This window comes from Bacillus sp. AY2-1 (assembly GCF_008368965.1).
Classification (GTDB): domain Bacteria; phylum Bacillota; class Bacilli; order Bacillales; family Bacillaceae_G; genus Bacillus_A; species Bacillus_A thuringiensis_S.
The window spans coordinates 1-115,343 of the sequence record NZ_QPEL01000043.1; the positions used below are offsets into that span (position 1 = coordinate 1).

Here is a 115,343-nt window from a genome sequence, read left to right on the forward strand (position 1 = left end):
AACCACCGAATATGATGCCATATCAAATGCCGTATCAACAGCCTATGATGCCGCCGAATCCATATTATCAACAACCAAATCCATATCAAATGCCATATCAGCAAGGAGCGCCGTTTGGACCGCAATATACGTCTATGCCAAACACGAATATGATGCCAATGGATAATAATATGCCGCCGCTTGTGCAGGGTGAGGAAGATTGTGGATGCGGAGGAGAAAGTAGACTATATAGTCCACAACCAGGCGGTCCGCAATATGCGAATCCTTTATATTATCAACCAACTCAATCTGCATATGCACCACAGCCAGGAACGATGTATTATCAACCAGATCCACCAAATGTATTTGGAGAGCCCATTTCAGAAGAAGAGGACGAAGAAGAAGTTTAAAAAGGCGGGAGTATTCCCGCCTTTTTTGCATGCGTGTTAATTAAGGAAATGAAGGGTTTTTATGAAGTGCTAGAAAATTCCCAGTGAAATATTAACAGTGTAAAAACCCTCTCTGTTACTCATCATAAGAGGGAGCTTTTCAGAAGAGAAGCTCATTCTAACAGAGGGGGTTTTTGTATTGAATACGAAAGTAAAAGTGATTGCTGCTTCTTTGTTAGTTACCAGTGCATTAGCTGCATGTGGTACACCAAAAGATAACAATGCAATGGATGGACGTAACTACAATTACGAGCGTACATCTTATAATGATACACACCAGTATCGTGATAATGTAACGCGTAATGATCGCTATACAGATTATGTAACATATAGAAATGGTCGTAACGATACAGGATATAACAATTATTACCGAGATGTAAATTACAACGGTCAAATTGCTAATCCACATCCAACACGTAATATTACAATGAACAATTCATACATTAACAATGATGGTAAAACAGCAGAAAAAATTACAAATCGTGTGAAACGTATGAATAACGTGGACCGTGTGTCTACAGTTGTATATGGAAACGATGTGGCGATTGCGGTAAAACCGCGTAATACAGTGACAAATGAAACGGCGATGGCGAACGAAATTCGTCAAGCTGTTGTAAATGAAGTTGGAAACAGAAATGTCTATGTTTCTGTAAGAAATGATATGTTTACTCGTGTCGATGCAATGAGCACACGTCTACGTAACGGTACAGTTACAAACGATTTTAATCGTGATATAGGAAATATGTTCCGAGACATTCGTTACGGTTTAACTGGTACTATGCGATAGCAAAACAAAAGAGGAAGGGATAGCCCTTCCTCTTCATTCATCGTTGTCTTGTAAACGACGTTTTTTAATAAAATAACTAACGGAGTAAGAAACTAAAAAGCATATGAGGAAAACACTACCTGTTAGAATAGATTCAAATAGAGGTCTTTCAGGACTGAAAATGAGATAAATAATAGTAATAATAATTCCAATAAGAAGAGAGCGTAAAACAAGCTTGTAATAAGGGGGTAATTTTATTTCCTTTTCGCCTTCTTCTACATCGATTGAAACACTTAACTGTAAATAAGCAAGTAAAATACTCGTAAGCATAAATAATAGCCATAATGGAGATTTCGTAATTTGATCAATTCCTTCAGTGAATCCGATATAGCCTAAAATCCCAACTACCCCAATGTATTGAAAAAGAAAGGCCATACGTATGTTTTTTAACATTTGAAGAATGAGACGTTCATCCTTTATTTTTTTCACAATATTCATCCCCTACTTATTATGATTTCGCTTTTATATCTATTGTAACATATATATTACAATTATCAATTTATAATTTACATAAAATGATTTGGATGAAAGAGGAAATAAGATATTTTTATAAACATGTTGCACTTATATTTTATTAATGTTATATTAACAAAGCGATGAGCTAATTTACGTAAGACGAGAGATATGCTTAAGTGCTAAACACGCGAATGTGGTCGCCTGGTCTCTCGCCGTAAACGCATCAAGACGCCTGCTTTGCAGGCGTCTTTCATTTTATATAAAAGTAAATGATACATGCAGATGAGGTAAATGCCTATCTGCATTTTTTATTTTTTCGAAAGAAATGTAATATGGATAAAACCCCCATTTCCGGAAAAACTACTAATGAAAGTTTGATTTTGCCTAGAAGAGGTGAACGGAAATGAAATGGATACTGATTGCGGTGCAAGCTTTCGTTATGATGTTTTGTTTCGTTTATGAAACGAATGTGAAGGCGGAAGGGCCAGTACCAGAAGTAACGAAAAAAGAACCCGAAGTTACAATTTTATTAGAGCGTATGTATGTTGATGGAGAAGTAAGTGAGGAAATACTTACAGAAAAAGTGGTGGATTTAGAAAAGTTTTTACAGCAGTATAAAGAATGGCAGCTCGTTGATCGTGATGATGTACAAATTGTATTGCAAAAGAAAGTTGATGATATTTCTCCGTTATTGAAAACGAGCGGTTATTTTGGCGTGTCAGAGGAAGGGATATTACAAATTTTCAAAGGTGTACCGAAAAGTGATAATGCGATTCACTCCTTCTTCCAAATTGATATGAAAAAGCTTGAGAGTTATGAGCGTGCGAAATTGAAGCGTGGTATTCGGATTAAATCAAAAGAAGGTTTTGTGAGAACGATTGAAAAAATGAAGCAATACGCAGTGCAAAATAAGAAAAAAAGCAGCTCATGGTGAGCTGCTTTTTCTTACTTATTCTTAGCTAAAATTTCTTTTGCGATTTCATCGATTAGCATATCTTTTCCGATTGGATTGAATGCTTTCGTATTGAAGATTTCGTTTGATACTTCATATACATGATTGTTTTTCACAGCTTTATTGTCTTTCCAAACGGCACTGTTTTTGTAGTCTTCGTAAACTTTATCAGCTTCGCCGCCAAAGTTTACAATAAACATTTGATCAGGTTGGAATGCAACAAGACCTTCTAGCGATACTTGCGCCATTGTTTGTTTTAAATCTGTACCTTTTGTTGCTGGAAGTTTTAAGTCATTAAAGATGATGTCACCGTATCCGAAGCTGCCGTATACGCGGAAGTTTTGTGGTGTAACTGCAACGAACATAAAGTTCTCATCTTTTGTTTTCTCTTTAATTTTTTTAGATAAAGAGTCTGCTTTCTTATCGTAGTCTGCAATCCATTTGTCTGCTTTCTTCTCTTCGCCAAATAGCTTACCTACTTCTTTAAATTTACCACGCCAGTCTTCTAAGTTTGTTTCTAGAACAACTGTAGGTGCAACCTTTTCTAGTTGATCATAAATTTTTAATTGACGGTTGTTTAAAATAATTAAGTCTGGTTTTAAAGCAGTAACAGCTTCTAAATCAACTTTAGGTGCCCAGTACCAACCTACTGCTTTTACTCCATCTAACTTATCTGTTAAGTGATTTTGGATTTTATCTTTATATGTATTTGCTGTACCAACAGGTTTGTGTCCAAGAAGTAATAGTTCTTCTGTTGATCCAGATAAGTCAACAATTCTCTTTGGATTTACTGGAATTGTTGCTTCACCTTTAGCATGTTTTACAACTTTTGTTTTCGGTTGTTCTTTTGCTTTCGATTCTTCTTTTTGAGAAGAGCAGCCAACGATAGAAAGAACAACAAGCATAATAGTAAATAAAATAAATAGCTTACGTTTCATCCTGATGTAACCCCTTTAATTAGTATTGATAATCATTATCGACCTCTGTATATTAAGGTGCTTTAACCTTTCTGTCAATGGAAAATAACAGAAGTTTCAAGTGGAGAACATTTGTTGGGGCAGTCTCGCTTTTCTATCATTAAATATGTTAAAATGGAATACATGATTTAAGAGGGAGAGATCGTATTTTGTTTGAATATGTTACAGGTTACGTGGAGTATGTAGGGCCGGAATATGTCGTAATTGATCATAATGGAATTGGTTATCAAATTTTCACACCGAATCCGTATGTATTTCAAAGAAGTAAGCAAGAAATCCGTGTCTATACATATCATTATGTAAGAGAAGATATTATGGCACTTTACGGGTTTAAAACACGTGAAGAGCGTTTATTATTTACAAAGTTGTTAGGCGTGTCTGGCATTGGGCCAAAAGGCGCTCTTGCAATTTTAGCTTCTGGTCAAACAGGACAGGTCGTTCAAGCGATTGAGCATGAAGATGAGAAGTTTTTAGTGAAATTCCCAGGCGTCGGAAAGAAAACAGCACGCCAAATGATTTTAGATTTAAAAGGAAAACTAGCAGATGTCGTACCAGATGCATTTGTTGATTTATTCTCAGACACAGAACGTTTTGATGAGAAGAAAGGTTCATCAGCTGAGCTTGATGAGGCACTGGAAGCTCTGCGTGCACTTGGATACGCAGAACGCGAAGTTTCTCGCGTTGTACCAGAGTTATTAAAAGAATCATTAACGACGGATCAGTATATTAAAAAGGCACTTAGTCTTTTACTAAATGGTAAGAGGTGAGTATAATGGACGAACGTCTCCTTTCAGGGGAATCTGCATATGAAGATTCGGATTTAGAATATTCATTACGGCCACAGACGCTCCGTCAGTATATTGGCCAAGATAAAGCGAAACATAATTTAGAAGTATTTATTGAAGCGGCGAAAATGCGTGAAGAAACGTTAGATCATGTGCTTTTATATGGACCACCAGGTCTTGGTAAAACGACGCTTGCGAATATTATTGCTAATGAAATGGGCGTTAATGTTAGAACAACTTCAGGTCCGGCAATTGAAAGACCAGGAGATTTAGCTGCTGTATTAACAGCGCTTCAGCCAGGAGATGTATTATTTATTGATGAAATTCATCGTTTGCATAGATCAATTGAAGAAGTATTGTATCCTGCAATGGAAGACTTTTGCCTTGATATCGTAATTGGAAAAGGGCCTTCAGCACGTTCTGTACGCCTAGATTTACCGCCATTTACATTAGTTGGAGCAACGACACGCGCCGGAGCATTATCAGCGCCGCTTCGTGACCGATTCGGTGTACTTTCAAGGTTAGAGTATTACACAGTAGATCAGCTTTCTGCGATTGTTGAACGTACAGCAGAAGTATTCGAAGTTGAAATTGATTCGTTAGCTGCACTAGAAATTGCAAGGCGTGCTCGTGGTACACCTCGTATTGCAAATCGTCTTTTAAGACGTGTACGTGATTTCGCGCAAGTTCGTGGTAACGGAACGGTTACGATGGAAATTACACAAATGGCATTAGAGCTACTGCAAGTAGATAAATTAGGTTTAGATCATATTGATCATAAATTACTGCTTGGTATTATTGAGAAATTCCGTGGTGGTCCAGTTGGATTAGAAACGGTTTCAGCAACAATTGGAGAAGAATCTCATACGATTGAAGATGTGTATGAGCCGTATTTATTACAAATTGGCTTTTTACAACGAACGCCAAGGGGCCGAATTGTAACGCCGCTTGCGTATGAACATTTCGGAATGGAGATACCAAAAGTATGACGGAGATGCCAAAGCTGCTTATTACAGCGGGGATCTTACTCATTGTTGTTGGATTAGCTTGGAAGTTCATTGGAAGGCTTCCAGGCGATATTTTTGTTAAAAAAGGAAACGTTACCTTTTATTTTCCTATCATTACATGTATTGTGTTAAGTATTGTATTATCTTTTATTATGTATATAATAAATCGATTCAAATAAGAAATAGGTGGATATAGCTATGGATATAAATCTGTTTGATTTTCATTTACCAGAAGAACTTATTGCACAAGTCCCGTTAGAAGAGCGTGAAACATCAAGATTAATGGTGTTAGACCGTGAAACAGGTGATATTGAGCATAAACATTTTACGGACATTCTTTCCTACTTACATGAGGGGGATTGTTTAGTTTTAAATGAAACGAAAGTTATGCCTGCTCGTTTGCATGGTGTGAAAGAAGATACAGGCGCACACATTGAAGTACTTCTTTTAAAACAAGAAGAGGGCGATAAGTGGGAAACGCTTGTAAAGCCAGCGAAACGTGTAAAAGAAGGAACTGTTATCTCTTTTGGCGAAGGAAAATTAAAAGCAACTTGCACAGGAACTGCAGATCAAGGTGGACGTCAGCTTGAATTTTCATATGACGGCATCTTCTATGAAATTTTAGATGAACTTGGGGAAATGCCACTTCCTCCATATATTAAAGAGACGCTAGAAGATCGCGATCGCTATCAAACAGTATATGCGAAAGAAATTGGTTCAGCAGCAGCGCCGACTGCGGGACTTCACTTTACAGAAGAGTTACTTGAGAAGTTAAAGCAAAAAGGCGTTCAGTTAGCATTCATTACACTTCACGTAGGACTTGGAACATTTAGACCAGTTTCTGCAGATACGATTGAAGAACACCATATGCACGCAGAATATTACCATATGTCTGAAGAGACAGCGGCATTATTAAATCGTGTAAAAGAGAATGGTGGACGTATTATTACTGTAGGTACGACATCAACTCGTACGTTAGAAACAATTGCAACAGATCATAACGGTAAGCTTTGCGCCGCTTCTGGATGGACAGATATTTTCATGTATCCGGGATATGAATTTAAAGCAATTGATGGTTTAATTACAAACTTCCACTTGCCGAAATCAACATTAATCATGCTTGTAAGTGCATTTGCAAATAGAGATAATGTACTTCATGCTTACAATGAAGCAGTAAAAGAAAAATATCGTTTCTTTAGCTTCGGTGATGCAATGTTCGTTGCATCTCACGCTAAAATGAGAAACAAATAAAAGGAGTAAGTTATGACAGCAATTCGTTATGAATTTATTAAGACATGTAAACAAACGGGTGCCCGTTTAGGTCGTGTGCATACACCGCACGGTTCATTTGATACACCAACATTTATGCCAGTTGGTACACTTGCGACAGTTAAGACAATGTCACCAGAAGAATTAAAAGCAATGGATTCTGGCATTATTTTAAGTAATACGTATCATTTATGGCTACGTCCAGGTCATGAAATTATTCGTGAAGCAGGCGGCTTGCATAAATTTATGAACTGGGATCGTGCAATCTTAACAGACTCTGGTGGTTTCCAAGTATTCAGTTTAAGTGACTTCCGTCGTATTGAAGAGGAAGGCGTTCACTTCCGTAACCACTTAAATGGAGATAAATTATTCTTATCACCAGAAAAAGCGATGGAAATTCAAAATGCATTAGGTTCAGATATTATGATGGCATTTGATGAGTGTCCACCATTCCCAGCTACTTTTGAATATATGAAGAAGTCTGTAGAACGTACAAGCCGTTGGGCAGAACGTTGCTTAAAAGCGCATGAACGTCCACAAGATCAAGGTTTATTCGGTATTGTACAGGGCGGGGAGTACGAAGAGCTTCGTCGTCAAAGTGCAAAAGACCTTGTTTCAATGGACTTCCCTGGTTACGCTGTAGGTGGTTTATCTGTAGGTGAGCCGAAAGATATTATGAACCGTGTACTTGAGTTTACAACACCACTTCTTCCAGATAATAAGCCACGTTACTTAATGGGAGTAGGTTCTCCTGACTCATTAATCGATGGTGCAATTCGTGGTATTGATATGTTTGACTGCGTACTTCCAACTCGTATCGCTCGAAATGGTACATGTATGACAAGTGAAGGTCGTCTAGTTGTAAAAAATGCGAAATTTGCAAGAGACTTCGGTCCGCTTGATCCAAATTGTGATTGCTATACATGTAAAAATTACTCTCGTGCGTACATTCGTCACTTAATGAAATGTGATGAAACGTTCGGAATTCGTTTAACGTCTTATCACAACCTTCATTTTCTGTTAAACTTAATGGAGCAGGTGAGACAAGCTATTCGTGAAGACCGTCTTGGCGATTTCCGCGAAGAATTCTTTGAACAGTATGGCTTTAATAAACCGAATGCTAAAAACTTCTAATACATAATTTAAAAGGAGGAACAAAAGATGAATGCAGGTATGATGAATATCGTTATGATTGTTGCGATGTTTGCGATTTTCTATTTCTTATTAATTCGCCCGCAACAAAAGCGTCAAAAAGCAGTTGCTCAAATGCAAAACGAATTAGCAAAAGGTGATGCTATCATAACAATTGGTGGCTTACACGGTACAATCGAATCAGTAGATGACACGAAAATTGTTATTAAATCTGGTGGTTCACACTTAACTTTCGATCGCAATGCGATTCGTGAAGTTGTGAAAAACTAATGTGGAAGGCCCTGCATGAAATGTGCAGGGCCTTTTTTAGTTACTTTGCTTTGACATATTTACACCGAAAATACCACCGAGTGTACTCGCCCCCATTAATGCTAATTGATAAAGTAATTGTGAGTTCGATAAAGTTTGAGAAAAGCCTAAATAGTTAACTAGAAAAACGAGTATAGTGAACGTGAGACCTGTTGTGAGACCTACCAGCCACCCTTTCCCCTGTGCTTTGTTGCCAGCAATAAAACCAGACATAAGCATAGATAAAAGAGCGAGTATAAAAATAGTAACGGCTAATGTCCCTTCGTTTATATTCGTAAACTTTAATAAAAGAGCCATAATCATGCTAGTAAGAGATGCGAGAATTAATAGTGTAGTAATACCGAATCCGATTGCAGTGGATAATTTTTTCGTTCCATCCATTTATACATTCCCCCTTTTTAATACAAGCATATTTTCCTTTTGTCTAAGTTAGACTAGTTTCTTTTTTATAGGGGAGTCTATACGTAAAAAAGGAGATGTAGAAATGGAATGGATATCAATAATTGGACGGACAATGCTTTTGTATACCATCATCTTAATTATTTTTCGTCTTATGGGTAAACGTGAGATAGGAGAGCTAAGTGTATTAGATTTAGTCGTATTTATTATGCTTGGAGAAATGGCTGTAGTAGCAATTGAAAATACCGATAAATCACTTTGGCATCAATTAATTCCGATGACTTTTCTTATGTGCATCCAAATTATTTTGTCAGTCATTTCCCTAAAGTATCAACGCTTTCGGCATTTAATAGAAGGTGAGCCGGCTATTCTTGTAAACGCGGGGAAGATTGATGAAAAGAAGATGAGAAAGCAACGTTATAATATAGATGATTTAATGATGCAATTAAGGGAGCAAGGAGTTGGAGATATTCGGGATGTAGAATATGCTATTTTGGAACCGTCTGGGAAGTTATCTGTCTTTCAAAAACAAAAAAATAAACAGGATGTATTGCAGTTTACTCTTCCTCTTATTATTGATGGAGAAATTCAATCTAGTCATTTACAAATGATTGAACATACAGATGAATGGCTTATTGAGAAATTAAAAAACTTAGGTTATAACGATGTGACACAAATTTTATACTGTAGTTTTCAAAACGGAAAATTTTTTGTTGATGTAAAAGAAAATTAGAGATTTATTCTTTGAAAGAGTAAGAATGATTAGTTTAACTAATAATCAGTGGAGATTACCCCACTGATTAAAGTTTCAACTTATTTCAAAAATGAAAGTTTACGAATGATAGGGAGACGACTTAACTCTTCTTTTCGAATGAGTTTGAAGGTGAAGAGAAGTACGATATAAACAATTGTTGTTAAAGTGATTTCCCATAATGTTTGTATGCCGAGGGAATGAGAGAAAATAATATATTTATGAATATAAAAACCGAAGGCGCCTGCGATACCGATGGCAAGTCCGCCGAAAATATAGTCTTTTGCGTAAATGGTAAATGTAATCTTTTTTAAAACAGTAGCGTAGTGAAGAAATGTTACTGTTACAATATTTGCAGCGATAGCGAGAGCAACTCCCATCATTTGAAATTCTGGCCTTGAGGCTAGTACAAAAATAACAATTAATTTCACGGTGGCGCCAATAAATGTATTCATCATTGCAGCTCTTGCTAAGTTTAAAGCTTGCAAAACAGAGGTCAGTGGACTTTGGAAATAATGAAATAAAAAGCAAGGTGCAAGAAGTTGAATGAATGCTGTTGCGCTGTCTGATCCGTACATAAGAGTTAAAACAGGAGAAGCGAATACATATAATATAACGACAGACCATCCCCCGGTAATTAATGAAATTCGAAGTGCTTGTTGTAAGCGGTGCTCCACTAATTTATGTTGTCTTTTTGCCATCGCTTCACTAATAGAAGGGACGAGCGCTGTAGAAAGAGCGTATGTAATAAAGGCGGGTAGTGATAGGAGCGGGAATGCATAACCGTTTAACATGCCGTATTGCTGGGTTGCAACAGAAGCAGCGACACCAGCGATTGCTAAGCTTTGCATAACGACAATAGGTTCAAAAAAATATGAAACGGAGCCGATTAAACGACTTCCTGTAGTGGGAAGAGCTATATCCATAAGGGAATAAAATGTTCCTTTGCTCTCCTTTACAGTAGTGAAAAATCCAGAGCGTATTGATAAATGTTTTTCGCGCTGAAATAACGTGAGTAAAAATAATAAGGATGCAACTTCACCGAGAACAGCTGATAACATAGCACCGGCTGCAGCATATTCTACGCCGTAAGGTAAAAATAATTGAATGCATATAGCGATAATGGTAATGCGGACAACTTGTTCTAGAACTTGTGCATAAGCGCTAGGTTTCATATTTTGTTTCCCTTGAAAGTAACCGCGCAAAACAGAAGAAATGGCAATAACAGGAACGACGGGCAAAATGGCTATTAATGGATAGTACGTTCTTTCGTCGGTTAATAATGTTTTTGCTAAAATAGGTGTGAGGAACATAATTCCGATTGTTAATATGATACTAATAACGGATGTAACAGCTAGTGATACAGTTAATATTTTTTTAACTCTTTGTTTATCGTTCACAGCTTCCGCTTCTGCTACAAATTTTGCGATTGCGACAGGAAGACCGATTTGTGTTAATGTAATTGCTAAAATGAATGTAGGAACGGCCATCATATAAAGACCAACGCCTTCTTCACCTAAAATACGTGCCATTACTATACGATTGATGAAACCGAGTATTTTTGTAATAAATCCGGCTATCATTAAAATAAATGCGCCTTTTAAAAAGCTTTGTCTCGTCATGTTCTTCTCCTACCTTCTCAAAATCAATGGAATGATTTACAATAATTTATATGCACGTACGAGACAAGAATGACAAGCATTTAAGAGAGTGAACTATGATAGCGCTCTTGAAAGTAGTTATTGCTGTCCATTAGAGCGGGATTAAAGCGACTTTTTCGTGCTGAAATAAGAAGGAGATGTTATAGATGTTAGATAAAGAGGCTTTGGTAGAATCATACCGCGGACAGTTACAAGTCGTTTTAGAAAGTAAAGTAGAAGAGTTTCACATGTTCGGTTACGACCGAGTGACAGATGATGATATTTGGAAGTTTCTCAAAGTGAAAAAGTGGAAAAAGATAGACAGTGATGTTAGATTATATGAATTGGTAAATGATGTATTAAGAGTAAGTGCTAATGAGTATATGACATATTTAACTGTTGAAGCGTACCAAGCGCCACTTTGGTCATTTGATGAGTACGAAAATAAATAACCGACTGCAATTGGTTTGTTCTTCCTTTTGCAGTATAATGATATGTATTGATAAAGAGGAAATAATTATGTCTAAGATTATATATAAAGGAGGTAGTGAAGAGGAAAATAAATGATGAAAGTCTAGGTAGTGTAAAAGCTTACCTATACAGCTAGTGATGAACTAGCAAAAATTATAGAAAGGAAGTCTACTAACTAGGCGTATGCACACGTATAAAAGTGAATCGTAAGAGATTTATTTAAAGTGTTAGTAGCAGAAAGAGGGTACATATGGCAAAGCGTGGTACGAGAATTGCCGCCTTTTTCCTCATCGTCTTATTAATCGGTGGAGTAATTGGTGCGGCGGGAAAAGACATAGCAAAAGGAATTAGTCTAGGACTAGACCTTCGCGGTGGTTTTGAAATTCTGTATGAAGTAAAACCAGCCAAAAAAGGTGATAAAATCGATCGAGACGTACTTGTAAGTACAGTAGGTGCTCTTGAAAATCGTGTCAATGTTCTCGGTGTAAGTGAGCCGAACATTCAAATCGAAGGGCAAGATCGAATTCGTGTACAGCTTGCTGGTGTACAAGATCAGCAAAAAGCACGTGAAATGTTATCAACACAAGCGAAATTAACATTCCGTGATGTGGATGATAACCTTCTTATGGATGGAACGGATTTAAAAGGCGGCGGAGCGAAGCAAACATTTGATGAGCAAGGCCGTGCGAGCGTAGGTCTTACACTGAAAAGCGCTGAAAAATTCCGTGCAGTAACTGAAAAAATTTCTAAAATGCCACCACCAACGAATTTAATGGTAATTTGGCTTGACTTTGAAGAAGGAAAAGATTCGTATAAAGCAGAATCTGCAAAACCGAATCCGAAGTTCTTATCAGCGGCAACAGTAAGCCAAGTATTTAACCAAGCTGAAGTATCTATCGTAGGTGGAAACTTCACAGTTGAAAGTGCGAAACAACTTTCATCTTTATTAAATGCAGGTGCACTTCCTGTTGATTTAAAAGAAATGTATTCAACATCTGTTGGAGCGAAATTTGGTCAACAAGCGTTAGAGCAAACGATTTTCGCTAGTGCGATTGGTATCGCTCTTATTTTCTTATTTATGCTTGTATTCTACCGTTTACCAGGACTTGTAGCGGTTATTATGTTAGGTCTATACATTTTCGTTACATTACTTGTCTTTAACTGGATGCATGCAGTTCTTACGTTGCCAGGTATTGCGGCGTTAGTGCTCGGGGTAGGTATCGCAGTTGATGCGAATATTATTACGTACGAGAGATTGAAAGAAGAGCTGAAAATTGGTAAGTCCATGATGTCGGCATTTCGTGCTGGTAACCATCGTTCATTAGCAACAATTCTAGATGCAAACGTTACGACTCTTGCAGCAGCTGGTGTGTTATTCGTTTATGGTAATAGCTCTGTAAAAGGATTCGCAACAAGTTTAATCGTAAGTATTTTAGTTGGTTTTATTACGAACGTATTCGGTACTCGTTTCTTACTAGGTTTACTTGTAAAGAGCCGTTACTTTGATAAAAAACCAGGATATTTTGGTGTGAAACAAAAGGATATTATTCCATTAACAAAAGGTGTAGTACATCCGCCAACGAGATTTGATCGTATTAACTTTGTAAATATCGGTCATAAATTCCTTATCTTCTCGATTGTAGTTGTGATTGCGGGTGCAATTATCTTACCAATTTTCAAATTGAATCTTGGTATTGACTTTGCAAGTGGTACACGTATTGACTTGCAATCAAAACAAGCCGTTACGGTGTCTGATGTTCATAAAGATTTTAAAGAATTGAACATTGATGTGAAGGAAGAAAATATTGTACCGACTGGAGATGACAATAAAGGTTTCGCAGTTCGTACATTAGGTGTTTTATCAAAAGATGAAATTGCGAAAACAAAAACATTCTTCCACGATAAATATGGTACAGATCCAAACATAAGTACAGTTTCACCGACAATCGGGAAAGAAATTGCACGAAATGCATTTATCGCTGTACTGATTGCTTCTGCAGTTATCATTTTATACGTAAGTATTCGATTCCGATTTACGTATGCGTTATCTGCAGTGCTTGCGTTACTACATGACGCATTCGTTATGGTTGTTATGTTTAGTATTTTCCAATTGGAGGTAGACTTAACGTTTATCGCTGCAGTACTAACAATCATCGGTTATTCTATTAATGACTCGATTGTTACATTTGATAGAAACCGTGAATTATACAAACAGAAAAAACGAGTTCGCGATATAAAAGACTTAGAAGAAATCGTAAATGCAAGTATTCGCCAAACGCTTGGTCGTTCGATTAACACAGTATTAACAGTGTTATTCCCAGTAATTGCACTGCTTATCTTCGGTAGTGAGTCATTACGTAACTTCTCGTTTGCGTTACTTGTTGGATTAATTGTAGGTACGTACTCTTCTGTTTTCGTTGCTTCTCAAATTTGGTTAATGCTTGAAAACCGTCGTTTGAAAAGAGGTAAAAACAAGAAGAAGGTTGAGAAAGTAGAATCTGAACCGCAAGTATAGAAAAGATGATGTCTCTTTATGAGGCATCTCTTTTTTCGTTTGTGGATACAATAAGATAGCAACTTTTTAATGGGAATAATATGGAAGAAAGTGGTGGTTTTATCGCTGTTTTTGTTAAAATAAAATGATAGGTTAAGAAAAGAAGGGATTTTAATTATGGAAAAAGATGAACGTTTTAAACAGGCCGAGTTTGGTGCTATTGTCGGGATCGTTGGTAATATTATATTAGCAATTGTAAAGGCGGTAATTGGTTATATTGGGAACAGTAAAGCACTGTTAGCAGATGCGGTGCATTCTGCATCAGATGTAATTGGTTCGCTAGCTGTACTTTTTGGATTGCGAGCGGCAAAGCAGCCACCTGATGAAGATCATCCGTATGGTCATGGTAAAGCGGAATCGATTTCAGCGATTATTGTTGCGGTATTATTATTTATTGTGGGACTCGAGATAGCGATTTCGTCTATAAAAGCTTTTTCGCAGGAACTAGAACCACCGAAAGGAATTACGATTTTTGCTGTTGTTCTTTCGATTATCGTGAAAGAAGGAATGTTCCAATATAAATTCCGATTAGGGAAGAGGGTAAATAGTGATGCAATTATTGCAAATGCATATGAGCACCGTTCGGATGTATTTTCTTCAATTGCAGCTTTAATCGGTATTTGTGCAGCTATAATCGGTGGTAAGCTTGGTGTAGACTGGCTTGTATACGCTGATCCGATTGCAGGATTAGCTGTTTCACTTCTTGTTGTAAAAATGGCATGGAGCATTGGAGCGGAAGCAATTCATGCAACGCTTGACCATGTTCTTCATGAGGAGGATGTTATTCCGCTTAGAGAAGCAGTTCTTCAAGTAGATGGTGTGAAAAAAATTGGTTCTTTATATGCACGGGAGCATGGTCATTATGTTATTGTCGATATTAAAGTGTCTGTAGATCCATACATTACTGTAGAAGAAGGACACCGCATTGGAAAACATGTGAAAGAAATACTTATGAAACAAGAGAATGTACAAAATGTATTCGTACATATAAATCCGTATTCTCCAAATTAAACATCATTAACATTTTTGTATATAGATATTGCATCGTAGTTTGCATTATATTGTCACCCCTTAATCTGTCTTGTATAATAAACAGGTTAAGGGGTGATTTCGTGTTACAACCGAAGACGCGTTGGAAAGAAAAAGAATATAATGACGAGCGAGTGAGTGAATTAGCAAGTAAATTACAGTTATCGCCACTTGTCGTTTCATTATTCCTCGGTAGAGGACTAGATACAGAAGATAAGATTTTAGATTTTTTAAATACAGAAAATCAAGAATTTCATGATCCATTTTTATTAGAAGGAATGGATAGAACGGTAGAACGTGTAAATAAGGCGATTCAAAATGGAGAGCAAATATTAATATTTGGTGATTACGATGCGGACGGAGTAAGTAGTACGACGGTTTTATATCTTGCTCTTCAAGAATTAGGTGCAGAAGTAGAATTTTACATTCCAAATCGTTTTACAGAAGGGTATGGACCGAACGAAGAAGCGTTTCGTTGGGCGCATAGCGCAGGGTTCTCACTGATTATTACTGTCGACACTGGCATCGCAGCAGTACATGAAGCGAATGTAGCAAAGGAGCTTGGAATAGATCTAATTATTACAGATCACCATGAGCCACCGCCAGAATTGCCAGAAGCACTTGCGATTATACATCCGAAATTAGATGGCGGTGTATATCCGTTTCACTATTTAGCTGGTGTAGGTGTTGCGTTTAAAGTTGCGCATGCACTATTAGGCCGTGTACCAGAACATTTATTAGAGATTGCAGTAATCGGTACAGTAGCCGATTTAGTATCACTTCATGGTGAAAATAGGTTGCTAGTGAAACGCGGTTTAAAACATATGCGTATGACGAAAAATATCGGACTAAAGGCGCTATTTAAAGTTGCTAACGTTTCGCAAAGTGAAATTACAGAAGAGAGTATTGGCTTCTCACTCGCACCGCGTATTAATGCGGTCGGACGTTTAGAAGATGCAGCGCCGGCTGTACACCTTTTATTATCAGATGATCCAGAGGAAGCGAAAGAGTTGGCCGAAGAAATTGATGAGCTGAACAAACTGCGAAAAGATATTGTAAAGCAAATTACAGAAGAGGCTATCGCTGAAGTTGAAAATAACTTCCCACCAGAAGAAAACAAAGTATTAGTACTTGCAAAAGAAGGCTGGAACCCAGGGGTAATTGGAATTGTTGCTTCTAAATTAGTTGAACGTTTTTATCGTCCGACGATTGTATTAAGCATTGATCCTATTAAAGAAACAGCAAAAGGCTCAGCGCGTAGTATTGCAGGATTTGATTTGTTTGCAAACTTATCAGATTGTAGAGAGTTATTGCCACACTTCGGAGGGCATCCGATGGCAGCGGGAATGACGCTACATATGAATGATGTAGATGAATTACGTCGCCGCTTAAATGAACAAGCAGATGCAATTTTAACAGAAGAAGATTTTATTCCAATTACAGCAGTTGATGTTTTTTGCAAAGTAGAGGATGTAACGCTAGCGGCAATTGAAGATATGCAAAAACTAGCACCGTTTGGTATTGGAAATCCGAAACCACGTATTGCAGTGAAAGATGCAGAGTTAGAAAGTATTCGCGCAATCGGATCAGATGGCTCTCATTTAAAAATGGCTCTTCGTGATGGACAAGCAACACTGGATACAATTGGATTCGGTTTCGGTGCATATGCGAAAGAAATCTCTCCAGTTGCAAAGGTATCTGTAATAGGGGAAGCATCCATCAATGAATGGAATAATTTTAAGAAGCCACAACTAATGGTACAAGATATTGCTGTAGAGGCGTGGCAATTATTTGATTGGCGTAGTATGCGTAATGCAGAAGCAAATTTAGCAGAACTTCCGAAAGAAAAAATAACAATGGTGTATTTTTCTGAAGAGGTATTGAATAAATTTTCTTTAGAGGACTATAAAGAAAAGCTTATGCATGCGTCAGAAGTAACGCATTTAGATGATCAATACATCGTGTTACTCGATTTGCCAAAAGGAACAGATGAATTACGTGAGTTATTTAAAGTAGGATTCCCAGCGCGAATTTATACGCTGTTTTATCAAGAGAATAACCATTTATTTAGTACAGTTCCTACGAGAGAACATTTTAAATGGTACTATTCTTTCTTAAACCAAAAAACACCATTTTCTTTAAGACAATATGGAGAACAACTATGTCGTCATAAAGGTTGGTCAAAAGATACAGTAAATTTCATGACACAGGTGTTTTTTGAGTTAGAATTTGTTACAATAAAAGATGGCGTCATTTTTATGGCAGACAAAAAACAAAAGCGTGATTTAATTGAATCGAACACATATCGTGAGAAAATGAACCACTTACAATTAGAAAAAGAATTGGTTTATAGCACATATCAGCAACTATATACATGGTTTGAAACGATTCGTAATCATAAAGAAGTAGAACAGTTAGGGTAAAGGATTTGTATTTACAAACCTTTTAGATCTGAGGAGGATTCAGAAATATGGATTTCAAGCAACATATCGCAATTGTACCGGATTATCCGAAAGAAGGTATTGTGTTCAAAGACATTACACCTTTAATGAATGACGGTAAAGCATACAAAGCAGCAACAGATGCAATCGTTGAGTACGCAAAAGAAAGAGATATCGATGTTGTAGTAGGACCAGAAGCTCGTGGTTTCATTATCGGTTGCCCAGTTTCTTATGCGTTAGAAGTAGGATTTGCACCAGTTCGTAAATTAGGGAAATTACCACGTGAAGTAATTACAGTTGACTACGGTAAAGAATATGGTAAAGATGTTTTAACAATCCATAAAGATGCAATTAAGCCAGGTCAACGCGTATTAATTACAGATGATCTATTAGCTACAGGTGGAACAATCGAAGCGACAATTAAGTTAGTTGAAGAGCTAGGCGGAGTTGTAGCAGGAATTGCATTCTTAGTAGAGCTTACTTACTTAGATGGTCGTAAAATGTTAGATGGTTACGATGTATTAGTATTAGAAAAATACTAATCACTATATAGGTAAAACTACGGTGATAAAAAGTACCCGTGAATCTCTTGGAGAGGAGCGGGTACTTTTGTATAATTGAACAAAAAATCATGGTGAAATGTCAGTAAAATCTTTTCCTTTTCACAATTCACAATCATTGGGTTATAATGATAGAATATAATTTATTCTATTAAATAAAGATAAAGTCAATTTTCAATAAAAGGTGATTCGATGGCAAATGAGCAGGTACTAACAGCTGAACAGGTACTCGAGAAAGCAAGTCAATATTTAGCGGATGAAGATATTGAGCTAGTGGCACGTGCCTATGAATATGCACGTGATGCGCATAGCGAACAATATAGAAAATCGGGTGAACCGTATATTATTCATCCGATTCAAGTTGCAGGTATTTTAGTTGATTTACACATGGATCCAGCTACGGTATCAGCAGGTTTCTTACATGATGTAGTGGAAGATACAGAGATTACGTTAGAAGATATTGAACGGGAATTTAACAAAGAAATTGCTATGCTTGTTGATGGTGTTACAAAGCTTGGGAAAATCAAATATAAATCTCACGAACAACAACAAGCAGAAAACCATCGCAAAATGTTTATTGCAATGGCTCAAGATATTAGAGTTATTTTAATTAAACTAGCTGATCGTCTTCATAACATGCGTACATTGAAACATTTGCCTCAAGAGAAGCAGCGTCGCATAGCGAATGAAACGTTAGAAATCTTTGCACCTTTAGCACATAGACTCGGAATTAGTACTATTAAATGGGAGCTAGAGGATACGTCACTTCGCTATTTAAATCCACAGCAATATTATCGTATTGTAAATTTAATGAAGCGTAAACGTGCAGAACGTGAAGAATATTTAGACGAAGTAATGACTGGTATTCGTGAGAAATTAAAAGAAGTTGCAATTCAACCTGAGATTTCTGGAAGACCGAAACATATTTACAGTATCTATCGTAAAATGGCACTGCAAAATAAGCAGTTCAATGAAATTTACGATTTATTAGCTGTACGTGTTGTTGTAAATAGTATTAAAGATTGTTATGCGGTGCTTGGAATTATTCATACGTGCTGGAAGCCGATGCCAGGTCGTTTTAAAGATTATATTGCAATGCCAAAAGCAAATCTATATCAATCTCTTCATACGACCGTAATTGGACCGAAAGGTGACCCACTTGAAGTGCAAATTCGTACGAAAGAAATGCACGAAATTGCAGAATTCGGGATCGCGGCACACTGGGCGTATAAAGAAGGAAAAACAGCAGAAACAACAGGTACACTAGAGAAGAAACTCACATGGTTCCGTCAAATATTAGAATGGCAAAATGAAGCTTCTAATGCAGAAGAATTTATGGAGTCATTAAAAATTGATTTATTCTCTGACATGGTATTCGTCTTTACACCGAAAGGCGATGTAATGGAATTACCACTTGGATCGGTTCCGATTGATTTCGCGTATCGTGTCCATTCGGAAATTGGGAATAAAACAATTGGTGCAAAAGTAAACGGTAAAATGGTGACGCTGGATTATAAATTAAAAACAGGCGACATCATTGAAATTTTAACGTCGAAACATTCCTATGGCCCAAGTCAAGATTGGGTAAAACTTGCTCAAACATCTCATGCAAAAAATAAAATTCGTCAATTCTTTAAGAAACAACGTAGAGACGAAAATATTGAAAAAGGCCGTGAACTTGTTGAAAAGGAAGTACGTGGTCTAGAGTATGAGATGAAAGAAGTATTAGCGCCTGATAACTTAAAACGCGTCGCTGAGAAATTTAACTTTGCAAATGAAGAAGATATGTTTGCAGCAGTTGGATATAGCGGAATTACAGCTTCGCAAATTGTTACGCGACTCACGGACAAGTTCCGCAAACAACGCGAAGAAGAAGAGATTGTTGAAGTTAAAGAAGTTCGTAAACCGATGAAAATTCGAAAATGGGATTCTGGTGTAAAGGTAAGCGGTGCTGATAATTTATTAATCCGTTTATCGAAATGCTGTAACCCAGTTCCGGGCGATGATATCGTTGGATATATTACAAAAGGCCGAGGTGTATCGATTCACCGCCGTGATTGTGTAAATGTTCATACAGAAGAAGCTGTAGAAAGATTATTAGAAGTAGAGTGGGAAGGTAGCCCTGAAAAAGAAATTGAGTATAACGTTGATATTGAAATTTCAGGTTACGATCGCCGTGGTTTATTAAATGAAGTACTGCAAGCTGTTACAGAGACGAAAACGTACATTTCAGCTGTTTCTGGTAGAAGTGACCGTAATAAGATGGCGACAATTAATATGTCAATCTCAATTCGTAACTTACAACATTTGAAAAAAGTAGTAGAACGCATTAAACGTGTTCCGGAAATTTATGCAGTACGACGCATGATGCATTAATAGGGAGTGTAGAAAGATGAGAGTTGTTTTACAACGATCAAAGAAAGCGTCTGTCACGGTAGACGGTGAGATCGTAGGACAAATTCCGTTCGGTTTAACATTACTAGTTGGCATTACGCACGAAGATACAGAAAAAGATGCAACTTACATTGCGGAAAAAATTTCAAACTTACGTATTTTTGAAGATGAGAGCGGAAAGATGAATCATTCTGTACTTGATGTAGAAGGACAAGTTCTATCTATTTCGCAATTCACATTATACGGAGATTGTCGCAAGGGGAGACGTCCAAACTTTATGGATGCTGCGAAACCTGACTATGCAGAGCGTTTATACGATTTCTTTAATGAAGAAGTTCGTAAACAAGGATTGCATGTAGAAACAGGGAAATTCGGAGCAATGATGGACGTTTCTTTAATCAATGATGGTCCGGTGACCTTAATTGTAGACAGTAAATAGTGTTGATAAAAAAGAGAGGGTTATATAATCCTCTCTTTTTTATACATTTTTGTATGTTTTGTTCATTTATCATACGATTAATTTGAAGGGGAATAAAAGGAAAAGAAGGTGTAGTATGCTTCAAGAATTTAATATAGCTTTACGTTTTATGCTAGAGTTATGTATTCTTGGGATTGTTGGATACTGGGGGTTTCGAGTAGGAACAACAACAGCTATAAAAATTACACTTGCTATTATTATTCCGATTGTTGTTGCTGCCATTTGGGGGTTATTTGGAGCTCCACATGCAGAATGGGAAGTAAAAGGTATATTACATGTATTATTAGAAATTATCGTATTTGGAGTAGGTGTTGCAGCATTATATCATTTGAAGTATCATATGCTAGCAAGTGGACTGGCTATTGTTATTGTTATAAATCGAATACTAATGTTTATTTGGAATCAATAGCAGTTTCGGTTATGTATAACTCTCTCATCAATATGGAACAATAAAAAGTAAAACATCCATATTGAATGTGAGGGATATACGTATGCGCATGAATGAAAAAGGGCATTCTGTTACAAATGGTGCAAATCAACTATTTAACGTGAATTTTCATGATTTTATTTCAAAAGAGCAAAACAATACTTCAATGGAGCTTGCTTCCGAGTTTGGGATTTCTCTTCAAGATGTAAAGCGTCTAAAGAAGCAGATTGAACGTTCTTAGAGCACTTGACAATCCTACTTAACAAACGTATAGTAATTTTATATTTACATATGAATATAACCGTTGATAGAGAAGAGTAAATGAGACACACATGGAAAGAGAAGGAATGTCTTAGGCTGAAAACATTTCTGCATGATGACTGATTGAATGACACTCTAGAGGTTTCAACTTGAACGGCATATATGCTTAGTAGGGATGAACGCATATTTAAGCGTTATTAAAAAAGTGGAAGCATACGTGCTTCAATTAGGGTGGCACCACGGGTATAATACTCTCGTCCCTACTGTTTAAACAGTAGAGGCGGGAGTTTTTTTATTTTTATTAAGATTAAAACAATTTGAGGAGGAACTGAATATGTCTATTCAAATCCCACGCGGAACGCAAGATATTCTTCCAGGCACTGTTGAGTTATGGCAGTATATCGAAGGGCAAGCACGCGAAATTTGCCGTCGTTACAATTATAAAGAAATTCGTACACCAATTTTTGAGCACACGGAGCTATTTTTACGTGGTGTTGGTGATACGACAGATATCGTACAAAAAGAAATGTACTCATTCCAAGATCGTGGAGAGCGCAGCTTAACATTACGTCCAGAAGGTACTGCACCTGTTGTACGTTCTTACGTTGAAAATAAAATGTTTGGTGATGCAACACAACCAACGAAATTATACTATATCGGTCAAATGTTCCGTTATGAAAGACCACAAGCAGGTCGCTATCGTCAATTCGTACAATTCGGTATCGAAGCAATCGGCAGTAATGATCCTGCAATTGATGCAGAAGTAATTGCACTTGCTGTTGAATTTTACCGCGGCATGGGCTTAAAAAATATTAAAGTTGTATTAAACAGTTTAGGTGATGCAGCGAGCCGTCAAGCACACCGTGATGCATTAATCGCACACTTTGAGCCACGTATCGGCGAATTCTGCTCTGACTGTCAATCTCGCTTAGAAAAGAACCCACTTCGAATTTTAGACTGTAAGAAAGACCGTAACCATGAATTAATGGGAACAGCACCATCTATTACAGAATACTTAAACGAAGATTCAGCAGTATACTACGACAAAGTTCAAGAACTATTAACGATGATGGATGTTCCATTTGAAAAAGATCCGAACTTAGTACGTGGTTTAGACTACTATCAACACACTGTTTTTGAAATTATGAGTGAGGCAGAAGGTTTCGGTGCGATCACTACATTAAGCGGTGGTGGCCGTTATAACGGACTTGTACAAGAAATCGGTGGACCAGAAATGCCAGGTATCGGTTTTGCAATGAGTATTGAACGTTTAATTATGGCGCTAAAAGCTGAAAATATTGAATTACCACTTGAACATAGCATTGATTGTTACGTTGTAGCGCTCGGTGAAAAAGCGAAAGACCATGCTGCAAAAGTTGCGTTCAATCTTCGTAAAGCTGGATTGTCAGTTGAAAAAGATTATTTAGATCGCAAAATGAAAGCACAATTTAAATCAGCAGATCGTCTAAAGGCGAAATTTGTAGCTGTATTAGGAGAAGATGAGCTGGATAAAGGTATCATTAACTTAAAAGATATGGCAACAGGTGAACAAGAAGAAGTAGCGTTAGATGTATTTGCTTCATACGTAGCAGAGAAATTAATATAGGGGGAACTTACAGTGGCTGAAAGAACACATGCATGTGGAAAAGTAACAGTAGAAGCTGTTGGACAAACAGTTCAATTAAAAGGTTGGGTACAAAAACGCCGTGACTTAGGTGGATTAATCTTTATCGATTTACGTGACCGCACAGGTATCGTACAAGTTGTATTTAACCCAGAAACATCAAAAGAAGCGTTAGAAGTAGCAGAAACAATTCGTAGTGAATACGTATTACACGTAGAAGGTACAGTTGTTGAACGTGGTGAAGGCGCAATTAATGACAATATGGCAACTGGTCGTATTGAAGTACAAGCAACAAAAGTAAATGTACTAAATGCAGCGAAAACAACGCCAATTATCATTGCTGATGATACAGATGCATCAGAAGATGTGCGTTTAAAATATCGTTATTTAGACTTACGTCGTCCTGTAATGTTCAACACATTCAAAATGCGTCACGACGTAACAAAAACAATTCGTAATTTCTTAGATACAGAAGAGTTTTTAGAAGTCGAAACACCAATTTTAACGAAAAGCACGCCAGAAGGAGCTCGTGACTATTTAGTACCAAGTCGTGTACATGATGGTGAATTCTATGCATTACCACAGTCACCACAGTTATTTAAACAGCTTCTTATGGTCGGCGGATTTGAGCGTTACTATCAAGTAGCACGTTGTTTCCGTGACGAAGATTTACGTGCGGATCGTCAACCAGAATTCACGCAAATCGATATCGAAGCTTCATTCTTAACACAAGATGAAATTTTAGATATGATGGAGCGTATGATGACGAAAGTTATGAAGGATGCAAAAGGTGTAGAAGTTAGTGCACCATTCCCTCGTATGAAATATGCTGATGCAATGGCTCGCTACGGTTCTGATAAGCCAGATACACGCTTTGAAATGGAACTAACAGACTTATCTGAGTTTGCAGCAGGTTGTGGATTTAAAGTGTTTACAAGTGCTGTAGAAAGCGGCGGACAAGTAAAAGCAATTAATGCAAAAGGTGCTGCAAGTAAATACTCTCGTAAAGACATCGATGCATTAACTGAATTTGTGAAAGTATACGGTGCAAAAGGTCTAGCTTGGCTTAAAGTTGAAGAAGACGGCCTAAAAGGACCGATTGCGAAATTCTTCGGTGAAGAAGATGCAAACGTGTTAATGACTACATTAGAAGCTACTGCTGGCGACTTATTACTATTTGTAGCAGATAAGAAGAGCGTTGTTGCAGATAGCTTAGGCGCACTTCGTTTACGTCTAGGTAAAGAGCTTGAGTTAATTGACGAAAGTAAATTTAACTTCCTATGGGTAACTGATTGGCCACTTCTTGAGTACGATGAAGATGCAGATCGTTACTTCGCAGCTCACCACCCATTCACAATGCCATTCCGTGAAGATGTTGAGCTACTAGAAACAGCACCAGAAAAAGCACGTGCACAAGCATATGACCTTGTATTAAACGGTTATGAGCTTGGTGGCGGATCACTTCGTATTTACGAGCGTGACGTACAAGAAAAAATGTTCAAAGCACTTGGATTCTCACAAGAAGAAGCGCAAGAGCAATTCGGATTCTTATTAGAAGCATTCGAATACGGTACACCACCACACGGCGGAATCGCATTAGGTTTAGACCGTCTTGTTATGTTACTTGCAGGCCGTACGAACCTTCGTGATACAATTGCATTCCCGAAAACAGCAAGCGCAAGCTGCTTATTAACAGAAGCTCCAAGCCCAGTTGCAGAAGCACAGCTTGAAGAATTGAACTTAAAATTAAGCTTGAAAGAAGAGAAGTAAGAATAGGGTCTAGATGGTTATACTATAACCGTCTAGACTTTTTTTGAGAGGAAGTTTAAAAAAGTCCGGTTCAGATGGAGGTCGCATCTCGTCGTTGCTTCGCTAGTCCGGTGCTCGAGTAGTTAAAGCTACACTGCGCTCCTCCTGGCATAAGCGCCTCGAGCTGCTCGTCCCTCTGAATCCTCCTTTTTAAACATGTATTGAAAGGGAAGTTTAAAAAGTCCGGTGTACACTATGTTTTCATTTTCGAAATATGTATTTTTAGGAATTCTATAACTTTTTCTATACAAATAGTCGGAAAAACGCTAGAATACATGGTAGACCATTTTTGTAATAGGAGTGTAGAGCTGAATGTTACATCAATTTTCACGTAATGAATTAGCCTTCGGTAAAGAAGGACTTGAAATATTAAAAAATAGTACAGTCGGTATTTTAGGAATTGGTGGCGTAGGGTCATTTTCGGCAGAAGCGTTAGCACGTTCTGGCGTAGGACGTCTCGTATTAGTTGATAAAGACGTTGTAGATATTACAAACGTAAACCGTCAAATTCATGCTTTAGTATCTACTGTAGGACGTTCAAAAGTAGAATTAATGAAAGAGCGTATTGCAGACATTAATCCGGAATGTGAAGTAATTGGACTAGAAATGTTTTATACAGATGAAACATATGAAGAGTTCTTTAAACACGGTTTAGATTTCGTAGTGGATGCATCTGATACAATTACGTTCAAAATCCATTTAATTAAACAATGTTTACGTCGTAAAATTAAAATTATCTCATGTATGGGTGCAGCAAATAAAATGGACCCAACTCGTTTCCGTATTGCGGATATCTCTAAAACACATACAGATCCAATTGCGAAAGTAATTCGTACGAAGCTTCGTAAAGAGGGTATTAAAAAAGGTGTAAAAGTTGTCTTCTCTGACGAGAATCCAATCGTAATTCGTGAAGAAGTACGTAAAGAGATCGTACCAGACGAAAATGCAAAAATTCGTAAAGCGAAATTACCACCTTCATCAAATGCATTCGTACCATCTGTGGCAGGCTTAATTATGGCAAGTCACGTTGTACGTGAACGTATTAAAAACGTAGAAGTGAAACGTGTGGGGCAAGAATAAAGTGAAAGCATATATCCATTTTGGATATATGCTTTTTTATATGTATTAAAGAAATAAAAATATTTGCATTACTACTAGTTCAAATGTGAGCAAGGCTAGTAAGTAATGATTATATTTACCCAATCTATTTTGGGCGTTTCTTTGTATGACAGGGAGGAATGTTATTGTCAATCTTTGTCGTTAAATCGATATCCTTTGTCGAATCGTTGATATATTGCAAGTTGTGATAGATATATTTGAAAAATCGTTGATATATTGCAAGTTACGATAGATATATTTGAAAAATCGTTGATATAATTTCAATTACCGATATATATGGTTCACCGAAAACAAACAAGGATGTCACTTTTTTAACTAAGTGACATCCTTGTTTTTAATTCTCTGCAGAATAAATAATATCTAAATTTCCGTTTTGATCGGTTTTGAAAATCGGGGCAATTTGATCTTCTTGCTCTTCGACTGAAACAAGTTTTCGAGCACGATCCATAATTCTAACAAGCATCGCGTAATCTTCTTCGATTGCTTGTTGTTTTTTTGTGAGTACCGCTAATTTTGCTTCAAGTTCATTATTCGTTTTTTGTAGGGAAGTGAGCTGATTTTGTAATACATCATTTTCAGTTTGCAACTTTGCGATTGAAGGGTTATTATGTTCCATGTTTTGCAAAAATGAGATGACATTTTGCATTGTAAGTTCCTGTTTACTTGGCGTAATATCTTCTGAAAACTCAGCATCGATTACGAGTTGTTTCGTTTTCGTGAACTGATCTTTTTCTATTTTAGCTTCAGAACGTTTTAATTCTTTACGTTGTTTTTTTGCAATCTGCACTGCATCTTCGTAATTCGCTCGTACTTCAGCATTCCATCTAAAGCCACAAGCTGCTGAAGTGCGGTTCAACGCATCGCCGACTTCATCAAATGCTTTTATTTGTGTACTTCCGCTGCGAATATGTCGTAAAACAGTTTCTGCTAAAAGGAGATCATCTTCTTTTGTCCATGCATCTTGACGTGTTTTCATAAGCGAAGCCTCCATAATGGTGACGTTTTCGTTTATGTTACCCTTTATTTTTCGTTTTATTCGAAGTTTGTAATCTTTCATAAACAGTAGAAAGTGCTTGCTCAAATTTTCCTGTCGTTTTCGGTTTATAATATTGCTTGTTTTTTATTTTATCAGGTAAGTATTGTTGCCTTACCCAGCCGTTTGGATGGTCGTGTGGATATAAATATCCAATGCCTCTTCCAAGTGATTCTGCGCCTTTGTAATGACTATCTTTTAAATGGCTTGGAATATCACCTGTTTGATCGTTACGTAAATCATGTAGTGCAGCATCCAGTGCTTTATAAGCTGAATTTGATTTTGGTGATAAGCATAGCTCGATAACGGCATTTGCAAGTGGGATGCGTGCTTCTGGGAATCCGACTCGTTCAGCTGATTCAATTGCAGCTAGTGTACGCGGTCCAGCTTGTGGGCTAGCAAGTCCAATATCTTCATAAGCCATAATAAGAAGGCGTCTGCCAATACTTTGTAAATCACCTGCTTCAATAAGGCGTGCTAAATAATGGAGCGCTGCATTTACATCACTTCCGCGCACTGATTTTTGAAATGCTGATAATACGTCATAATGAGCATCGCCGCCTTTGTCGTGAACGAAGCTCTTCTTTTGTAAGCATTCTTCTGCAATCTCGAGTGTGATTTCAGCCGCTTGATCGTCTGTAGTAAAGCTGGATAATACAGCAAGCTCAAGTGCGTTATAAGCGGAACGCATATCACCACCAGAGGCGTTTGTAAAGTGATGTAGTGCTTCATCTGTTATCGTTACAGCATATTCTCCAAGGCCTTTTTCTTTATCTTCTAAAGCTCTTTTTAACCCAATTAAAATATCATCTTCTGTTAGTGCGTGTAATTCGAAAATTTGACATCTGCTTCGAATAGCGGAGTTTATTGCATGGAATGGATTACTTGTCGTTGCACCAATTAAAGTAAGAAGTCCGCTTTCTAAATGAGGTAATAGAAAGTCTTGCTTTGCTTTATCTAGACGGTGAACTTCATCTAAAATTAAAACGAGGTGTCGATGCATCTTCGCTTCTTGTACGACAACTTCCATATCTTTTTTATTGTGAGTAACAGCGTTTAATAGACGAAACGGGGTACCGGTACTTCCTGCAATTGCACTGGCAATGGATGTTTTTCCTGTACCTGGAGGACCGTATAAAATCATAGATTGAAAATGATTTGCTTGGACCATTCGCCATAAAATCTTTCCTTCACCAACTAAATGCTGTTGCCCAATAATTTCTTGAATATTTGTAGGGCGCATTCGATGTGCGAGTGGTTGTTTCATTTAGACCGTCTCCCTTAACATATAATCTCGTTCTATCGTATCATTTTTTTCTACGGAATTTGAAATAGTATGCTGTTTTATGGGAAAAATGAAGATGAATATTTTCATTTTTCTTTCAATTGTAATAATTCCCGAGTTTTTCAATGTGATTTTATGTTATCATTTTGATACACAAGTTGAAATTTCTTATAATACTATATTATGCTATAATTTCATAGGATTTTAAATTGTGTTCTTTTTATAAATAAGATATAACCAATAGAAGTGAAAATTTGAAAAGAGGTGCAAAATAGATGAAGATTTCAACAAAGGGCCGCTATGGCTTAACAATTATGATCGATCTTGCAAAAAAGTTTGGTGAAGGTCCGATTTCATTAAAATCAATTGCGCAGGCGCATGACTTATCGGAGCATTACTTAGAGCAATTAATTTCACCACTTCGTAACGCTCGTCTAGTGAAGAGTACGCGAGGTGCATATGGCGGATATGTATTATCTGATCAACCAGCTAACATTACAGCTGGGGATGTGATCCGTGTATTAGAGGGACCGATTAGTGTTGTAGAAATGATAGAAGAAGAAGAGCCAGCACAGCGCCAGTTATGGATGCGTGTTCGTGATGCGGTGCAAGAAGTGTTAGATAGTACAACGTTAGAAGATTTAGTACGTTATGAGGAAGAAAATCACGGGGGCTATATGTTTTACATTTAATTCCTTGTGAAACGATTTGGAAAGAAGGAGATTTAATGGAACGCATTTACTTAGATCATGCTGCGACATCTCCGACTCACCCAGAAGTGGTCGAAAAGATGATTCCATATATGACAGAAATATTCGGGAACCCGTCTAGTATTCACTTTTATGGACGTCAAACTCGTCACACAGTAGATGAGGCGAGACGAGTGTGTGCACGCAGTATTCATGCGAATCCGAATGAAATTATATTTACGAGCGGTGGTACAGAAGCTGATAATTTAGCGCTTATAGGTGTAGCACGTGCGAACCGTCATAAAGGTAACCACATTATAACGACGCAAATTGAACATCATGCGATTTTGCATACGTGCGAATTGTTAGAGCGTGAAGGGTTTGAAGTGACATATTTACCTGTCGATGAAACAGGGCGCATTCAAGTTTCTGACATACAAAAGGCATTAACCGAAGAGACGATTCTTGTATCTGTTATGTTTGGGAATAATGAAGTAGGGACAATGCAACCAATTGTAGAAATAGGAAAGCTACTAAAGGAGCATCAAGCTTATTTCCATACAGATGCGGTACAAGCTTATGGTTTGGTAGAAATTGATGTGAAAGAGTTTGGTATTGATTTATTATCCATTTCAGCCCATAAAATTAACGGACCAAAAGGTGTAGGGTTCTTATACGCTGGTGCAAATGTGAAATTTGAGCCGTTATTAATAGGCGGAGAGCAAGAAAGAAAACGCCGTGCTGGTACGGAAAATGTGCCTAGTATTGCTGGGCTTCAGCATGCAATTCTTATTGCTGAAAAAACTCGTGAGCAAAAAAATGCCCAATATGAAGAGTTTAAAGATATAATGGTATCTGTCTTCAAAAATGAAGGCATTACTTTCGAGGTAAACGGAAACTTAGAACATCGCTTACCGCATGTGCTTAATGTAAGTTTTACAGGAATGAACATTGAACCGTTTCTTGTGAACTTAGACCTAGCTGGCATTGCAGTATCAAGTGGTTCTGCTTGTACAGCTGGTTCGATTGATCCATCACATGTATTAGTAGGGATGTTTGGAAAAGACTCCGATCAAATACGTTCATCCGTACGCTTTAGTTTTGGGCTTGGAAATACGAAAGAGCAAATTGAAAAAGCGGCGTACGAAACAGTGAAAATCGTGAAGCGATTAACACAAAATTAGCATGGGAGGTGACATGATGAACAAACTACCTCACGAAACACGCGTTGTCATCGGAATGTCCGGTGGCGTCGATTCATCTGTAGCAGCACTTTTATTAAAAGAGCAAGGTTATGATGTAATCGGAATTTTTATGAAAAACTGGGATGATACAGATGAGAATGGTGTCTGCACAGCAACTGAAGATTACAATGATGTAATTGAAGTGTGTAACCAAATCGGTATTCCGTATTATGCAGTAAACTTTGAAAAACAATACTGGGATAAAGTATTTACGTACTTCTTAGATGAGTACCGAGCTGGTCGTACACCAAATCCAGATGTAATGTGTAATAAAGAAATTAAATTTAAAGCATTTTTAGAGCATGCAATTGCGCTTGGTGCTGATTATGTAGCAACAGGCCATTATGCACGCGTTGCTTATATGGACGGCGAATATAAAATGCTTCGCGGCGTTGATGACAATAAAGATCAAACATACTTCTTAAATCAATTAAGCCAAGAGCAATTATCAAAAACAATGTTCCCGTTAGGTGAATTAAAGAAACCGCAAATTCGTGAAATGGCGAAAGAAGCTGGCTTAGCGACAGCGGCGAAAAAAGATAGTACAGGTATTTGCTTCATTGGTGAGCGTAACTTTAAAGGTTTTTTAAGTAACTACTTACCAGCGCAACCAGGTGTAATGCAAACATTATCTGGTGAAGTGAAAGGAAAGCATGACGGTTTAATGTACTATACAATTGGACAACGTCATGGACTTGGAATTGGTGGTAACGGTGATCCGTGGTTTGCTGTTGGGAAAAACTTGAAAGAAAACATTTTATATGTTGATCAAGGATTCCATAACGAACTTCTATATGGTGATGAAGTTATTGCTACGAATGTAGGATGGGTAAGTAACAAAGTAAAAGAAACAGAATTTAAGTGCACGGCGAAATTCCGTTATCGTCAAGAAGACAATAAAGTAACGGTTCAAATCGTTGATGAAAATACAGTTCGTATTCTTTGTGATGAGCCAATTCGTGCAATTACACCAGGACAAGCAGTTGTGTTCTATGATGGAGATGAGTGCTTAGGCGGTGCTACAATTGATGAAGTATACCGTAGTGGTAAGAAATTGGATTATTTAGGATAAATGAGAAGCCTCTGCCGATTAGCGGTTAGAGGTTTCTTTTACATAAAGCGAATTTTCGTTCGCTTGGAAAATACATTCTTTGTTATAATTTGTTGTAGAGGTGAAGGACATGTCAAACAAACTTGAAACAGGTATTCAATATATGCAAGAAGGAAATTGGGAAGAAGCAGCTAAAAATTTTACAGAAGCAATCGAAGAAAATCCGAAAGATGCGCTTGGATACATTAATTTTGCAAATTTATTAGACGTATTAGGTGATAGCGAACGAGCGATTTTATTTTATAAACGTGCACTAGAGTTAGATGATAAATCTGCAGCTGCCTATTATGGTTTAGGAAATGTATATTATGGCCAAGAGCAATTTACTGAGGCGAAAGCTGTATTTGAACAAGCAATGCAAGCTGGATTACAATCAGCTGATGTAACATTTATGTTAGGTATCACACATGTACAGCTTGGAAATGATCGTCTTGCACTACCATTCTTACAAAGAGCAACAGAATTAGATGAAAACGATGTGGAAGCTGTATTCCAGTGCGGACTTTGCTTCGCTCGACTAGAACACATTCAAGAGGCGAAACCTTATTTTGAAAAGGTATTAGAAATGGATGAAGAGCATGCAGATGCGTATTACAATTTAGGTGTTGCGTACGTATTTGAGGAAAATAATGAGAAGGCTCTCGCTTTATTTAAGAAAGCAACTGAAATTCAGCCAGATCACTTTTTAGCGGGTAATGGCGTTCGTTTATTAGAGCAAGAAGCTGAATAAGATAAAAATATAGTTTAATGGGTAGTTATCCCTCATCTAAAGAGGTGGGGGATGTACTGCTCATTAAAGTGAAAATATCGGAAAGGAGAGGAAAGATGGGAAATCAACATGCAATGGATTTGTTTGAGGAAGAGAAAAAGTTTATAAAAGCGCAAGTTCTTCATACCATTTTCCACAACGAAGAAAACCTCTATTCCGTTGTCAGTATGAAAGTCATTGAAACGAATGAAACATATGACGAAAAGAAAGTAATGATAAACGGTCATTTTCCCCGCATGCATGAAGATGAAGTGTTTACATTGACAGGTCACTTTAAGGACCATCCAAAGTATGGAAAACAATATATGGTTGAAACATTTAAAAAAGAATTGCCGCAAACAAAAGCAGGTATGGTGCAATATTTAGCGAGTGATTTATTTAAAGGGATAGGAAAGCGTACAGCGGAAAAAATTGTGGATCATCTCGGGGAACATGCTATTTCTAAAATTATGGATGACCCTGAGGCGTTAAATGGTGTTGTTAACAAACAAAAGGCTCAGGAAATATATGAGACAATTGTTGAACATCAAGGATTAGAGAAAGTAATGAGCTTTTTAAATGGTTACGGTTTTGGAACGAAACTTTCTATTAAGATTTACCAGCAATATAAAGAGATGACATTAGAAGTGATTCGTAATAATCCGTATCAACTTATTGAAGAAGTGGACGGGATTGGTTTTGGACGAGCGGATGATATAGGGCGTGCGTTAGGAATATCGGGTAATCACGACGACCGTGTACGAGCGGGATGTTTTTACACATTAGAGAATGTCTCATTGCAACTTGGTCACGTTTATATGAGGAAAGATCAACTTGTAAGAGAAACGATGTCACTTTTAAACAATCAAGAAGGAAGAGTGACTGAGGATGATATTATAGGTTGTATTGAAACGATGCAAAGTGAAGGGAAAGTCATCATAGAAGAAGAACGAGTGTATTTAGCAACTTTATTCTACTCTGAAAAAGGTGTTGTAAAGTCTATTCGTCGATTGATGAATCAAGAGGAAACACCTTCATTTCCTGAAGCAGAAGTGTTAAAAACATTAGGTGAAATTGAAGAACAGTTAAACGTGCAGTATGCACCGTTTCAGCAAGAAGCGATTCAAACGGCACTTCATAAGCCAATGATGTTATTAACAGGTGGACCAGGAACGGGGAAAACAACTGTTATTAAAGGGATTGTTGAAATGTATGCGTCACTTCACGGATTATCGTTAAATCCGAATGAATACAGTGATGATAATCCATTTCCAATACTATTAACAGCTCCAACAGGAAGAGCAGCGAAGCGGATGAGTGAATCGACAGGACTTCCAGCTTGCACAATTCACCGTTTGCTTGGCTGGACGCCAGAAGGATCTTTCCAGCGTAATGAAACGGATCCTGTCCAAGGTAAGCTCCTTATTATTGATGAATTTTCAATGGTTGATATTTGGCTTGCGAATCAGCTATTTAAGTCGCTACCGACGAACATTCAAGTTATCGTTGTAGGTGATGAAGATCAGTTGCCATCTGTAGGACCTGGACAAGTATTAAAAGATTTATTAAATGCAGGCGCAGTTCCGACAGTGAAGCTTACTGAAATTTATCGTCAAGCAGAAGGCTCATCTGTTATTCAACTTGCCCATGCAATCAAAGACGGCACGCTCCCGCCAGATTTAGCACAAAATAAAAAAGATCGTTCATTTATCAGCTGTACAGGGGCTCAAATTGTTGAGGTTGTGAAAAAAGTTTGCGAAAATGCTAAAACAAAAGGATTTAGTGCAAGGGATGTCCAAGTATTAGCGCCGATGTACCGCGGGCCTGCTGGTATTAATGTATTAAACGAAGCATTGCAACAAGTATTTAATCCGAAGAGGGAAAAGAGTAAAGAAATTGCTTACGGTGATGTTGTATACCGAAGAGGCGATAAAGTACTGCAACTCGTTAATCAGCCAGAGAGCCAGGTGTTTAATGGTGATATTGGTGAAATTGTTTCGGTGTTTTATGCGAAAGAAAACGTTGAGCAACAAGATATGATTATCGTTTCATTTGATGGAATTGAGGTAACGTATACAAAGCCCGATTTAAATCAAATTACGCATGCATATTGTTGTTCCATTCATAAATCACAAGGTAGTGAATTTCCGATTGTTATTATGCCGATCGTGAAAAGTTACAACCGTATGTTACGTCGTAATTTAATTTACACGGGCATTACAAGAAGTAAGAAGTTCCTTATTATTTGCGGGGAGGAAGCAGCTTTCAAATCTGGTGTAAATCGCCTTGATGATGCAATGCGTCAAACAACTTTGGCTAGTCGCTTGCTGGAATCACAAGGAGAAGTACAGATGGTCACAGTTAATGGCGAAGAAATGGACGTGGAAAACATTTCACCGTATGATTTCATGTAACAAGGTGAAATTATATAGTGAAACTTTCAAACGCATAGCGTTGAAAGGCTCCAGCGATGTATAAACGAATGCAGTTTGGACATAATGGCGAATAGAATCTGGGAGTCTGTAAGGAGATGAAAGCCATATGTTCATTTGTCCAAATTGCAAAGGGAAAGACATTGGAAAAATAGGTGTCAACCAATTTTATTGCTGGAATTGTTATATCGAATTATCGGTTTCAAAGGGGAAAATCCATACGCATCAAGTTGAGGAAGATGGTTCATTAAGCTCTCTTGATGATTTATTTGATGAGAATGAAAGAACGATCGGATAACGAAAAGGGGGATTTACTTTGAATCTACGCAATTCATTAATCGCATTAGGTGTTGGAGCTGCAGCATATCAATATGCTCGTAAGCAAGATGTATTTTCAAAACGCAATATGAAAAAAGCACGTAAGATGATTAAGTCTTACTTATAATCATTTCGATAAAGTGAAAAACTCCCTTATTGACGAGGGAGTTTTTTTATGCGCTCATATGCAAATAAAAAAGTCCGATTTCTGAGAAAAGATAAGATAGACCGTAGCAGCCAACGCCGAGTATTCCATACTGCCATAATTGCTTCGCTTTTTCTTTACGTGAGGAACGAATAAAGAACCCCTTCCAAATACCAAACCCGATACAAATCCATTCAAGAATCATAAAAAGTGCTGATAATCCAAGCATAAACAAAACCATAATTAGCCCTCCTGATTATATTAATTCATGCTGTATTCTCAGGGGTGGTTGTCCTTGTTATGTTATTTATATGTACGTCTTTAAAAAACAGTATGGTCCGTATGAAAAGATTTTAAAAGTTTCGCACATAACCTACCCCATTTATTTTCAAAATAAAGGTGGAGGAGGTTTTTCATGTGAAGAATCTTAAAATCATTTGGATATATCGTTTAGGATTATTATTACTTGTTTTTCTTTGTTTGCTCGTCTTTTTAAAAATTAAGCCACTATGGGCACCGATTATTTTTGTATTTAAAGTAGCAATCACGCCATTTCTTATCGCTTGTTTTATTGCGTATTTATTGCACCCTTTAATTGAAAAAATCCATAAGGAAGGGATGCCCCGTACACTTGCCATTTTGCTTATTTATATCCTTTTCTTTGGCGGAATTGGTTATGGGATTTATAAAGGAACGCCAGTCGTTATTAAACAGTTACAAGAGATTAATGAACAATTTCCGCAGTTTACAAAGATGTACGATTCGTGGATGGATGGCGTTACAGAACAAACAGCGAATTTCCCTTCGTTCATTCATGAAAAGGTGAAACAACTTTTTGTGGGTGTGGAAACGAAGATTCAAGCGCTTTTAAATAAAGTGATGAGTACAGCTCGTGGTGTACTCGATTCATTGCTCATTATTTTCTTAATACCGTTCATTGTATTTTACATATTAAAAGATTATGGTGAGTTTTATCATATCTTTTGGAAACTAGTCCCAAGTAAATGGCGAGGTACGGGGCAAATGCTTGCGAAAGAAATTGATAAGTCACTTGGAAGTTATATTCGAGGACAGTTATTTGTTTGTTTGGTATTAGGGGGAGTATCAGCTCTTTCTTTTTGGTTTATCGGTATGAAATATCCATTATTGCTTGGTATTATTATTGGGGTAACGGATATAATCCCGTACTTCGGCCCTATTTTAGGAGCGATCCCGACGTTAATGATTGCAGCAACAGTATCAACGAGCTTACTTATTAAGGCGGGTATTACGATTGCTATTTTGCAATTTGTGGAAAGTAACATTTTATCGCCTTACATTGTTGGTAAGTCACTTCGTATGCATCCCGTTATTATTATGCTTGCATTACTAGTTGGAGGGGAAGTAGCTGGTATTGTAGGGTTACTAATATCGGTTCCCATCTTAGCAGTTATTCGCACCGTCATTGTTCATGTGAAGCCTCTCTTGAAAAAAGAAGATGTGTAAGTATAGAAGCCCTCTATGTAAGAAATAGAGGGCTAATCGTATATTTATTTAGAAATCTGCTCGTGTATCTTTTGAACGAGGGAGCTCACATCATTTGTTTGAATATGTTTTATTTTTTTCCATTCGTTATCATATATAAATACAATTTGATTGTTGAAAAGACGCTTTTGTTCTTTTAGATTAGAAATTTTTGCGAAAGAGTACTCTTCAAATATTGGATTGTTACTTACATCTGGTCCATAAAAGAATAGCCTTTTGTTCGTTAAAATCAATAGGCCTAGTCTCGCGACGGAACGATAAATAAATATGTCTAATGAACATGCTGCGTAAAGTAATATTGTTTCGTTAGTCGCTAATATGTTTTTAGCTTTGCTAAGTAAGGTTGTCATTGTGATCGCTTCTTTATTTTATTAACAATAATTTAATTATAGCAAAAAAGGTAATATTTATAATTTTTTATAAATTATTCTTGTAAGGAGATTCCGATTTGTTAATAAACGCATAATATATGAAAAGGCTGTTAAGAATGAATAGTAGAATACCTATGATAAATAAGCAATTAATACAATATAAATGATTATCTACATTGACAAACTTAAGAGAATTCTATTATATTTAGTCATATAATACATTAAATCAATGACGGAACAAGTACGTTACAGTCCATTTATAGAGAGAAGCTTCCATATGGCTGAAAGAAGCTTTAAATGAAGGGTAACAGAAAGCTAATCCTGAGAGCAGCTAATCACTGCCGTCTTGCCACGTTACGGCACCATGAGGTGATGAATTGATTGTTATTGTAATCAATTCATAATTAGGGTGGTATCGCGAGTTAACTCTCGTCCCTTTTATAGGGACGGGAGTTTTTTATATTTAAGGAGGAAAATACAATGAAACAACTAACAGGCGCACAAATTCGTCAAATGTTTTTAGACTTTTTCCAAGAAAAAGGACATGCAGTAGAACCTAGTGCATCACTAGTTCCACATGAAGATCCATCTCTTCTATGGATTAATAGTGGTGTAGCTACATTAAAAAAATATTTTGATGGACGTGTAATCCCACAAAATCCACGTATTACAAATGCTCAAAAATCAATTCGTACAAACGATATTGAAAACGTAGGGAAAACAGCTCGTCACCATACATTCTTTGAAATGTTAGGAAACTTCTCAATCGGTGATTACTTCAAAGAAGAAGCAATTACATGGGCTTGGGAATTCTTAACGAGCGACAAATGGATCGGATTCGATAAAGAATTACTATCAGTTACAATCCATCCAGAAGATGAAGAAGCATTCACAATTTGGAATGAAAAAATGGGCGTTCCAAAAGAGCGTATTATCCGCTTAGAAGAAAACTTCTGGGATATTGGTGAAGGACCAAGTGGACCGAATACAGAGATTTTCTATGACCGCGGGGAAGCTTACGGTAATGACTTTAGTGACCCAGAATTATATCCAGGCGGAGAAAACGAGCGTTACTTAGAAGTATGGAACCTTGTATTCTCTCAATTTAACCATAATCCAGACGGTTCATATACACCACTTCCTAAGAAAAACATTGATACAGGGATGGGTCTAGAACGTATGACATCTATCGTTCAAGATGTGCCTACAAACTTTGATACAGACCTATTCATGCCGATGATTGGTGCAACAGAATCAATTTCTGGTGAGAAATATCGTAATGGCGATTTAGAAAAAGATATGGCATTCAAAGTAATTGCTGACCATATCCGTACAGTAACATTCGCTGTTGGTGACGGTGCTCTTCCATCTAACGAAGGTCGTGGTTATGTATTACGTCGCTTATTACGCCGCGCTGTTCGTTATTCGAAGAAATTAAACATTAACCGTCCATTCATGTTTGAATTGGTACCGGTTGTTGGAGAAGTAATGAAAGACTTCTATCCAGAAGTACTTGAAAAGAAAGATTTCATTGCGAAAGTTGTGAAAAATGAAGAAGAGCGTTTCCATGAAACACTTCATGATGGTGAAGCAATTTTAGCTGAAGTTATTGCAAAAGCAAAAGAAGAAAAAACAACTGTTATTTCTGGAGTAGATGCGTTCCGTCTATATGACACATACGGTTTCCCAATCGAATTAACAGAAGAATATGCAGAAGAAGCTGGTATGACAGTTGACCAAGAAGGCTTCGAAAATGAAATGGAAAAACAACGTGAGCGTGCACGTGCTGCTCGTCAAGACGTTGACTCAATGCAAGTTCAAGGCGGTGTACTTGGAGAAGTTAAAGTAGCGAGTGAGTTCGTTGGTTACGGTACAGTTGCAACGGAAAGTAACGTTGTTGCACTTGTGAAAAACGGTGAGTACACAGATAGCTTACAAGCAGGGGAAGAAGGACAGTTAATTCTTGACGTAACACCATTCTACGCTGAGAGCGGTGGACAAATTGCTGACCGTGGTTACCTTCTTGCTGACGGCGTGAAAGTTCTTGTAAAAGACGTACAAAAAGCACCAAATGGTCAAAACTTACACAAAGTAGCTGTGGAAGAAGGCACGTTAACGAAAGATGCAGCTGTGAAAGCTGTTATCGATACGAAAAACCGTAGTAGCGTTGTGAAAAATCATACAGCAACTCACTTACTACACCAAGCATTAAAAGACGTACTTGGAACGCATGTTAATCAAGCAGGTTCTCTTGTAACTTCTGAACGTCTACGCTTTGACTTCTCTCACTTCGGTCAAGTGCAAGCTGACGAATTAGAAAAAATTGAGCGTATGGTAAACGAGAAAATTTGGGAAAGTATTAACGTTGAGATTTCTCAAAAATCAATCGGAGAAGCAAAAGAAATGGGCGCAATGGCATTATTCGGTGAAAAATACGGAGATGTTGTACGCGTTGTACAAGTTGGCGATTACAGCTTAGAGCTTTGCGGTGGTTGTCACGTTGATAATACAGCTTCTATCGGTATTTTCAAAATCGTTGCTGAGTCTGGTATCGGTGCAGGAACTCGTCGTATTGAGGCGGTAACTGGTAAGTCTGCATACGAATTAATGAACGATCAAGTAGGTTTATTAAAAGAAGCAGCAGGAAAAATGAAAACAAATCCGAAAGATATTTTAACAAGAGTTGATGGTCTATTTGCTGAAGTGAAACAACTTCAAAAAGAAAACGAATCTCTTGCTGCGAAATTAAGCAATATTGAAGCTGGAAACTTAACTGATTCTGTAATGACAGTTGATGGTGTGAATGTATTAGCAGCGAAAGTAAATGTTGCAGATATGAACAACTTACGTACGATGATGGATGATCTAAAAAATAAATTAGAGTCAGCAGTTGTTGTATTAGCGTCTGTTAATGACGATAAAGTAAACATCCTAGCAGGTGTAACGAAAGACTTAATTAGCCAAGGTTACCATGCTGGTAAACTTGTGAAAGAAGTAGCTTCTCGTTGCGGCGGTGGCGGTGGTGGCCGTCCTGATATGGCACAAGCAGGTGGTAAAAACCCAGCTCAAGTCGAAGAAGCTTTAGGATTTGTACAAGAGTACGTTAAATCTGTTTCAAAATAAAGAGATAGTAGTGTACAATGGTAGGGAGAGGAGAAGTTCTTCTCCCTATACTTACTATATAAGTGAGGTGCTTGAAATGGACGGTTTTGATAAAACAATGAAGTTTAGCATTCAAGATGAAAAACAGAGTGTCCATGTAAATGATGTACTTTTAACTGTGTATGATGCACTTCAAGAAAAAGGCTATAATCCGATTAACCAAATCGTCGGTTATTTATTAAGTGGAGACCCAGCATACATACCTCGCCATAAAGATGCACGAAGCATCGTTCGTAAGCTTGAACGTGATGAGATCATTGAAGAGCTTGTGAAGTCTTACTTGAAACATCATCGTGAGGAGTAGTTTATGCGGATATTAGGTTTAGATGTAGGTACAAAAACAGTCGGAGTTGCAATGAGCGACGAAATGGGCTGGACAGCACAAGGATTAGAAACAATTAAGATTAACGAAGAACGAGGTCACTTTGGTTTTGATCGTATTTCTGAGTTAGTAAAGCAGTACAATGTGGACAAAATAGTAGTAGGTTTACCTAAAAATATGAATGGTACAATTGGCCCACGTGGTGAAGCGTGCCAACAATTTGCAGAAAACCTACGAGAGCTGTTACAATTAGACGTTGTAATGTGGGACGAGCGTTTGTCGACGATGGCAGCGGAACGTCTACTCATTTCAGCGGATGTAAGCCGTAAGAAGCGAAAACAAGTAATCGATAAGATGGCTGCAGTCGTAATCTTACAAGGATTTTTAGATAGTAAATAAGAGGTGACCAAAATGGAAGAAAATCAAATTACAATTGTAGACGAAAAAGGTAACGAACATTTATGTGAAATTATTTTCACTTTTGATGCTGAAAAATTTGGTAAAAAATCATACGTAGTCTTCTCTCCAATCGGTGAAGTAGACGAAGATGGAGACCAAATTTATGATGCAATGGCTTATGAGCAAAATGAAGAAGAGGGCGGAAGTTTACTTCCAATCGAATCTGAAGAAGAGTGGGAAATGGTACAAGAAATGTTCAACACTCTTGCTGATGAGCAAGAAGCTGAATAATAAGTACTGAAAAGATGGACGACATACAGTCCATCTTTTTTTTTGTATTTATATGTAAAATGAAAGATTTTTTGTCGAAACTGTGTAATCCTTTGTAGTATAATGAGACGGATTGTAGAAAAATAAAATGGATACTAAAAAAGATAGGCGAATTTGTTGTGGCTTTCCATCATGCTGTATAGAAACATATACATATGGTCTACAATTGAATAAGGAGGAAGAGTTTTGATAGAGAATCAAGTGAAAAAGAAGCGTAGACGCATCTTTTTATTTTCGATTATTGCACTGCTTTTAGTTTGTGGTTCAGTCTATGCGTATATTTCATCCGCATTAGGACCAGTTGATAGCGGGAATAAAAAAGAGATTGAAGTAGAAATTCCGAAAGGATCATCTACAAGTAAAATTGGAGAAATTTTAGAAGAAAAAGGCGCTGTGAAAAACGGTACAGTTTTTAGTTTTTATACAAAGGCTAAATCGAAAAGTTTACAAGCAGGTACATATTTATTAAATCCTTCGATGAATGCTAAAGATGTTATCGAACAAATGTCATCTGGCAACGTGCATCGTCCAGCTCTTTATAAAGTGACGATCAAAGAAGGAGCTCAAGTAACTGAAATTGCAGAAACGATTGCGGCAGAACTAAAGTGGAATAAAGATGATGTTACGCGTCAATTAAACGATAAAGCATTTATTCAAAAAATGCAGCAAAAGTATCCGAAGTTATTAACGGATAAAATCTTTGATAGTAATATTAAATACCCATTAGAAGGTTATTTATATCCTGCGACGTATTCATTTTATAAGAAAGATACGACGTTAGAAGAAATCGTAATTCCGATGCTTGAGAAAACAAATGCAATCATTGTTCAAAATGAGGCAAAAATGAAAGCAAAGAACTGGGATGTTCATCAGCTTTTAACATTATCTTCACTTATTGAAGAAGAGGCAACTGGTTTTACAGATCGTCAAAAGATCTCTAGTGTCTTTTATAATCGTTTAGAGAAAGGTATGCCGCTTCAAACGGATCCAACGGTATTATATGCACTTGGAAAGCATAAACAACGTGTATTATACGAAGATTTAAAGGTCAACTCACCGTACAATACGTATGCTGTAAAAGGATTGCCGGTAGGGCCGATCGCAAACTCTGGTAAACATTCAGTGGAAGCTGCGTTAGAACCTGCGCAAACAGATTATTATTATTTCTTAGCTGCACCAAGTGGTGAAGTGTACTATGCGAAAACATTAGAAGAGCATAATGCATTAAAGCAAAAATACATTACGAAAAAACAGTGAAATGGGGAGGGATAGCGAAAAAAGTCGCACATCCCTCTTTTTTGTGGTAAAATATATCGGGTTAAAAACTGGCAGAAGAATCGTTTTTAATATCAAAACGGGACGTACAAGCTAAGGGTAAAACTGGCTTGTATTTTTATTGCATTCTATGTGGGAAAAGACGTCATAGAGGCACTTCTCCATGTAAATAAGGAGGACCATTTATGGAGGATGCAGTTAACGAGTACCTATTATCATTTATTGATCCGAAAGATAAATTAATTCTTGAAATGGAAGAATATGCAACAGAAAATCATGTGCCGATTATGGATCGACTTGGAATGGAATTTATGCTGCAATTTTTACGTTTAATTGGACCGAAAAGCATTTTAGAACTTGGAACAGCAATCGGTTATTCTAGTATTCGTATGATGCAAGCTATTTCAAATTCACGTATTGTGACAGTTGAGCGCAATCGTGAGCGATATGAAAAAGCACTTGAATATATAGAACGTTCCCCAGTAACAGATCGTATTTCAGTTATTTACGGTGATGCGTTAGAGACAGGTGAACAAGTAAAAGAACACGGGACATTTGACGTTATTTTTATTGATGCAGCAAAAGGACAGTATCGTCGCTTTTTTGACTTATATGAACCGTTATTAAATCCTGGTGGCGTAATTATTTCAGATAATGTTATGTACCATGGTCTTGTAACGACAAAAGAGAAAATTGAAAACAGACGTACACGTGGTTTAATCCGTCGTATTAAGACGTACAATGAGTGGCTTATGAACCATGAAGGATACGATACAACGATTTTCCCAATTGGTGATGGAGTAGCTGTTAGTAAAAAGAGAGGGTGACCAAGGTATGAAGAAACCTGAATTGTTAGTAACGCCAAGAGCGGTGGCGGATATCGAACTTCTTGCGAAAGCAGGAGCAGATGCGGTAATGATCGGTGAGCAAAAGTTTGGTTTACGTTTAGCAGGGGAGTTTTCACGTGAAGATGTAAAACAAACTGTGAAGATTGCACATGAAAATGGTGTGAAAGTATACGTAGCCATGAACGCTATGTTCCACAACGATAAAGTAGAAGAATTAACAGATTACGTTTCATTTTTAAATGAAGTAAATGTAGATGCAATTGTTTTCGGAGATCCAGCAGTATTAATGGCTATTCGCGAAGTAGCGCCAAATATGCAGTTGCACTGGAATACAGAAACGACAGCAACAAACTGGTTCACTTGTAATTACTGGGGACAAAGAGGAGCGAAGCGCGCTGTATTAGCTCGTGAGCTGAGCTTAGATGAAATTGTTGATTTAAAAGAAAATGCTGAAGTGGAACTAGAAGTACAAATTCACGGTATGACTTGTATGTTCCAATCGAAGCGTTCATTAGTAGGAAATTACTTTGAGTATCAAGGACGTAATCTTGACATTGAAAAGAAAAAATATGAAGAGAATATGTTCTTATATGACCCAGAGCGTAACAATAAATATCCAATTTATGAAGATGAAAATGGTACTCATATTATGAGTCCGAACGATATTTGTTTCATCGATGAATTAGAGGAACTAATCGAAGCTGAAGTTGACAGCTTAAAAATCGATGGTGTACTAAAAAGCTCTGAATACATTATTGAAGTAACGAAGAAATATCGTCAAGCGATTGATTTATGTGTGGAAGATCGTGATGCATATTATGACTTGAAAGATGCTCTATATAAAGAAATAGAAGAAATGCAACCAGTAAATCGTCCGTTAGACACAGGATTCTTCTTTAAAGAAACGGTTTACTAAACGAGGAGGGTGTAGGAAATGACTGTACAAGAAATTTCACGAGTGATCGATGGCAAACGTGTTATTGTGAAGAAACCTGAACTGTTAATCCCTGCGGGTAACTTAGAAAAATTAAAAGTAGCTATCCATTACGGGGCAGATGCTGTATATTTAGGTGGACAAGAATTTGGTCTTCGTTCGAATGCAGGTAATTTTACGCTAGAAGAAATGGCAGAAGGCGTTGAGTTTGCAAAGAAGTATGGAGCAAAAATATACGTAACAACAAATATCTTTGCACATAATGAAAATATGGACGGGCTAGAGGAATATTTAAAAGGGATTGAAAAAGCTGGCGTAACGGGGATTATCGTTGCTGATCCGCTTATCATTGAGACTTGTAAACGTGTAGCGCCTTCTGTTGAGGTGCATTTAAGCACACAGCAATCACTATCCAACTGGAAAGCAGCACAGTATTGGAAAGAAGAGGGTTTACATCGTCTTGTATTAGCTCGTGAAGCAAGCTATGAAGAAATGAAAGAAATCAAAGAAAAAGTGGATATTGAAATTGAAGCATTCGTCCATGGTGCAATGTGTATCGCATATTCAGGAAGATGTACATTAAGTAACCATATGACAGCGCGTGACTCTAATCGTGGCGGTTGTTGCCAATCTTGCCGCTGGGATTATGATTTAGTTCAAACAGTATCACAACATAAAGATGCAAAAGAGCTTCCTCTATTCCAAGAAGAAGATGCTCACTTTGCGATGAGTCCAAAAGATCTAAATTTAATTTTATCAATTCCGAAAATGATTGAAATTGGAATCGATAGCTTAAAGGTAGAAGGACGTATGAAATCAATCCATTACGTAGCGACTGTAGCAACTGTATATCGTAAAGTAATTGATGCTTATTGTGCGGATCCAGATAACTTTGAGTTTAAACAAGAATGGTTAGATGAGCTTGATAAATGTGCAAATCGTGATACAGCTCCTGCATTCTTTGAAGGGGTTCCAGGACATCAAGAGCAAATGTTTGGAAATCATAGTAAGAAAACAACGTATGATTTTGCTGGTTTAGTGTTAGATTATAATGAAGAAACGGGCATCGTAACGATTGAGCAACGTAATCATTTCAAACCAGGACATGAAGTGGAGTTCTTTGGACCAGAAATAGAAAACTTTACGCAAACGGTGGAGAAAATTTGGGATGAGGATGGAAACGAATTAGATGCAGCGAGACATCCGTTGCAAATCGTGAAATTCAAAGTGGATCAACGAGTGTATGTGAATAATATGATGCGCAAAAGCATACTTCAATAAGAAAGAGTGATAGTCGAATGGGGACGAATAAGCCTGTTGTAATTGGAATTGCTGGTGGTTCGGGATCAGGTAAAACGAGTGTAACGAAAGCGATTTTTGACCATTTTAAAGGTCATTCTATTTTAATCTTAGAGCAAGATTATTATTACAAAGATCAAAGCCATTTACCAATGGAAGAGCGTTTAAAAACAAATTATGATCATCCGCTTGCGTTTGATAATGATCTGTTAATTGAACATTTGCAGCAGTTGCTTGCATATGAGCAAATTGATAAGCCTGTATATGACTATACATTGCATACACGTTCAGAAGAAATTATTCCAGTTGAGCCGAAAGATGTAATTATTTTAGAAGGAATTCTTATTTTAGAAGACCCACGTCTTTGCGAGTTAATGGACATTAAATTATTCGTTGATACGGATGCTGACCTTCGTATTCTGCGCCGCATGCAGCGTGATATTAAAGAGCGCGGTCGTACGATGGATTCAGTTATTGATCAGTACGTAACTGTTGTACGTCCAATGCACAATCAATTTATTGAGCCTTCTAAGAAATTTGCGGATATTATTATCCCTGAAGGTGGACAAAACCATGTTGCAATTGATATTATGGTGACAAAAATTGCAACAATTCTTGAACAAAAAGTAAATTTGTAATAGCATAGTAAAAGATATACGGTAGGAAGGGATTTTTTCCCTTCCCATCGAATACAATGAAACATGCAACCTCATCTATATATAGGTGAGGGCATATTTATATCAACTTTCCATACATATCTTCTTTATATAAAGAAGAATTGGAAATACGGGGTTGTATGTGACAACTCCGCTAGTGCAAGGGTACTAGAAACCTCCGCTAACAATGGAAGCGGAGGAGTTTTCATATGGAACTCCTCTTTTTTTCGGGGGATTGGTATATAAAAGGAGTGGAAAATATGTCAACAGAAAAAACATACCCTATGACACAAGAGGGTAAGCAAAAACTAGAGAACGAACTTGAGCAATTAAAAACAGTAAGACGTAAAGAAGTAGTAGAACGTATTAAAATCGCACGTAGCTTCGGGGACCTTTCTGAGAACTCTGAGTACGATGCAGCAAAAGATGAGCAAGCGTTCGTAGAAGGACGTATTACACAATTAGAAAATATGATTCGTAACGCAGTTATCATTAAAGATAATGGCGAAGTATCTACTGTTGTTACATTAGGTAAAACAGTAACATTTAAAGAATTACCAAACGGAGATGAAGAAGCGTACACAATCGTAGGTAGCGCGGAAGCTGACCCATTTGAAGGAAGAATTTCTAACGATTCTCCAATCGCAAAAAGCTTATTAGGTAAGCAAATTGGTGAGAAAGTAACAATCCAAACACCAGGCGGAGAAATGCAAGTAGAGATTGTCTCTGTAAAATAAAAAAAAGATTCTCCTATCGGGAGAATCTTTTTTTTTTGTAGAATGAAAAAAATTGTGTAAACCTTAGAGTAATTCGACAAAAAATGTCAAAAAAACACTTTAAGCTTTGATATCATAATTGGAGAATATAGGTTTTAAAAGGGAAAAGGGGCTAATTATGAAACATAAAATCTTTACAGGATTGGTGTGTAGTATATCCATATTAGGACTTGCTGCATGCGGAACGAATGAAGAAACTACATCATCAAAGGGAGAAAAAGTAAAGCAAGAAGAAAAAAAGGATATTAAAGCAACTGAGAGTTCAAAAGCCTTAGAAAATCCAAAAGATAAAAAGGAATTTAATGATTTTGATGTAGCGTATCAATTAGCTATTGTTATGAAAATATTTCAAGATGTAACGATTAAGTATGATTACGCAATTGGAAATCCAGATTATTTATTGCGAGATTCGATGGATCAAAAAACAATAGATGATATGAAGAATATGTTACAAGAACAGGCGAAGAATAATGATAAAATTTTAAAAGATGAAGTGAATCAAGCGTATACATATTTAAAACAATCGAAAGTAAGTAATAAAGATGATATTCAAAAAATAATAGATGCACAAAATAATTATTTACATATTGTAGATAAGATGATTACTTGTATTGATTCTGTAACAGTTGAGAATGCAAAAGAAAAAAGAAATGAAATGGATAATCTTAGTAAGGATTATTTAAAAATAGCGGCTAATGTAACAACCACTGTAATTGAAGTTGCTAAAAACACTGGAGTGAATGAAACTGAATTTAGATCGCTTCTTATGAAATTTTTAGAGAAGCCAAAGAAACAATAATAACCTTATATAATATCTGTTTTTGTTTTGGGGATTGTATAAATAAAATAGTACCTCGTCTAAACTATAATAGACGAGGTGTTTTTTTATGAAAATAAAACGGAGAATTGCAATTGTTTTAATTTGTTTTATGGGCATTATGTTTTTATTGCTTTGTCGTTTAATTCAAATCCAAATTATAGATACAGAATCATTTACTAATCGCAAAATAAATTTAATTGAAAAAAGTGTTACGCAACGTACGCAATCCATTGCAGTAGACGATGGACGTGGGCAGTTTATAGATCGTAATGGTAAAGAAATAGGGGAGGAAAAGTATCCTGTTTTAATTGTTTTTCCATTTTTACAAATAAAAAATGACATGTTAGAGAAAATCACGCATATCATTGGTGTGTCGAGACAAGAGATCAGAAGACAAATGAAAAATAAAAAAAATGCATTTATACTGCAAGGGGAAACTGCTCCATTTCGAGTGACACGAGAGCAGATGGAGAAGGTGAATCAATTACATGTATTAGGTATTGTAGCAGCTGAAGTGCGATTAAAACAAACTGGGGAGATAAATCATTTAATTGGTGATGTAGGGGAGAACGAAAGAGAATTTCAAAAGCGATATGGAGAAGTGAAAAAAATTTCAAAACAAACGCCGATAGGTATTTCAGGATTACAGCAATCATTTGATGAATTTTTATTGACTGATGGAGAGGCAAAAGTATTGTATCAAGTAGATCGGCAAGGAGAACCAATTTTCGGAAAGCAAGCGAAATATACTTCACCAGGAAATCCATTTTACCCAGTTAGGATTCAAACTACTTTACATAAAGGGTTGCAGCAAAAAGCAGAAGAAGTGATTGAAGCAAATGAAATAAAGAAGGGGGGATTAGTATTACTTGATGTAAAGACAAATGAAATATTAGCGATGGTCAGTAAGCCGTCTTTACAAGTAAGAGATAAGAATTTATATGAGACTACACTTGAAAATCAAATGTTAACGCCGCATTTTCCAGGCTCTGTTTTTAAAACAGTAGTTGCAGCTGCAGTCATTGATCAAAAAGTAAATTTGTTTAATCGGACATTTAATTGTAATAAAGATTTATATGGTGAAAACGACCCACAAGTTATGATGGGTACACTTAACTTCAAAGAGAGCTTTGCTAGGAGCTGTAACAGGACATTTTCCGAGTTAGGTAACGAGCTATTACAAAAGGATAGGACGGTGCTAGAAACATACGTAGCAGCTTTAGGAGCAAATGAAAAGGTCGGATGGAAAGGTTCTGTATTTCATACACCTCATTTCGAGCAAATGCCAGAAGAAAAAGGCTCTACTATTTGGGGGAATGAAGAAAACAAAAATAGTAAAAAAGCGGTAGAGCAAACAGCGATTGGACAGAAAGATGTACGTATATCACCTCTAGCAATTGCTAATATGATGGCGACGATTGCGAGGAATGGAAAAAAGATGGAAGTGAAAGCTGTTGAAAAAATAGTATATAAAAATGGAGCGGATTTTTTTACATTTGAGAACCATACGTTACATGGAAAACAGCTTTCGTATGAAACAGTGAAAACATTACAAGAGTTATTAAGAGGCGTTGTAACAAGGGAGAAAGGAACAGGAACGGCATTCCACTCGTTGCCGCTCAGTGTCGCTGGAAAATCCGGGACAGCGCAAACAGGGAAAGGGACGAGGGTGAATCGCTGGTTTGCAGGTTATTTTCCGTATGAGAATCCAAGATATGCTTTAGTTGTTGTTGATCTAGAGACTGATAACAAAGTGAATAAAGTCACACCTATTTTTAAAGATATGGTAGGAGCAATCTATCAATTGGAGAATGAAAAGTAATCTTGCAATTTATAGTGAATTGTTTTCATTTCATGAAAATATCATTGTAAATGTTCAACCTTTCTAGATTTAATGTTACAATAGCAATTAGGAAAAACTGCATGGAGGTTTGGAGAATGGCAGGAGGATCAAGATTCCAACAGAAACAACAAAAACGTCGTCAAAACGGTGTTTTAAATATTGCAATCGCTATTGTATTACTATTAGTAGCTATTGTAGCATATCAATTGTTCGTTCCTAGTACGAAAGAGCAAGCATCTTCTACTGATAAGAAAGTCTCTCAACAAACAACAAAGAATGAGAAAGCTGGAAAATCAGAAGATAAAGAATCTGCTAAGAAAAAAGAAAAAGAAAAAGAGCAAGCAGAAGCTAAGCAAAAAGCTGAAGAAGAGAAGTTAAAGGCTGAGGAAGAAAAGAAAAAAGCTGAAGAAGAAGCGAAAGCTAACGAGAAAGTATCAGCTGAAAAAACTGTATCCAAGGCAAAAGAGGCTTATACAAAACCTTCTTGGAAAGCTGTAGGAACAGAACAAGGTTCATCACCAGCGATGACGTTTAAACAGGGGTCATCAGATTGGAATGAGATGCAAAGTGCAATTGCTGCAGGTATTGAAGTACCGAAGGAGCAATTAGTATTCCATTTTGTTGGAAGAGACAAAACTGGAAAGAGTAAAGCTTATGGTGACGTTCAAGATAAGCAAAGTGGAAAAAGATATTACGTAAATATTGATTGGGTAGATAATGAGGGCTGGAAACCAGTACTTGTTCAAACTCTAAACTAAAAAAGAGAAGCTCCTTAGGAGCTTCTCTTTTTTAGTTAACGCAATTTCTTTAATTTAAAATGAACAACCGCGCTATAATACGGTCTTTTGCTTTCAGGATCCATAACCATTTGATGTGAGATGTGATGAACTTCAAGCATAAGTGCTTTATTATTATCGATTTGTTCACTAATTTTTCGTTCTAAAGAAGCTAAGTCTCCCGCTTCAAAAAATTCTACTTTATCTTCTAACATTTCAAAGGTAAATGACATGAAGACGGCCCCTCTCCTATGTAATCAACTATAGTGTAACAAAGAAAAGAAGGAAATACCATGTACATTTCAATTGACATTTTTAGAAAGAGGGAATATCATACTGATAAAACCGATAAGAAAAAGGGGAATTTTTATGGGCACAGAATTTAATGGTTTATTTGATGAGTGGGCTCATACGTACGACTCATTCGTACAAGGCGAAGATATACAATATAAAGAAGTTTTCGCCCATTATGAGGATATTCTAGAGGATGTAGTTAACAAGTCATTTGGTAATGTATTAGAATTTGGTGTCGGTACAGGTAATTTAACAAATAAATTATTACTTGCTGGCCGCACAGTTTACGGTATAGAACCGTCGCGTGAAATGCGTATGATTGCAAAAGAGAAATTGCCAAAAGAATTTTCGATTACAGAAGGTGATTTTCTTTCGTTTGAAGTCCCAAATTCAATTGATACCATTGTAAGCACCTATGCATTTCATCATTTAACAGATGATGAAAAAAATGTAGCGGTTGCGAAGTATAGTCAATTGCTAAACAAAGGTGGTAAAATAGTGTTTGCTGATACGATATTTGCAGATCAAGATGCATATGATAAAACTGTTGAAACAGCAAAACAAAGAGGTTTTCACCAGTTAGCAAACGATTTGCAAACGGAATACTATACACGTATTCCAGTTATGCAGACTATTTTTGAAAACAATGGCTTCCATGTAACGTTTACGAGATTAAATCATTTCGTTTGGGTAATGGAGGCAACTAAGCAATAGAAAGAGGGATTAGATTGAGAATTGCTGTAATTGGAGCAATGGAAGAAGAAGTACGTATTTTACGTGACAAATTAGAACAAGCAGAGACAGAAACGGTTGCAGGTTGTGAATTTACGAAAGGACTATTAGCAGGACATGAAGTAATCTTGTTAAAGTCTGGTATTGGTAAAGTAAACGCAGCGATGTCAACGACAATTTTATTAGAAAAATATAAGCCTGAAAAAGTAATTAATACTGGTTCAGCTGGTGGATTCCATCATTCTCTAAACGTTGGTGATGTAGTTATTTCCACTGAAGTTCGTCACCATGACGTAGATGTAACAGCATTTAACTATGAATATGGTCAAGTACCAGGAATGCCGCCTGGATTTAAAGCTGATGAGGCGTTAGTTGCATTAGCTGAGAAATGTATGCAAACTGAAGAAAATATTCAAGTTGTAAAAGGCATGATTGCAACAGGCGATTCATTTATGAGTGATCCGAACCGCGTTGCAGCCATCCGTGATAAATTTGAAAATCTTTATGCGGTAGAAATGGAAGCAGCAGCTGTCGCACAAGTATGCCACCAATATGAAGTTCCGTTTGTTATCATTCGCGCACTTTCTGATATTGCTGGTAAAGAATCAAATGTTTCATTTGATCAGTTTTTAGATCAAGCAGCTCTTCATTCTACAAACTTTATCGTAAAAGTGTTAGAAGAGTTAAAGTAATGTAACAAAAAGGCAACTGTCTCATATAAAGAAAATACATACAGTTGCCTTTTCTTTATTGGCAAACAAGGGGGAGAACACGATGAATGTATATCGTGGAGTTCATGAGTTAATTGGTCATACACCAATTGTAGAAATTACTCGTTTTTCACTTCCGAAAGGGGTCCGCTTATTTGCAAAGCTTGAATTTTATAACCCAGGCGGAAGCGTTAAGGATCGTTTAGGAAGAGAATTAATCGAAGATGCGCTAGAAAAAGGGCTTGTTACCCAAGGTGGAACAATTATTGAACCGACTGCTGGGAATACTGGTATTGGACTGGCACTTGCAGCATTAGAACATGATTTACGTGTTATCGTTTGTGTACCAGAGAAATTTAGTATTGAAAAACAAGAATTAATGAAAGCACTAGGTGCAACGATCGTGCATACACCGACTGAGCAAGGAATGACCGGTGCAATTGCAAAAGCAAAAGAATTAGTAAATGAAATACCGAATTCATACTCTCCAAGTCAGTTTGCGAATGAAGCAAACCCGCGTGCTTATTTCAAAACACTAGGTCCTGAACTTTGGGATGCACTGAATGGAGAGATTAACATATTTGTTGCTGGAGCAGGAACTGGCGGTACGTTTATGGGGACTGCATCTTATTTGAAAGAAAAAAATATAGATATTAAAACAGTTATCGTAGAGCCAGAAGGATCTATTTTAAATGGTGGTAAGGCTGGTTCACATGAGACCGAAGGAATTGGACTGGAATTTATCCCGCCATTTTTGAAGACATCTTATTTTGATGAAATTCATACGATTTCTGATCGAAATGCATTTTTACGAGTGAAAGAATTAGCGCAAAAAGAAGGACTTCTCGTTGGGAGCTCTTCAGGAGCAGCATTTCATGCGAGCTTACTTGAGGCAGAGAAGGCAGCACCAGGTACAAATATTGTAACCATTTTTCCTGATAGTAGTGAGCGCTATTTAAGTAAAGACATATACAAAGGATGGGAATAAAAAATGAGAGCAAAGACAAAGTTAATTCATGGTATTCGCATAGGAGAACCTTCAACTGGATCTGTAAACGTACCGATCTATCAAACAAGTACGTACAAACAAGAAGCGGTTGGTAAGCATCAAGGATATGAATATTCACGTACAGGTAACCCAACACGTGCAGCTTTAGAAGAAATGATTGCCGTATTAGAAAATGGTTATGCTGGATTTGCATTCGGTTCTGGAATGGCTGCTATTACAGCGACAATTATGTTGTTCTCAAAAGGTGACCACGTTATTTTAACAGATGATGTTTATGGTGGAACGTATCGTGTTATTACGAAAGTATTAAACCGCTTCGGTATTGAACATACATTTGTAGACACAACAAACTTAGAGGAAGTTGTAGAAGCAATTCGTCCAAATACGAAAGCGATCTATGTGGAAACACCAACGAACCCATTACTAAAAATTACTGATATTAAGAAAATATCTACTCTTGCTAAAGAGAAAGATTTATTAACAATTATTGATAATACATTCATGACGCCATATTGGCAGTCGCCGATTTCTTTAGGAGCAGACATTGTACTTCATAGTGCAACGAAATATTTAGGAGGTCATAGTGACGTAGTTGCAGGTCTAGTAGTGGTAAATAGCCCACAACTAGCAGAAGACCTTCACTTTGTACAAAACTCAACAGGAGGTATTCTTGGACCACAAGATAGCTTCTTACTACTTCGCGGTTTAAAAACATTAGGAATTCGTATGGAAGAACATGAAACGAATTCACGCGCTATTGCTGAATTTTTAAATAATCATCCAAAAGTAAATAAAGTATATTACCCAGGTCTTGAATCACATCAAAACCACGAATTAGCAACAGAACAAGCAAATGGATTTGGTGCTATTATTTCGTTTGATGTAGATAGTGAGGAAACATTAAATAAAGTACTTGAGAAACTGCAATACTTTACACTTGCTGAAAGCTTAGGAGCAGTAGAAAGTTTAATTTCTATCCCATCTCAAATGACACATGCATCAATCCCAGCAGATCGCCGTAAAGAATTAGGAATTACAGATACATTAATTCGTATTTCTGTCGGTATTGAAGATGGTGAAGATTTAATTGAAGATTTAGCACAAGCGCTAGCGTAATAAAAAATGCACTGCTAATGTGGAGCAGTGCATTTTTTATTATGTTAATTTGTGAAATATTTCACAAATTATACATACACAAATGAAATGATTTCATGTATATTGAATTCATGAAATGTTATTCACGAGTAAACTTGTGAAGTGTTTCACAAACGATGGGATTCATGTAGGACGGTAACTCTATTTTTTTTCGCTAATCGGGACTTATTATGACCTATAGGGACTTATAAAGACCGTGATAACAGAATAGGAGGAAATTTACATGGTAGTCAAAGAGAAAGTTGTAAATGAAATGCAAGAGGTAAAAGAGATGATTGATACGTTAGTAAATAACGGTCAACAAGCTTTACAAGCATTAGAAAGTTTTACACAAGAGCAGATTGACAACATTGTTCATGAAATGGCATTAGCAGGTGTTGATCAACATATGCCACTTGCAAAATTGGCTGTTGAAGAAACAGGCCGTGGTGTCTATGAAGACAAATGCATTAAAAATATTTTTGCCACTGAATATATTTGGCATAGTATAAAGCAAGATAAAACGGTAGGAATTATTCACGAAGATCCTCATGAAGAAATAATAGAAATTGCAGAACCTGTCGGTGTAGTAGCTGGGGTAACACCAGTAACGAATCCAACGTCGACAACAATGTTTAAAGCGTTGATTGCGATAAAAACGAGAAATCCAATTATTTTCGCATTTCATCCTTCTGCACAAAATTGTTCGGTGGCAGCAGCGAAAACCGTATATGATGCAGCAATGAAAACTGGTGCACCAAAACATTGTATTCAATGGATTGAAAGACCGTCTGTCGAAGCGACGAAACAATTAATGAACCATGATGGTGTGGCACTCGTTCTAGCAACTGGAGGCGCTGGTATGGTGAAATCAGCTTACTCTACTGGAAAACCAGCGCTAGGTGTAGGTCCTGGTAATGTACCGTGTTATATAGAAAAATCAGCACATGTAAAACGAGCTGTTAATGATTTAATTTTATCGAAAACATTTGATAACGGTATGATTTGTGCATCGGAACAAGCAATCATTGTCGATAAAGAAATCTATGATGATGTTAAAACAGAAATGATCGAAAACAATTGTTACTTTGTAACAGAAGAAGAAAGAAAAAAATTAGAAAAGCTCGTTATAAATGAAAATACATGTGCAGTAAATAGTGATATTGTAGGAAAATCAGCACAGTATATTGCCGAATTAGTTGGGATTACTGTTCCTGAACATACAAAAATGCTTGTAGCTGAAATTCAAGGTATCGGAGCAGCATACCCGTTATCTCGTGAGAAACTGAGCCCAGTATTAGCCTGTGTGAAGGCGAATTCATTAGAAAAAGGATTTACATATTGCGAAGAAATGTTGAACCTCGGTGGTTTAGGACATTCAGCAGTTATTCATTCTACAAATAAAGAAGTGCAAAAGCAATTTGGATTACGTATGAAAGCTTGCCGTCTCATTGTAAATGCACCTTCATCACAAGGTGGAATAGGGGATATATATAACGGATTTATTCCATCACTTACACTTGGTTGTGGTTCTTACGGAAAAAATTCAGTTTCCCAAAATGTAACAGCGACTCATTTATTAAATATAAAAAGGCTGGCAAATAGAAAAAAGAATATGCAGTGGTTCAAATTGCCACCAAAAATTTATTTTGAAAAACATGCTACAGCGTATTTAGCAAATATGCCTAACATTTCACGTGCATTTATTGTAACGGATCCTGGAATGGTTGAACATGGCTATGTGGATACAGTCACGCACTATTTAAACAAGCATGCAAATGATGTGAAAATTGAAGTTTTCTTTGAGGTCGAACCAGATCCATCAGATGAAACTGTCTTTAAAGGTGCGGAAATGATGAGAAGCTTTAAGCCAGATGTAATTATCGCACTTGGTGGTGGTTCAGCTATGGATGCAGCAAAAGGAATGTGGTTATTCTATGAGCATCCAGAAACGACATTCTATGGCATTAAACAGAAGTTTTTAGATATAAGAAAACGTACATGTAAATATCCGGAATTAGGAAATAAGGCACAGTTTGTTGCGATTCCAACAACATCAGGAACAGGATCAGAAGTGACACCATTTGCGGTTATTACAGATAAGAAAAATAATATAAAGTATCCGCTCGCAGATTATGAATTAACACCAGATGTAGCAATTGTTGATCCACAATTTGTAATGACAGTACCACCACATGTAACAGCAGATACTGGTATGGATGTTTTAACACATGCAATTGAGGCGTATGTTTCTGTTATGGCAAATGACTATACAGATGGATTAGCATTAAAAGCTATTGATCTCGTATTCAAATATTTACCAAGAGCATATAAAGATGGAAATGATGAAGAAGCACGAGAAAAAATGCATAACGCTTCTGCAATTGCAGGGATGGCATTTGCAAATGCTTTCCTCGGTATTAATCACAGCTTAGCACATAAGATTGGACCAGAATTCCATATTCCGCACGGACGTGCAAATGCCATTCTAATGCCGCACGTAGTCCGCTATAATGCTATTAAGCCAAGAAAACACGCATTGTTCCCAAAATATGAGCACTTTGTAGCAGATGAACGCTATGCACATATTGCGAGAATGCTCGGGCTTCCAGCAAGCTCAGTAGCAGAAGGTGTGGAATCACTCGTCAAAGCAATTACTGAGCTTGGAAAAAGCTTAAATATTAATATGAGTATTGCAGGACAAGGGGTAGATAAAGAGCAATTTGAAGAGGTTGTTGGAGTATTAGCAGAAAGAGCTTTTGAAGATCAATGTACAACTGCTAATCCAAAGTTACCGCTTATTTCAGAGCTGAAAGAAATTTATATGGAAGCATATAAAGGTGAATAATGATTAAAAAAGAGCCGCAGTAAAGCGGCTCTTTTTTTGTTGGAAAACATCTCCCAGAATGGCTGTATTTACTGGTCTTTCAGTTTCATAGAATATGATAAAGTGAAATGGAGGAGTGAGAATATAATGAAAGAATTACAAGGGAAAATAGAAGATTATACTAGGTTCGGACAAATTCTTCTCGCTGTAAGTACATTGTTAATGGTTGGCTTGTTGATTCCGGATGGAGCAAAAGAGACAATCCAATTTTTTGTTATGATGGGGAGTATCGTTATATTTTTAAGTTTATCGTTCTTTTTCTTTCAGCGTGTGAAAGTGATGCGTGACCAGTTAGAGGAAAATGAATGTGAATAATATTGTTAACTAGAGCGCGGCGAAAAGAAAGAATCTTTTTGTCGCGCTTTTTGTTTTTTGTAGAAAAATGTATGCGTTTCATGTTGACAATGATAATCCTTATCAATTAAAGTAGAATAGTAGTTAATGATTATCATTATCAATTAGAGGTGAAGGAATGAAAAAATCTATTACGCTATTTACAGCGATTTTATCTATTTTTTTCTTGTTAATAGGTTGCAGTGCCAAAGGGGACGAAAAAGCGTCTGCAACCAAAACAGAAAAAGGAAAAGAAAAAATCGAAATTACCGACCTGTCAGGGAGAAAGGTAACATTCGATAAAGTACCAGAAAGTTTTGCAACATTAAGTATGGGAGACATGGATATTATTCATGCTTTAGGTGGAAAAGTAGTAGGTCGTCCGGATACGAAATTAACTCTTCCAGAGGAGTTAAAGAAAGCAAAAGTAATCGGGAATGCACATCAACCGAACTTTGAGCAAATTGCTAGTTTAAAGCCCGATGTACTTGTTGCTAACAATGGATTCCAAAAGAATGTGCCAACGGTTGAAGGACAGGGAACGAAAGTAATCATTTCTTCTGCGAATTCTGTACAAGATATTCAAAAGAATATTGAATTATATGGAACGGCAATGAAGAAAGAAGATAAAGCAAAAGAACTTAATCAAAAAATCAATAATCAAATGAAGAAATATGAGAAAAAGAGCGATGTGAAAGCATTGCTAGTGTATGGCGCACCAGGTACTTATTTAGCGGCATTACCAACATCTTTATCAGGTGATATTTTAGAAAAAACAGGCGGAAAAAATATTGCTTCTGATTTTCCAGAAATGAAAGAATATCCGCAATATGCACAGCTAAGTGTAGAACGTATTATTGAGGCGAATCCAGATGTGATTTATTTAATTACACACGGAGATCCAACAAGTGTGAAAAAAGCATTCGAAGGCGAAATGATGAAAAATGAAGCGTGGAAAAATTTAGATGCAGTAAAACAAAACCGCGTAGTTATTTTGCCACCTGATTTATTTGGATCTAATCCTGGGACAAAAGTTACAGAAGCAATGGACTTTATGTATAAAAGTATACAAGATGTAAGGAAATGATACGTATGGAAAGTAGTGAAGTAGTAAGAGAAAAGGAACATCCTTTTGCGAAAAAAAGATGGATAATAGCAGTTACTTTAGTTGTATTAACAATTCTAGGCCTCTTTTACGGTCTTTTCGCAGGAAGTTTATCCTTTTCTGTACGAGACATTCTAACAGGTATACAAGATGAGGGTTCGACAGTACATCGAATTGTATGGGATCTTCGCATACCGAGAGTGCTCGTTGGGTTTATAGTAGGAACATGTTTAGCTGCATCTGGTACACTGCTGCAAGGGGTTATGAGAAACCCTCTTGCAGATCCTGGTATTATCGGAGTTTCATCTGGGGCAGGCCTTGTAGCAATTGTCATCATGATTTTATTCCCACAGCATCTAGCTTTTTTACCACTAGGGGCGTTTTTAGGAGCTTTCATAACAGCGATGGTTATTTATGCTTTATCATGGCAAAAAGGGGCACCACCTTCAAGAATCGTCTTAGTAGGGGTGTCGATCAATGCATTAATTGGTGCAGCAACGTCAGCATTAATGTTATTACATAGTGACAAAGTACAATCCGTGTTACCGTGGCTAGCGGGTGGTATTGGTGGTGTAAGTTGGGCACATTTAAACATGATTATTTATTATGCAATATTCGCCATTATATTAGCTTTCTTTGGCATTAAGCATATTCGAGTGTTAATGCTTGGAGATGAAATGGCAAAGTTATTAGGACATAACGTGGAAAAAAGTCGGTTTTATTTAATCGTAGTAAGTACATTATTAGCTGGAATTGCAGTAAGTGTATCTGGTCTTATTGGATTTGTCGGTCTTGTCGTACCACATATGCTACGTTTATTAGTTGGAAATGATTATAGATATTTGCTACCTTTATCATGCCTTGGCGGCGGTGTATTACTTGTTTTTGCGGATGCAATAGCTCGAAGTTGGTTCGATCCAATCGAATTGCCTGTTGGTATTTTACTGTCCTTCTTAGGTGGTCCGTTCTTCTTATATTTAATTCATAGAGGAGGAAAACAACGTGATTTCCGTTAACAAAGTGTTTTATGCACACTCTGAAAGATTTCAAATGCAAAATATGAATGTACATATTAAGGCTGGAGAAATCGTTAGTTTAATTGGTCCGAATGGATCGGGAAAATCTACTTTGCTTCGTTTAATAGCAAGGCTACTGAAACAAAGCGAAGGGGACATCATTTTAGATGGGAAAAACATTCATATGATGAAGAGTGCTGATGTAGCGAAGCAATTAGCAATGTTACCACAAATGCATGATCATCAATTAGATTTAACAGTGAAAGAACTAATTGAGTTCGGAAGAGGTCCACATAAATCATGGAGTAGCCGCTTAAATAAAGAAGATGAAGAAATTGTTGATTGGGCATTGTCTGTTACAAATCTTGAAGGGTATGAATATCGTCTTTTACATTCTTTATCAGGAGGGGAACGGCAACGTGCTTGGATTGCCATGACGCTAGCGCAACGTACAAATGTCTTACTATTGGATGAACCAACAACCTTTTTAGATATCGTTCACCAGTTGGAAGTAATGGAACTTGTGAAACGATTAAATGAGGAGTATGGAATGACAATTATAATGGTTTTACATGACATTAACCAAGCTGCTCAATATAGCGATCGTTTACTCGTATTAAAGCGAGGAAAGATTCAGTATGATGGTATACCAGAAGAAGTGCTATGCCATGAAATGTTTCAACATGTATTTGGCATAGATGTAGATATCTTTCAAGGAAGTGACAAGCCGTTTTTTACACCGAAACGAATTTCTAAAAGGGGAGAAGAGCGATGCAAACAGAAGAGCGTATTACCACTGAATTAGTAAGAGAATTTGTTATGGCAGCTCACGGGGATTTAGAGAAAGTACAAGAGCTATTGGTTGAATCGCCAAGCTTACTTCACGCCTCTTATAATTGGGGTGGATCAGATTGGGAAAGTGCGTTAGGGGCATCGGCACATGTAGGTCGTAAAGATATTGCTCTTTATTTACTAGAAAAGGGTGCTCGGATGGATATTTTTGCAGCAGCTATGCTTGGTGAATTAGAAGTTGTACAAGCTATTTTAGTAGCTCAACCAGAAGCATTGCGTGCATCTGGTCCTCATGGCATTTCTCTTCTTCAGCATGCACGAATGGGTGGAGAGAAATCTAAGCGTGTATATGATTATTTAGCAATACTATCTTAATGAACGAAGGAAGTTCTTATGTGCGGTAAACTTTTCACTTGAAACAATTGGAAAGTTTACCGCCCGTTAGAACGGGATAAGTATCTAGTATATTTGAAAATCCTACACCCCCTCAACTGTAGTTTTCTTAATACTAGTTATGATATGGATGCAGTAGACGAAATTTGTCTACTGCTTTTTTTAGTCGTTAAGAATGAATATTCTGTATTTTATTGTGGGTTCATTTATCCCGCTATTTGCGGGCAGTAAGTCTCCCGCCTCAAAATTCAGCTAGAGCAAAGAAGTTAGATGGGAGATCCACTGCCCGTAAACGCTCGATTGGTGAGGGCTGATAATCAGTGGGGGTGAACAAAATTCCCCACTGATTAAAGTTTCACTTTATAATTAATAGTAACATTTCGTATGCATACAAAACATGATCGTGAAATTAAGAATAAATTAGTGGAAAGGAGTGCAGGCATGTTTCATACAGATCGTTTACAAATTCGCAAATATACAATGGATGATTTACAGTTCTATGCTTCACTATGGGGGAACGAGAAGGTAATGCGCTATATTGGAAATGGGACGTTAAAAACATATATACAGTGTAAAAAAAGTTTGGAGGAGTGGGTCATTCCTAGCTATAAAAACGGTCTCGGTTTATTTGTATTGATTGAAAAGGAAACGGGAACAAGAATTGGTCATGCAGGGCTGGTAAAGCAGCAGATTGATGGAAAAGAGGAAATTGAAATTGGTTATTGGTTACTTCCTCAGTATTGGGGAAAAGGGTATGCAAAAGAAGCGGCGGCAGCATTTCGAGACTACGGTTTCCAAGCATTACGAATGAATAAATTAATTTCTCTCATTAACCCGAATCATCCCGCCTCAATATTTGTTGCTAGAAAGACAGGGCTCAGCTATGAGAAAACAACTTTATTTCATGGGATGGATGTTCTTGTTTATTCCATTAAACGTGTTGGATGAAAAATTACTTTTTTAAAGGTAAATTGCATTTTTTGAAGAATGGTATATGAAAATAAAGGGGGGATTACATGTACATTTATCATAATGGACTTATTATTCGTGAGGGAACGAGTAGCGTACCAGCATATGCAATTAAAGCATTGTTTGAAGATGCCGGTTGGAGTAATGATAATATCCCTTCTTGGCAAATTGAAAAATTTACGATAGCATTCGAAAATTCAACATGGGCTTTCACAATTTGGGATGAGGAAGAGATGGTTGCGATGGTTAGAGTCATTTCTGATGGAATTATGATTGCGAACATAGTAAATTTAGTTGTGAAGTGTGAATATAGAGGGAAGGGATTAGGTAAGAAGCTTGTAGCTCTTTGCCTGCAAAAACTTCCCCACGGTGATTGGTTTGCGCATACATCAGCGAACAATTTTGATTTTTATAGAAGTTGTGGATTTGAAGTTAGAGAGCTATCGAGAAATGGAACATGTGCGTATTATGGATACCAAGTCGCGAAAAGAGATGGTCACCGATAAATGAATGGAAAGTAAAAAAGTATAGCGAGGTAATTTTGAGACTTTTGATAATAGAGAATGGATTGAGGCTCGTTTTATGATAAAATAAAAGAAAATTCTGTTTATTATTAGGGGGATAAAAATGAGTGTAAAAGCTGGGGATGTATTTAAATATGAAAGAAGATTTACTGAGGAAGAAGTTTTTGAATTTGCAAATATTACCGGTGATAAAGGTAGACACCATATGGAATACGATGAAAATGGAAGATTAATGGTTCATGGTTTATTGACTGCTAGCATTGGGACGAAAGTGGGAGAAGAGTTACATTACATAGCAAGAGAATTAGTAAGTGAGTTTATTAGACCAGTTTTCACAGGAGATACGATCACTTGTGAACTAACTTTAACAAATGTTGAGCAAATGGAAGGCTATAAAAAAGTTTCAATCGAGTCAGTTTATCGCAATCAGCATGAAAAGACTGTACTAGTTGGGACAAGTTATGGAATTATAAGGGGATAAAAAAGAAGCCTGTTTAACAGGCTTCTTTTTTTATTATTTAATAAACACGTTTTCGATTTTCCGCATAACTCGAGATGAGTAATAATGCAGTTTCTTCTCCTATATTACGAACAATATGAGGAACGCATGCATTCCATGAGAAAGAATCACCTTCTTCTACAATTGCAATATCTTCACCGTGCTGAACTTCTAGTTTTCCGCGTAATACAAGGTGACATTCTTCCCCTTCATGGGCATTTGGTGAGTTTTCTTTCGGGAATCCAGTAGGGATTTCTACTAAAGATAGGCGAAGGCCCCCTTGCTCCGCAACATGTTCAATTCTTTGCTCATCTTTGCCGTATACACTGTATTTCCGTTCTTCTTTTTTGACAATTTTTAATCGATCTTTTTGCTCTAACAATAAATAGGGAAGGGGAACGTTTAAAAAATTGGAGATCGTTTCTAAAGTTGAGATAGATGGTGATGTTTTATTATTTTCAACCTGACTCATAAATCCTTTAGAAAGACCTGTTCCCTCGCAAATTTGTGCAATTGTTATGCCTCTACGTTGACGAATTTCACGTATTGCAGAACCAATATTCATAAAATCAAGCTCCTTTTTGTAAACAACTATTTGTATCATAGCAAAAAAAATATATTTTTTCCCAGTGAAAATGAATTGACGAATAAAAAAAATTAGTGTATGTTTTGTAATGTAAATAAAAGTTTTGTATAAGAAAACTATAAAGGAGAGAATGAAATGAATCAACATATTGGTAACTTAATTATTCGTATCGTGTTAGGGGTAACATTCTTCATGCACGGTTTAACAAAATTCCAATCAGGAATTGACAATATTGCAGGATGGTTTACAAGTATTGGTTTACCAGGAGGACTTGCATACGGTGTAGCAACGTTTGAATTAGTTGGAGGTCTATTATTAATTCTAGGTTTAGGTGTAAGATATATTGGATTATTATTTGCACTTGTTATGGTTGGAGCAATCGTAAAAGTGAAATGGTCAGCTGGTTTATTGGGAGATGGAAAAAATCCTGGTTTCGAATTAGAACTTGCATTATTAGCAATGGGTGCATACTTATTTGTTGCAAAAGCTGATGGTTTTGTAGATAATTTCTTAAAAGAAAAAATGTCAAAGAAGAACTAATTTAAATGGGGGGGCTAACAAGATGAGTTTTCAACTTCATCCCGATACAACACTTGATGTTGTTCATTTATACGTATCTAATGTAAAGAAATCACTAGAGTTTTATACGGAAGTACTAAGTATGAAGGTGCTAAAAGAAGAAGAAGCAGTCGTTACATTTGGGAATGAAAATGATGAACCACTTCTTATCATTGAAGAAAAGAAAGAAGCTTTTCCGAAGCAAAGAGGAAGAACAGGGTTATATCATTACGCAATTTTATTACCAAGTAGACAGGATTTAGCGAATGTTCTTCGTCATCTTGTAGAGATGGTATATCCACTACATGGCGGAGCCGATCATTACTTTAGTGAAGCTCTTTATTTAGCTGATCCAGATGGAAACGGGATTGAAATTTATCATGATCGACAAAAAGAAGTTTGGCGTGATGAGAATGGAGAACTCCCATTTGTTAGTAACCCGTTAGCTGGTGAAGAATTATTACAGCAAGGAAGTACATGGAATGGCTTTCCAGCTGGTACTGTGATGGGGCATATTCATTTTCATGTAGCTGATTTAGAGGAAGCGAAACGTTTCTATGTTGATGGTCTTGGTTTTGAAGTAACGATTCCAGCTCGTAATGGAGCATTGTTCGTATCTGCAGGTGGTTATCATCATCATATCGGTTTAAATACATGGCAAGGTGAAGGGGTACCACCGCAAATGCCAGGTTCTGTTGGTTTGAAATATTTCACAGTTGTACTAGCGAATGAAAAACAAAAAGAGCAAGTATGTGAAAGCTTAAAAAATATTGGCAAGATTGCTACGTACAAAGATGGAATATTACAAGTCGAGGATCCATTTGGACATTGTATCCATTTCAAAATAAAAGGAGAAGCCTAAAAAGGCTTCTCCTTTTATTTTCTTATAATTGCTTTTTCGTTTTGTAAAAATAGTTCATCAAATTGTTTTGCAAGCTCAAAATCTAGTTTCGTTAAACCTTTTGCATTCCAAGATGACAAAGTAATAATAACTGCTTTATACTGGATAAGGATAAATGGATGGTGATTATATTCTTCTGATAGTTTGGCGGCTTCAGAGACAAATTCGACTCCTTTTAAGTAGTCGGAAAACATATATTTTCGTTCAATCCATTTCTCATCTTTTACCATCCATTTATCTACCTTCAATAATTCTTCGTGAACTTCTTCTTCAGTTAATCTTAGCATCATTTTTCACATCCTTTACTGGAAGTAACGCAAGACCATTGTTAATAAGGCGTGTTACAGCTTCGTCAGTTGTGAAGGCAGAAAGTTGATGTAGTAATGCTGCCGATGTTTCATGCCCTTTGTTATGCTCTAAAAGTAACTCTAATACTTCAAGGCGCAGCAACCATTCTTTCGCATAAAATTTATTTAATACTTCTTGAATTGCTACTAATTGATCGATATGCGCGTCGTGTAAAATCCCCTCACTTCGAATATCTCGCACTGTTTGATACATACGTTCAAGTTCATTCAGTACAAGTGGAGCAGGAATTTCGTGAACTTCTTCATCCATTGGGAAAAATGCTGCGGCATCTGCGGCACCTGGGAATACTGAAGTGATTTGTGAGCCAACAGCCATATCAAATGCGCCCCATGAAGCATCAAATAAAACGCGGGCGTTATAAGTAACTGTGCAATCGATAAAGGAAATAAGAGCAATTTTCTTATCGTTTTTTACAATATCTGTTACTGTTCCTTTTACATGAATACCACTTGCAAAAGTAAACTCAGCGATAGTTCCAATTGTAATTCCTAATGATTGTAGTTGTTCGTCTGTACAATTTTCTAATGCAATATTTTCAGTGAGTAATCCAATCGGTGTTCCAAATCCGTCACTGTGTACAGAAGTAGAATGATTTGCTAACTGTTTATTATGAAGCGCTAATGCCGTTGGCGAATTTGTTCGCATGTAAATTAATTCACCTGCATCGTTTTCAATTGTCTCGCTAAATGTACCTGTAATTTGTAATCCACTATTTAGCTCAGCTGTTGCATAGTTCTCAGAGCGAATTGCTTTTTCTAAACCTTCTTTTCCACCTGTTTTAAAGGCCATTGTTTTAGAAAATGTTTCAAGCGCATCTGTTAATTCTTCAAAGGATTCACAAACAAATAGTTGTGGTTGCATTTTTGTTACGTCATAAGTTGTCCCTGTACATGCTTCGATAGAAAATGGAACCTTTTCTACAGCGTCTGTTAAGCAATGTTTGCTTTCGCCAACAGAAGAAAGGAGACCAGCACCATATATTTTTGGATCATCTATATTTCCAATTAATCCATATTCTACTGTCCACCAGAAAAGACGTGAAATTTGTTCAGCTTCTGATAAACCAGAAACTAAGTTTTGTTTTTCAATTACAGCATTTTCAGCAGCCTTAACTTCATCAGGAGTAGAAGTAGGGCTTTCTTTTACTATCGTTAATGTACGAACAGCTTCAAATGCATCATGTTCTTCTTTTGTAGAGAAAGCTTTTGCACCAATTTGCCCAAAACGTTTCACATATTTTGCATATGTAGGATCAAGTAAAATCGGTGCGTGTCCTGCGGCTTCGTGTACGATATCTGGAGCTGGTGTGTACTCGATATTTTCTACTTTCCGAATATCTGTTGCGATCGGTAGTAATCCGTGTCCTTGAAAATCGAAGAATGCTACGCCGGGAATAAGTCCGTCAATCGTTACAGCGCCCCAGCCACTTGGTGCCAAACACTCATTCATTTCTTCTACTTTTGGAATTGCATCTATATTAATACCAGATGATTGTAGTCCGTTCACATAGGCTGGATGAGCAACGTCTTTTAAGAAGCTATGATTTTGTCTCATAATGTAACGCCACACAGCGTGATTCACCGGTGTGTATTGATCATAATGTTGTGTGGATACGAATGGTTTTAAATGCGATGGAATTTCTGTTTTCTTTGTCATTTAGACATCCTCCTTTTTTTCTATAAAATTGAATATCGATTTCGTATAGCTTGTATCACCTCCCTTCATTATTTGTAAGCGCTTATAAAATTTTATCATAAGATTCGGAATTATTTAACATCTGTTTCTGTGAGAAATAGAAAAAGCCCCTATCGGAAAATCCGATAGGGGCGAAAGAATCGCGGTACCACCCTATTTGTAAGTGAAAATATACTTACATCTCAATTAATGATAACGGAAAAATTCCGTCTTTTCCTTCATGCATAAAAGCACTACGAAAAAGAAGCTCCAGAATTGTAATTCATACTTATATATGTGCTAATTTCCACCGACCATTAGCTCTCTGTAACAGGGATATAAGATACTACTGCGATTCTTTCAACGCGTATATATGAAATTGTGTAAGAGGATGGACGCAAAAAAGTCCCTATCGGAAAATCCGATAGGGACGATAAAAATCGCGGTACCACCCTATTTGTAAACAACTAATTGTTTACCACTCACTTTACGATAACGGAAAGATCCGTCTTTCTCTTCATGCATAAAAAGCATTACGGGAAAGAAGCTCCAGAATTGTAATTCACGCTTGTATATGTACTGATTCGCACCAACCATCAGTTCTCTGAGACAGTGATATAAGTCGCTACTAGTATTCCTTCAAAGCCGATATATAATTCGTTTAACTAAACTATGTTTTGTATTATAAAACTATATTAAAAAAATTGTCAACAAAAATTTTTTATCCCGTGTTAATGAGCAGTAAAATTCCTACCTCAAAATTCGGTTGGAGCAAAGAAGTGAGATGGGAGATTAACTGCCCGTAACTCCCGATTGGTGAAGGGTAATAATCAGTGGGGATGAACGAAATCTCTACTGATTAAAGTTTCACTTTATTTCACTTCTAAATTAACAGTTAAATTAGAGGTATTGCCAGCTGCATCAGTTGCTACAATGTGAATAGTATTTTTTCCTTCTTGTAATTGAGTACGATCGAAATAAATGTCATAGCTTTTCTCCCAAGGGTTCAGGAATGCCTGGTCCCATACACCATTTCCGTTAATTTCATATTGCATTCTCACTGGAATACCAGGTGCTATCCAACCAGATTCTGACATCCAATCTAGTAGAATATCATCAACTTTTCCTCTAATTACGAGATTTTCTTGGTCAACTTCGTATGTTAACTTAGGTGCAGTTCGATCAAGAAATACAGCAGCTGTTTGTTTTGTTTCTCCGCCAGAATTAGAAGCAACTGCTTCGATTTGATATAGCCCGTCAGCTAAAGGAGTGCCATCTGCTTTTGTACCATTCCATTTGAAAGGTTTGTATCCAGGAGTTGCATTTTTAGCTTGATGGATAATCCCTTGATACGTTACACGTTCTTTCGTAACTAAATTTGCATGCAATGTTACATCATCCACAGGCGCAACTAAATAGTAGTTGATGAGATTATCATCTAGTACGTGGTCGCCATTTGGGCTAAAAGTAGAATTAATAATTTCAAGTCCATCGATACGTTTATAATCTTTAGGCTCGATACTAAATGTGAATGGAATTCGAATTTCTTCTTTTGCCCCTTGTTCTTTTACATATACATTTCCAGTATACACACCTTGTGGTAGTGAGCTATCTACAGTGATAGTAAATGGTTTTTCGGTACTACTATTCGGTTGAATGCTAATCGATGAAGGGACAGAAGCTTTTACTTTTGTGTTTGTGTTTGCATCTAGTAACTCCACACGAGTTGAAAAACTTTTCTTTTTACTAGAAAGGTTTTGTAATGTAACATTTTGCGTCAGTTTTACTTTTCCGCTATTTGGCTTAATAAGACCAAAGCTGACATTGTTAGGTTTTACTAATACATTTGTTTGAGCTGCTTTCGGAATGTTAATTAAACCTGATCCTTGTGCCATAACAGGGTATGTATTTTCATTGACATCATGTAATGTTTTTGCATTGTTAGCAAGAGCCGCTTTCAATTGTTCTGTCGTCCAATCAGGATGCATTTGACGCAAGAGGGCAACCGCTCCAGCTACTTGCGGAGCAGCCATACTTGTTCCGTTATGCGATTCATAGCCGCCTCGCGGTACTGTACTAGTAATTTGTACTCCAGGTGCAACAACATCAGGCTTTATTAGCCAACTTCCTTGTGATGGTCCTCTTGAACTAAAGTTACCGATAAGTTCTGTTTGCTTTGGTTGTCCAATTTTTATATTTTTCTTTCGTTTTGTAATTAAAGTTTTTAATTCTTCCCTATTTGTATTTGATAATTGCATTACTGGGACAGCTAGATGTTCACGTGAAAAATATTCCGGCATCATATTAATTTCTTTTTCGCTAGAGATTAATAACACACCAAGTGCACCAGCTTGTTTCGCTTGTTCTGCCTTTACTAATGTACTAGAAGTACCTTGTAAAATAAGTGCGAATTTCCCTTTCACATCTTGTTTTGCATAATCACTTGGATTGCCATAACCAACGTATACAAGAGGGGAATCATTTCCTATTGGAAAATCGGATTTTGATAACGGTAACCCTTGATATGTTTTGCTGGAACCAGCTACTTGGAATGTTGGAAACGGGATAGAAACCGTAGATGCTCCAACAGAAATGACACTACTTGCGTTACCGGGAGCATCAACAGACCAAGGTTTTGGTCCGTCATTTCCATTTGAAACGGCAGTAGTAACACCAAGTTTCGCTGCTCGTTCTAACGTTAATGTTACAGGCTGATCAGGTACATTTAAATCCTGCCCAAGGGAGAGGTTTAACACATCCGCACCATCTTGAATCGCTCGCTCAATCCCTTGGATAATATCATCTGTTGTACCAGTTCCACCGTCATTCATTACACGATAGGCTAGAATAGAAGCGTTTGGAGCAACGCCTTTAATTTTTCCATTACCCGCAATAATTCCAGCTACATGAGTACCATGTACGTTACCATCCATTGGATCGCTATCTTCATCAACCGTGTCATATCCACCGATATAATTTGCCTTTAAGTCAGGGTGTGTATAGTCTACGCCAGAGTCGATAATGGCTACTTTCATGCCTTTTCCATCAAGCGGTTTGCCAGATGGATCTTTTAAATTCCACGCGTCAGGTGCACCAATTGTCGGTCCACCGATATTTGGTGCTTCTTCGTTAGTAGTACTTTTTGATGTTTCATGCAATTTATATGTTAAGTTCGGATAGACTGCTTTTACTTCAGGTAAAGAGGCAAGAGAGGTAATTTGATCTCCAGGAACTGAAATAGAGAATCCGGAAAATAACGTATTATACACTTCTTTAATTTTTGCACCAGGTGCTTTTTCTTTTATTTTCTTAGTCGTATCTTCTTGTGCTTTTTTTAGCTCAGCATGATAAGACTGCGCATTACTATTTTGTAAATCTGGAGCATGCTGAATATTACTTTGAGCAGCGAGAGGTGCATGTTGCAATTCTACAATTACTGATATTTCTTTTGTTGTTTTCGTTTCAACATTTTGAGCAATTTTATGTTCTCCCCACTGTTCAATCGTTGTTTTTAATTGTGGACTAAATTGCTTCTCCTTTTGTAGTGATTCAGCATGAGCGCTTAAAGCTCCAAAACTAGAAAAGACAAGCGCCATGCTTAATAGTGTAGATGTAGTTTTTTTCATTGATACTCCCCCTAATAAAAAAGTGCCAATATTCAGAAATGTAATCTTACATTTTAGTTAGAACTTATAAATATAAATGTTGGCTAAACTATACTTTCGACATAATTCATACCAATCCTCTATGAATTGAAAATTTCTTGGGGAATTTTTTCTGATTATGTCGAATCGATATTTTTCACATATTGTAGGAAGAAAGTGAGGAATGCTATGAGGGAAATGGAGTGATGGTATGAAAAGGCTAATGGTAAGTGGTAGTGTAGTGTTGTTTATGTTTTTATGTTCTATCACTATTACTAGTGCAGAAAATAATAGTGTGAAAGTTGCTTTTATTCGTCATCATAACCTTTGGATTAAAGTTGATGGGAAAGAAATACAGATTACAAAAGGAGAGTACATAACAGGGCCGAAGTGGTCATATGACGGGGAGTGGCTAGCATATGTAAAAGGGAAGAAACAAAGTATTCTTGAGTTATATCGGCTGAAAGATGGAAAAAAAGTTACGCCGTTTCACTCAGAAGCATCGAATTATCAATGGTCACCAACAGAAAATATAATTGCATTTATATTTACAGGTACATTAAATACATTTGATGTAGAAAAAAAGAATGCAGATTTTGAAAATGTATCGGCTGGTGTAGGGGATTATGCATGGTACCCCGATGGAAAGAACTTTCTTGTATCCTCTGAAGCGAACTTACTTCCAACAGGATGGACAGGGGCTCAGCTATATGAAGTGCAAAAAGATGCACATATGAATCCTCACAAAATGAAGCATTTGTATGCATTGCCAAATGAACATGATGATTTTCTAGCGCTAGTAGCAAGTGGCTTTAAGTGGTCACCAGATCAAAAGTGGATTTCATTTTTAGCGGTACCGACAGCTTCATGGTCAGCTGATAGTAATACGCTTTGCTTAGTTCGTGCAGATGGAAGTCGGTTTGAAAAAGTAGATCAAATGTTATTAAACGAACAATGGTTTCAATGGGCACCATCAAAAAATATATTAGCTTATATTGAAGGGAGCGGAAGAGTTACATTAGAAAATAAACATTTAAAAGTAAAGGAATTGCCAGCACTTCAGCAGAACATATTTACGCCGAAAGGATATGTTGATTGGGATTTTGTATGGAAGAACGATAGAGTAATTATCGTTTCACGAGCAAAAGAGGCAGGAATAGAAACTCCACCAGAAAAAAGGCCACTACCATCTTTATATGAGGTCGATAGTACAAGTAATGCACAGCATCAAATCACAAAGAAAACGAACAAGCAAGGGGATTACCACCCGATCTTCATGAAGAAGAGTAATCAATTAATTTGGATACGTTCAGACCGTAAGAAAGCGGATGTATGGCTTGCTCATAAAGATGGGAAACAGGAAAAGAAGTGGATTGAAAATATAGATGTACCAGCGTGGTATTATGAGAAATGGAATTGGGGAAATGTTATCTCGGTGAAATAACAATAAAAAAACTGCCTAAAAAATCATTTTAGGCAGTTTTTTATTGTTATTTATGTGTTTTATTTGGCTTTTTTTTCGCTGGGTTTCCGTTCCCTTGTCGCTTTCTATTTTGTTCATCTTTTGCTTGTTTTTCATGTAGTGTATCTAAAAATTCATTCGAGTTACTCATGTTTATATCTCTCCTTTCATTTTGTCATGATTACTATAACCATTTAGGAGGATAATCATGAGTTAGAAATTAGGCACTTAATTTTCTTCGATAATGTAAGTAAAATATTCCATACATAACAAATAGCATGAGTAAAACTTGTATCTCTACATTTTCTTTTAAAAAAGCTGCGATAGGGTCTGGTAAGTACGGTAATTTATCGTTTGTGCTTAAACCTAACCATTTATTTAAGAGGCTAATGGTACAAAACATAAAAACACCGGACCAGCTTGCCGTAATTGCTTTTTGTTTAATTTTTGTTTCACGTTCATCATCTGCAATCCAAGGATTAGCAGTTTTATCACTACTAAAGAAGCCGTTTATATATCCCCATACAATCATTCCAATAAAGACAATTATCCATTTCATATATGTAATTCTCCTTTCGGTGTAAAAAGTATTTTACATGTAATATTGTAATATTTTACAAACCTTCGTGTCAAACCTTTTTTACATATCGGTTTTTATACAGCAGGAATAAAGAATGCAATAGGGAAGAAATATGTGTGAGGATTTTATAGTAAGAGGAGACTGAATATGAAAATCGTTTTTGTTCGGCATGGTGAAGGTGAACATACAACGGATTTACCAGAAAGTTTACAAGTGTTTGACCCACCATTGACGAGAGTAGGAAAGGCTCAAGCTAAGTTACTTCAACGTGATGTATCATTACAAGAAGCGGATATATTAATTGTTAGTCCTACACTTAGAACTTTACAAACGGCGACAATATGGAGTGCGAAAGTAGCTTGTCAAAAAATAGTCCATCCATATGTATCTCCACGTATTTTTCCTTATCGAGAAGGAGCGAAAACATTACCGTGCGATTATATAGTAGATCAGGGAATGATAACAAAGTTATTTCCGCATTTTTCGATAGAGAAAAGCTCAAATAATCAGTTATGGAAGGAAGGTATAAACACTATTTCAGAGAATAGTTTTCAGCAAATAGTAGATGAATTTCTTCTTTGGTGTTATGAACTGGGTGCGGAAAGAATTTGCATTGTATCTCACGATGGAACAATTACAGCATATAGGCAATATTTACATAAAGTCGTTTTAACTAGATCAGATTTTTTGAAAGAAACAGGTATATATGAAATGGATTTATCCCATAAAAGTCTGATTGATAAGGGCTGATTATAGGATGGAGGTTGTTTGTTGAATATTGCATTAGTAGTTGGTTTTAATTCGGATTTAGAGGCGCAATCAATACGAGCATCTCTTGAGTATTTTGGTGCAAGAGTTGTGACATATTGGATTGGTAGACCGAAAGATTTTGTGGGAGTTCTTTCTGGAAAGAACTTATTTAACGATATTAATTATATTATTTTTTGCTTTCATGGTGAAGAAGGGAAGTTTGTCATGGAAGAGTTAGGCGAAGAAGTATATGAACAAGATGAACCGAGAGGGTATTTTGGTAAAGCAGAAATTTATAAATATGCAAAATTGCATAATACACATATTGTAAATAGCGGGTGCACATTAGGGGAGCAAAAACTTGCAAAATCTTTTTTACATAGTGGTGCAAAATCATATATTGGATCGATTGATTATGTAGATGGAAATGCAGCACTTATGTTTACTATACGCTTATTTTATGGGGTTATTAACCATGGGAAAACGTTAGAAGAAGCGTTTCAAGAAGCGAGTTTAATTGATGAGGAGACACATACATTTCGATTCTATAATTAGTGTGAAACACGTTTATTCTATATTCGAATAAACGTGTTTCACATTTAACTCACAATTTTTTTGCATTTTTTTCAATGAAAATGATTATCACCTGTGGTATGATATGTTCAAGTTTTTACAGGTAATAAAAGTTACTATATAAACGTTAGTTTTTAATGTTTCATACACATGTCATGAATTATTCATAATTAACGTTTGAAAAATGAGTAACTAATGTTATTATATTAACTGTAACTAACTTAATTACAACTTTAGGAGGAAGATATGGTTATTCAATTTTTAAGAGAAAACAAAGCAGTTTCTTTTGTATTAGCAGTAATTCGAGTATATCTTGGTTACACATGGTTAATGGCTGGAATCGGTAAACTACAAGGAAAAGGATTCGATGCAACAGGTTATTTGCAAGGCGCAATTGAAAAATCTAAAGGTGCACAACCGGCTGTTCAATCTTGGTGGGCATCATTCTTACAAGAATTTGCAATTCCAAATGTAGATTTGTTTAATACGCTTGTAACATGGGGAGAAATTTTAGTCGGAATTGGTTTAATTGTAGGCTGTTTAACAAAAACAGCGGTCTTTTTTGGTCTTGTAATGAACTTTTCCTATATGTTTAGTGGGTCAATTGGTGTGAACCCTGAGATGGTTATCTTATCTATGTTTGTTCTTGTTGCCGGTATGAACGCTGGGAAATTTGGAATGGATGGCTTTGTTATCCCAAAAGTATTAGGATCAAAAACTCAAAAACGCCAAAAGCAAGCTGCTTAATATATGAAAATGGGTATCTCACAATGAGATACCCGTTTATGTTATTTTTCAATTTTGATCGGATTGTTCTTAAAGAAGTCTTGTACATACCCGACAAATTCTTGTGGTTCTTGGCGAAATGGTGCATGATAACCTTTTTCAATAATATGTAAAGTGCTATTTTTTAAGAATTGATGATACGTTTCTCCTTCTTTCCAAGAAACGCTACTATCATTTCTGCCCCATATAATTAAAGTTGGCTGTTTCATTTCATTCGCATTAATTTTAAGACGTCTAGGCCATAGTTTCATTTTGTTATAATGTTCTTCATCATTACGTTTGAATTTCACTTTGCTCTCATCATAATCTGTAATAGAAGAAACGGCATTTAAATCAGTCGACAATTGTGGTTTTGGTGAGCCTTGTTTAGTAACGAATGTATGAGGGCCACCTGTAGCATCAGTTAAAATAAGGTGAGTAACTGCTTCAGGATATAAATATGTTAAATTTAGAGAAATTTCTCCCCCCATGGAATGCCCCAGTATTGCGAATGAATCATATCCTAGTTTTTTCATTAATTTATAATACAAATTTGCATGAGTTGGAAAAGAATAATAAAAATCCATTGGCTTAGATGAGCGCCCGAATCCCAAAGCATCTACAGAAATAATTGTATGATCTTTTGCTAAATCGGAGTAGATCTTTTGAAAACCATCTGATGACCCTCCAAAGCCATGAATCATAAGTAAAGGTGGTTTTTCATTACCCATCTTTTTAAAGTAAATGGTTTGACCATCTATTTCTACCATTTTTTCCTCGGTAGCTAGTTTCGCTGTAATTGTATTTTTAACTTGCTTTACTTGTTCTACTGGCTTTTCTGCTGCACTACATCCTACTAATAGTGTAAGAGTAAGACAACCTACCATAAAATAGCTAAATCGCTTCAATTAGGTGTCTCCTTTCTAACATAACGCTGTATCTATCATAGCAAATAGCATATTACGATTTCCAGGAAGTTGGCTACCATTTTTTATCATAAGAGGTGAAAGGAGCGTTTCTTGGAAATTTTCTGTTTGAAGAAATTGACGAAATGTAAATTGTGAGTGTGGGACATCAATTCGTACTATACCATTCCAACATTCACATATCTTTTTTAATAATTGAATAGAATCTTCTTCTTGCTTGGCGATAAGTGGATTGATACATAATATATTGCCCTTTCGTATGCATAATGAAAAAGCTTCTATACAGTTATTTCTTTCAATTTTAAAAGAGTGTACGGCCCTTGGTAATAGCAAAGAGTAAAGTAGAGAACGATTCATACCAGTTGCAATTTGATCGAGAGAAGTAAGAGATATAAGGTCTTCTTCTTGTACTTGTTGTAAGTGAGAAGGGGACGTCTTAATAGCTTGCTTTTCAAAACGATGAATCGTTGTTGCTGTTTGAAATCCGCATGATGTGTATAGAGGTTCGCCAGCTTTTGTCGCAATAAGTGCAATGGGTTGTTTTGGATGAATTTGTTCCAAGCAATGATTTAGCAACATGCGCCCGATTCCGCGTCCTTGAAAATTAGGGTGAACGATTAACATACCAATGGAAGTGAAGTTACTTGTAAAGGGAAATACTCCTCCAGTCGCAATGAGTTTGTTTTCATGAATGTAACCTACAAGTGTGCCGATAGAAAGATACATTTCGAATTGTTTTTTCATAAAAATTTCATCGTGTAACCATCCAACAGATTTGCAAAGATTAAGTAATTCAAAAATAAAAGATTCATTTAGCTTTACTATTTTCATAAAGGCTCACCGCATTTCTATTTATTTTCATAAACATAGAGTCAAAATGTAAAAAAAGAGATTTACGTTAAATGAAATCCAACTTGTTTATATTTAAATTGTAAAGGGCAGGATAGTTGATACGAAGAGACAAAGTTATACAAATTATAACTGATATTTACATAAGTTAACAAAAAATTTACATACAGCTAATTTTCTCTTAATAGTCTTCCATTAAATTTGATAGTGGGAAATGAATAACCTAATTAGGGGGACAAGACAGTGAAAAAGTTTGTGAAAAAAGCATGGCCATTTGCAGTTGTGGCATCATTAGCAGTTACTTCGGTAGCAACATGGAATTTTACTCGTTCTAGTGAGGTTAATGCAGATGAGAACGGAAGCAATGCAAAGATTAAAAATGTTATCGTATTAATTGGGGATGGTATGGGCCCTTCATATATGACGGCTCACCGTTATATGAAAGATAATCCAAAAACCTTTGAAATGGAATCTACAGAATTTGATAAGCATCTTGTAGGAACACAAAAAACATACCCAGAAGATGAGCATGAAAATATTACAGACTCTGCATCAGCAGCAACAGCTATGTCAGCAGGGATTAAAACATATAATGCTGCAATTGCAGTTGATAATGATAAAGCGGAAGTGAAAACGGTTCTTGAGCAAGCGAAAGAAAAAGGGAAATCAACGGGACTTGTTGCAACTTCTGAAATTACACATGCAACACCAGCTGCTTTCGGTGCGCATGACATTAGCCGTAAAAATATGGACGCAATTGCAAATGATTATTTTGATGAGAAAATTAAAGGGAAGCATAAAGTAGATGTTATGCTTGGCGGCGGCGTAAAGAACTTTGTTAGAAAAGATCGTAATCTTACAGAAGAGTTTAAGAAATCTGGTTATAGCTATGTAACGGATCGAGATCAATTGTTAAATGATAAAAATGATCAAATTCTTGGTTTATTTGCACCAGGTGGATTAGATAAAATGATTGACCGTAATGATAAAACACCTTCATTAGAAGAAATGACTAATGCAGCAATTGAGCGTTTGAACAAAAATAAAAATGGTTTCTTCTTAATGGTGGAAGGAAGTCAAATCGACTGGGCTGGACATGATAATGATATCGTTGGTGCAATGAGTGAAATGGAAGACTTCGAAAAAGCTTTCAAAGCAGCGATTGAGTTTGCGAAAAAAGATAAAAATACGTTAGTTGTTGCAACGGCAGATCACGCTACAGGTGGATTATCTTTAGGTGCCAATGGCGAGTATAACTTTAAAGTAGATCCAATTAAAGCTGCAAAACGCACACCAGACTTTATGGCAAATGAGATTGCAAAAGGTGCAAATGTAGAAGAAACACTGAAAAAGTATATTGATTTACAATTAACTCCAGAAGAAATTCAAGCTGTAAATGATATAGCTCCGTCAAAAGATGTAACAAAGATTGATAATGCAATTGAAGATATTTTCAATAAGCGCTCGGTTACAGGCTGGACAACTGGTGGACATACAGGGGAAGATGTGAACGTGTATGCATTTGGTCCAGGTAAATACTTATTCTCAGGCGTTCAGGAGAATACAAATATAGCGAAACGTGTCTTTGATATTGTTGGCGGCGGCGATCCGAATAAAGGAAGACGTTAATTAAGAGCGAAAGTGAGGCGAAATGCCTCACTTTTCTTTTTAGGAGTTGGGAATATGGGGAAGTTATTTAGAAAATTAAGATTCCTTCTAGTATTTGTAGTATTAATAGTTGGATGTCAACAAGAAGAGAATAACGTAGAACAAAAATCTACTACTAAAAAATCTGAGGAAAAGGTACAAATAACAAAAGAAGAAGAGAGATCTATTCAAGATGTTATTACTACATTTGTGCGAACGACAAATGAAAAAAATCTTGCAGAACATATGGAGTTATTTTCAAAGAAGATGCCTAGTGCTGAAGACTTAAAAACACAAAAAGAAGCCGCATTTCAAAAGGGAAATAAGAAGATTGAATTGGAACATATAGATATGAAAGCTAGTAAAGTAGGGTATGTTATTGTTGAAACGAAAGAAAAGGAAGTAGACGATAGTGTCACTCTTCAAAAGAAAGTACGGTACGCTCTTGGAAAAGAAGATGAGAAATGGAAGATTGAAGAGGTTCGCACGATAGAGAAAAAATAACGTGAAACTTTCATAAGTGTGGGGGTCGTACTTCCCAAACTGGTAGAAAAAAGGTTCTCATTGGCGAGAACCTTTTTTTATAGTGGTAGCATAATTTGATTTGAGCATGCCTCAATATCATCAATATCTTGACGAATTGTGGCCATTTTATTATCAAGATCTTCAGCTTTCATTGCTGCATCATGTAGTTCATCTTTTAAATACTCCGGTATTTTCCCTTCATATTTATAATAAAGTTTGTGTTCTAAACTTGCCCAAAAGTCCATTGCCAGTGTACGTAACTGAATTTCTGCAAATACATCTTTTGTACCAGAATTTAGTGATAAAGGATATTTAATAATCATGTGTAAACTTTTATATCCGTTTCGTTTTGGGTTAGCGATATAATCTTTTACTTCAATGACTTCCATATCTTCGCGTTTTTGAATGACTTCTTTCAAATGATAAATATCTTCTACGAAGCAACATGTAATACGAATACCAATAATATCTTGTAAATGTGTTTGAGCGTTTTCAACTGTTGGTAATAAGCTTTTGCGTTCTAGCTTTTTAATAATACTTTCAGGTTGTTTTAGTCTTGTTTTTATATGTTCAAACGGGTTGTAATCCTCTAGAAATTGAGCTTCCCGGTTCATAATTTCAAATTTAGTTTTTAACTCTTCTAAAGCAAATGTATATGGTAATACAAAAGCTTTCCAGTAGTTAACTGTTGATTGATTATATTCCATTTATATACACACCTTTTCCTATTTACAAGTGAGGTTGTTATTATACTAAATACCAAATCATATAAGCACAAGCAGCAAATGATGAGATCATAAAGCGATATTTAGTTTTCATACTTTCAACTCCTTTCGAGTAAGATTCTATATAAATAAACGTGATTGTTAATAAGTTCACTATGTACAATTTCTATAGTAATAGATTCGTGTGAATTTCGTATGAACTAATTGTTTCAGCTTTTTGTCTTTTTTGCTGTTAATCATAATTATTATTCGGATTTAAAGTGTTTTCATTTGATTTATCCATTTGTATAAATTAATGTATATTTAAATTTATAGTTATTAAGGAGGATATATGGTGAACTTTGAAGAATTAGCAATTGCTAGACGTTCTGCAATGAAATTTATACAAGGTATAGAAATCCCTGATGAGGATTTTAAAAAAATATTTGAGTTAACTAAGCTTTCTCCATCTTGCTATAATTTGCAGCACACACATTATGTTGTAATTCGTGATCAAGAGCGAAAAGAAAGATTAAAAGAATTAGCGTTCGGTCAATATAAAGTATCGAGTGCATCAGCGGTAGTGCTCGTTTGTGGTGATAAAAGAGCATACCAAAATGTTGAAAATATTTACTTCGGTATGAAAGTTTTAAAAATGATTGATGAATGCGAATATGAAGATACCATTAGGCAAACGAAAGGTTTATATGAAGGAAAAGGAGAGCGTTTCATGGAGGATGAAGCGATTAGAAATGCTTCGTTAAGTGCGATGACTTTTATGTACGCAGCTAAATATTATGGCTATGATACATGTCCAATGATTGGTTTCGATGAAAAAGCAGTACAAAGTGAATTAAATATGCCAGAGCATGTAATACCTGTTTTAATGATTACGATAGGGAAAAGTGATACGACTAAAGTTCGTCCAAGAGGATATCGAAAGCCAATTAGTGAGTTTGTTACATACGAATCGTTTTAATAAAATTTATTTAACTATAAAAACAAGGGGATTCTAAATAGAATCTTCTTGTTTTTGCAATTGACAAATAGAATGAAGTTTTATAATATATAAATCGTAATCATTACGTTTTAGTGTGCAATCTTTGAAAGAAAGGAGAATTACCTATGCGTGTAAATATTACATTAGCTTGTACGGAGTGCGGTGATCGTAATTATATTTCTAAAAAAAATAAACGAAACAATCCAGAACGTATCGAATTAAAAAAATATTGTCCACGATTAAAGCGAGTAACGTTACATCGTGAGACGAAGTAGAAGACTAGAGATATCTCTAGTCTTCTTTTGTTAATAAGTTTTGGTTTTCTTTGTTATAATTACCTTAAATTGTAACAAAGGAGAGGGTATGGTGAATCAAAAAGATAAAGAAAGAAAAGAGCACGTAGCTCATATTATTGAAATTCCAGATGAATATAGGCTTGTTGTAGATGATCAAGAAGGGGTTGATGACCCGTATCATCTATTATGGTGGGGACATAAAGATGATGAGGAGAAACAGATACAAATTACATTAAATAGACATACTGGTAATTTAATTGAATTTAGGATAGATGATGGAAATTCTTTTTCGAGTGATAAGGGAGCGATAGAGGAGAATAAAGCAAGAGAGGTTGCAAATACATTCTTAAAAAAATATACAAAAGAAGGATATGAATTCTATACATATGTAACGGTTAAGGACGACAGGCGCGGTTGGAAAGAAGTAAATTATATGCAAGAAGTGAATAGCTATCCATTGCCGAATACTGGGTGTGTTGTGCGAGTGCACCCTTCAGGTAATGTTGTGCATTTTCATTACAATGGACAAAAAGCCATAGAGAAAAAAACGTTATGGCCAAGTGAAATTGTTGGGGAGAATATCGTTTTAGAAAATTTGAAAGCTAGACAAGATATGAGACTTGTATTTGTAGATTTAACATACTCTTCATGTGAGTATGAAAACGGGGAAGAAGTAAAAGGGTACCATCTTGTATATGAACCAGAGCCTAGTCATGCGTTTATTGATGCAAGTACAGGTAAAGATTTATATGGGCCAGAACACTATAAATTACCTTCTACAGTACTTGTTGATAAACCGCTAAAGAGTAGTCAAAAAAAAGATGTGTTTGATTTATTTGATTGGGACAAGGGGAAGTTTGTCAAAATAGATGAAAAAGTAGATGAGGATGAAGTCCGGATAAAATTTGTATTAAAAGAAGAATTACAAAAAGAAATAGAAGAGAAGGATTCATATTCAATGGATGAGTTTTATAAAAAACATTTTCCAATGTTGAAACATAATGAATTCGTTGTAATTACTCTAGATAAAGAAACAAATCAATTGCTTTCTTTTTTTATGTGGAAGGATGAGAAAAAAAGGAAAACAATCTTATCAAGAGAGCAATGTTTAAGCAAGGCACTTCAATTTTTAGAGCATATTATCCCAGATGCGACAAAGTATGTTCAACTTTGGGATAATTATGAGGAGGAAGAGGGGATAGAGAGGTTTTCCTTTTCAATCTATGTAAATGACATTCATGTAGAGCGGAAATATATTATGATCAACATCAATGCAGAAAATGGAGCTGTGATGCACTACTCTGGAGAGTCTGGCAACTTTATAAAAGAATTACTTACATATGAAACAACACCAAAAGTAACAAAAGAAAAAGCGTTAGAAATATACAGAGAGGCTATCCGAGTTAAATTAGAATGGTTTTTAGATCATGATGCAGAGGAAACCCAGTACAAACTACTGTACAAACAAACGACAGATGAAAAACATAAAGAACCTTTTGATTGTAGTCGGGAAATTCGTTATATTGATGCTCAAACTGGGAGAAAGATTTGGAGTAAGTAAAATAAAAAGAGTTATTTTTCAAAGAAAAAAAAAAAAACTCCAAAGAATATAATAAATAACTCTGTTCATTTTTCAAAAGTAAATGCCTGTTCGTTTTTCAAAAGTAAATGTGATAGGAAGATCGGAATGAGAACTATCGTTTTTAAATGTTACTTTCCATTCTTTAGTATGGGCTTTAATTTCAAAATTAAGAAGATTCATTGCTCTACGTTTATCTATTTCTAAAAACATATTATGAATTTCCGGTTCTTGCTGTAAATTAAGAGCCTTTAGTGTGACTGTAAATGTGAAAAAATTCTGCCCTTCATATACTATCCTTGCTATTTTTGTTTTTTGTGTATTTAACACTACATAAAAACGGTCTGATTGAGTTAATTGTACAGAGTCATCGGTAATTTCATTCTCGTTAGTTTGAAGTTCAACTAAGAAAGATGTACTACGGGAAGAATCTGTTTTGCTTGTAATATGTAATTCAGTAGGAATCATGGGTATTTCATAAAACTCATTTTTTATTATAGTATTGTAGTCTTCTGAAAATTTACGAACTTCTTTTGGAAAAGAGTCTTCTTCTTGTGTATTTAAAAAGGTTTTATGTTGCTTTGGAAATTTTTTATTAAACTTTAATGTTTCTTTAAAGTAATAATTGGATCCAGTCAAAAATAAACAACTACAAATTAATAAAAAAATTCGATACGGATTTTGAAAGTGAAAGAAAAATAGTATACATGTAATAATTCCAATTACATAGAGAATAAAGATAAGTAGTTCTAGTTTTGAGTGAAAGGAAAAACCATAGTTATGAAAAAATTTCATTCCAGTTATAATTTGAGCTCCAAAAAATAAAGAAATTCCAAATTGAAAAAATAATAAATCAGGCCCTCTTTTAATAACAAAAGTAATGAACGAAATGAAAAGTAAAAATCCCCCTAAATAAATTGTTACATTTAATAATCGATCTAATGTAATCATGAATAGTGTCCCCTTTAATAGCATATTCATATATAAATAACAATTTCTTTTAATTATAATATAACAATAAAATATTTTAAATGTTAGAAGTGTTGAGTTTTATAAATAAACTGTACAGACACAAACAACCTCACGCCTACATACACATAATAAAGACCACTATTTTGGCGGAGGTGAAAGGTTTGAGTCTATTCGCCGCAATTGGATATATGGTTCGAGAAGTGTTTGTCTTTGTTTCTTATGTAAAGAATAATGCGTTCCCGCAGCCGTTATCATCAGATGATGAGAGAAAGTACTTAGAGTTAATGGAGCAAGGTGATGCTCAAGCGAGAAATCTTTTGATTGAACATAATTTACGGCTTGTAGCTCATATCGTTAAAAAATTTGAGAACACAGGAGAAGATGCAGAAGATTTAATTTCAATTGGTACGATCGGGCTCATTAAAGCGATCGAGAGCTATTCTGCAGGAAAGGGAACAAAGCTTGCGACGTATGCAGCACGCTGTATTGAAAATGAAATTTTGATGCATTTACGTGTACTAAAGAAAACGAAAAAAGATGTTTCACTTCATGATCCGATTGGGCAAGATAAAGAGGGCAATGAAATATCGCTTATTGATATATTAAAATCAGAGTCTGAAGATGTAATTGATATGATTCAGCTTAGTATGGAGTTAGAAAAAATTAAAGAGTATATCGATATTTTAGACGAAAGAGAAAAAGAAGTGATTGTGAAACGTTTTGGACTTGGGCTAGATAAGGAGAAAACACAGCGGGAAATCGCTAAGGCGCTTGGTATTTCTAGAAGCTACGTATCAAGGATTGAAAAGCGTGCTTTAATGAAGATGTTCCACGAGTTTGTAAGGGCAGAGAAAGAGAAAAAAGCGAAAGAGTAAAGTGTATTAGAAGCAGCCATATTTTAAAAGGGGCTGCTTTTCTTATTGTAAATAAGAAAAGAAAACGCGTTATGCTAAGAAGAAATACATGTTCACTGTTGAAAATGACGGATTCTATCTGTAATATTAGAAGGTGCTAAATAATTTAAGAATAATACCATACTTAGTTTTCTGTATGTATAATAAGGCTGCTTTATATGATATGTGGGAATAAGAACCAATTTTACATATGATATAGAAAGAAAAGAAGGGAAAACTAAAGTTATAGACTGATTAGGGGGTTTCGCAATTTGCGACGTACATTATATCGACTTATGATAGAACTTACAAATGGTCGCTTTACTTCTTATATATTACGTAAATTTGCACAATCTCGTTTGAGCTCTATCATTATTCCATCGTATGCGAAAGTTTTTCAAATTAATCAAGATGAGATGGAAAAGGGCTTGAAGGAATATAGAACATTGCATGAATTATTTACGCGTAAGCTAAAAGAAGGAAAGCGTAGTATTGATACAGATGCATCGAGTATCGTTAGTCCTGTTGATGGTGTTTTTGCAGATCATGGTCCTATTGAGGATACAAAAACATTTGATATTAAAGGAAAGCGCTATTCAATTGTGGATATGCTAGGTAATGAAGAACGTGCAACGCGATATGCAGGCGGTACATATATGGTAATTTATTTGAGTCCAAGTCACTATCATCGCATTCATAGTCCGCTTTCTGGTTCTGTGACTGAAAGATTTGTACTCGGTAGAAAATCATATCCGGTAAATGCAGCTGGTATGGAATACGGGAAAGAACCGCTGTCAAAAAATTATCGTTCTGTTACAGAAATAAGCAGTGATGGTGAGCATATGGCTCTTGTAAAAGTAGGTGCCATGTTTGTTAATAGTATCGAGCTTTTGCATGAGAGAGATACTGTTCAAAAAGGTGAAGAAATGGCATACTTTACATTTGGTTCAACAGTTGTGTTATTGTTTGAAAAAGATATGATAGAAGTAGTGCAGGAATTAAAGAGTGGACAAGAGCTTCGTCTTGGTGAAAAAATAGCTACTCGATTAGCTCATAAATAAAGAAAAGCTTTTATAACCGTAAGTAAGAGTTATGGGCAAAGATACTTAATGATGAAATCCCCTAGATGGGAGTACTTGTTTATTCGAGAGCCATCGTAGGATGGCTCTTTTTACAGGGCATCCAATAATTTATCCTGTAACTGTTTGATTGGTACGGGCTAATTAAACTTTCACTTTATATGTAATCAAGAAGATTTGACAAGCTTGTCCTCTAATGAGCGTCTAATGATTTCTTGTTTTATAAGTAAAATGAAGTCGGGATTTAATTTTAGTTCTTTTGCTTTATAATAAGACTCAGTGAGTAACTCAGTGGATAACTGTTCCATATGTTTTGTTTTCAAGGTGAGTCACCTCCTAATAATATAAGGATTGATTCGTTGATGCATTTAATGTACCAAAAAAATATGACAGTCACAAACGGGTGGTTATCCACATACCTAGGTGGATAAAGTGTGTATAGTTTGTTAGTAAATTCCAAATTAACTGAAAAATTAATGTGGAAAATGTGTACAATTTTATCCACAGGTTATATATCGAAAAATGTTGTCGAAAAATTTTATGAAAAATCCTCAAAGAGGTGAAAGAAATTGAAACTATTTTTACCAAATGAATATGTGAAAAATGTATATCATGTTCAACCAGAAGATTTAAAAAAACGTGGGATTAAAGGTGTTATTACTGATTTAGATAACACTTTAATTGAATGGGATCGTCCAAATGCAACCCCGCAACTTGAAAAATGGTTCTTGAAAATGAAAGAGCACGGCATCCAAGTAACGGTTGTTTCAAATAATAATGAGCAACGTGTAAAAGATTTTGCTGACCCATTAGGCATTCCATTTATTCATAGTGCACGTAAACCATTTGTTCGAGCGTTTAAGCGTGCGATACAAGAGATGCATTTACAGGCAGAGGAAGTTGTGGTAATTGGAGATCAGTTACTGACTGACGTGCTTGGTGGAAACCGAGTAGGGCTTCATACAATTTTAGTTGTACCGGTAGCACAAACGGACGGATTAGTGACGCGCTTTAATCGAAAAATTGAACGCAGAATTATGAAAAATATGAAGAAAAAAGGTTTAATTAACTGGGAGGAATAAAGTTTGACTGAAACAATTAAATGTATTGGTTGCGGTGTAGAAATTCAAACAGAAAATAAAAACGAAGTGGGGTATGCTCCTACCTCATCTTTAGAGAAAGAACAAGTTATTTGTCAACGTTGTTTTCGCTTGAAGCATTACAATGAAATTCAAGATGTATCGTTAACAGATGATGATTTCCTACGCATTTTAAATGGAATTGGAAAATCAGATGCATTAGTAGTCAAAATTGTAGATATTTTTGATTTTAATGGTAGCTGGTTACCTGGTTTACATCGTTTCGTAGGAAATAATAAAGTATTACTTGTTGGAAATAAAGCTGATTTAATTCCAAAGTCAGTAAAACATGATAAAGTAAAGCATTGGATGCGCTATAGTGCAAAGCAACTAGGATTAAAACCAGAAGATGTCTTTTTAATTAGTGCAGCGAAGGGACAAGGAATTGCTGAACTAGCAGATGCTATTGAGTATTATCGCGGCGGCAAAGATGTTTACGTTGTTGGATGTACGAATGTAGGGAAATCGACATTTATTAATCGTATGATTAAAGAATTTAGTGATGAGACTGAAAATGTAATTACAACATCTCATTTCCCAGGAACAACACTTGATTTAATTGATATTCCATTAGACGAAGAATCTTCTTTATATGATACGCCAGGTATTATTAACCACCACCAAATGGCTCATTATGTTGGAAAGCAAAGCTTAAAGCTTATTACACCAACAAAAGAAATTAAGCCGATGGTATTCCAATTAAACGAAGAACAAACGTTATTCTTTGGTGGATTGGCACGTTTTGATTATGTAAGTGGTGGTCGTCGTGCGTTTACTTGTCACTTCTCGAATCGCTTAACAATTCATCGTACAAAGCTTGAGAAAGCAGATGAATTATATAAAAATCATGCTGGGGATTTACTAAGCCCACCAACGCCAGAAGAATTAGCAAATATGCCTGAGCTAGTGAAATACGAATTTAATATTCGTGAACCTAAAACGGATGTTGTATTCTCTGGATTAGGATGGGTTACTGTGAACGAACCAGGAGCAAAAATTGTTGCACACGTACCAAAAGGAGTAAGTGTTTCACTACGTAAATCTTTAATTTAATATGGAGAGGGATTTATGAAACAATTATATGGTGTAATCGGAAATCCAATTGGACATTCATTATCACCCGTTATGCATAACAATGCATTTGAACACTTGAATATGGATGCCCATTATCATGCGTTTCTTGTTGAAGAGGAAGTGCTAGGGGAAGCAGTAAGAGGTTTAAAAGCATTAGGTATTTCAGGATTTAATGTAACAACTCCGCACAAGGTTGCTATTATGGAGTATTTGGATGAGATTGACCCATTGGCAAGGAAAATCGGTGCAGTAAATACAGTGGTTCATAAGAATGGAAGGTTAATTGGCTACAACACAGATGGGATTGGTTTTGTTCGAGCGTTGCAGTCAATTAGTCATGAACCACTTCAAGGGAAACGTATTTTGTTACTTGGTGCAGGTGGTGCTAGCCGAGCTATTTATTTTTCTCTTGCTGATGTAGGTGTAAAAGAGATTGATGTAGCCAATCGTACAGTAGATAAGGCGAAAGAACTTATTGCTGCACGTACGGCCGATGTTAATTCTGTTGCTTTGTCGTTAGAAAAAGCGACAGAAGAACAAGGGAATTATGATATTATCATTCAGACGACAACAATAGGTATGCATCCACACGTCGAACATACGCCATTACAAATTTGTTCGTTAAAAAAAGGAACGATTGTATCAGATATAATTTATAATCCATTTGAAACGAAAATTTTATGTGAGGCAAAAGAGCAAGGTGCAATCATTCAAAATGGTATTGATATGTTTGTGTATCAAGGAGCACTTGCATTTGAAATGTGGACAGGACGTGTACCGAATATCGGGAGAATGAAACAATTAGTTATAGAAAAGCTTGGAGGCTAACATATATGTTAACAGGAAAACAAAAAAGATTTTTACGTGCACAAGCACATCATTTAACACCAATTTTTCAAGTAGGAAAAGGCGGAGTAAATGAAAATATGATTAAACAAATCGCAGATACTTTAGAAGCTCGTGAGTTATTTAAAGTAAGTGTATTACAAAACTGTGAATTTGATCGCCGTGAGGTTGCGGAAGAACTTGCAAAAGGTGCACGTGCTGAAATCGTTCAAGTAATTGGAAGCACAATCGTTTTATACAAAGAATCAAGAGAAAATAAACAAATTAAGCTTCCTCGATAAAAAGATTAGCATGCGCTATTTTTATCGCTGATGCGTAATGATGTAGAGAGCGAAACCAATTGAACTTTTATTAATAGCAACTCTCTTCATTCCTAACCAAGGAGAGTTGCTGTATGTAAAAGGAAGGGGCGTTTCTTTTGAGGAAAATTGGCATCATTGGCGGTACATTTGATCCGCCTCACTATGGACATTTGCTAATTGCAAATGAAGTATATCACGCTTTGGATTTGGAAGAAGTATGGTTCTTGCCAAACCAGATTCCGCCACATAAACAAGGACGTAATATTACAAGTATAGAAAGACGTTTACATATGTTAGAGCTCGCGACTGAGGCAGAAGAACACTTTTCTATTTGTTTAGAAGAGTTAAGCAGGAAGGGCCCATCTTATACGTATGACACTATGTTGCAATTGACGAAGAAGTATCCGGATGTGCAGTTTCACTTTATTATTGGTGGGGATATGGTTGAGTATTTACCGAAGTGGTATAACATTGAAGCTTTACTTAATCTTGTAACGTTTGTTGGAGTTGCGAGACCTGGGTACACATTGCATACGCCGTATCAGATTACTACAGTGGAAATTCCGGAATTTGCAGTTTCTTCATCCTTATTACGTGAGAGATATAAGGAGAAGAAAACGTGTAAATACTTACTTCCTGAAAAAGTACAGGTATATATCGAGAGGAATGGGTTGTATGAATCGTGAGAATGCACTTCATATTGTTAAACAACAAATGCATGAAAAACGTTATACACACACAATTGGTGTAATGGAGACAGCGATTGAGCTGGCTAAGTTATACGGTGTGGACGAGAAAAAAGCAGAGATGGCAGCTATATTCCATGATTATGCGAAATGTAGAGCGATTTCAGAGATGGAAGAGATTATTAAACGTGAAGATTTGCCGAAAGATTTACTTTGCTATAATAAAGAGTTGTGGCATGCGCCTGTTGGGGCATACTTAGTAGAAAAAGAGGTAGGCATTACGGATTCTGAAATTTTGCAAGCTATTACATATCATACAAGTGGTCATGAGAACATGACAATGTTAGATAAAGTGATTTATGTAGCTGATTACATTGAGCCAGGGCGAAAGTTTCCAGGTGTGGAAGAGGCTCGTAAACTCGCATATACGGATATAAATCAAGCTTTATTATTTGCGTTAAAGAAAACAATTCAATTTTTAATGGAAAAAAATCAGACGATTTATCCATTAACATTCCAAACATACAATGCAGTTATCAAGGAGGAAATGAGTAAATGAACGATAAAGATTTATTAGTATTAGCGGCAAAAGCAGCTGATGATAAAAGAGCAGAAGATATGGTTGTCCTAAATATGCAAGGTATTTCACCAATTGCAGATTATTTCATTATTTGTCACGGTAATTCAGATAAACAAGTGCAAGCAATTGCACGTGAAATTAAATCAAAAGCACATGAGTTCCAAATCGACGTACAACGTATGGAAGGTTTTGACGAAGCACGTTGGGTATTAGTTGATCTTGGAGATGTAGTTGCTCATGTATTCCATAAAGATGAGCGTAATCACTATAATTTAGAGCGTCTATGGGGCGATGTGCCACGTGAAGATATTACAGAAGAGCTAGGCCAATGAAATACGAACAATTTGCATTGTTGTACGACGAACTAATGAATGATGTCCCTTATGATAAATGGGTGGAATTCACAGAGGAAAGCCTGCAGCAAGCAGATATGAAAGAGGCAAAAATTCTTGATGTAGCATGCGGTACGGGTAATGTAACCCTTCCGCTTGTGCAAAAGGGTTACGATTTAATAGGTGTCGATCTTTCAGAAGAAATGTTAACAGTCGCTCAGCAAAAACTGGGAGCAGAGGGATACTTTATTCCTTTTTATCAACAAGACATGCGAGAGCTTGATGTTCCAGGTGAGTTTGATTGTGTAACCATCTTTTGTGATTCATTAAATTATGTATTGCAAGAAGATGGAGTGCAAGAAACATTTAGAAGAGTATTTCACCATTTACGCCAAGATGGCTTGTTTTTATTTGATGTACATTCTTTATATAAAATACATCATGTATTTCAAAATGAAACGTATACAGTGAATGGAGAAGAAATATCTCTTATTTGGAATTGCTTCCCTGGTGAAGAATCAAATAGTGTAGAGCATGATTTAACATTCTTTGTTCAAGATCCAGAAGAAGATGTGTACCATCGGTTTGACGAATGTCACGTGCAACGTGCATATCAAGTGGAAGAGTTAACGAAATGGCTTGAAGAAGCAGGTTTTACAGTGCTTCGTGTAACAGGTGATTTTGAGCGACTTGAAGTTACAGAACAAACAGAGCGTATTTTCTTCATGGCGAAGAAAAACGGATAAAGTGAAACTTTAATCAGCGGGGTGCGAAGCTCCCCGCTGATTATTAGTTGAACCAATCGGGCTTTTACGGGCAGCCCGACCCCCTCCTAACTTCTTTGCTTTCGCTGAGTTTTAAGGTGGGGATCTTACTGGCCGTTAATGCGGGATAAAACAAAAGCAACCGAGAAGGTTGCTTTTGTTTTATAAAGAAGATGTATTTTTAGTTCTAGCATAATCTGAAGATCGTATGCGTAAAGTGTGGGAATAGTAGTTGAAGTGAAAATGTATTGTAAAAAAGTAATTATTTATAAAAAGGATTTGGAATGTAAATGACGTATTTATTATGTGTGTTTATTGAATTGCTGATCAACGCATTCTAAATCTTCATCAAATTTTTCATGTGTTCGCTCGATTAACTTATGGAACATATCTCCAACGTGTTCTTCTAAAACCCGAATGCCTTCCCCAGTAACGCCGCCTTTCACGCAAACCTTTTCTTGTAAGGTAGGTAATGTGAAGATTTCTTTTTCAAGTAATTTCCCCATCCCCACGACCATTTCACTTACTAAAGTAGTAGCCTCTTCGTGTGTAATATTTGTTTTATCTACAGCAGCGTTAATGAAGCATTGTAGTAAATAACTAAAGAAAGCAGGACCGCAACTTGCTATATCAGATGAAACGCGCGTTATATCTTCTTCTATTACAAGAGGTGTAGAAATGTTTTTGAATAGACGAAGTAATTTTTGTTGCCATTCTTCAGAGCAATTATCTCCAAATGTAAATAGTGAGGCGCCAGAGAGGGCGCGGTTTGTGATACTTGGAATGATACGCGCGACGTGACAAGGTACGAGAGTCTCTAATTGTGATGGAGATATTGGACTCGTAATAGAAACTAAGCACGTTTCATCAGAAAAATGTTCAGCGTATTTTTTTAGGATAGGGTATATATCTATCGGCTTAACGCAAATAAAAATAAGTTGTGATTGTTCGATTACTTCCGGGATTGTTTTTGCTATATGAACAGAAGGGTATTTTTCTTTTATATGATATGCTTTGGCAGGCGTCCGATTAATGATTGTAAGGCACGAAGGTTTGACAGCACGGGTTTCTAAAAATGCATCGATTAGTATATTCCCCATGTTTCCTGTCCCTATAATTCCTATGTTCAAAGTTTCATCCCTCCTTCGTAACAGCTTTCTCCTAAACAATATGAATGATGTTATAAATTTATGATTAGAGGTGTAAAATGATGTGGGATTTTCCGAAAAAGTGGTTAGGTTTAGTAGCTATTATTGGAACTTTACTTTTTCTTGTTTTTTGGAAAACGAATCAGAGTGTAGAACGAACGCCTATTACAATGAATGTGCAAGAGAAGGAGATAGAAAAAAAGGGTAAACCGAAAATATCGGATACAAAGGAACAGAAAAGAACAATTATAATTGATGTGAAAGGAGCGGTTAATAAAGAAGGGGTATATGAAATGAAGGAAGGAGATCGCGTAAAGGATGCGGTTCAAAAGGCTGGTGGTTTTTTATCAGAAGTAGATATCAAAAAAGTGAATTTAGCACAAATTGTACAAGATCAAATGCTTCTTTATATACCGAGTAAAAATGAGTCAGAACAAGGGATGTTTACTTCTTCTAAGGAAGATGGCAAGATTCGAATAAATACAGCAGCGAAGGAGCAATTGGAAAAGATTACAGGAATTGGCTCTCGAAAGGCAGAAAGTATTTTGAAATATCGAGAAGAACATGGTCCGTTTCAGAAAATAGAAGATTTATTAGAGATTGATGGGATTGGTGCGAAGTCTCTTGAAAAGATAAAAGATCAAATTATTATTCCGTAAAAGATTGACGAAGTTTTTCTTCTTTCGCTACACTACAAGTAGACAAAAAAGTAGGTGAAAAATATGGAACGAATTTCATGGGATCAATATTTTATGACGCAAAGCCATCTACTATCGTTACGTAGTACATGTACAAGGCTTGCGGTAGGAGCGACAATCGTTCGCGATAAACGAATTATTGCTGGTGGATATAATGGTTCGATTAAAGGTGGCGTACATTGTATAGATGATGGTTGTTACGTAATCGATAATCATTGTGTTCGGACAATTCATGCCGAAATGAATGCTTTATTACAATGTGCCAAGTTTGGTGCGAAAACAGAGGAAGCAGAAATTTACGTTACGCATTTCCCTTGTTTACAATGTTGTAAGGCAATTATTCAAAGTGGTATTACAGCGGTTTATTATGCGCAGGATTATAAAAATCATCCATACGCCATAGAGTTATTTGAACAAGCGAATGTAACAGTGAAGCACGTTCCGCTAGAATATGATATTGCTGCATTAGAGGAGCAAAAACGTTATACGGAGTTAAAAGAATTATTTGCGTCTTTAGAAAAAGATAATTTATCAATGGAAGAATTACAGCATGTATTCACGAAAGCAAAAATGATGCTATAAGGAGTGAGTATAAGTTGCAGGAACAATGGGGGTATGTTGCAATCTCGTTTATAATAGGGATTGCAATTGCCTTTTCCTCGTCACTTTTATTGATAGTTTTTTGCCTCTTTTTAAATATTTTCTTCTGTTTATATCGCACTTCGCGTAAAACCTTCTTTTTTTGCATTGTAGCGTGCTTTAGTGGCGCTATATACACTTCTTATGTTCAAGGGTGGAATAAGTCTCTAGGAGAGTCCTATGGAGTTACAAGAGGTGTTATACAAAATACACCGCTTGTTAATGGCGATCGCCTATCTTTTCAATTTGAAGATCACAATAAAAATATAGTGCAATTAAGTTATAGAATAAAATCAGCTCTGGAAAAGGAAAAAATGCAACAATTATACGCAGGGATATCATGTGTATTCGAGGGTGAGAGGAAAGAACCACAAACAGCTCGGAATTTTCATGGTTTTAATTACCGTGATTATTTATACAAGCAACATATTCATTTCACATTTGAGGCTACATATATTTCTGAATGCTATAAAACATCACTGTCGCTTATGCAATGGATTCTCCTTTTGAGGCAACAAGCAATCTCGAAAGTTACAGAAATGTTTCCAGAGCAATCAGGTGCTTTTATGAATGCGTTACTATTTGGTGATAGACAACAAATGACGTTTGAAGTGGAAGAGCAATATCAACAGTTTGGTCTTATACATTTGTTAGCAATTTCAGGTTCGCACATTGTATTGTTAATGGGGATAGTATATTTTATTTTGCTAAGAAGTGGTGCGACGAGGGAGGTAGCAACAATTTGCCTTATCGTCTGTATTCCTTTGTATATGGTTTTAGCAGGGGCGTCACCATCTGTTATAAGGGCTTCTATAGCAGGAGTTTTGATGTTGATTGCTTTTATGTGCTCGATTCGTTTATCTAGTTTAGATGCTTTAAGTGTAACAGCTATATGTATGCTTATATATGACCCTTATCTTGTTTTTAATATTGGATTTCAGTTTTCTTTTGTAGGTAGCTTCGCTTTACTTTTGTCTGCTCCGTTCTTATTAGGGAGTAGCAACGGAGTAATCCGAAATTCTATTTATATTTCTATCATTTCACAGCTCGTTAGTACTCCGATTTTGTTATATCACTTTGGTTATTTTTCTCCATATAGCATTTTCCTCAATCTCTTATACGTTCCGTTTTTATCTATCATTGTATTACCATGTAGCATTATTATTTTACTGTGTATGCCAATTGTCCCGTTTCTCGCAAAAGGATTTGCGAATGTATTATCAATAGGCTTGAGTATGTCTAATGATTTTCTAAGTTATTGTGAAAGTTTACCATTTACCCAGCTTGTTTTTGGGAAAACGCCCTTCAATCTTGTAGCTGTATATTGCGCGAGTATTGTCAGTATATTGATGGTTTGGGAAAGGAGAGCGCCGAAAAAAATGGTGTGTATAGTTGTGAGTGTATTTCTTTTTATTAGCACGTGTCATTATGTATATCCATATTTTAGAGGAAGCGGAAGTGTAACATTTATTGATGTTGGACAAGGTGATGCAATATTAATTCGCCTTCCGTATGATAAAGGGATTTATCTTATTGATACAGGTGGAACGCTTCGTGTTAATAAGGAAGAATGGCAACAAAAAAAGCATGAATTTTCTGTTGGAAATAATGTTTTAATACCCTATTTACAAAAAGAAGGTATTAAAACAATTGATAAATTAATCGTAACGCATGGAGATGCAGATCATATAGGTGCTGCGCAAGAATTATTATCATATATACCTGTAAAAGAAGTGGTATTTGGCCGAAAGGGAAAAGATGCAGTATTAGAAAAAGTAGTAAAGAAACAGGCATTAGAAAAGGAAATGAAAATAACTGAAGTGGGGGAAGGGGAGAGTTGGAGTGTAAATGAAGCTGAGTTTTTCGTTTTAGCTCCAAAAGGAAAAGAAAAAAGTGAAAATAATGCTTCAATTGTAATATGGGCAAAATTTGGAGGATTGACGTGGCTATTTACAGGCGATTTAGAAGAAGAAGGAGAGCAGTTTTTAGTATCTGCGTATCCAGATTTGCGAGTGGATGTTTTAAAAGTTGCTCATCATGGAAGTAATACGTCATCTATAGAGTCTTTTTTGAACGTTATACAGCCCCGTGTAGCGATTATATCTGTTGGTAAGCAGAATAGATATGGACACCCGCATAAAGAAGTAATAGAACGTTTGGAGAAGATGGGGAGTGCGATATGGCGCACGGACAAGCAAGGTGCTATTTCCTATGTTTTTAAAGGGGAAAATGGAACCTTTCAAAGTAAAATCACATATGATAAGTCATATAATAGGTGAAAAAGAGAAGACTGCCATGAAGTGGCAGTCTTTAAGAACCGATAAATTTAATAACAGTTGCAATGATGAAAAGTGTTGCGAAAAAACCAAATGAGACGATAAATCCTACCCCTGAATCAATAGCGTCATTGCGTTTACTTTGAACGTTTTGTTCAAAATCATTCATTTAGAATCCCTCCCCAACATTCCACTTTAGTATAAAATATTGTCAGAAAAAAATCTACAATTTCAATGTAAAGAGAAAATGAGCTTTTTGCGAATTTTAGATTATGAAGTAACGTGAGTTTTTTGTTTCCAAGCATGTTAACAGTTGGCACTTATACTGGAATTTTTATTGTGAATAATAAAGGGAAGGTGATTACCGCACACCAATAAGAAACCCGGGGCTTATTGCGTGGCGTTTAATATAAATAAAGGGACGGGTTATAAAGCCTGTTCCTTTGTACTTGTAAAACAAAAGCTAGGGCATTAGTATAAATATATATTGCCAAGTTAGGGAGTAGGAAAAAGTATGAGTGATATACATAAAAAAATTAAAAAGAAACAGTTTGCTCCGTTATATTTACTATATGGGACGGAAGCTTTTTTTATAAATGAAACGATAAAGCTTATTACGACAGAAGCACTTGAAGAAGAAGATCGAGAGTTTAATGTTGTGACATACGATTTGGAAGAAGCGTATTTAGAAGATGTGGTTGAGGATGCGCGTACGCTTCCTTTCTTTGGAGAGCGGAAAGTACTGTTAATAAAATCACCGCTATTTTTGACTTCGCAAAAAGAAAAGTTAGAGCAAAATATAAAAATTTTAGAAGAATACATTGGTGAACCTTCTCCATTTTCTATTCTTGTTTTTGTTGCGCCTTACGAAAAACTTGATGAGCGAAAAAAAATTACAAAACTATTAAAGAAAACAGCAGATGTAGTAGAAGCGAATGCGATGCAAGTGCAGGATGTTCAGAAGTGGATTGTTGCTCGGGCAGATGAAGTGCATGTGCACATTGATAACGCGGCTGTTAGTTTGTTGCTAGAGCTGGTGGGAAGTAATGTAACGATGTTGGCGAAGGAAATGGACAAGTTAACGTTATACGTTGGTATGGGCGGAGAGATTACAACGAAACTTGTTGCAGAGCTTGTGCCAAAATCAGTTGAGCAAAATGTATTTGCTTTGACAGAAAAAGTGGTGAAAAAAGATATTGCAGGTGCGATGCAAATTTTGGATGGATTATTTACGCAGCAGGAAGAACCGATTAAATTGCTTGCATTATTAGTGAGTCAATTCCGTTTGTTGTATCAAGTGAAAGAGTTACAGCAACGTGGTTATGGGCAAAATCAAATTGCATCACATATTGGTGTACATCCGTATCGTGTAAAATTGGCAATGAATCAAACGAAATTTTTCTCTTTTGAAGAATTAAAAAAAGTGATTATAGAATTAGCGGAAGCTGATTATAGTATGAAGACGGGAAAGATGGATAAGAAACTTGTGCTCGAGTTTTTCTTAATGCGATTAAATCATATGTGATGACACAAAAAAAGTTCATGTACCTAGTGCATGAACTTTTTTTGTATATAAAAAAACGATCCAAATGGATCGTTTTTTAAACGCCTTACGCGTTTACTTGTTTCGCTAAGCGAGATTTTTGACGAGATGCAGCGTTTTGGTGGATAAGACCTTTACGAGCTGCTTTGTCAAGTTTTTTAGAAGCAGTTTTGAAAGCTTCTTTAGCATTTTCAAGATCGTTATTAGTAACTAAAGCTTCTACAGTTTTAACAGCAGAACGCATGTCAGACTTGATAGAAGCGTTATGTGCACGACGCTCTTCGCTAAGTTTAGCGCGTTTGATAGCAGATTTGATGTTTGCCATACTTTTCACCTCCCTGGTGCAATCGAATGACTCGATTCTTACATAGAACAAGTGATATTCTATCAAACGGTGAAGAGAATTGCAATAGTATATCCATGAAATTTCACGTAAAGGAAAGAATGACCTTATATAACTTTGGGAAATCTAACGATATTTACTATGAATTACGGAGGAGATACGATGAAAGAACCATTGGATTTAAGTAAATATAGCGTTAGAACTGACCTTGCTGTAGAAGCTCATCAAATGTTGCAAGAAAGCCAAGAAGAACAAAAAGGGATACAGGGGGTAATTGTAAAAGAGAGGGAAGAAGAAGGTACTATAATTACAAAAGTAACAATTGATGAAGCTGCCTCTGAAGCGATGGGTAAAAAACCTGGAAATTATTTAACGCTTGAAGTACAAGGTATACGTCAGCAAGATACAGAACTTCAACAAAAAGTGGAGCGTATTTTTGCAAAAGAATTTTCTTATTTCTTAGAAGAGGTTGGTGTTACAAAAGAAGCGAGCTGTTTAATTGTAGGCCTTGGGAATTGGAATGTAACACCGGATGCTCTTGGGCCAATAGTTGTAGAAAATGTATTAGTAACGAGACATTTGTTTCAATTGCAGCCTGAAAGTGTAGAAGAAGGATTCAGGCCTGTTAGTGCAATTCGGCCGGGGGTAATGGGGATTACAGGTATCGAAACGAGCGATGTTATTTATGGGATTATTGAGAAGACAAACCCAGACTTTGTAATTGCGATTGACGCATTAGCTGCCCGTTCTATTGAACGAGTAAATAGCACGATACAAATTTCTGATACTGGAATCCATCCTGGATCAGGGGTTGGGAATAAACGTAAGGAACTAAGTAAAGAGACATTAGGTATCCCTGTTATCGCAATTGGTGTTCCGACTGTGGTCGATGCCGTTTCGATTACAAGTGATACGATTGATTTTATTTTGAAACATTTTGGTCGAGAGATGAAAGAAGGAAACAAACCTTCAAGATCTTTGTTACCAGCGGGATTTTCATTTGGAGAAAAGAAAAAATTAACAGAAGAAGATATGCCAGATGAAAAGAGCCGAAATATGTTTTTAGGTGCTGTTGGTACGTTAGAAGAAGAAGAAAAAAGAAGGTTGATTTATGAAGTGCTATCGCCTCTTGGTCATAACTTAATGGTGACCCCAAAAGAAGTAGATACTTTTATTGAGGATATGGCGAATGTAATAGCGAGTGGTTTAAATGCAGCGTTGCATCATCAAATTGATCAAGATAATACGGGAGCGTATACACATTGAGGGAGAAAGATGATAATAGTTTGAGTCGTTTTGCGCTTTTGTGTATATGTAGTGTAGCTTTATGTTTACTTATGATGATAGCAGGAGTGTCACTTGCTAATCATGGTTTGAAAAGTATGAAAGGTTATCGGCAATTGTCGTATGAACAAATAGCTCATATGACAGGGACAGAGAGTACAGGTGCTGAATCAGAAATTTTGGGTAGTTCGTTTTCAGCTTCAGAAAAACAACAACAATTAGAACGTTTAAGAAGTTTTAATGTTGTAGAAGGAATTGGGATGGCGGTAGCAAGTGTAGCTTATGAAATGACGAAGTTCGGAACGGATATAGTTGTTGGGAAAATAAAGGGGATTTTTAGCTAAGAGTAGCATGGGAGATGGTTGTTTTACTGATTTGTAAGACAACCGTTTTAAAATTTGAAAAGGGTTTGTCTCTTATGGTTTATTCGCATAAGATATAGATAGAATGATTTGTATCGTAAGCAGCACGAGTTTTCATTGAATCTTTGTTGCTCTATTGATATAATCAGTGCTAGTGTATATTGGCGAGACTATTAGGAGTTGAGAACATAGATGAACAAAGAAGAAAGAGCAAAAAGACAGTCCAAAATTCGTAATTTCTCTATTATTGCTCATATTGACCACGGAAAATCAACGTTAGCAGACCGTATTTTAGAGAAAACAAATGCGTTAACACAACGCGAAATGAAAGCTCAGTTGCTTGACTCTATGGATTTAGAGCGTGAGCGTGGTATTACAATCAAATTAAACGCAGTACAATTAAACTATAAAGCAAAAGATGGTGAAGAGTATATTCTTCATTTAATTGATACACCAGGACACGTCGACTTTACGTACGAAGTATCTCGTAGTTTAGCGGCTTGTGAAGGCGCGATTCTTGTAGTAGATGCAGCGCAAGGTATTGAAGCGCAAACGTTAGCGAACGTATACTTAGCGCTTGATAACAACTTGGAAATTTTACCAGTTATCAATAAAATCGACTTACCAAGTGCGGATCCAGAACGTGTACGTCAAGAGGTAGAAGATGTAATTGGTTTAGATGCATCAGAAGCGGTACTTGCTTCTGCAAAAGCTGGAATTGGTATTGAAGAAATTTTAGAACAAATTGTTGAAAAAGTACCAGCTCCGGCAGGTGATTCAGAAGAGCCGTTACAATGTATGATTTTCGACTCTTTATATGATCCGTACCGTGGTGTAATTGCTTATATCCGTGTTGTAAATGGAACGGTAAAAGTTGGCGATAAAGTACGTATGATGGCAACGGGTAAAGAATTTGAAGTAACAGAAGTAGGTGTATTTACACCGAAAACTACGCAACGTGACGAGTTAACAGTAGGTGATGTAGGTTTCTTAGCAGCATCTATTAAAAACGTAGGTGATACACGTGTTGGTGATACGATTACACATGCGAAACGTCCAGCTGCAGAGGCGTTACCAGGTTACCGTAAATTAAACCCGATGGTATTCTGTGGGCTGTATCCAATTGATTCTGCTCGTTATAACGATTTACGTGATGCGTTAGAAAAATTAGAGTTAAACGATTCTGCTCTTGAGTTTGAACCAGAAACATCTCAAGCGTTAGGATTTGGTTTCCGTTGTGGATTCTTAGGACTTCTTCACATGGAAATCATTCAAGAACGTATTGAACGTGAATTTAAGATTGACTTAATTACAACAGCGCCAAGCGTTATTTATAAAGTTTATTTAACAAACGGTGAAGATGTTATTGTTGATAATCCATCTAATATGCCAGACCCACAGTCTATCGATCGTGTAGAAGAGCCGTTTGTGAAGGCTTCAATTATGGTTCCGAATGACTATGTTGGAGCTGTAATGGAAATTTGCCAAGGTAAACGTGGAACGTTTATTGATATGCAATATTTAGATGAAACGCGTGTTACATTAACATATGAAATCCCGTTATCAGAAATCGTATATGACTTCTTCGATCAATTGAAATCAAATACGAAAGGGTATGCATCATTTGATTATGAGTTAATTGGTTATAAACCATCTAAACTTGTGAAAATGGATATTCTTTTAAATAATGAACAAGTGGATGCTTTATCATTTATCGTACACCGTGATTCAGCGTATGACCGTGGTAAAGTAATTGTAGAGAAATTAAAAGAATTAATTCCGAGACAACAGTTCGAAGTGCCAATTCAGGCGACTATCGGAAATAAAGTTGTAGCACGTTCTACAATTAAGGCGATGCGTAAAAACGTACTTGCAAAATGTTACGGCGGTGACATTTCTCGTAAGCGTAAACTTCTTGATAAGCAAAAAGAAGGTAAAAAACGTATGAAGTCTGTTGGTTCTGTAGAAGTGCCGCAAGAGGCATTCATGGCTGTACTGAAAATGGATGACAACTAATATTTGAAATAAAAAAGAAGTCGTTTGTACGGCTTCTTTTTTCTGTATAATTACTTTTTAGACATCTGAGCAGCTCTCATTTACAATAATGAGAGAGCTTTTTAGTTCATATAGAGTTAGGAGATTGTTAATGTCCGAAAATATTCGAAAAGATATTCAAGATAAAATACAAAATGGCAATTTTAATTGTGAAAAGGAATTGACGCTTTCTATTATTAGTGGAAAGTGGAAAGTTGTGATACTGTGGCATCTTGGTGTGGAAGGGCCTCATCGTTTTAGTGAATTACAACGGTTATTCCCAAGCATTTCTCATAAAGTTTTGTCGAACCAATTAAAAGAGTTAATGGAAGATGGGATTGTTGATCGAACAGTATATCCGGAAATTCCTCCTCGTGTTGAGTATTATATGACGGAACTAGGCATGTCACTTTTACCGATCGTTGAAATGATGTATGATTGGGGAAAAATGCGAATGGAACAAATTCGTAATACGTTAGAGAAGTAGAGAATCCTCCGGAGTGCGGAGGTTTTCTTTTTAGAAAGGTAGGAGTTATATTTGGTACAAGCTGCATATATTCATATCCCGTTTTGTCAGCACATTTGTCACTATTGTGATTTTAATAAAGTGTTTATTGAACGCCAACCGGTTGATCAATATTTAGATTATTTAGAGAAGGAAATAATAAATACGGTTCAAAGAGTTCCGTTTGATAGTATGAAAACGATTTTTGTGGGCGGTGGAACTCCGACAGCGTTAAATATGGAACAGACAAAAAAATTACTCGAGATTATTAATCGTCATTTGCGCCCGTTTGCTCCGAATTGTGAATTGACATTTGAAGCGAATCCAGGAGATCTACCGAAAGAGAAGTTGAATGTACTACTAGAAGGTGGAGTGAATCGAATTAGTTTTGGTGTGCAAACGTTCCGTGATGAACTGCTTGAGAAAATCGGGCGCAAGCATACGAGGGAAGATGCATTCCTAGCGATTCGAGAAGCTCAGGAAGTAGGCTTTAAAAATATTAATGTAGATATTATTTATGCTTTGCCAGGACAAACGATAGAAGATGTGAAGGAAACATTAGACATTGCTTTTACGCTTGGTGTACAACATTTCTCGGCATATTCATTAATTGTGGAACCTAAAACAGTGTTTTATAACTTAATGAATAAAGGGAAATTGCGTCTTCCGGGTGAAGACCATGAAGCGAAAATGTATGAAATGGTAATGGATGAAATGGAGAAACACGGTTATAACCAGTATGAAATTAGTAATTTCTCAAAAGGTGACAATAAAAGTAGACATAATCTCACATACTGGAATAATGAAGAGTATTATGGCTTTGGAGCTGGAGCTCATAGTTATGTGAATGGGGAACGTATTCAAAATGTAGGTCCGCTGAAGCAATATTTTAATAAAATTGATGAAACAGGATTTCCGTATTTAGATGTTCACGTGGTGACGGAGAAAGAAAAGATGGAAGAAGAGTTGTTCTTAGGACTTCGAAAAACAAAAGGTGTATCTAAAATAGCATTTCAAAAGAAATTTAATATGGAGATGGATCAAGTTTTCGCGAAGCAGTTACAAAACAACCAAGAACAAGGATTGCTTGAAGAGAGCGATGGATATGTTCGTTTAACGCGAAAAGGAAAATTATTAGGGAATGAAGTATTCCAATCATTTTTAATTGACTAATTAAATGTTCCATTAACGTGAAAAAGTTTCATTATTTCGTGACGTTTCCGTTGACAATTGAATGTCAATTTTGGTAAGTTATTAATAGATTTAGCACTCAAAGACAAAGAGTGCTAACAGAGGTGATGATGAGATGCTTACGGAACGTCAGCTCTTAATTTTACAAACAATTATTGATGACTTTATTGGATCAGCGCAGCCTGTTGGGTCTAGAACGTTGGCTAAAAAAGATGAAATTACATTTAGTTCAGCTACTATTCGAAATGAAATGGCGGACTTAGAAGAATTAGGTTTTATTGAAAAAACGCACAGTTCTTCTGGACGTGTTCCTTCTGAGAAAGGCTACCGATTTTATGTAGACCATCTTTTAGCGCCGCAAAACTTACCGAACGCTGAAATTGTACAAATTAAAGATTTATTTGCTGAAAGAATTTTTGAAGCGGAAAAAATTGCACAGCAATCTGCTCAAATTTTATCAGAACTTACGAATTATACGGCCATTGTTCTTGGACCGAAGTTAAGCACAAATAAACTTAAAAATGTACAAATTGTGCCGCTTGATCGTCAAACTGCAGTCGCTATTATTGTAACTGATACAGGGCATGTACAAAGTAAAACGATTACCGTTCCGGAATCTGTTGATTTATCAGATTTAGAAAAAATGGTTAATGTTTTAAATGAAAAGCTATCTGGCGTACCGATGGAAGAACTTCATAATAAAATCTTTAAGGAAATTGTTACAGTTTTACGTGGGTATGTTCATAATTACGATAGTGCAATAAAAATGTTAGATGGTACATTTCAAGTTCCGTTATCGGAAAAGATATACTTTGGAGGAAAAGCAAATATGCTTTCGCAGCCAGAGTTCCATGACATTCAAAAGGTTAGATCTTTGCTTACCATGATTGATAATGAAGCCGAATTTTATGACATTTTGCGTCATAAACAAGTCGGGATTCAAGTGAAAATTGGTAGGGAAAACACTTCGACGGCTATGGAGGATTGCAGTTTAATTTCTGCAACATATTCGATCGGCGAAGAGCAACTTGGAACAATTGCTATTTTAGGTCCGACAAGAATGCAATATTCTCGTGTAATTAGTTTGTTACAGTTATTTACGAGACAATTTACAGATGGACTTAAAAAGTAAATGAGAGTAATACATTCGCTCAAGTGATGAAATTTTCATTGCTGTGTGTAATATATAATGCTTAGGTAATCATGCTATGCATGATACCTAATACCTTTTAAGGAGGTGAATATTGTGGAAGAGCGTAACGAACAAGTGGTAGAAGAAGTAAAAGAAGCGCAAGTTGAAGAAGCTGTCACGCCAGAAAACAGTGAAGAAACTGTAGAAGAAAAAAGTGAGGCTGCTCTTTTACAAGAAAAAGTAGATGAGTTACAAGCGAAACTAACGGAAACGGAAGGTCGCACATTACGTCTACAAGCTGATTTTGAAAATTATAAGCGCCGCGTCCAAATGGATAAACAGGCTGCTGAAAAATATAGAGCACAAAGTCTAGTTTCAGACATCTTGCCAGCTCTTGATAATTTTGAAAGAGCAATGCAAGTGGAAGCGACTGATGAGCAAACGAAATCCTTGTTACAAGGCATGGAAATGGTGCATCGTCAATTGTTAGAAGCGCTGACTAAAGAAGGTGTGGAAGTGATTGAAGCTGTTGGTAAACAGTTTGATCCTAATGAACACCAAGCTATTATGCAAGTGGAAGATAGTGAATTTGAATCAAACGCGGTTGTGGAAGAATTCCAAAAAGGTTATAAATTAAAAGACCGTGTGATTCGCCCATCAATGGTAAAAGTAAATCAATAATTTACATAAAACTAGGAGGATTCGCCATGAGTAAAATTATCGGTATTGACTTAGGTACAACAAACTCTTGTGTAGCTGTTATGGAAGGTGGAGAGCCAAAGGTTATCCCAAATCCAGAAGGAAACCGTACAACACCTTCTGTTGTAGCTTTCAAAAATGAAGAACGTCAAGTTGGGGAAGTTGCAAAGCGCCAAGCAATTACAAACCCAAATACAATCATGTCTGTTAAACGTCATATGGGTACAGACTACAAAGTAGAAGTTGAAGGTAAAGATTATACACCTCAAGAAATTTCTGCAATCATTTTACAAAACTTAAAAGCTTCTGCTGAAGCATACTTAGGTGAAACAGTAACGAAAGCTGTTATTACAGTACCTGCATACTTCAACGATGCAGAGCGTCAAGCAACGAAAGATGCTGGTCGTATCGCTGGTTTAGAAGTTGAGCGTATCATTAACGAGCCAACAGCAGCAGCACTTGCTTACGGTTTAGAAAAACAAGACGAAGAACAAAAAATCTTAGTATATGACTTAGGTGGCGGTACATTTGACGTATCTATCCTTGAGTTAGCAGACGGCACATTCGAAGTTATTTCAACTGCTGGTGACAACCGTCTTGGTGGCGATGACTTTGACCAAGTTATCATCGATCACTTAGTAGCTGAGTTCAAAAAAGAAAATAACATTGATTTAAGCCAAGATAAAATGGCGCTTCAACGCTTGAAAGATGCAGCTGAAAAAGCGAAAAAAGATCTTTCTGGTGTAACACAAACTCAAATTTCATTACCATTCATTAGTGCTGGAGCTGCTGGTCCATTACACCTAGAATTAACGTTAACAAGAGCGAAATTCGAAGAGCTTTCAGCAGGTCTTGTTGAAAGAACATTAGAGCCAACTCGTCGTGCATTAAAAGACGCTGGTTTTGCTCCAAGCGAATTAGATAAAGTTATTCTTGTTGGTGGATCTACTCGTATCCCAGCTGTACAAGAAGCTATTAAACGTGAAACTGGTAAAGAGCCATATAAAGGTGTAAACCCTGATGAAGTTGTAGCATTAGGTGCTGCAGTTCAAGGTGGCGTACTTACTGGTGATGTAGAAGGCGTTCTATTATTAGACGTAACTCCACTTTCTTTAGGTATTGAAACTATGGGTGGCGTGTTCACGAAATTAATCGAGCGTAACACTACAATTCCAACAAGTAAGTCACAAGTATTCTCGACAGCTGCTGATAATCAACCGGCAGTAGACATTCACGTATTACAAGGTGAGCGTCCAATGTCAGCTGACAACAAAACGTTAGGTCGTTTCCAATTAACTGACCTTCCACCAGCACCACGTGGTATTCCACAAATCGAAGTAACATTCGATATTGATGCGAACGGTATCGTTAACGTACGTGCGAAAGACTTAGGAACAAGCAAAGAGCAAGCTATTACAATCCAATCTTCTTCAGGTCTTTCTGATGAAGAAGTAGAACGTATGGTACAAGAAGCGGAAGCAAATGCTGACGCTGACCAAAAACGTAAGGAAGAAGTTGAACTTCGTAACGAAGCTGACCAACTTGTATTCCAAACAGACAAAGTTGTAAAAGATTTAGAAGGTAAAGTAGATGCAGCTGAAGTTGCAAAAGCAACAGAAGCGAAAGAAGCATTACAAGCTGCAATTGAGAAAAACGAGCTTGAAGAAATTCGTGCGAAAAAAGATGCTTTACAAGAAATCGTACAACAATTAACTGTTAAATTATACGAGCAAGCTCAAGCAGCTGCTGGTCAAGCAGAAGGTGCGCAAGGTGCACAAGACGCTGGCACGAAGAAAGACAATGTAGTTGACGCTGAGTTTGAAGAAGTAAAAGAAGACAAGTAATTCAACTGTAAACATAATAAGTAAGATGACAAAAAGTCAAAGTCAAGCGTGCCTTGACTTTGGCTTTTTTCACGAATGAGAAGTGATGTGTGAGGATCTTAAGTTTTTCGCTTTGCATACTGTAAGTGAGGAAACTTTGTTGCAAAGCACTTTCTTTCGGTGTTAAAATTACGTTTATGTGAAAGATTCGGGGGTTGTAAATTTATGAGTAAACGAGACTATTATGAGGTCCTTGGACTTAGCAAGGGCGCTTCAACAGATGAAATAAAAAAAGCGTATCGTCGTTTGGCTAAAAAATACCATCCAGACGTAAGCAAAGAAGAAAATGCAATTGAAAAGTTTAAAGAAGTACAAGAAGCATACGAAGTGTTAAGTGATGATCAAAAGCGTGCGCAGTACGATCAATTTGGTCATGCTGGTGCAAATCAAGGATTCGGTGGATTTGGCGGCGGAGGAGACTTCGGCGGTGGCTTCGGTTTTGAAGATATATTTAGTTCTTTCTTTGGCGGTGGCGGCGGCAGACGTCGTGATCCAAATGCTCCGCGCCAAGGTGCTGACTTACAATATCAAGTCACTTTAGATTTTGAAGAAGCTATTTTTGGTAAGGAATTAAATGTGGAAATTCCAGTAGAAGATCCATGTGATACTTGTAAAGGTAGTGGAGCAAAACCAGGAACTTCAAAAGAAACATGTAAACATTGTTCAGGCTCTGGTCAAGTGAGTGTAGAGCAAAACACACCGTTTGGTCGTATCGTAAACCGTCAAGCTTGTGGTCATTGTTCAGGAACTGGACAAATTATTAAAGAAAAATGTACGACATGTCACGGTTCAGGTAAAGTTCGTAAACGTAAAAAAATCAATGTTAAAATTCCAGCGGGTATCGATAATGGTCAACAAATTCGTGTGTCTGGAAAAGGTGAAGCCGGCGTAAATGGCGGACCAGCAGGAGACTTATATGTTGTCGTTCATGTAAGAAATCATGAATTCTTCGAGCGTGAAGGAGATCACATTATTTGCGAAATGCCATTAACATTTGCGCAAATGGCGCTTGGTGATGAAGTGGAAGTTCCTACTGTTCATGGTAAAGTGAAGCTGAAAATTCCAGCAGGAACACAAACTGGAACAGAATTCCGCTTAAAAGGAAAAGGTGCTCCGAACGTACGTGGATACGGCCAAGGAGATCAATATGTAGTCGTTCGTGTTGTTGTACCGACGAAATTGACTTCACAGCAAAAAGATTTATTACGTGAATTTGCAGGACAAGAAGAGCAGGATGATAGTTTATTCGGAAAGCTTAAACGTGCTTTCAAAGGGGAATAATGGAAATAAAAAATGGAGTTGGTAAATTGTGAAATGGTCAGAAATTAGTATTCATACAACAGAAGAAGCAGTAGAAGCTGTCTCTCATATTTTACATGAAGCTGGTGCTAGCGGAGTTGCGATTGAGGATCCAGCGGAGTTAACGAAAGAGCGCGAGCAACAATATGGTGAAATTTATGCATTGAATCCAGATGAATATCCGGCGGAAGGTGTATTAATAAAAGCATATTTCCCGCAAACGGATTCTTTACATGAAACGATTGCAGGTGTAAAATCATCTATTGATGTGCTTCCATCTTACGACATTGAAATTGGTACTGGAAATATTACCGTTAACGAAGTCAATGAAGAAGATTGGGCTACTGCTTGGAAAAAATATTACCATCCAGTACAAATTTCTGATACATTCACAATCGTACCGACGTGGGAAGAATATACACCATCTTCTCCTGATGAAAAAATCATTGAATTAGACCCAGGTATGGCGTTTGGTACAGGAACTCATCCAACAACAACGATGTGTATTCGTGCTTTAGAAAAAACAGTACAGCCAGGTGACGCTATCATTGATGTAGGAACAGGTTCTGGTGTGCTTAGTATTGCAGCGGCAAAATTAGGTGCGTCTTCTGTTCAAGCATATGATTTAGATCCGGTTGCAGTTGAAAGTGCAGAAATGAATGTGCGTTTAAATAAAACAGATGATATCGTGTCTGTTGGGCAAAATAGTCTTTTAGAAGGTATTGAAGGTCCTGTTGATTTAATCGTAGCTAACTTATTAGCAGAAATTATTCTTTTATTCCCTGAAGATGCAGCGAGAGTTGTGAAGTCAGGTGGATTATTTATTACATCGGGCATTATTGCTGCGAAGGAAAAAGTAATTTCTGAGGCGTTAGAACAAGCTGGATTTACAATTGAAGAAGTTTTACGAATGGAAGATTGGGTAGCAATTATTGCACGAAATGCGTAATATAGATTTTAGTCTATAATGAAAAGGGGAGTCTCTCACTATAAGGTGAGGGACTTGCCGTTTGTTATATGAAAAATGATAATGTTTCGTTCTTTTCGTAAGTGTTGACTTACGAAAGGAACGAAACTCTACTAAGGTGATTATATGCAACGTTATTTTGTAGAAGAAAAACATGTAAGTGAAGCAAAAATTCGCATTGTAGGTGATGATGTACATCACATTGCGAGAGTAATGCGTATGACAGCTGGCGATCAAATTTATTGCTGTGTAAACGGAAAAACAGCAGTATGTTCAATTGATGAAATTACCAGTGAATTTATTAATACGGCTATTGTAGAATGGGTAGAGGCGTCAAGTGAACTTCCTGTTTTCGTGACGATTGCAAGTGGACTGCCAAAAGGAGACAAGCTAGAGTTGATTTTTCAAAAAGGAACTGAGCTTGGGGCAGCTGCATTCTTACCATTTCAAGCATCTCGCTCTATCGTAAAATGGGATGCGAAAAAAGCTGATAAAAAAGTTGAGCGTTTAAGAAAAATTGTGAAAGAAGCTGCGGAACAATCACATAGAAGTGAAATTCCGGAAGTACATGCTCCGGCATCATTTAAGCAACTGCTTACAATGAGTGGTGAGTATGATGTTTGTCTTGTTGCTTACGAAGAGGAAGCAAAACAAGGCGAGAAATCTAATTTTGCGAAAGCTTTAACGACAATGAAACCAGGTCAAAAGCTATTGATTGTATTTGGCCCAGAAGGCGGTTTAGCTGAGGAAGAGATTACAGCGCTTCGTGAACATAAATTTGTACCATGTAGTTTAGGACCAAGAATTTTAAGAACAGAAACGGCGCCGTTATACGCGTTAAGTGCTGCTTCGTATCATTTTGAATTGATGGGGTGATGATCAATGTCAACTGTTGCGTTCCATACGTTAGGTTGTAAAGTAAACCACTATGAAACAGAAGCCATTTGGCAATTGTTTAAACAAGGTGGTTATGAAAGAACAGAATATGAAAAGAAAGCTGATGTTTATGTTATTAACACATGTACAGTAACGAATACTGGGGACAAAAAAAGCCGTCAAGTAATCAGACGTGCTGTGCGTCAAAATCCAGATGCAGTTATTTGCGTAACGGGATGTTATGCACAAACATCTCCAGCTGAAATTATGGCGATTCCAGGTGTAGATATTGTAGTTGGTACACAGGATCGTGAAAAGATGTTAGGTTACATCGAAGAATTCCGTAAAGAGCGTCAACCAATTAATGCTGTCCGCAATATTATGAAAACACGTGTGTACGAAGAACTTGATGTACCTTATTTCACGGATCGTACACGTGCGTCTTTAAAAATACAAGAGGGTTGCAATAACTTCTGTACATTCTGTATCATTCCTTGGGCGCGTGGTTTAATGCGTTCTCGTGATGGAAAAGAGGTTATTAAACAAGCACAACAATTAGTGGATGCAGGCTATAAAGAAATCGTATTAACCGGTATTCATACAGGTGGATACGGCGAAGATATAAAAGATTATAACTTAGCTGGATTACTTCGTGATATGGAAGCGGAAGTAGGCGGATTAAAACGTCTTCGTATTTCTTCTATTGAAGCGAGTCAAATTTCAGATGAAGTAATTGAAGTGTTAGATAAATCTGAAGTAGTTGTACGTCACTTGCATATTCCGTTGCAATCTGGTTCTAATACTGTATTAAAACGTATGCGTCGTAAATATACGATGGAATTCTTCCAAGAGCGTTTAGATCGTTTGAAAGAAGCGTTACCAGGCCTTGCGATTACATCTGACGTAATCGTTGGTTTCCCAGGTGAAACAGAAGAAGAATTCATGGAAACATACAATTTCATTAAAGAGAACCGCTTCTCTGAGTTACACGTGTTCCCTTATTCAAAACGTACAGGAACACCTGCAGCACGCATGGAAGATCAAGTTCCTGAAGATGTGAAGAACGATCGTGTTCATCGTTTAATTGAGCTATCTAATCAATTAGCGAAAGAATATGCATCAGCGTTTGAAGGTGAAGTGCTTGAAATCATTCCAGAAGAGCAATTTAAAGACGGCGACCGTGAAGGGTTATATGTAGGGTATACAGATAACTACTTGAAAATTGTATTTGAAGGATCAGAAGAATTAATTGGTAAGCTAGTGAAAGTGAAAATTACGAAAGCTGGCTATCCATATAACGAAGCGCAATTTGTTCGTGTTCTTGAAGATGATGTGAAAAAAGAATCAGCAAGCGCATAAAAAAGAGCGTGCAACCGGAAATGGTTTGCATGCTTTCTTTATTTGAAGCGGTTAAGAACTAGAAGGTGTGGAGGCGTTTCGTGCATCCCTGTATGAAAAAAGTTGAAATGATAAAAATATAGTTGTCTTCATAAAAGAAGGATACTAGATATTTGTATAACTTTTGAAAAGGAAATGCTTCTATTCTTCTTTTATTCTGCCAAATAGTTGACCTGAAGTGATAAAATGTATTATAATCGTAAAAGACATGCTGAAGAAGTGTTTCTTTTTGCATGCTGAAGTTAGTATGTAAGTGTGATGTTTCGGAGGGAGGGAAAGAGAATGTCAAAAACAGTCGTTCGTAAAAACGAGTCTTTGGAGGATGCACTTCGCCGTTTTAAAAGATCGGTTTCTAAAACTGGTACACTTGCTGAAGCAAGAAAGCGCGAGTTTTATGAAAAACCAAGTGTAAAACGTAAGAAGAAATCTGAAGCGGCAAGAAAGCGTAAATTCTAAGAGAGGGTGTAAGTTATGAGTCTTCTCGGTCGTTTAAACGATGATATGAAACAAGCGATGAAGAATAAACAAAAAGAAAAATTAACCGTTATTCGTATGGTTAAGGCTGCTTTACAAAATGAAGGTATTAAACTGCAACATACTCTTACTGAAGAAGAGGAAGTAACAGTTTTAGCTCGTGAAGTAAAACAGTATAAGGACTCCCTCCTTGAATTTAAAAAAGCTGGTCGTGAAGACCTTGTTAATAAACTGCAAAGTGAAATTCAGATTTTAAGCGCATATTTGCCAGAGCAATTAACTGAAGAAGAACTAGTTGATGTAATCAAACAAGTTATTTCTGAAGTTGGTGCGACTTCTAAAGCAGATATGGGTAAGGTGATGACTGCTGTTATGCCGAAAGTAAAAGGTAAAACAGACGGATCACTTGTGAATAAGTTGGTTATCCAGCTATTAGCATAAAAAAACGTCTCATTTCGTATGAGACGTTTTTTTATTGTTCTTATTAAGGAAAAACGCTATATTGCTTAAAAAGCGTTTCTGTAAGTGATAGAAACGCCTCTGGTATGTAAAAAAGGGTAACGGCCTTAGTTATGATTAATCCCACCATAAAAAAAGCTTTTTCGTTTTCTTAATTTCTTCGACTAACTCCTCAATGCTTTCTGTTCCTTGTTCCACTATATCTGGACAAAATTCATACATTTCTTGCGCGAAAGATTGCATTTCGGCGTCTGTAGGTAACACGCTAAAAATGGTATCAACCCAGTCATAATCTGCACTGATTATGATAAAAGGATAGCGATCATTCCATTTTCTTAGTTTAAAAATAACATCTTTATTGCTAACTTCGTAATTAACGCCATTTGTTGGTTGGATTGCAAGGATATCAAATTGGCCATTTCCTTGTATACTTCCAATGCTACACTTACTCTTACTTCCTTGACTAAAACTTCTTTCACAAATAAAAGCTAAGTATGGGGGGCTGAAGCTCAGATTGAAGTTTTATAACTCTTGCTGTTCAGCATAATCTTCAAAGGTAACGACAGAGACTCCAGCTATTTTAGATTTTGAATCAGTTGCATAGAAGGGCTAGATGCTACTGTCAGTGACTTGTTTTATAACATTCAAAATTTCTTGACTAAATCCAATTTCCTTTCGTATTTCCTCGCTTATTAATTCATTTTTTTGTTTTTTAGTGAATCCTAATATTTTTTGAAATTCATATAACAACTACCTATAAAGTATTCTTACTTACAACGTAAAATTTAGAGTGGAGCAATTTCTTTTTCGAATTTTATTTCATTTGTCTAATGAATGACAACTACTTATTCTATGGTCAGTATGTCACGCCCAGAACAAATTGTAACAGGGTTTTTCAAGTTTCTAACTTCTCACTAGGCTCAATTTCTTCATGCAACTTGTACTGATATCCCCTAGGGGCGCATATTCTTGTATTAATACTTCTATTATTAAGGATCACATCCTCTGATCCATCATTGTCCCGATAAATATGATTTCATATAGCGACTGTTTTATTAACATGATATGAACTCTTACAGAATATAGTTATGTTAGTGAAGTCGTTATAACACGATAGGCACTTGTGAAGAAATACATATATGGGATGAGAGGGGGGTCTTTCGAGATGAAGAAATTAGAACAAATGAAAAATTGGTTAACAAAACAAGTAGACCTACCAGTGGATGTATTAATGGATCTACCTCGGATTACTCTTGTTGGGCAAATACATATTTATATAGAAAATCATCGGGGACTATTAGTGTTTTCAGATAAAGAAGTGCGATTGCTTTTAAAACACGGTCAATTACTAATTAAAGGACAATCCTTTGTTATTAAAACGATTCTTCCAGAAGAGCTTTTGCTCGAAGGGATAATTGAGCAAGTAACATTTTTAGAAAATGAAAAAAAAGGTGATTGAAGTGAAACTTCCATTAGTGAAGTTTTTCTTCTTTATCCTGTAAAAGTTTCGTTGATAGAGATCGATTACAGCTTTACTTTGTTTCATTTTAGTACGAGCTATTTTAATGCTTCAAATCTACTTTTAGAAAGGTAGTGAAGGTGGTAAATGAAAAATAAATGGTTTATAAAGTGGCTTGGATATGTAAAAGTGCGAATTGAAGGTAGAGGAGCGGAACGGTTTGTTAATGAATGTGTACGGAGGAATTTATTAGTTTGGGATGTTAAGAAGATAGCTGATGAAACGTTAGTTTTTTGTATGTTGTTACGCGATGTGAAAAAAATAAAACCAATTTATAGAAAAAATGAATGTAAATTATATTTTATTGGACGTTATGGTTTTCCTTTTTGGAATAAGCGTTTAATTAAAAACAGTGGATTTTTAATTGGGTTTTTAATTTTCTTTTTTGGCGTGATTGCAATGTCCAATATGGTTTGGAAAATTGAAATTACAGGAGCAAAACCTGAAACAGAATATATATTGATGAAAGAATTGGATAAAATGGGTATTAAAAAAGGAAAACTACAGTTTCAAATGCCGAATGTAGAAGATGTACAACGCCATTTGACAGATAATATTAATGCCATTACTTGGGCGGGATTAGAAGTAAGAGGAACGACGTATCATTTTAAAATTGTTGAAAAAAACGAACCGAAAAAAGAAAAGGAACAAATGCCGCAAAATTTAGTAGCAAAAAAAGAAGCGATTATTACAAAAACGTTTGTAGAAGTTGGAAAGCCGGTTGTACTGAAAAATGATCATGTAGAAAAAGGGCAGATTCTCGTATCGGGAATATATGGTAATGAGGAAAGTCCAACGATTGTTTCAGCGAAAGGTATTGTGTATGGCGAAACGTGGTATACATCTAAGGTGGATGTCCCGTTAAAGACGCAATTCCAAGTGTATACTGGTAATGTATACAATGAACATTTTCTTAAATTTGGGGGTACGAAAATAAAAATATGGGGATTTCAACATGATAAGTATAAACGCTCTCGTACTGAAAGCGTAAAGCATGATGTGAAATTATTTGGTTTTACACTGCCGATTGCATATGAAAAAGATGTTGTGAGAGAAGAGGAAGAAGCGAACCGAGAATATACAGAAAAGCAAGCGCTGAAAGTAGCGAAAGAGATGGCCGAAAAAGAACTAAAGAAAAAATTGGATGAACATGCTATGATTGTAAGTGATAAGATTTTGAGTAAAGAGGTTGAGGCGGATCAACTAAAAGTCACATTGCATTATACTGTGATTGAAAATATTGCAGAGCCACAACCAATATCCGAATCCGATATTCAAGGAGACTGAGTAATGGCAGAACAATTAGTAGAAATGAACCAACAATTGGAAAATACTAACGAAGCAATCGCTCTTTTTGGAGTCAATGATGCGCATTTAAAAGTAATTGAACGAGAACTGAATGTATCGATCGTAACTAGAGGAGAAACTGTTCATGTATCTGGGGCAGTTGAAACGGTGACACTCGTAGAAAAAATCTTACAGCAATTACTTGTTGTAATTCGTAAAAGTATATCAATTTCAGAGAGAGATGTTGCGTATGCAATTCAGCTCGCACAACAAGGGGAAGTTGCTCAATTTGAAGAGTTATATGAAGAAGAAATTTTCAAGACTGCAAAAGGTAAATCCATTCGTGTAAAAACAATGGGGCAAAGACGATATATTCATGCAATGAAGAAGAATGATATTGTCTTTGGGATAGGGCCT

General features: G+C 36.4%; 120 protein-coding genes, 2 pseudogenes and 4 other annotated features (1 of these 126 running past the window's edge). Of the genes and pseudogenes, 98 read left to right on the top strand and 24 right to left on the bottom strand.

Annotation, left to right across the window (positions count from 1 at the left end):
- Both DN403_RS11320 and DN403_RS11325 read left to right on the top strand, forming a co-directional pair.
- A pseudogene (locus tag DN403_RS11320) lies at positions 1 to 389 on the top strand (peptigoglycan-binding protein LysM); the annotation flags it as partial.
- Positions 390 to 567: 178 nt separating this feature from the next.
- A complete protein-coding gene (locus DN403_RS11325) occupies positions 568 to 1,215 on the top strand; it encodes a YhcN/YlaJ family sporulation lipoprotein (protein ID WP_001093530.1) in 648 nt (215 codons plus the stop codon).
- 33 nt (positions 1,216 to 1,248) lie between these two features.
- Here DN403_RS11325 and DN403_RS11330 read toward each other — a convergent pair whose 3' ends face one another.
- Positions 1,249 to 1,692: a branched-chain amino acid ABC transporter substrate-binding protein gene (locus DN403_RS11330; RefSeq protein ID WP_149185473.1), complete on the bottom strand. Its 444-nt coding sequence runs from the start codon at positions 1,690 to 1,692 to the stop codon at positions 1,249 to 1,251.
- A 421-nt stretch (positions 1,693 to 2,113) separates the two neighbouring features.
- Here DN403_RS11330 and DN403_RS11335 point away from each other — a divergent pair, with 421 nt between their 5' ends.
- Positions 2,114 to 2,644: a BofC C-terminal domain-containing protein gene (locus tag DN403_RS11335; RefSeq protein ID WP_000871202.1), complete on the top strand. Its 531-nt coding sequence runs from the start codon at positions 2,114 to 2,116 to the stop codon at positions 2,642 to 2,644.
- 11 nt (positions 2,645 to 2,655) lie between these two features.
- Here DN403_RS11335 and DN403_RS11340 read toward each other — a convergent pair whose 3' ends face one another.
- The gene (locus tag DN403_RS11340) at positions 2,656 to 3,600 is read right to left on the bottom strand and encodes an iron-hydroxamate ABC transporter substrate-binding protein (protein WP_000823610.1); all 945 of its coding nucleotides are present in this window, start codon (positions 3,598 to 3,600) and stop codon (positions 2,656 to 2,658) included.
- 188 nt (positions 3,601 to 3,788) lie between these two features.
- On the opposite strand from DN403_RS11340, the gene ruvA reads away from it, so the two are divergent.
- Genes ruvA through yajC form a run of 6 tightly spaced genes read left to right on the top strand, consistent with a single transcriptional unit; the run spans position 3,789 to position 8,122 of the window.
- Positions 3,789 to 4,406, top strand: a complete 618-nt coding sequence (ruvA, locus tag DN403_RS11345; protein ID WP_000464511.1) for a Holliday junction DNA helicase RuvA — start codon at positions 3,789 to 3,791, stop codon at positions 4,404 to 4,406.
- A gap of 5 nt (positions 4,407 to 4,411) precedes the next feature.
- The gene (gene ruvB, locus DN403_RS11350; RefSeq protein WP_000344464.1) at positions 4,412 to 5,413 is read left to right on the top strand and encodes a Holliday junction branch migration DNA helicase RuvB; all 1,002 of its coding nucleotides are present in this window, start codon (positions 4,412 to 4,414) and stop codon (positions 5,411 to 5,413) included.
- Positions 5,410 to 5,610, top strand: coding sequence for a DUF2905 domain-containing protein (locus tag DN403_RS11355; protein ID WP_000138162.1), 201 nt, complete (start codon positions 5,410 to 5,412; stop codon positions 5,608 to 5,610). The genes ruvB and DN403_RS11355 overlap by 4 nt, the downstream gene beginning before the upstream one ends.
- A 19-nt stretch (positions 5,611 to 5,629) precedes the next feature.
- Entirely contained in the window at positions 5,630 to 6,682 is a 1,053-nt protein-coding gene (gene queA, locus DN403_RS11360; RefSeq protein WP_000354035.1) for a tRNA preQ1(34) S-adenosylmethionine ribosyltransferase-isomerase QueA, read from the top strand.
- A gap of 12 nt (positions 6,683 to 6,694) precedes the next feature.
- The gene (gene tgt / locus DN403_RS11365; RefSeq protein WP_000125365.1) at positions 6,695 to 7,834 is read left to right on the top strand and encodes a tRNA guanosine(34) transglycosylase Tgt; all 1,140 of its coding nucleotides are present in this window, start codon (positions 6,695 to 6,697) and stop codon (positions 7,832 to 7,834) included.
- A gap of 27 nt (positions 7,835 to 7,861) precedes the next feature.
- On the top strand, positions 7,862 to 8,122 hold the full coding sequence (yajC, locus tag DN403_RS11370; RefSeq protein ID WP_000991113.1) for a preprotein translocase subunit YajC: 261 nt from the start codon (positions 7,862 to 7,864) through the stop codon (positions 8,120 to 8,122).
- A gap of 36 nt (positions 8,123 to 8,158) precedes the next feature.
- Here yajC and DN403_RS11375 read toward each other — a convergent pair whose 3' ends face one another.
- Positions 8,159 to 8,542, bottom strand: coding sequence for a TIGR04086 family membrane protein (locus DN403_RS11375; protein ID WP_000349145.1), 384 nt, complete (start codon positions 8,540 to 8,542; stop codon positions 8,159 to 8,161).
- A gap of 103 nt (positions 8,543 to 8,645) precedes the next feature.
- Here DN403_RS11375 and DN403_RS11380 point away from each other — a divergent pair, with 103 nt between their 5' ends.
- On the top strand, positions 8,646 to 9,293 hold the full coding sequence (locus DN403_RS11380) for a DUF421 domain-containing protein (protein ID WP_000454822.1): 648 nt from the start codon (positions 8,646 to 8,648) through the stop codon (positions 9,291 to 9,293).
- Between the two features lie 80 nt (positions 9,294 to 9,373).
- On the opposite strand, the gene spoVB is transcribed toward DN403_RS11380, so the two are convergent.
- A complete protein-coding gene (spoVB, locus tag DN403_RS11385; RefSeq protein WP_000198293.1) occupies positions 9,374 to 10,933 on the bottom strand; it encodes a stage V sporulation protein B in 1,560 nt (519 codons plus the stop codon).
- 185 nt (positions 10,934 to 11,118) lie between these two features.
- Between spoVB and DN403_RS11390 the strand changes: the two genes are divergently transcribed.
- The 12 genes from DN403_RS11390 (at position 11,119) to DN403_RS11445 (ending at position 26,079) form a co-directional block, all read left to right on the top strand.
- On the top strand, positions 11,119 to 11,403 hold the full coding sequence (locus tag DN403_RS11390) for a post-transcriptional regulator (RefSeq protein WP_000884549.1): 285 nt from the start codon (positions 11,119 to 11,121) through the stop codon (positions 11,401 to 11,403).
- Positions 11,404 to 11,672: 269 nt separating this feature from the next.
- Complete coding sequence (gene secDF, locus DN403_RS11395; RefSeq protein ID WP_001119057.1) at positions 11,673 to 13,937, top strand: protein translocase subunit SecDF; 2,265 nt, start codon at positions 11,673 to 11,675, stop codon at positions 13,935 to 13,937.
- Positions 13,938 to 14,093: 156 nt separating this feature from the next.
- Positions 14,094 to 14,987: a cation diffusion facilitator family transporter gene (locus DN403_RS11400; protein ID WP_000409739.1), complete on the top strand. Its 894-nt coding sequence runs from the start codon at positions 14,094 to 14,096 to the stop codon at positions 14,985 to 14,987.
- Positions 14,988 to 15,088: 101 nt separating this feature from the next.
- The gene (recJ, locus tag DN403_RS11405) at positions 15,089 to 17,428 is read left to right on the top strand and encodes a single-stranded-DNA-specific exonuclease RecJ (RefSeq protein WP_000941227.1); all 2,340 of its coding nucleotides are present in this window, start codon (positions 15,089 to 15,091) and stop codon (positions 17,426 to 17,428) included.
- A 47-nt stretch (positions 17,429 to 17,475) separates the two neighbouring features.
- Positions 17,476 to 17,988 carry an adenine phosphoribosyltransferase gene (locus DN403_RS11410; RefSeq protein WP_000346215.1) on the top strand — a complete coding sequence of 171 codons (513 nt, stop codon included), beginning with the start codon at positions 17,476 to 17,478 and terminating at the stop codon, positions 17,986 to 17,988.
- Between the two features lie 210 nt (positions 17,989 to 18,198).
- Positions 18,199 to 20,382 (top strand): GTP diphosphokinase, encoded by a 2,184-nt coding sequence (relA, locus tag DN403_RS11415; protein WP_001262795.1) that lies wholly within the window; start codon positions 18,199 to 18,201, stop codon positions 20,380 to 20,382.
- A gap of 16 nt (positions 20,383 to 20,398) precedes the next feature.
- Complete coding sequence (locus tag DN403_RS11420) at positions 20,399 to 20,839, top strand: D-tyrosyl-tRNA(Tyr) deacylase (protein ID WP_098505652.1); 441 nt, start codon at positions 20,399 to 20,401, stop codon at positions 20,837 to 20,839.
- A gap of 115 nt (positions 20,840 to 20,954) precedes the next feature.
- Positions 20,955 to 21,287, top strand: coding sequence for a YrdB family protein (locus DN403_RS11425; protein ID WP_149185474.1), 333 nt, complete (start codon positions 20,955 to 20,957; stop codon positions 21,285 to 21,287).
- Between the two features lie 82 nt (positions 21,288 to 21,369).
- On the top strand, positions 21,370 to 21,546 hold the full coding sequence (locus DN403_RS31110; protein ID WP_001242605.1) for a hypothetical protein: 177 nt from the start codon (positions 21,370 to 21,372) through the stop codon (positions 21,544 to 21,546).
- Positions 21,547 to 21,600: 54 nt separating this feature from the next.
- Positions 21,601 to 21,831, top strand: a binding site (T-box leader).
- Positions 21,832 to 21,900: 69 nt separating this feature from the next.
- Positions 21,901 to 23,172 carry a histidine--tRNA ligase gene (gene hisS / locus DN403_RS11430; protein WP_000027086.1) on the top strand — a complete coding sequence of 424 codons (1,272 nt, stop codon included), beginning with the start codon at positions 21,901 to 21,903 and terminating at the stop codon, positions 23,170 to 23,172.
- Positions 23,173 to 23,184: 12 nt separating this feature from the next.
- Complete coding sequence (gene aspS, locus DN403_RS11435) at positions 23,185 to 24,960, top strand: aspartate--tRNA ligase (protein ID WP_000840901.1); 1,776 nt, start codon at positions 23,185 to 23,187, stop codon at positions 24,958 to 24,960.
- A 351-nt stretch (positions 24,961 to 25,311) separates the two neighbouring features.
- Positions 25,312 to 26,079: a tRNA threonylcarbamoyladenosine dehydratase gene (locus DN403_RS11445; protein WP_000903182.1), complete on the top strand. Its 768-nt coding sequence runs from the start codon at positions 25,312 to 25,314 to the stop codon at positions 26,077 to 26,079.
- 373 nt (positions 26,080 to 26,452) lie between these two features.
- Here DN403_RS11445 and DN403_RS11455 read toward each other — a convergent pair whose 3' ends face one another.
- Both DN403_RS11455 and DN403_RS11460 read right to left on the bottom strand, forming a co-directional pair.
- A complete protein-coding gene (locus DN403_RS11455; protein WP_000857697.1) occupies positions 26,453 to 27,094 on the bottom strand; it encodes an RsfA family transcriptional regulator in 642 nt (213 codons plus the stop codon).
- A 37-nt stretch (positions 27,095 to 27,131) separates the two neighbouring features.
- Entirely contained in the window at positions 27,132 to 28,418 is a 1,287-nt protein-coding gene (locus DN403_RS11460) for a replication-associated recombination protein A (protein WP_000812913.1), read from the bottom strand.
- A gap of 293 nt (positions 28,419 to 28,711) precedes the next feature.
- On the opposite strand from DN403_RS11460, the gene cymR reads away from it, so the two are divergent.
- From cymR to DN403_RS11495, 7 genes are all read left to right on the top strand, one after another.
- On the top strand, positions 28,712 to 29,128 hold the full coding sequence (gene cymR / locus DN403_RS11465) for a cysteine metabolism transcriptional regulator CymR (protein ID WP_000704116.1): 417 nt from the start codon (positions 28,712 to 28,714) through the stop codon (positions 29,126 to 29,128).
- A 35-nt stretch (positions 29,129 to 29,163) separates the two neighbouring features.
- The gene (locus DN403_RS11470; protein ID WP_149185475.1) at positions 29,164 to 30,309 is read left to right on the top strand and encodes a cysteine desulfurase family protein; all 1,146 of its coding nucleotides are present in this window, start codon (positions 29,164 to 29,166) and stop codon (positions 30,307 to 30,309) included.
- Positions 30,310 to 30,325: 16 nt separating this feature from the next.
- Positions 30,326 to 31,441 carry a tRNA 2-thiouridine(34) synthase MnmA gene (mnmA, locus tag DN403_RS11475; RefSeq protein WP_149185476.1) on the top strand — a complete coding sequence of 372 codons (1,116 nt, stop codon included), beginning with the start codon at positions 30,326 to 30,328 and terminating at the stop codon, positions 31,439 to 31,441.
- A 109-nt stretch (positions 31,442 to 31,550) separates the two neighbouring features.
- The gene (locus tag DN403_RS11480) at positions 31,551 to 32,210 is read left to right on the top strand and encodes a tetratricopeptide repeat protein (protein WP_000066406.1); all 660 of its coding nucleotides are present in this window, start codon (positions 31,551 to 31,553) and stop codon (positions 32,208 to 32,210) included.
- A 95-nt stretch (positions 32,211 to 32,305) separates the two neighbouring features.
- Positions 32,306 to 34,642 carry an SF1B family DNA helicase RecD2 gene (recD2, locus tag DN403_RS11485; protein ID WP_149185477.1) on the top strand — a complete coding sequence of 779 codons (2,337 nt, stop codon included), beginning with the start codon at positions 32,306 to 32,308 and terminating at the stop codon, positions 34,640 to 34,642.
- A gap of 127 nt (positions 34,643 to 34,769) precedes the next feature.
- Positions 34,770 to 34,958, top strand: a complete 189-nt coding sequence (locus DN403_RS11490) for a hypothetical protein (RefSeq protein ID WP_000469281.1) — start codon at positions 34,770 to 34,772, stop codon at positions 34,956 to 34,958.
- An 18-nt stretch (positions 34,959 to 34,976) separates the two neighbouring features.
- Positions 34,977 to 35,105 (top strand): YrzQ family protein, encoded by a 129-nt coding sequence (locus DN403_RS11495; RefSeq protein WP_001053553.1) that lies wholly within the window; start codon positions 34,977 to 34,979, stop codon positions 35,103 to 35,105.
- 46 nt (positions 35,106 to 35,151) lie between these two features.
- Here the strand turns inward: DN403_RS11495 and DN403_RS11500 are convergent, their stop codons facing one another.
- Entirely contained in the window at positions 35,152 to 35,364 is a 213-nt protein-coding gene (locus DN403_RS11500) for a hypothetical protein (RefSeq protein ID WP_000242539.1), read from the bottom strand.
- Positions 35,365 to 35,540: 176 nt separating this feature from the next.
- Between DN403_RS11500 and DN403_RS11505 the strand changes: the two genes are divergently transcribed.
- Positions 35,541 to 36,608, top strand: a complete 1,068-nt coding sequence (locus DN403_RS11505; protein ID WP_000793127.1) for an AI-2E family transporter — start codon at positions 35,541 to 35,543, stop codon at positions 36,606 to 36,608.
- Positions 36,609 to 36,652: 44 nt separating this feature from the next.
- On the opposite strand, the gene DN403_RS11510 is transcribed toward DN403_RS11505, so the two are convergent.
- Entirely contained in the window at positions 36,653 to 36,997 is a 345-nt protein-coding gene (locus DN403_RS11510; RefSeq protein WP_149185478.1) for a PH domain-containing protein, read from the bottom strand.
- A gap of 241 nt (positions 36,998 to 37,238) precedes the next feature.
- Positions 37,239 to 37,458, top strand: a binding site (T-box leader).
- A gap of 40 nt (positions 37,459 to 37,498) precedes the next feature.
- Between DN403_RS11510 and alaS the strand changes: the two genes are divergently transcribed.
- From alaS to DN403_RS11575, 13 genes are all read left to right on the top strand, one after another.
- Positions 37,499 to 40,141 carry an alanine--tRNA ligase gene (gene alaS / locus DN403_RS11515; RefSeq protein ID WP_149185479.1) on the top strand — a complete coding sequence of 881 codons (2,643 nt, stop codon included), beginning with the start codon at positions 37,499 to 37,501 and terminating at the stop codon, positions 40,139 to 40,141.
- Between the two features lie 76 nt (positions 40,142 to 40,217).
- Entirely contained in the window at positions 40,218 to 40,484 is a 267-nt protein-coding gene (locus DN403_RS11520) for an IreB family regulatory phosphoprotein (protein WP_000348591.1), read from the top strand.
- Between the two features lie 3 nt (positions 40,485 to 40,487).
- Positions 40,488 to 40,901 (top strand): Holliday junction resolvase RuvX, encoded by a 414-nt coding sequence (gene ruvX / locus DN403_RS11525; RefSeq protein ID WP_001221202.1) that lies wholly within the window; start codon positions 40,488 to 40,490, stop codon positions 40,899 to 40,901.
- A gap of 12 nt (positions 40,902 to 40,913) precedes the next feature.
- Positions 40,914 to 41,192: a DUF1292 domain-containing protein gene (locus DN403_RS11530; protein ID WP_000392246.1), complete on the top strand. Its 279-nt coding sequence runs from the start codon at positions 40,914 to 40,916 to the stop codon at positions 41,190 to 41,192.
- Positions 41,193 to 41,417: 225 nt separating this feature from the next.
- Positions 41,418 to 42,488: an endolytic transglycosylase MltG gene (gene mltG / locus DN403_RS11535; protein ID WP_149185480.1), complete on the top strand. Its 1,071-nt coding sequence runs from the start codon at positions 41,418 to 41,420 to the stop codon at positions 42,486 to 42,488.
- 203 nt (positions 42,489 to 42,691) lie between these two features.
- Positions 42,692 to 43,333: an O-methyltransferase gene (locus DN403_RS11540; protein WP_000389103.1), complete on the top strand. Its 642-nt coding sequence runs from the start codon at positions 42,692 to 42,694 to the stop codon at positions 43,331 to 43,333.
- A 7-nt stretch (positions 43,334 to 43,340) separates the two neighbouring features.
- On the top strand, positions 43,341 to 44,270 hold the full coding sequence (locus DN403_RS11545; protein WP_149185481.1) for a peptidase U32 family protein: 930 nt from the start codon (positions 43,341 to 43,343) through the stop codon (positions 44,268 to 44,270).
- An 18-nt stretch (positions 44,271 to 44,288) separates the two neighbouring features.
- Positions 44,289 to 45,569 (top strand): peptidase U32 family protein, encoded by a 1,281-nt coding sequence (locus DN403_RS11550; RefSeq protein WP_000217970.1) that lies wholly within the window; start codon positions 44,289 to 44,291, stop codon positions 45,567 to 45,569.
- Between the two features lie 17 nt (positions 45,570 to 45,586).
- Positions 45,587 to 46,225, top strand: a complete 639-nt coding sequence (udk, locus tag DN403_RS11555; protein WP_000537080.1) for a uridine kinase — start codon at positions 45,587 to 45,589, stop codon at positions 46,223 to 46,225.
- Positions 46,226 to 46,503: 278 nt separating this feature from the next.
- Complete coding sequence (greA, locus tag DN403_RS11560; protein WP_014894880.1) at positions 46,504 to 46,980, top strand: transcription elongation factor GreA; 477 nt, start codon at positions 46,504 to 46,506, stop codon at positions 46,978 to 46,980.
- 157 nt (positions 46,981 to 47,137) lie between these two features.
- Complete coding sequence (locus DN403_RS11565; protein ID WP_000680875.1) at positions 47,138 to 47,818, top strand: hypothetical protein; 681 nt, start codon at positions 47,138 to 47,140, stop codon at positions 47,816 to 47,818.
- Positions 47,819 to 47,906: 88 nt separating this feature from the next.
- Complete coding sequence (locus tag DN403_RS11570) at positions 47,907 to 49,661, top strand: peptidoglycan D,D-transpeptidase FtsI family protein (protein WP_149185482.1); 1,755 nt, start codon at positions 47,907 to 47,909, stop codon at positions 49,659 to 49,661.
- A gap of 116 nt (positions 49,662 to 49,777) precedes the next feature.
- Complete coding sequence (locus DN403_RS11575) at positions 49,778 to 50,440, top strand: YrrS family protein (protein WP_000897094.1); 663 nt, start codon at positions 49,778 to 49,780, stop codon at positions 50,438 to 50,440.
- A gap of 35 nt (positions 50,441 to 50,475) precedes the next feature.
- Here DN403_RS11575 and DN403_RS11580 read toward each other — a convergent pair whose 3' ends face one another.
- The gene (locus DN403_RS11580) at positions 50,476 to 50,691 is read right to left on the bottom strand and encodes a YrzA family protein (protein WP_000010984.1); all 216 of its coding nucleotides are present in this window, start codon (positions 50,689 to 50,691) and stop codon (positions 50,476 to 50,478) included.
- Between the two features lie 136 nt (positions 50,692 to 50,827).
- On the opposite strand from DN403_RS11580, the gene DN403_RS11585 reads away from it, so the two are divergent.
- The 13 genes from DN403_RS11585 (at position 50,828) to DN403_RS11650 (ending at position 62,837) form a co-directional block, all read left to right on the top strand.
- Positions 50,828 to 51,466, top strand: a complete 639-nt coding sequence (locus DN403_RS11585) for a class I SAM-dependent DNA methyltransferase (RefSeq protein ID WP_000536323.1) — start codon at positions 50,828 to 50,830, stop codon at positions 51,464 to 51,466.
- 14 nt (positions 51,467 to 51,480) lie between these two features.
- Positions 51,481 to 52,176, top strand: coding sequence for a 5'-methylthioadenosine/S-adenosylhomocysteine nucleosidase (gene mtnN, locus DN403_RS11590; protein WP_001217027.1), 696 nt, complete (start codon positions 51,481 to 51,483; stop codon positions 52,174 to 52,176).
- 82 nt (positions 52,177 to 52,258) lie between these two features.
- Positions 52,259 to 53,182, top strand: coding sequence for an O-acetylserine dependent cystathionine beta-synthase (locus tag DN403_RS11595; RefSeq protein WP_001103876.1), 924 nt, complete (start codon positions 52,259 to 52,261; stop codon positions 53,180 to 53,182).
- A gap of 3 nt (positions 53,183 to 53,185) precedes the next feature.
- Positions 53,186 to 54,319, top strand: coding sequence for a bifunctional cystathionine gamma-lyase/homocysteine desulfhydrase (locus tag DN403_RS11600; RefSeq protein WP_098437095.1), 1,134 nt, complete (start codon positions 53,186 to 53,188; stop codon positions 54,317 to 54,319).
- A gap of 262 nt (positions 54,320 to 54,581) precedes the next feature.
- Complete coding sequence (gene adhE, locus DN403_RS11605; protein ID WP_017763608.1) at positions 54,582 to 57,185, top strand: bifunctional acetaldehyde-CoA/alcohol dehydrogenase; 2,604 nt, start codon at positions 54,582 to 54,584, stop codon at positions 57,183 to 57,185.
- Positions 57,186 to 57,311: 126 nt separating this feature from the next.
- Entirely contained in the window at positions 57,312 to 57,539 is a 228-nt protein-coding gene (locus DN403_RS11610) for a YrhC family protein (protein ID WP_000661454.1), read from the top strand.
- A gap of 157 nt (positions 57,540 to 57,696) precedes the next feature.
- Positions 57,697 to 58,644 (top strand): ABC transporter substrate-binding protein, encoded by a 948-nt coding sequence (locus DN403_RS11620; RefSeq protein WP_000748461.1) that lies wholly within the window; start codon positions 57,697 to 57,699, stop codon positions 58,642 to 58,644.
- Between the two features lie 5 nt (positions 58,645 to 58,649).
- Positions 58,650 to 59,678 carry a FecCD family ABC transporter permease gene (locus tag DN403_RS11625; protein WP_002082127.1) on the top strand — a complete coding sequence of 343 codons (1,029 nt, stop codon included), beginning with the start codon at positions 58,650 to 58,652 and terminating at the stop codon, positions 59,676 to 59,678.
- The gene (locus DN403_RS11630) at positions 59,665 to 60,483 is read left to right on the top strand and encodes an ABC transporter ATP-binding protein (RefSeq protein ID WP_000626531.1); all 819 of its coding nucleotides are present in this window, start codon (positions 59,665 to 59,667) and stop codon (positions 60,481 to 60,483) included. The genes DN403_RS11625 and DN403_RS11630 overlap by 14 nt, the downstream gene beginning before the upstream one ends.
- Positions 60,450 to 60,845, top strand: coding sequence for an ankyrin repeat domain-containing protein (locus DN403_RS11635; RefSeq protein ID WP_001192766.1), 396 nt, complete (start codon positions 60,450 to 60,452; stop codon positions 60,843 to 60,845). Before DN403_RS11630 ends, DN403_RS11635 begins: the two co-directional genes overlap by 34 nt.
- 402 nt (positions 60,846 to 61,247) lie before the next feature.
- Positions 61,248 to 61,811: a GNAT family N-acetyltransferase gene (locus tag DN403_RS11640; RefSeq protein ID WP_003263049.1), complete on the top strand. Its 564-nt coding sequence runs from the start codon at positions 61,248 to 61,250 to the stop codon at positions 61,809 to 61,811.
- A gap of 68 nt (positions 61,812 to 61,879) precedes the next feature.
- Positions 61,880 to 62,338 carry a GNAT family N-acetyltransferase gene (locus tag DN403_RS11645; protein ID WP_000276127.1) on the top strand — a complete coding sequence of 153 codons (459 nt, stop codon included), beginning with the start codon at positions 61,880 to 61,882 and terminating at the stop codon, positions 62,336 to 62,338.
- A gap of 121 nt (positions 62,339 to 62,459) precedes the next feature.
- On the top strand, positions 62,460 to 62,837 hold the full coding sequence (locus tag DN403_RS11650; protein WP_000111562.1) for a hotdog family protein: 378 nt from the start codon (positions 62,460 to 62,462) through the stop codon (positions 62,835 to 62,837).
- Positions 62,838 to 62,874: 37 nt separating this feature from the next.
- On the opposite strand, the gene DN403_RS11655 is transcribed toward DN403_RS11650, so the two are convergent.
- Positions 62,875 to 63,420 (bottom strand): helix-turn-helix domain-containing protein, encoded by a 546-nt coding sequence (locus DN403_RS11655; protein ID WP_001020693.1) that lies wholly within the window; start codon positions 63,418 to 63,420, stop codon positions 62,875 to 62,877.
- 156 nt (positions 63,421 to 63,576) lie between these two features.
- Here DN403_RS11655 and DN403_RS11660 point away from each other — a divergent pair, with 156 nt between their 5' ends.
- A complete protein-coding gene (locus DN403_RS11660; RefSeq protein WP_001071553.1) occupies positions 63,577 to 63,981 on the top strand; it encodes a DoxX family protein in 405 nt (134 codons plus the stop codon).
- 22 nt (positions 63,982 to 64,003) lie between these two features.
- Entirely contained in the window at positions 64,004 to 64,861 is an 858-nt protein-coding gene (locus tag DN403_RS11665) for a VOC family protein (protein ID WP_000009842.1), read from the top strand.
- A 14-nt stretch (positions 64,862 to 64,875) separates the two neighbouring features.
- On the opposite strand, the gene DN403_RS11670 is transcribed toward DN403_RS11665, so the two are convergent.
- The 3 genes from DN403_RS11670 to DN403_RS11680 form a co-directional block, all read right to left on the bottom strand.
- Positions 64,876 to 65,190 (bottom strand): 4a-hydroxytetrahydrobiopterin dehydratase, encoded by a 315-nt coding sequence (locus tag DN403_RS11670; protein WP_149185483.1) that lies wholly within the window; start codon positions 65,188 to 65,190, stop codon positions 64,876 to 64,878.
- On the bottom strand, positions 65,171 to 66,925 hold the full coding sequence (locus DN403_RS11675; protein ID WP_000163192.1) for an aromatic amino acid hydroxylase: 1,755 nt from the start codon (positions 66,923 to 66,925) through the stop codon (positions 65,171 to 65,173). Before DN403_RS11675 ends, DN403_RS11670 begins: the two co-directional genes overlap by 20 nt.
- Positions 66,926 to 67,088: 163 nt before the next feature.
- Positions 67,089 to 67,316 (bottom strand) — a binding site (T-box leader).
- A 50-nt stretch (positions 67,317 to 67,366) separates the two neighbouring features.
- Positions 67,367 to 67,595 (bottom strand) — a binding site (T-box leader).
- Between the two features lie 220 nt (positions 67,596 to 67,815).
- Positions 67,816 to 70,569 carry a S8 family peptidase gene (locus DN403_RS11680; protein ID WP_149185484.1) on the bottom strand — a complete coding sequence of 918 codons (2,754 nt, stop codon included), beginning with the start codon at positions 70,567 to 70,569 and terminating at the stop codon, positions 67,816 to 67,818.
- A gap of 229 nt (positions 70,570 to 70,798) precedes the next feature.
- Between DN403_RS11680 and DN403_RS11685 the strand changes: the two genes are divergently transcribed.
- Complete coding sequence (locus DN403_RS11685; RefSeq protein WP_000826290.1) at positions 70,799 to 72,031, top strand: TolB family protein; 1,233 nt, start codon at positions 70,799 to 70,801, stop codon at positions 72,029 to 72,031.
- Between the two features lie 46 nt (positions 72,032 to 72,077).
- On the opposite strand, the gene DN403_RS11690 is transcribed toward DN403_RS11685, so the two are convergent.
- The gene (locus DN403_RS11690; protein WP_000071866.1) at positions 72,078 to 72,200 is read right to left on the bottom strand and encodes a DUF4023 domain-containing protein; all 123 of its coding nucleotides are present in this window, start codon (positions 72,198 to 72,200) and stop codon (positions 72,078 to 72,080) included.
- Positions 72,201 to 72,269: 69 nt separating this feature from the next.
- On the bottom strand, positions 72,270 to 72,608 hold the full coding sequence (locus tag DN403_RS11695; protein ID WP_149185485.1) for a phosphoglycerate mutase: 339 nt from the start codon (positions 72,606 to 72,608) through the stop codon (positions 72,270 to 72,272).
- A 168-nt stretch (positions 72,609 to 72,776) separates the two neighbouring features.
- On the opposite strand from DN403_RS11695, the gene DN403_RS11700 reads away from it, so the two are divergent.
- The 3 genes from DN403_RS11700 to DN403_RS11710 all read left to right on the top strand — a co-directional run bounded on the left by DN403_RS11700 (position 72,777) and on the right by DN403_RS11710 (position 74,699).
- Entirely contained in the window at positions 72,777 to 73,379 is a 603-nt protein-coding gene (locus tag DN403_RS11700) for a histidine phosphatase family protein (protein WP_000706247.1), read from the top strand.
- A gap of 18 nt (positions 73,380 to 73,397) precedes the next feature.
- Entirely contained in the window at positions 73,398 to 73,934 is a 537-nt protein-coding gene (locus DN403_RS11705) for a delta-aminolevulinic acid dehydratase (RefSeq protein ID WP_149185486.1), read from the top strand.
- A gap of 264 nt (positions 73,935 to 74,198) precedes the next feature.
- Entirely contained in the window at positions 74,199 to 74,699 is a 501-nt protein-coding gene (locus tag DN403_RS11710; protein ID WP_000236608.1) for a DoxX family protein, read from the top strand.
- Positions 74,700 to 74,740: 41 nt separating this feature from the next.
- Here DN403_RS11710 and DN403_RS11715 read toward each other — a convergent pair whose 3' ends face one another.
- Together DN403_RS11715 and DN403_RS11720 are read right to left on the bottom strand one after the other, a co-directional pair.
- Positions 74,741 to 75,625: an alpha/beta fold hydrolase gene (locus DN403_RS11715; protein ID WP_149185487.1), complete on the bottom strand. Its 885-nt coding sequence runs from the start codon at positions 75,623 to 75,625 to the stop codon at positions 74,741 to 74,743.
- 15 nt (positions 75,626 to 75,640) lie between these two features.
- The gene (locus tag DN403_RS11720) at positions 75,641 to 76,474 is read right to left on the bottom strand and encodes a GNAT family N-acetyltransferase (protein WP_149185488.1); all 834 of its coding nucleotides are present in this window, start codon (positions 76,472 to 76,474) and stop codon (positions 75,641 to 75,643) included.
- Positions 76,475 to 76,735: 261 nt separating this feature from the next.
- On the opposite strand from DN403_RS11720, the gene DN403_RS11725 reads away from it, so the two are divergent.
- The gene (locus DN403_RS11725; RefSeq protein ID WP_000714908.1) at positions 76,736 to 78,121 is read left to right on the top strand and encodes an alkaline phosphatase; all 1,386 of its coding nucleotides are present in this window, start codon (positions 76,736 to 76,738) and stop codon (positions 78,119 to 78,121) included.
- A gap of 54 nt (positions 78,122 to 78,175) precedes the next feature.
- Positions 78,176 to 78,643 (top strand): hypothetical protein, encoded by a 468-nt coding sequence (locus DN403_RS11730; protein ID WP_000517093.1) that lies wholly within the window; start codon positions 78,176 to 78,178, stop codon positions 78,641 to 78,643.
- A gap of 77 nt (positions 78,644 to 78,720) precedes the next feature.
- Here the strand turns inward: DN403_RS11730 and DN403_RS11735 are convergent, their stop codons facing one another.
- Positions 78,721 to 79,371, bottom strand: coding sequence for a GTP pyrophosphokinase (locus DN403_RS11735; protein ID WP_000456230.1), 651 nt, complete (start codon positions 79,369 to 79,371; stop codon positions 78,721 to 78,723).
- 349 nt (positions 79,372 to 79,720) lie between these two features.
- Here DN403_RS11735 and DN403_RS11740 point away from each other — a divergent pair, with 349 nt between their 5' ends.
- From DN403_RS11740 to DN403_RS11750, 3 genes are all read left to right on the top strand, one after another.
- Positions 79,721 to 80,347: a nitroreductase family protein gene (locus DN403_RS11740; RefSeq protein WP_000245980.1), complete on the top strand. Its 627-nt coding sequence runs from the start codon at positions 79,721 to 79,723 to the stop codon at positions 80,345 to 80,347.
- A gap of 146 nt (positions 80,348 to 80,493) precedes the next feature.
- A complete protein-coding gene (gene rpmG / locus DN403_RS11745) occupies positions 80,494 to 80,643 on the top strand; it encodes a 50S ribosomal protein L33 (RefSeq protein ID WP_001265617.1) in 150 nt (49 codons plus the stop codon).
- A gap of 88 nt (positions 80,644 to 80,731) precedes the next feature.
- A complete protein-coding gene (locus tag DN403_RS11750) occupies positions 80,732 to 82,225 on the top strand; it encodes a YcdB/YcdC domain-containing protein (RefSeq protein ID WP_002082134.1) in 1,494 nt (497 codons plus the stop codon).
- A 72-nt stretch (positions 82,226 to 82,297) separates the two neighbouring features.
- Here DN403_RS11750 and DN403_RS11755 read toward each other — a convergent pair whose 3' ends face one another.
- Positions 82,298 to 83,194, bottom strand: coding sequence for a hypothetical protein (locus DN403_RS11755; protein ID WP_149185489.1), 897 nt, complete (start codon positions 83,192 to 83,194; stop codon positions 82,298 to 82,300).
- 182 nt (positions 83,195 to 83,376) lie between these two features.
- Here DN403_RS11755 and sigK point away from each other — a divergent pair, with 182 nt between their 5' ends.
- Positions 83,377 to 84,090, top strand: a complete 714-nt coding sequence (sigK, locus tag DN403_RS11760; protein ID WP_000051382.1) for an RNA polymerase sporulation sigma factor SigK — start codon at positions 83,377 to 83,379, stop codon at positions 84,088 to 84,090.
- A gap of 290 nt (positions 84,091 to 84,380) precedes the next feature.
- On the top strand, positions 84,381 to 85,169 hold the full coding sequence (locus tag DN403_RS11765; RefSeq protein WP_001254999.1) for a phosphatidylserine decarboxylase: 789 nt from the start codon (positions 84,381 to 84,383) through the stop codon (positions 85,167 to 85,169).
- A gap of 185 nt (positions 85,170 to 85,354) precedes the next feature.
- Here DN403_RS11765 and sda read toward each other — a convergent pair whose 3' ends face one another.
- Positions 85,355 to 85,510: a sporulation histidine kinase inhibitor Sda gene (sda, locus tag DN403_RS11770; RefSeq protein ID WP_000850094.1), complete on the bottom strand. Its 156-nt coding sequence runs from the start codon at positions 85,508 to 85,510 to the stop codon at positions 85,355 to 85,357.
- A 246-nt stretch (positions 85,511 to 85,756) separates the two neighbouring features.
- Here sda and DN403_RS11775 point away from each other — a divergent pair, with 246 nt between their 5' ends.
- The 8 genes from DN403_RS11775 to DN403_RS11810 all read left to right on the top strand — a co-directional run bounded on the left by DN403_RS11775 (position 85,757) and on the right by DN403_RS11810 (position 90,892).
- Entirely contained in the window at positions 85,757 to 86,269 is a 513-nt protein-coding gene (locus tag DN403_RS11775; protein ID WP_000765315.1) for a YqeG family HAD IIIA-type phosphatase, read from the top strand.
- Between the two features lie 3 nt (positions 86,270 to 86,272).
- Positions 86,273 to 87,379 (top strand): ribosome biogenesis GTPase YqeH, encoded by a 1,107-nt coding sequence (gene yqeH, locus DN403_RS11780; protein WP_149185490.1) that lies wholly within the window; start codon positions 86,273 to 86,275, stop codon positions 87,377 to 87,379.
- A gap of 15 nt (positions 87,380 to 87,394) precedes the next feature.
- Positions 87,395 to 88,228 (top strand): shikimate dehydrogenase, encoded by an 834-nt coding sequence (gene aroE / locus DN403_RS11785; protein WP_000812104.1) that lies wholly within the window; start codon positions 87,395 to 87,397, stop codon positions 88,226 to 88,228.
- 5 nt (positions 88,229 to 88,233) lie between these two features.
- The gene (gene yhbY / locus DN403_RS11790) at positions 88,234 to 88,527 is read left to right on the top strand and encodes a ribosome assembly RNA-binding protein YhbY (RefSeq protein ID WP_000955224.1); all 294 of its coding nucleotides are present in this window, start codon (positions 88,234 to 88,236) and stop codon (positions 88,525 to 88,527) included.
- A gap of 137 nt (positions 88,528 to 88,664) precedes the next feature.
- On the top strand, positions 88,665 to 89,234 hold the full coding sequence (gene nadD, locus DN403_RS11795) for a nicotinate-nucleotide adenylyltransferase (protein WP_001226031.1): 570 nt from the start codon (positions 88,665 to 88,667) through the stop codon (positions 89,232 to 89,234).
- The gene (gene yqeK / locus DN403_RS11800) at positions 89,224 to 89,793 is read left to right on the top strand and encodes a bis(5'-nucleosyl)-tetraphosphatase (symmetrical) YqeK (protein ID WP_001078483.1); all 570 of its coding nucleotides are present in this window, start codon (positions 89,224 to 89,226) and stop codon (positions 89,791 to 89,793) included. The genes nadD and yqeK overlap by 11 nt, the downstream gene beginning before the upstream one ends.
- Positions 89,790 to 90,146, top strand: a complete 357-nt coding sequence (gene rsfS / locus DN403_RS11805; protein WP_000998173.1) for a ribosome silencing factor — start codon at positions 89,790 to 89,792, stop codon at positions 90,144 to 90,146. The genes yqeK and rsfS overlap by 4 nt, the downstream gene beginning before the upstream one ends.
- Positions 90,143 to 90,892 (top strand): class I SAM-dependent methyltransferase, encoded by a 750-nt coding sequence (locus DN403_RS11810; RefSeq protein WP_000873064.1) that lies wholly within the window; start codon positions 90,143 to 90,145, stop codon positions 90,890 to 90,892. Before rsfS ends, DN403_RS11810 begins: the two co-directional genes overlap by 4 nt.
- 320 nt (positions 90,893 to 91,212) lie before the next feature.
- On the opposite strand, the gene comER is transcribed toward DN403_RS11810, so the two are convergent.
- Positions 91,213 to 92,040 (bottom strand): late competence protein ComER, encoded by an 828-nt coding sequence (comER, locus tag DN403_RS11815; protein WP_001020554.1) that lies wholly within the window; start codon positions 92,038 to 92,040, stop codon positions 91,213 to 91,215.
- A gap of 77 nt (positions 92,041 to 92,117) precedes the next feature.
- Here comER and DN403_RS11820 point away from each other — a divergent pair, with 77 nt between their 5' ends.
- The 3 genes from DN403_RS11820 (at position 92,118) to DN403_RS11830 (ending at position 95,674) form a co-directional block, all read left to right on the top strand.
- On the top strand, positions 92,118 to 92,717 hold the full coding sequence (locus DN403_RS11820; protein ID WP_000989935.1) for a helix-hairpin-helix domain-containing protein: 600 nt from the start codon (positions 92,118 to 92,120) through the stop codon (positions 92,715 to 92,717).
- A gap of 63 nt (positions 92,718 to 92,780) precedes the next feature.
- On the top strand, positions 92,781 to 93,338 hold the full coding sequence (locus DN403_RS11825) for a ComE operon protein 2 (RefSeq protein WP_000439773.1): 558 nt from the start codon (positions 92,781 to 92,783) through the stop codon (positions 93,336 to 93,338).
- 14 nt (positions 93,339 to 93,352) lie between these two features.
- A complete protein-coding gene (locus DN403_RS11830) occupies positions 93,353 to 95,674 on the top strand; it encodes a DNA internalization-related competence protein ComEC/Rec2 (RefSeq protein WP_001157828.1) in 2,322 nt (773 codons plus the stop codon).
- Positions 95,675 to 95,705: 31 nt separating this feature from the next.
- On the opposite strand, the gene DN403_RS11835 is transcribed toward DN403_RS11830, so the two are convergent.
- Positions 95,706 to 95,840: a YqzM family protein gene (locus tag DN403_RS11835; protein ID WP_000997609.1), complete on the bottom strand. Its 135-nt coding sequence runs from the start codon at positions 95,838 to 95,840 to the stop codon at positions 95,706 to 95,708.
- A 345-nt stretch (positions 95,841 to 96,185) separates the two neighbouring features.
- On the opposite strand from DN403_RS11835, the gene holA reads away from it, so the two are divergent.
- A complete protein-coding gene (holA, locus tag DN403_RS11840; protein ID WP_001279923.1) occupies positions 96,186 to 97,196 on the top strand; it encodes a DNA polymerase III subunit delta in 1,011 nt (336 codons plus the stop codon).
- Between the two features lie 85 nt (positions 97,197 to 97,281).
- Here holA and rpsT read toward each other — a convergent pair whose 3' ends face one another.
- A complete protein-coding gene (gene rpsT, locus DN403_RS11845) occupies positions 97,282 to 97,539 on the bottom strand; it encodes a 30S ribosomal protein S20 (RefSeq protein ID WP_001274012.1) in 258 nt (85 codons plus the stop codon).
- A gap of 180 nt (positions 97,540 to 97,719) precedes the next feature.
- On the opposite strand from rpsT, the gene gpr reads away from it, so the two are divergent.
- The 14 genes from gpr to DN403_RS11915 all read left to right on the top strand — a co-directional run bounded on the left by gpr (position 97,720) and on the right by DN403_RS11915 (position 112,102).
- On the top strand, positions 97,720 to 98,823 hold the full coding sequence (gene gpr / locus DN403_RS11850) for a GPR endopeptidase (protein ID WP_000662644.1): 1,104 nt from the start codon (positions 97,720 to 97,722) through the stop codon (positions 98,821 to 98,823).
- Positions 98,820 to 99,185, top strand: coding sequence for a YqxA family protein (locus tag DN403_RS11855; RefSeq protein ID WP_001207094.1), 366 nt, complete (start codon positions 98,820 to 98,822; stop codon positions 99,183 to 99,185). Before gpr ends, DN403_RS11855 begins: the two co-directional genes overlap by 4 nt.
- Positions 99,186 to 99,395: 210 nt before the next feature.
- The gene (gene lepA, locus DN403_RS11860) at positions 99,396 to 101,219 is read left to right on the top strand and encodes an elongation factor 4 (protein ID WP_001030948.1); all 1,824 of its coding nucleotides are present in this window, start codon (positions 99,396 to 99,398) and stop codon (positions 101,217 to 101,219) included.
- Positions 101,220 to 101,349: 130 nt separating this feature from the next.
- Positions 101,350 to 101,724 (top strand): winged helix-turn-helix transcriptional regulator, encoded by a 375-nt coding sequence (locus DN403_RS11865; protein WP_001293539.1) that lies wholly within the window; start codon positions 101,350 to 101,352, stop codon positions 101,722 to 101,724.
- 51 nt (positions 101,725 to 101,775) lie between these two features.
- Positions 101,776 to 102,915, top strand: a complete 1,140-nt coding sequence (gene hemW, locus DN403_RS11870; RefSeq protein WP_000249440.1) for a radical SAM family heme chaperone HemW — start codon at positions 101,776 to 101,778, stop codon at positions 102,913 to 102,915.
- Between the two features lie 133 nt (positions 102,916 to 103,048).
- The gene (gene hrcA, locus DN403_RS11875; RefSeq protein ID WP_000954942.1) at positions 103,049 to 104,065 is read left to right on the top strand and encodes a heat-inducible transcriptional repressor HrcA; all 1,017 of its coding nucleotides are present in this window, start codon (positions 103,049 to 103,051) and stop codon (positions 104,063 to 104,065) included.
- Positions 104,066 to 104,179: 114 nt separating this feature from the next.
- Positions 104,180 to 104,746: a nucleotide exchange factor GrpE gene (grpE, locus tag DN403_RS11880; RefSeq protein WP_000392711.1), complete on the top strand. Its 567-nt coding sequence runs from the start codon at positions 104,180 to 104,182 to the stop codon at positions 104,744 to 104,746.
- Positions 104,747 to 104,772: 26 nt separating this feature from the next.
- Positions 104,773 to 106,608, top strand: coding sequence for a chaperone protein DnaK (dnaK, locus tag DN403_RS11885; RefSeq protein WP_000034701.1), 1,836 nt, complete (start codon positions 104,773 to 104,775; stop codon positions 106,606 to 106,608).
- Between the two features lie 204 nt (positions 106,609 to 106,812).
- Positions 106,813 to 107,928, top strand: a complete 1,116-nt coding sequence (dnaJ, locus tag DN403_RS11890) for a chaperone protein DnaJ (RefSeq protein ID WP_000043947.1) — start codon at positions 106,813 to 106,815, stop codon at positions 107,926 to 107,928.
- Positions 107,929 to 107,956: 28 nt separating this feature from the next.
- On the top strand, positions 107,957 to 108,895 hold the full coding sequence (gene prmA / locus DN403_RS11895) for a 50S ribosomal protein L11 methyltransferase (RefSeq protein ID WP_000872098.1): 939 nt from the start codon (positions 107,957 to 107,959) through the stop codon (positions 108,893 to 108,895).
- 144 nt (positions 108,896 to 109,039) lie between these two features.
- Positions 109,040 to 109,789 (top strand): 16S rRNA (uracil(1498)-N(3))-methyltransferase, encoded by a 750-nt coding sequence (locus tag DN403_RS11900; protein ID WP_001190142.1) that lies wholly within the window; start codon positions 109,040 to 109,042, stop codon positions 109,787 to 109,789.
- 6 nt (positions 109,790 to 109,795) lie between these two features.
- Positions 109,796 to 111,148, top strand: coding sequence for a tRNA (N(6)-L-threonylcarbamoyladenosine(37)-C(2))-methylthiotransferase MtaB (gene mtaB / locus DN403_RS11905; protein WP_000108679.1), 1,353 nt, complete (start codon positions 109,796 to 109,798; stop codon positions 111,146 to 111,148).
- Between the two features lie 321 nt (positions 111,149 to 111,469).
- Positions 111,470 to 111,643 (top strand): 30S ribosomal protein S21, encoded by a 174-nt coding sequence (rpsU, locus tag DN403_RS11910; RefSeq protein WP_000048061.1) that lies wholly within the window; start codon positions 111,470 to 111,472, stop codon positions 111,641 to 111,643.
- A gap of 15 nt (positions 111,644 to 111,658) precedes the next feature.
- A complete protein-coding gene (locus DN403_RS11915; RefSeq protein ID WP_000054582.1) occupies positions 111,659 to 112,102 on the top strand; it encodes a GatB/YqeY domain-containing protein in 444 nt (147 codons plus the stop codon).
- A gap of 135 nt (positions 112,103 to 112,237) precedes the next feature.
- On the opposite strand, the pseudogene DN403_RS32185 reads toward DN403_RS11915, so the two are convergent.
- Positions 112,238 to 112,870, bottom strand: a pseudogene (locus DN403_RS32185) (DUF4253 domain-containing protein).
- A gap of 415 nt (positions 112,871 to 113,285) precedes the next feature.
- On the opposite strand from DN403_RS32185, the gene yqfC reads away from it, so the two are divergent.
- The 3 genes from yqfC to DN403_RS11935 form a co-directional block, all read left to right on the top strand.
- Positions 113,286 to 113,579, top strand: a complete 294-nt coding sequence (gene yqfC / locus DN403_RS11925) for a sporulation protein YqfC (RefSeq protein ID WP_000732269.1) — start codon at positions 113,286 to 113,288, stop codon at positions 113,577 to 113,579.
- Between the two features lie 147 nt (positions 113,580 to 113,726).
- The gene (gene yqfD, locus DN403_RS11930; RefSeq protein WP_000792496.1) at positions 113,727 to 114,926 is read left to right on the top strand and encodes a sporulation protein YqfD; all 1,200 of its coding nucleotides are present in this window, start codon (positions 113,727 to 113,729) and stop codon (positions 114,924 to 114,926) included.
- A 3-nt stretch (positions 114,927 to 114,929) separates the two neighbouring features.
- On the top strand, positions 114,930 to 115,343 hold the start of the coding sequence (locus DN403_RS11935) for a PhoH family protein (protein WP_000840517.1). 546 nt of this gene lie beyond the right edge of the window; the window shows 414 of its 960 coding nt (coding positions 1-414); the start codon lies at positions 114,930 to 114,932; its stop codon lies off the right edge, out of view.

Bases quoted from the DNA above. Each gene is read 5' to 3' on its own strand.
- DN403_RS11330 (WP_149185473.1), bottom strand. From the start codon at position 1,692: ATGAATATTGTGAAAAAAATAAAGGATGAACGTCTCATTCTTCAAATG.
- DN403_RS11335 (WP_000871202.1), top strand. From the start codon at position 2,114: ATGAAATGGATACTGATTGCGGTGCAAGCTTTCGTTATGATGTTTTGT.
- DN403_RS11340 (WP_000823610.1), bottom strand. From the start codon at position 3,600: ATGAAACGTAAGCTATTTATTTTATTTACTATTATGCTTGTTGTTCTT.
- ruvB (WP_000344464.1), top strand. From the start codon at position 4,412: ATGGACGAACGTCTCCTTTCAGGGGAATCTGCATATGAAGATTCGGAT.
- DN403_RS11355 (WP_000138162.1), top strand. From the start codon at position 5,410: ATGACGGAGATGCCAAAGCTGCTTATTACAGCGGGGATCTTACTCATT.
- queA (WP_000354035.1), top strand. From the start codon at position 5,630: ATGGATATAAATCTGTTTGATTTTCATTTACCAGAAGAACTTATTGCA.
- tgt (WP_000125365.1), top strand. From the start codon at position 6,695: ATGACAGCAATTCGTTATGAATTTATTAAGACATGTAAACAAACGGGT.
- yajC (WP_000991113.1), top strand. From the start codon at position 7,862: ATGAATGCAGGTATGATGAATATCGTTATGATTGTTGCGATGTTTGCG.
- DN403_RS11375 (WP_000349145.1), bottom strand. From the start codon at position 8,542: ATGGATGGAACGAAAAAATTATCCACTGCAATCGGATTCGGTATTACT.
- DN403_RS11380 (WP_000454822.1), top strand. From the start codon at position 8,646: ATGGAATGGATATCAATAATTGGACGGACAATGCTTTTGTATACCATC.
- spoVB (WP_000198293.1), bottom strand. From the start codon at position 10,933: ATGACGAGACAAAGCTTTTTAAAAGGCGCATTTATTTTAATGATAGCC.
- DN403_RS11390 (WP_000884549.1), top strand. From the start codon at position 11,119: ATGTTAGATAAAGAGGCTTTGGTAGAATCATACCGCGGACAGTTACAA.
- secDF (WP_001119057.1), top strand. From the start codon at position 11,673: ATGGCAAAGCGTGGTACGAGAATTGCCGCCTTTTTCCTCATCGTCTTA.
- DN403_RS11400 (WP_000409739.1), top strand. From the start codon at position 14,094: ATGGAAAAAGATGAACGTTTTAAACAGGCCGAGTTTGGTGCTATTGTC.
- DN403_RS11410 (WP_000346215.1), top strand. From the start codon at position 17,476: ATGGATTTCAAGCAACATATCGCAATTGTACCGGATTATCCGAAAGAA.
- relA (WP_001262795.1), top strand. From the start codon at position 18,199: ATGGCAAATGAGCAGGTACTAACAGCTGAACAGGTACTCGAGAAAGCA.
- DN403_RS11420 (WP_098505652.1), top strand. From the start codon at position 20,399: ATGAGAGTTGTTTTACAACGATCAAAGAAAGCGTCTGTCACGGTAGAC.
- DN403_RS11425 (WP_149185474.1), top strand. From the start codon at position 20,955: ATGCTTCAAGAATTTAATATAGCTTTACGTTTTATGCTAGAGTTATGT.
- DN403_RS31110 (WP_001242605.1), top strand. From the start codon at position 21,370: ATGCGCATGAATGAAAAAGGGCATTCTGTTACAAATGGTGCAAATCAA.
- hisS (WP_000027086.1), top strand. From the start codon at position 21,901: ATGTCTATTCAAATCCCACGCGGAACGCAAGATATTCTTCCAGGCACT.
- DN403_RS11445 (WP_000903182.1), top strand. From the start codon at position 25,312: ATGTTACATCAATTTTCACGTAATGAATTAGCCTTCGGTAAAGAAGGA.
- DN403_RS11455 (WP_000857697.1), bottom strand. From the start codon at position 27,094: ATGAAAACACGTCAAGATGCATGGACAAAAGAAGATGATCTCCTTTTA.
- DN403_RS11460 (WP_000812913.1), bottom strand. From the start codon at position 28,418: ATGAAACAACCACTCGCACATCGAATGCGCCCTACAAATATTCAAGAA.
- cymR (WP_000704116.1), top strand. From the start codon at position 28,712: ATGAAGATTTCAACAAAGGGCCGCTATGGCTTAACAATTATGATCGAT.
- DN403_RS11470 (WP_149185475.1), top strand. From the start codon at position 29,164: ATGGAACGCATTTACTTAGATCATGCTGCGACATCTCCGACTCACCCA.
- mnmA (WP_149185476.1), top strand. From the start codon at position 30,326: ATGAACAAACTACCTCACGAAACACGCGTTGTCATCGGAATGTCCGGT.
- DN403_RS11480 (WP_000066406.1), top strand. From the start codon at position 31,551: ATGTCAAACAAACTTGAAACAGGTATTCAATATATGCAAGAAGGAAAT.
- recD2 (WP_149185477.1), top strand. From the start codon at position 32,306: ATGGGAAATCAACATGCAATGGATTTGTTTGAGGAAGAGAAAAAGTTT.
- DN403_RS11490 (WP_000469281.1), top strand. From the start codon at position 34,770: ATGTTCATTTGTCCAAATTGCAAAGGGAAAGACATTGGAAAAATAGGT.
- DN403_RS11500 (WP_000242539.1), bottom strand. From the start codon at position 35,364: ATGGTTTTGTTTATGCTTGGATTATCAGCACTTTTTATGATTCTTGAA.
- DN403_RS11510 (WP_149185478.1), bottom strand. From the start codon at position 36,997: ATGACAACCTTACTTAGCAAAGCTAAAAACATATTAGCGACTAACGAA.
- alaS (WP_149185479.1), top strand. From the start codon at position 37,499: ATGAAACAACTAACAGGCGCACAAATTCGTCAAATGTTTTTAGACTTT.
- DN403_RS11520 (WP_000348591.1), top strand. From the start codon at position 40,218: ATGGACGGTTTTGATAAAACAATGAAGTTTAGCATTCAAGATGAAAAA.
- ruvX (WP_001221202.1), top strand. From the start codon at position 40,488: ATGCGGATATTAGGTTTAGATGTAGGTACAAAAACAGTCGGAGTTGCA.
- DN403_RS11530 (WP_000392246.1), top strand. From the start codon at position 40,914: ATGGAAGAAAATCAAATTACAATTGTAGACGAAAAAGGTAACGAACAT.
- DN403_RS11540 (WP_000389103.1), top strand. From the start codon at position 42,692: ATGGAGGATGCAGTTAACGAGTACCTATTATCATTTATTGATCCGAAA.
- DN403_RS11545 (WP_149185481.1), top strand. From the start codon at position 43,341: ATGAAGAAACCTGAATTGTTAGTAACGCCAAGAGCGGTGGCGGATATC.
- DN403_RS11550 (WP_000217970.1), top strand. From the start codon at position 44,289: ATGACTGTACAAGAAATTTCACGAGTGATCGATGGCAAACGTGTTATT.
- udk (WP_000537080.1), top strand. From the start codon at position 45,587: ATGGGGACGAATAAGCCTGTTGTAATTGGAATTGCTGGTGGTTCGGGA.
- greA (WP_014894880.1), top strand. From the start codon at position 46,504: ATGTCAACAGAAAAAACATACCCTATGACACAAGAGGGTAAGCAAAAA.
- DN403_RS11565 (WP_000680875.1), top strand. From the start codon at position 47,138: ATGAAACATAAAATCTTTACAGGATTGGTGTGTAGTATATCCATATTA.
- DN403_RS11570 (WP_149185482.1), top strand. From the start codon at position 47,907: ATGAAAATAAAACGGAGAATTGCAATTGTTTTAATTTGTTTTATGGGC.
- DN403_RS11575 (WP_000897094.1), top strand. From the start codon at position 49,778: ATGGCAGGAGGATCAAGATTCCAACAGAAACAACAAAAACGTCGTCAA.
- DN403_RS11580 (WP_000010984.1), bottom strand. From the start codon at position 50,691: ATGTCATTTACCTTTGAAATGTTAGAAGATAAAGTAGAATTTTTTGAA.
- DN403_RS11585 (WP_000536323.1), top strand. From the start codon at position 50,828: ATGGGCACAGAATTTAATGGTTTATTTGATGAGTGGGCTCATACGTAC.
- DN403_RS11595 (WP_001103876.1), top strand. From the start codon at position 52,259: ATGAATGTATATCGTGGAGTTCATGAGTTAATTGGTCATACACCAATT.
- DN403_RS11600 (WP_098437095.1), top strand. From the start codon at position 53,186: ATGAGAGCAAAGACAAAGTTAATTCATGGTATTCGCATAGGAGAACCT.
- adhE (WP_017763608.1), top strand. From the start codon at position 54,582: ATGGTAGTCAAAGAGAAAGTTGTAAATGAAATGCAAGAGGTAAAAGAG.
- DN403_RS11610 (WP_000661454.1), top strand. From the start codon at position 57,312: ATGAAAGAATTACAAGGGAAAATAGAAGATTATACTAGGTTCGGACAA.
- DN403_RS11620 (WP_000748461.1), top strand. From the start codon at position 57,697: ATGAAAAAATCTATTACGCTATTTACAGCGATTTTATCTATTTTTTTC.
- DN403_RS11625 (WP_002082127.1), top strand. From the start codon at position 58,650: ATGGAAAGTAGTGAAGTAGTAAGAGAAAAGGAACATCCTTTTGCGAAA.
- DN403_RS11635 (WP_001192766.1), top strand. From the start codon at position 60,450: ATGCAAACAGAAGAGCGTATTACCACTGAATTAGTAAGAGAATTTGTT.
- DN403_RS11640 (WP_003263049.1), top strand. From the start codon at position 61,248: ATGCATACAAAACATGATCGTGAAATTAAGAATAAATTAGTGGAAAGG.
- DN403_RS11645 (WP_000276127.1), top strand. From the start codon at position 61,880: ATGTACATTTATCATAATGGACTTATTATTCGTGAGGGAACGAGTAGC.
- DN403_RS11650 (WP_000111562.1), top strand. From the start codon at position 62,460: ATGAGTGTAAAAGCTGGGGATGTATTTAAATATGAAAGAAGATTTACT.
- DN403_RS11655 (WP_001020693.1), bottom strand. From the start codon at position 63,420: ATGAATATTGGTTCTGCAATACGTGAAATTCGTCAACGTAGAGGCATA.
- DN403_RS11660 (WP_001071553.1), top strand. From the start codon at position 63,577: ATGAATCAACATATTGGTAACTTAATTATTCGTATCGTGTTAGGGGTA.
- DN403_RS11665 (WP_000009842.1), top strand. From the start codon at position 64,004: ATGAGTTTTCAACTTCATCCCGATACAACACTTGATGTTGTTCATTTA.
- DN403_RS11670 (WP_149185483.1), bottom strand. From the start codon at position 65,190: ATGATGCTAAGATTAACTGAAGAAGAAGTTCACGAAGAATTATTGAAG.
- DN403_RS11675 (WP_000163192.1), bottom strand. From the start codon at position 66,925: ATGACAAAGAAAACAGAAATTCCATCGCATTTAAAACCATTCGTATCC.
- DN403_RS11680 (WP_149185484.1), bottom strand. From the start codon at position 70,569: ATGAAAAAAACTACATCTACACTATTAAGCATGGCGCTTGTCTTTTCT.
- DN403_RS11685 (WP_000826290.1), top strand. From the start codon at position 70,799: ATGAAAAGGCTAATGGTAAGTGGTAGTGTAGTGTTGTTTATGTTTTTA.
- DN403_RS11690 (WP_000071866.1), bottom strand. From the start codon at position 72,200: ATGAGTAACTCGAATGAATTTTTAGATACACTACATGAAAAACAAGCA.
- DN403_RS11695 (WP_149185485.1), bottom strand. From the start codon at position 72,608: ATGAAATGGATAATTGTCTTTATTGGAATGATTGTATGGGGATATATA.
- DN403_RS11700 (WP_000706247.1), top strand. From the start codon at position 72,777: ATGAAAATCGTTTTTGTTCGGCATGGTGAAGGTGAACATACAACGGAT.
- DN403_RS11710 (WP_000236608.1), top strand. From the start codon at position 74,199: ATGGTTATTCAATTTTTAAGAGAAAACAAAGCAGTTTCTTTTGTATTA.
- DN403_RS11720 (WP_149185488.1), bottom strand. From the start codon at position 76,474: ATGAAAATAGTAAAGCTAAATGAATCTTTTATTTTTGAATTACTTAAT.
- DN403_RS11730 (WP_000517093.1), top strand. From the start codon at position 78,176: ATGGGGAAGTTATTTAGAAAATTAAGATTCCTTCTAGTATTTGTAGTA.
- DN403_RS11735 (WP_000456230.1), bottom strand. From the start codon at position 79,371: ATGGAATATAATCAATCAACAGTTAACTACTGGAAAGCTTTTGTATTA.
- DN403_RS11740 (WP_000245980.1), top strand. From the start codon at position 79,721: ATGGTGAACTTTGAAGAATTAGCAATTGCTAGACGTTCTGCAATGAAA.
- rpmG (WP_001265617.1), top strand. From the start codon at position 80,494: ATGCGTGTAAATATTACATTAGCTTGTACGGAGTGCGGTGATCGTAAT.
- DN403_RS11750 (WP_002082134.1), top strand. From the start codon at position 80,732: ATGGTGAATCAAAAAGATAAAGAAAGAAAAGAGCACGTAGCTCATATT.
- DN403_RS11755 (WP_149185489.1), bottom strand. From the start codon at position 83,194: ATGATTACATTAGATCGATTATTAAATGTAACAATTTATTTAGGGGGA.
- aroE (WP_000812104.1), top strand. From the start codon at position 87,395: ATGAAACAATTATATGGTGTAATCGGAAATCCAATTGGACATTCATTA.
- yhbY (WP_000955224.1), top strand. From the start codon at position 88,234: ATGTTAACAGGAAAACAAAAAAGATTTTTACGTGCACAAGCACATCAT.
- yqeK (WP_001078483.1), top strand. From the start codon at position 89,224: ATGAATCGTGAGAATGCACTTCATATTGTTAAACAACAAATGCATGAA.
- rsfS (WP_000998173.1), top strand. From the start codon at position 89,790: ATGAACGATAAAGATTTATTAGTATTAGCGGCAAAAGCAGCTGATGAT.
- DN403_RS11810 (WP_000873064.1), top strand. From the start codon at position 90,143: ATGAAATACGAACAATTTGCATTGTTGTACGACGAACTAATGAATGAT.
- DN403_RS11820 (WP_000989935.1), top strand. From the start codon at position 92,118: ATGATGTGGGATTTTCCGAAAAAGTGGTTAGGTTTAGTAGCTATTATT.
- DN403_RS11825 (WP_000439773.1), top strand. From the start codon at position 92,781: ATGGAACGAATTTCATGGGATCAATATTTTATGACGCAAAGCCATCTA.
- DN403_RS11835 (WP_000997609.1), bottom strand. From the start codon at position 95,840: ATGAATGATTTTGAACAAAACGTTCAAAGTAAACGCAATGACGCTATT.
- holA (WP_001279923.1), top strand. From the start codon at position 96,186: ATGAGTGATATACATAAAAAAATTAAAAAGAAACAGTTTGCTCCGTTA.
- rpsT (WP_001274012.1), bottom strand. From the start codon at position 97,539: ATGGCAAACATCAAATCTGCTATCAAACGCGCTAAACTTAGCGAAGAG.
- gpr (WP_000662644.1), top strand. From the start codon at position 97,720: ATGAAAGAACCATTGGATTTAAGTAAATATAGCGTTAGAACTGACCTT.
- lepA (WP_001030948.1), top strand. From the start codon at position 99,396: ATGAACAAAGAAGAAAGAGCAAAAAGACAGTCCAAAATTCGTAATTTC.
- DN403_RS11865 (WP_001293539.1), top strand. From the start codon at position 101,350: ATGTCCGAAAATATTCGAAAAGATATTCAAGATAAAATACAAAATGGC.
- hrcA (WP_000954942.1), top strand. From the start codon at position 103,049: ATGCTTACGGAACGTCAGCTCTTAATTTTACAAACAATTATTGATGAC.
- dnaK (WP_000034701.1), top strand. From the start codon at position 104,773: ATGAGTAAAATTATCGGTATTGACTTAGGTACAACAAACTCTTGTGTA.
- dnaJ (WP_000043947.1), top strand. From the start codon at position 106,813: ATGAGTAAACGAGACTATTATGAGGTCCTTGGACTTAGCAAGGGCGCT.
- DN403_RS11900 (WP_001190142.1), top strand. From the start codon at position 109,040: ATGCAACGTTATTTTGTAGAAGAAAAACATGTAAGTGAAGCAAAAATT.
- mtaB (WP_000108679.1), top strand. From the start codon at position 109,796: ATGTCAACTGTTGCGTTCCATACGTTAGGTTGTAAAGTAAACCACTAT.
- rpsU (WP_000048061.1), top strand. From the start codon at position 111,470: ATGTCAAAAACAGTCGTTCGTAAAAACGAGTCTTTGGAGGATGCACTT.
- DN403_RS11915 (WP_000054582.1), top strand. From the start codon at position 111,659: ATGAGTCTTCTCGGTCGTTTAAACGATGATATGAAACAAGCGATGAAG.
- yqfC (WP_000732269.1), top strand. From the start codon at position 113,286: ATGAAGAAATTAGAACAAATGAAAAATTGGTTAACAAAACAAGTAGAC.
- yqfD (WP_000792496.1), top strand. From the start codon at position 113,727: ATGAAAAATAAATGGTTTATAAAGTGGCTTGGATATGTAAAAGTGCGA.